Raw genomic sequence first — 115343 nt, 5'->3', positions numbered from 1 at the left:
ACGCCTGGTGCTTGGTGGCGCAAATTCCGGCAAATCACGGATTGCCGAACAGTTGGTTGTCGCCACCGGCCGGCCTCGGCGCTATATCGCAACTGCGCAGGCCTGGGATGATGAAATGCGCGTCAAAATTGCGCAGCACCGCCTGCAACGCGGACCAGATTGGACCACCGTAGAGGCGTCGCTGGATCTTGCCGAGGCTCTGGCGGCGGCTCAGCCAGACGAAATTATCCTGCTCGATTGCGTCACGCTGTGGCTGAGCAACCTCATGATGGCCGAGCGAGATATTCAAAGCGCATGTGCCGCGCTTTGCGAGGGTCTCGCCCAAGCCCCCTGCCCGGTTATTGTGGTCAGCAATGAAGTTGGTCAGGGCATTACACCAGACAATGCGATGGCGCGGGCCTTTGTCAAACACCAAGGCCACCTCAATCAAGATCTCGCCCAGCTGGCGCAGGAGGTGATCTTCGTCACCGCCGGCATCGCGCAAATTCTCAAGGCTGCGCCATGAGCGATTGGTTTTGGATTAGGCACGGCCCGACCCATGAAAAAAATTTCACCGGATGGCGCGACGTGCCCGCCGATCTGTCTGACCGCGCCTTAATCGGCCGCCTAAATGCGTATTTGCCATCTGAGGCTGTGGTGGTCTCCTCTGATCTGATCCGCTCTGTCACCACCGCCGATGCCTTTGCAGGCGCGCGGCACCGCCTGCCACACGAACCGGGCCTCAGAGAGTTTGATTTCGGCGATTGGGATGGGCGGCACTGGTCAGATGTTGCGCAGACTGATCCAAAATTGAGCCGCGATTATTGGGAAAAACCCGGCACTATCATGGCGCCAAATGGAGAAAGCTGGAACATGGCCGCCGCCCGCGCCCACCCGGTGGTCGACCGGTTGAATGCGGCCCACAAAAGCATCATCGCCGTGGCGCATTTCGGTATCATCCTAACCCAGGTCCAGCGCGCCCTTAATACCAGCGCCTACGCTTGCCTTGCCCATAAAATCGACAATTTCAGCATCACCCATCTGCGCGAAGACGCGGGTGAATGGCAGGTTGTCTGCATCAACCACTTGCCATGACTTCATAGCGCCGCATCGACAGATTCATCTTTCGTAAACCATCTTCTCCTATGCTCCCAGGACTCGTAACCATACAGGGCATAGCCGATGGTGGCCGTTACCTATACTGTTGCATTTCACTGGGTGGAGGCCCGGCCAGTCGAGGTGCAATGCGCATTGGCGCCGAGCCTGCCGAGTTTTCAAATAGTCGGGCTGGCCAACAAAGCTGTCAGTGAGGCGCGCGAGCGGGTACGGGCTATGCTGGATGCCCTGTCGATTGCCCTTCCCTCCAAACGGATCACGGTGAACCTGTCGCCCGCATATCTGGTCCACTGCTGGATCAGTTTGATTTGCATGTCGATGTACCGCCTGTCGCCTACAGCGATCTCGAACTGCCCTGCGACAGCGCGCCAAGTGCCGAAGTGGCGCTGCGCATCACCGCGGCGCGCACACGACAATCCGAGAGATATTCCAAAATTCCGCACTGAATGGTCAATGCAGATGCGGAGGGAGCCGTGTTGCAGACATTCGCAAAACCCAACGCAGATGGCCAAGCGCTTTTGATCGAAATTGCCGAACGGTTTGGCCTAACAGCCCGGGGCTATCACAGGGTCATGCGGGTGGCGCGCACCATTGCGGGCCTGGCTGGCAGTGAGGTGGTTGAACGGGCCCATATTGCCGAGGCCGCCAGCTTCCGGCTGGCTGCGGGGCGCGGCCCGTCTCAGCCGCGCAAAAGCCGAAAAGCCGCAGCCGCAGCCCAGCCAGAAAAAATGGCAATGGCCAATGAAAGTAGCCCATAAACAACGGGGCGCTCGTGGGCCAAATTATACAGCCAACGCTCGATGCCAACCTTCTGCACATCAATTGACGTCTGATACTGCGACACAACCTCGCCGTCGCGCATGAGGAAAATACGCGCCAAATAGGCTCCCTCAACCAAATTTGACGGCAGGGAAACAGAGGTCGAAAACAAAGTTTGCTCTTGCAGCTGCACCGAACCAGGCAGCATTTGATAAAGACCCTGCTCTTCGCGCACGCGCACCAAAGCTTCGGTAAATTGATCTTTATTGTTGGTGCTGGGGGGGATTGTCACTGCACGGATCAACTGGCGCACCGAGATTTGATGCCACAGATCAGATGCCTGACTGACAACTTGGTCAAAGGGCCCGGTCGTGGCCACAGCGTAAAAACTGGGCGCCAAATCAACATCAAAAGCCTCAACATTGACCCAGATCCCCAAGCGTTTGTCCTTACGGCGCACCGTGACCGGGTCGCGTGGACTGGCGATGGTGACTACAACATCGAGATCACCGGCCGAACTGGCCACAGTTTCATGTTTCAGGGCACCGAAGATTAAGATCTCCGAACCATTAAAAAACGCAGTAATGCCAATTTCGTTTTTCGACATGCCCAGAACAATATCCTGTGCCGAAACCGGGCCAGCCAGGGCTAGCAGGACGAGAAGAACTCTTGCGAAAAAACCTTGCATCAATGGCCTCCTACAACGCCGAGGCTGAACAGCTCGGAGGGTTCCACAATCAGGTCAAACGCCAGCTTGGCGCAAACAAGTAGCACCATAAGCGCAAGAAGGATGCGCAGCTGCTCTGCTTTGAGCTTGGCGCCAATCATCGTTCCGAATTGTGCGCCGATCACCCCTCCGATCAAGAGCAATACCGCCAGCACCATATCCACCGTGTAGTTGGTGGTGGCGTGCAGCATAGTGGTAAACGCCGTCACGAAAATGATCTGAAACAGCGATGTGCCCACCACAACTTTTGTTGGCATACCCAGCAGGTAAATCATCGCCGGAACCATCACGAAACCACCGCCCACGCCCATGATCGCCGCCAAGACTCCAACGGCAACGCCGACAACGATGGGTGGGATTATGGAGATGTACAGACCCGACACCCGGAACCGCATTTTAAACGGCAAAGCATGCACCAAACCGCGTTTTTTGCGCGGCTTGACCACGGCCACCTGTTTCGATTTCCGCAGCGCGCGCAGGCTTTCGGCGAACATTAAGCTGCCAATGACCCCTAAAAACAGCACATAACACAATTTAACCAGGAGATCGACTTGGCCCAAACTTTTGAGGTAATTGAACACAACCACCCCAAGCGCAGCACCGACCAACCCGCCGATGAGCAGCACACCGCCCATTTTGAAATCCACCGTCTTGCGTTTCACATGCGCCAACACGCCCGAGAACGAAGAGGCCACAATTTGATTGGCTTCGGTCGCAACGGCCACCGCAGGGGGGATGCCGATAAAAAACAAAAGCGGTGTCATCAAGAAGCCACCGCCAACGCCAAACATGCCAGACAGGATCCCGACCATCCCACCGAGACCCAGCAGGAGAAAAGCGTTCACAGAGACTTCAGCAATGGGCAGATAGATATACATGCCGCCGCATAGCCCTAACGCTGGTGTCCGGCAAGGGCTTGCAAGGGCGCGGTGCGAAATCTGCGCTCAAAACGCGCATTTGGCCTTATCATCACCTAAAATTTGGCCTTATTTCTCTTTGACGTAAGCCACCCCACCAGAACGGGGCGGAATCGCCTTACCGACGAAGCCTGCGAGGACCACAACGGTCAGCACATAGGGCAGCGATTGGATGAAAACCACCGGGATCTTGATCGTACTGCCCAGACCTGCGCTCAAATTGCTCAGGGTTATCAAGGTCGCCACAATGGCAAGCCCCAAGCCCAGACCTCCCAAAACGATGCGATCAAGCACGGTTTTGTTTCGCACATAGGCGAAAAGGCCACATCCAAGCGCCAGAAGCACCCCGCTCATCACCCAAGCCGGCAGGAGAATGTTTTGGAAGCGGTTGTCGACCGCAAAGAAAAACCCAAACAATAAACACGCACCCAGCGCATACCATGGCCGCCACTTGGCGAAGATCAAAGCAGCCAGAGCGATGAACCCGCGGCCAGCAGACATATCTTTGACAAAACCGGCTTGCAAAGCCGTGGCCATGTAGGCTCCAGCAATTCCACATAAAACTCCGCAGATGCCAACCGCGGCGTAACGCAGCCCCACGACAGAAATCCCCGCCGTATCCACCGCAGCCGGGTTTTCTCCTACAGCGCGCAAGCGCAAGCCAAAGCGGGTTTTATATAAAACGAACCAAGTCAACGGCACCATCAAAAGCGCCACATAGACCAGCAAAGAATGCCCTGAAAGCAGCTCAGAATAGAGCTGCATGAAAGGCCCAGCCTGCGAAATTTCTTTCGCCGGCACGGCACCAGGCAGGTTGAGGGGTTCAAAACGTCCGCCAGAGAGGAGCGGCGGCGTGCGCCCACCTTGGCCAAACCAATCTTGCGAAATCACCACCGTTAATCCGGCGGCCAAAAAGTTGATCGCAACGCCAGAAATGATTTGATCGCCGCGCAGGGTAATCGAGGCCAGCCCATGAATGGCAGACAGCAACAGCGAGGCGCCAATACCAGCCAAAAGCCCCAACCAGACCGATCCAGTTGCCGCGGCAATCGCCGCCGATAAAAAAGCTGCTGCCAGCATTTTTCCTTCAAGGCCAATGTCAAAAATACCAGCCCGCTCCGAAAACAATCCGGCAAGGCAGGCCAGTAGCAGCGGCGTGGCCAAACGCAGTGAGCTGTCTAAAACTTGTAAGAGCGTGAGAAAATCCATAGCCTCTACCCTCTCCGCCGCAGGCTTAAAAACAAGCGCTCAAGCGGGCCTCGAACCATTAAGGTCAGAGCGCCAGTGAACAAAATCACCAAGGCCTGGATCACCACAATCAACTCCCGCGGAATTTTCGTCCAGAGCGCCAACTCGGCGCCGCCTTGGTACAAAAAGCCAAACAGCAATGCGGCAAGCAACACCCCAAGCGGGTGACTGCGACCCATCAAAGCCACAGCGATACCGATAAAGCCGGCCCCTTCGGTGAAGTTCAAAATCAACCGCTCACTTTCACCCTGCGTTGTGTTGATGGCCATCATGCCTGACAAAGCACCCGAAATCATCATGGCCACCATAATGATTTTCACCGAGCCAATCCCTGCATAGCGCGCTGCGGGTTCAGATTTTCCCATAGCGCGAATTTCATAGCCCAGAGGCGAGCGCCAAATTAAAAACCAAACCAAAACACAGGCCACCAATGCGAGGAAAAAGCTAACATTCGCCGGGGCAGCGCGAAACATTTTTTCAAATCCCATGAGACTGGCCATATCCTCAAAGGTTGGCAAATGGGTGCTGGCTGGGAAGTTTGCTGTGGCCGGATCCATGCTGCCCTTGGGTTTTAGCGCACCTACCAAGAAAAAATTTAAAACCCCTGCCGCAATGAAATTGAACATGATGGTTGTGATGACGATGTGACTGCCGCGTTTGGCCTGCAAATAGGCCGGCAGTCCAGCCCAGATCATACCAAAGACGGCTGCACCGAGTGAGGCGCCAATGATTGCAAAGCTCCAATGCGGCCATGGGATGAACAGGCAGACAAGCGCCACACCAAGACCGCCCATCATTGCCTGCCCTTCACCACCAATGTTGAATAAGGCGGCGTGAAACGCCACAGAGACCGCAAGCCCAGTGAAGATAAAGTTGGTGGTATAGTAGAGCATATAGCCCCATCCCGAAGATCGCAGCAGCGTGCCCTCGATCATAAGCTTGAGCGCGGCAACAGGGCTTTCGCCGATGGCCAATATCAATAAAGCCGACAAAAGCGCAGCGATGATCAGCGAAATCAGAGGGACAAGAACCACATCAGCCCATTTTGGCATTACACCCATAATTGCGCTCCACAGTTTTGCACGGCAGTTTGGCTTAGACTCACGAGGGGGCCTCCCCTGTCACACCGGCCATTAAAAGGCCAAGCTCTTTTTCATTGGTTTTCGTCGGATCACGTTCGCCCATGATCTGGCCGTCAAACATCACCGCGACGCGGTCAGAGAGCGAGAGAATTTCGTCAAGCTCCACAGAAACCAGCAAGATCGCCTTGCCCTGATCGCGCAGCGCAACAATTTGTTGATGGATAAATTCAATGGCGCCGATATCGACCCCGCGTGTAGGTTGTCCAATCAAAAGCAAGTCGGGATTGCGCTCAATCTCACGCGCAAGAACAATCTTTTGTTGATTGCCGCCAGAGAAATTTTGAGCCGTCAAATTAGGATTGGGCGGGCGCACATCGAAGCGTTGCATTTTCGCAGCGGTCTCCGCCTTAATCGCCGCGTTGTCCATAAAAAAGCGATTGGCCTGATGCGCCGAATCGCGGTGATAGCCGAACACGGCGTTTTCCCAGGCCGTAAAGTCCATGATCAGACCTTCGCGTTGGCGATCCTCGGGCACATGGGCAATGCCATTGGCCCGCCTGGATTGTCCATCGCTATCCGCGCCCGTCAAATCCAAGGCAGCGCCGTTCACTTTCACCGAGCCCGTGGCGCTTTGATAGCCCCCCAAAACTTCCAGCAATTCGGACTGCCCATTGCCGGCCACCCCAGCAATGCCAAGAATTTCACCAGCACGCAGCGAAAGGCTCACATCCGTCAACCGCGCGACCCCGGCATCATCCACCACACTCAGGCCAGTGATCTCCAGCACTTGTTGTTTTGGCTGAGCAGGCGTTTTATCGACCCGCAGCAAGACCTTCCGCCCGACCATCAATTCCGCCAAGTTTTCAGGGCTGGTTTGCGAGGTCTTCACTGTCGCCGTCATCTCACCGCGCCGCATCACGCTGACCGTGTCGGTGATATCCATAATCTCCCGCAGTTTATGGGTGATGAGAATGATGGTTTTGCCTTCTTCGCGCAGGCGCCCCAAAATACGAAACAGCTGATCGGCTTCCGTCGGGGTTAAAACCCCGGTGGGTTCATCTAAGATCAATATATTAGCCCGGCGATACAACGCTTTGAGGATCTCAACCCGCTGCTGCATGCCCACGCCGATCTCCTCGATCACCGCATCAGGATCCACATTCAGCTCGTATTCCGCCGCCAATTCGGCTAATTCCGCCCGCGCCTTGCGAAGAGAGGGCGCCAAAAACACCCCGCTTTCCGCACCCAGGACAACATTCTCAAGCACGGTAAAATTTTCAACCAGTTTAAAGTGCTGGAACACCATGCCGATGCCCGCTGAAATCGCAGCCTGGCTGTCTGGGATCGCAGTTTTTTGACCCGAAATAAAGATTTCCCCGGCGTCGGCTTTGTAAAACCCATAAAGGATTGACATCAGTGTTGATTTGCCTGCTCCATTCTCGCCGATGATGCCGTGAATGGTTCCAGGCATGACACGGATTGAGATGTCTTTATTGGCCTGCACGGGCCCAAAGGCCTTGGAAATACCCTTTAATTCAATTGCTGGCTGGCTCATCAAAATCCCTTTGTCAACAAAGGCCGCGCCAACTCAATGGCGCGGCCTCGTCATTTTGGCCTGTTCGCAGGTCCTTTAGAAGGACAATGCGGGGCAGGTTTCGTCAGACGTATAATCATGCACGGACAATGTACCGGCCGTAATGGCTGACGCCGCCGCATCGACAGCGCTTTGCATATCTGCAGATACCAAAGACGCGTTGAACTCATCCAAGGCATAGCCGACGCCACCGTTAGCTATACCCATTTGGAAATTGCCTGTTTCAAGCGCATCGCCTTGGCTGAAGGCTTCGTACACCGCATTGTCCACGCGCTTGAGCATGGAGGTCAAAACCTTACCCGGGTGCATGTAGTTTTGGTTGCTGTCTACACCGATGGACAAAATACCCTCATCAGCCGCTGTTTGCAGAACTCCAACGCCTGTACCACCAGCCGCGGCAAAGACCACATCCGCACCTTGGCTGATCTGCGCTTTGGTCAGCTCAGAGCCTTTAACCGGATCATTCCATGCGGCCGGGGTTGTACCAGTCATATTGGCAATGATTGTAGCACCCGCGTTGACCGCTTTTACGCCCTGCGCAAAGCCACATCCGAAGCGGCGGATCAATGGGATATCCATGCCGCCAACAAAGCCGACCGTGCCCGTTGCAGAGGCTTGAGCGGCCAGCATACCAACAAGATAGGAGCCTTCATGCTCGTTGAAACCGATACCGCGTACGTTGGGCATGCTCAACCAGTTCACATCGATAACAGCAAATTTTGTATCAGGGTAATCTGGCGCCACTTTGCTCAGGGCATCGGAAAAGGCAAAACCAGCCATGACGATCGGGTTGGAGCCAGCTTCAGCAAAGCGCCGCAAAGCTTGTTCGCGCTGGGCTTCATTTTGCAGCTCAATCTCGCGGAAAGATCCGCCAGTTTCATCCGCCCAGCGCTGCGCGCCCTGGAAAGCAGCCTCGTTGAAGGATTTGTCAAATTTTCCACCAAGATCAAAGATAATAGCGGGGTCGGCCAATGCAGCGGTGGCGCTCAAAGCCGCAGCAGCAGCGCTGCCAAGAATAGTTTTCATAAAGCTCATAAAAGTCTCCCATAAATAGCGACACCCAAGGGACAGAATCCTTCGGGTCTAAAGCAAGCAGATCCATCGATCATGACTAAATTAGCCCGGTCTGCCAAGGGAGCGTCAATATAAATTTATCTTTTTATTAAGAAAATCATCGAAGAGCGTCTCATCACTCTCACCGCGATTGAAAGATAAGCAATTTAAATCAATAATTTACGAAAAATCAATGCGTCGCATTTCGTGCCATCGCGCCGCTGATAATATTGCGCGCGCCGGCCGACCTGCTCAAAGTCTAAGCTCTTATAAAGCCCAAGGGCCGGCGCATTGTCCGCAGCCACTTCTAAAAAAATTGAAAGCGCGCCCAAAACCGCTGACGTCTCAAAAAGTGCCAACATCGCGCGCCGCGCCAATCCTTGCCTTTGCGCCCCAGCGGCGCATGCAACGGTGAGTATTTCCACCTCATCAAGAACCAAACGCCCCAGAGCAAAACAGTCAGGCACCGCGCTCATGTGAACGCCAGGTTGCTCCAAAAGACGTTGAAACTCATCCGTGGACCACGGGCGTAAGGTAGCAAAGGCAGAGCGATGAATCCGCGCGAAATCCTCTGCCGAAACGGGCGTTTTAGGCGGCAACAGGGCGCACTTCGACCACTTCGGGAATATAATGGCGCAGCAAGTTCTCGATGCCCATTTTCAATGTCAAAGTCGACGAGGGGCAACCAGCACAAGCGCCTTTCATATGCAGGTAAACAATGCCCCGATCAAAGCCGTGAAAGGTAATATCGCCACCATCTTGCGCCACAGCCGGGCGTACGCGCGTGTCCAGAAGCTCTTTGATCTGAACCACAATGGATTCATCTGCCGCATCATAATCGCCCTGCGCAACCGCGCCAGATTGACCGTCCGACAGGACCGGTGCGCCAGATTGGAAATGCTCCATTATCGCGCCCAACAACGCCGGTTTGATATGGTCCCACTCTGTTTCATCGGTTTTGGTCACCGTGACAAAATCCGACCCCAAAAACACACCTGTCGTGCCCGCGACGGCGAACAATCGCTGAGCCAAGGGGCTGGCAGAGGCGCTCTCGGCCGATGGGAAATCCGCGGTGCCCATGTCCATAACAGATTGACCAGGCAAAAATTTCAGCGTTGCAGGGTTTGGAGTACTCTCAGTTTGAATGAACATAAAGCTGCCTTCCGGTTGTCGCACCGCAAATATGTTCTACGGCCCGTTCCATGTCAAGTTTTTAGAATTATTCTAATTTCGAGCTGCACTAACTCAAAGCTTCCAATTGTTCTTTGCTTAAGGAGCCTGGCACAATCACAATCGGCACATCCAAACTGCCAGAAGATTTTGACAATTGAGTGACCAAGGGCCCCGGCCCTTTGCGATCTGTCGCCGCGCCCAAAACCAAAATATCCACTTCGGCATCCTCGCGAATTTGCAACAAAATCTCCGGAACCATCTCGCCTTCGCGAATCACCAGCTCCGGATCAACACCATGTTTCGCGCGCATCCACTTTGCAAAGACCTCGTAATGCGCCTCAATCCGCTCGCGGGCCTCTTCGCGCATTATTTCGCCAACACCGATCCAATGATTGAATTCCTCGGGCGGAATAACCGCGAGAATTTCGACCCGCGCCCCGGTGTTTTGCGCCCGCATCGCCGCAAAGCGCATCGCGTTCAAACATTCCGTAGAATTGTCCAGCACAACCATAAATTTACGCATCTCGGGCCTCCATTCGATCCGCATAATGCCTGGAGCAGCACCCGCCCGCAACGTCAAATTAAGGCGCCGATCAAATAATATGGCCTCTAGGCCGTAACTGGTTCGCGGTCCCAAGGCCCAATCCCATAGGCTAGCCCCACAGCGTCAAATTAAAGTGCTAGCGCAACATGCCAACGATGTCGTAGGTTTTTTGCAAGATAGGATCGGCCAATGCCCGGCCACGCTCAGCACCACGGGCCAAGATCCGGTCAATCTCATCAGGCTCTTGCATGAGGCGCGACATCTCGCTGGAAATCGGAGCCAGCTTTGAGACAGCCAAGTCTGCAAGCTTTGGCTTGAAGGATCCAAATTGCTGTCCGGCAAATTCATCGACCACCGCCTGCGGGGTCATCTCATTGAGAGCCGCATAGATATTGACCAAATTGCGCGCCTCCGGCCGGCCGTCCAAACCCTCAAGCGTTTCAGGCAAAGGGTCTGCATCAGTTTTCGCCTTTTTGATTTTCTTGGCCAAAGCATCCGCATCATCGGTCATATTCAATCGGCTCATGTCACTGGGGTCTGACTTTGACATTTTTTTTGTCCCATCACGCAGGCTCATAACCCGCGTCGCCGCCCCCTCAATCACCGGTTCCGGGATGGGGAAGAAATCTACGCCAAAATCATTGTTAAACTTCGTCGCAATATCGCGCGTCAGTTCGAGATGCTGCTTTTGATCTTCGCCCACGGGTACGTGGGTGGCATGATAGATCAAGATATCCGCCGCCATCAAAGCCGGATAGCCAAAAAGACCCAACGAGGCATTCTCACTGTTCTTGCCCGCTTTATCTTTCCACTGCGTCATGCGCTTCATCCAGCCCATGCGCGCGACACAATTGAAAATCCAGCCCAGCTGCGCATGTCCGGGAACTTGACTTTGATTGAACAAGATTGATTTTTCAGGATCAATACCTGCCGCAATAAACCCGGCGCAGAGTTCGCGGGTGTTGCGGCGCAAATCTGCCGGCTCCTGCCAGACCGTAATCGCATGTAGATCAACCATGCAATAGACGGTTTCAAATCCACCATCCATTTGCATATCCACAAATCTCTTCATCGCGCCCAGGTAATTGCCCAAAGTCAGCCCACCAGAGGGTTGGATGCCTGAAAATACGCGTGGAACAAACTTTTCGGTCATTACGGCCTCGGCTCTAGAATTCAGTTTGCACATCGCATAATGAGCAAGGCCGAAGCCGTCAAGGAAGCACACCATGTCCCACACCCCTCCCCCCGCCGTTAATCCGCTGCCGCCCGCGGTGATTATCCTCTTTTTGGCGGTGGTTATCGGCGAGGCCTATATCGCCGGGGCAGAGGCGCAACTTTGGGGCCAATTTGACGCCCGCGTCGGCCTCATTCGGCAATTTTCTTTTTTCCCAGAGGGTTTTGAACGGGCCCTAGCGGCCGGTATCTGGCAACCAGAATTATTTTGGCGCATGCTCACTTACCCCTTTGTTCATGCCACGGTTATGCAGTCCATCTTGGCCTCGGTGTTAATCTTGGCTTTGGGAAAATTCGTGGGCGAAATCTTAGGCAATACAGCCGTGTTCGCCATTTTCGGCATCTCTTCGGTATTTGCCGCCCTTGGGTACACACAGTTCACCTCAAGCACATATCCGCTCTTTGGTGGTTACCCGCCTGCCTATGGGTTAATCGGTGGGTTTAGTTTCGTGCTACTTAGCCGTGCGGAAGGCCTGTTGAGCCACCAATTGCGCGCGTTTCGCATGCTCGGACTGTTAATGGCAATCAATATCAGCTTCTCTTTATTCAGCGGCGGACCCCCGCTGTGGGTGGCAGAGCTTTGTGCCGCCGTGGCCGGGTTTATCTCAGCCGCTTTGATCCAGCCGGGCGGGCTTGCCAATCTTGCCGCGAAGTTTCGGCGTCATTGATCAATCGCTCCGGCGTATCATCTGGCGCAATTCGGCAAAGCTAAAGGCCCCAAGCAGACGACCGGCCAAAGCGTAGCTGCCCACCGCCACCAATAAAATCGCAATCAAACCGAGCAGGCGCAGACCGTCCATCTGTAAGACCGGTTCCAACGCACGGGCGGTGATCCAGACGACCACCCCCATCCCCAAGCCGGCCAGAAGAATGCAGAACGATCTTCTGCGCAACTGCGCATCCCAGCTTGCCGCCGTGCCAAACCGCCGCGCGCCCCACCACAGGCAGGCCAGCATGGCCCAACCGGCGCAGGTTGCCCCATAGGCGGCAGCCGTAAACCCGATATATCGGCTCAAACCAATCGCCACCGCAGCATTAACCGCCAACGCAACAAGGGCATAGTTAAACGGGGAACGCGTGTCTTCGCGAGCGAAAAACACGGGCTGATAGAGCTTTTGCAACACAAAGGCCGGCAAACCCAGGCCGTAAATCGCTGTAGCTAAGGCTGTGGCCTGCGTATCACTGGCCACAAATGCGCCACGTTCAAACAAGACCGAGACCAATGCCGAAGGGATCACAACCAAGGCCACCGTGCAAGGAATGGTCAAAAGCAAAGACAGCTCTGCTGCGCGGTTGAAGGCTCTCTCACCACCGGAATCATCCCCAATGCGCAGCCGCCGCGACAGATCCGGTAGGAGCACAATGCCAATAGCAACCCCCACCACGCCGAGCGGCAATTGATACAGCCGATCAGCATAATACAGCCAGGCATTCGCCCCTTCAAAATAACTGGCAATCTGCCGGCCCACCAGTAAATTGACCTGCACAACGCCGCCAGCCAGCGCGGCAGGGGCGGCAATTATCGCCAAGCGCTTGAGCTCGGGTGTCATTACCGGCCAGCGCGGCAGCAGCCTAAATCCCGCTCGAAGCGCCGCGACCCACAACATAACCAATTGCGCGATCCCTGCCAAAGGCACGCTCCAGGCCAGTGTCAAACCTATGTCCCAGCCCAACCATTGCGCCGCAAACAGCGCCAGAATAAAGCAAATATTCAGCAAAACAGGCGCAGCCGCCGCGGCCACAAACCGCCCGGCTGAATTGAGCACACCCGAAATCAAGGCCGCAAGCGAGATGAAAAGAATGTAGGGAAAGGCAATCCGTCCAAACAGCACGGTAAGATCAAAGCGAGCGTCGCCAGCAAAGCCGCTTGCCATGGCCCAAACCAAATAGGGCATCGCGAACATAGCTAGCGCATTCAGCACGATAAGCACCAGCGCCAACATCGACAACGCATCCCGCACGAACGCAAGCGGCTCATCACCCGTGGCAAGCTTTTTGGAAAACATTGGCACGAAGGCGATATTAAACGCCCCTTCTGCAAAAAATCTCCGGAACAGATTGGGCAAAGAAAAGGCCAGAAAAAAAGCCTCTGCCACCGGAGAGGCCCCCAAGGCGCCCGCGATCAAAACATCGCGCAAAAATCCCATGACGCGCGACACCAAGGTCCAAAACCCGACCATGAAGACCCCCCTCATCATCGTCATGATAGCGCCCTCGTCGCACCTTGCTGCAAAGCCTCCCGCAGTTTCTGCTCCAAACTGTCCCGCTTGGCCTTGGAATGCAGCTTCAGCCCAAACATGTCTTTGACGTAGAATGTATCGACCACCTGTTCTCCATAGGTGGCAATCACTGCGCTGGAAATATTCACATTGGCCGCAGCCAGCGTGCGGGCCAGATCATAAAGCAGCCCGAGACGGTCGCGTGTATCAACCTCAATAATTGTATATATTTCAGAACCTTCATTGTCGAAACTGATCGAGGTGGGCACCTGGAACGCCCGCTCACGTTTTTTGATTTTATCGCGTGATTGGATGGCCTCACGGGCCACAAGCGTGCCTTGCAAAGTCTCAGTGATCATCTTTTCCAAACGCCCAAGTCGCAGGTCCTGGAAAGGGTGACCTTCCGCATCCTGCACCCAAAAGACCGCCGTGACGTAGCCATCTTTACTGGTAAAAGTGCGCGCATCGACCACATTCGCCCCGCTCAAGGCCAAAGCGCCACAAATCCGGCTGAACACCCCCGGATGATCCGCCATCGCAAAGCAAATCCGCGTTGCGTCGCGATCTCCATCAGGCTGCAAATCCATGCGGATCTGATCTTCTGGAATATCCAAAAGCAGCCGGGCGAAAATCTGATGGGCGGTTACATGCAGACCTTGCCAATAAGGCGGGTAATGTCGGTTCGTTTCATGGCGCAGCGCCGCTTTCGGCCAATTGGGCAGAGCCTTGCGCAGGTTTTTCTTGGCTTCCGTGCCGCGGTTCTCCCGATTGAGATCTTCCAGCCCGGTCTCCAGCGCCTTTTTCGTTTGCCGGTACAACGCGCGAATCAGCACTGCTTTCCAATTGTTCCATACCCCTGGGCCCACGCCTGAAATATCACAGACAGTTAACACCGTTAAGAGATCCAGCCGCTTGACCGATTGCACAGCTTTGGCGAAATCACGCACGGTACGCGGATCTGCAATATCACGTTTTTGCGCCATATCCGACATCAAGAGATGGTGCCGGACGAGCCACTCGACCGTCTCCACCTCGCGAGCCTTGAGCCCCAAACGCGGCGCAACTTCACGGGCGATTTTCGCACCGAGCACCGAATGGTCTTCAGGCCGACCCTTGCCAATATCATGCAAAAGCAGCGCAATATACAGCACTTTTCGGTTCAGCCCCTCCGCCAATATTCCGCTGGCAACTGGAAGCTCTTCTATCAATTCACCGCGCTCAATCGCGGCGAGGTGGCTAATCGTTTGAATGGTGTGCTCATCAACCGTATAGGAGTGATACATATTGAACTGCATCATGGCGACAATCGGTTCAAATTCAGGAATAAATGCCGCCAAAACGCCCAGCTCATTCATCCGCCGCAATCCCCGCTCCGGATTGCCGTGTTTCAGCAGAATATCGTTAAAGATACGAATGGCCTCATCCGACTTACGCATTGCCCCATCAATCAAATGCAGGTTTGCCGACAAAAGACGCATGGCATCCGGATGGATCAACAGGCCCGTGCGCATGGCTTCCTCGAAAACGCGGAGCAAGTTCATTTTATCTTTCAAAAAAGCCTCTGGATCGGCAATTGCCAACCGATTTTGCAGTACACAAAAGCCAGGCTTCAGCTTCGGCTTTCGGCGTAAAACACGCAGCAAAACAGGCTCTTTCTTAACCTGCGCAGCCTCCAGAGCCGTCAAGAAGATTCGGGTCAATTCCCCAACTTTTGTCGCATGACGAAAATAGGCCTGCATGAAATGCTCCACCGCCCGCCGTCCACCGCGGTCTCGATACCCCATGGCCAAGGCGACCTCGACCTGCAATTCAAAAGTCAACTGGTCCATTGCGCGATTGGCAATCAAATGGAGATGACAGCGCACCGCCCAGAGAAAATTCTGCGCGGCCTCAAAAGTTGCGAATTCCTCGGCGCTGAACACACCTGCGTCAACCAATTGCTCGGCATGAAATACGCCGTTGATATATTTCTCAATCCAATACAGTGATTGCAGATCGCGCAGCCCACCTTTGCCTTCTTTGACATTTGGCTCCACCATGTAGCGCTGGCCGCCCTGCTTGAGGTGGCGCGCGTCACGTTCCGCAAGCTTGGCTTCGGTAAATTCGCCTGCGGTATCTTTAAATAGCTTTTCGCGGAGCTGGGTTTGAAGCTGCTGAAACACCTCTTGATCGCCAAGCAAGGACCGCATCTCAACCAAAGATGTGCAAATGGTATAATCTTCTCGCGCAAGGCGCAGACAATCACGGATCGAGCGGCTGGCATGGCCCACTTTGAGACGGAGGTCCCACAGCACATAAAGCAAGGTTTCAATCACGCTTTCGGCCCAAGCGGTCATCTTATAGGGAACAACAAAGAGCAAATCGGCATCTGAGAATGGCGCCATGCCGCCGCGACCATACCCCCCCACAGCCACAATCGCCAATTGCCCCGAGGTGGTCGTAACTTGCCGGGGATGAATATAACGCAGCGCAGCATCATAGGCTGCCGCAACGGCACAATCGGTCAGATAGCAATAGCTAATCGTCGCGGCCTCCGATGCGAAAGGAGACGCTTTGAAGGCGATTGAAATCCGCTCCAGCCCCGCCGCGCGGCTCTGGCGCAGGATACCCACGACAGCGCCACGAATGGCCGACGCATCGCTAAGATCAGCCACCGCGCGGTCAATCTGTGCCGCAACATCCTCACGATCAAAAATGTCATTCGCCTCCAGAATGAGATCCGAGGGCGCGCGAAGTTTGGACAGTTCCAAGCCTAAAATCCGATATTGGAAAAGCTACGCGGAGCGGGCGACAGCACCACGACTTTATTGCCTTCAATGGTGGCAACTGCCAAACCGCGTTCAACAGTGCCATCATCGCGCAAGCGGAAAATACCAGCCGCGCCCTGAAAGCCACTGCTCTGTGTCAAACCCCGGCGGTTCACCGCATCTCGACTGCCCGTAGCCACTGACGCGCCGACCGCCGCCACGCCATCATAAGCGATGGCCGCCAATGGGTGAGGCGCGCGGCCATAGACGGTTTGAAAGCGTGCGCTGAATTGTTCGCTGCGCAGCGGGCTTGGCATGGCGAACCACCCACCTTGAATCGCAGGCAAATGAAAGGCGGAGGGCAAAGCGTCCCACTGTGCCAAACCTGCATATTGCACCAGCTGCGGATCCAACCCCGCCTCGGGTAGCAATTGCGCGATCAAGGGCAACCCGCCGTCGTAATCAGCGGTCAGAAACACGATGTCAGCGTCAACGACCTCATTGCGTTCAGCAATACGGCTCATCGCCTCGACCAAATTCTGCTGAGTGAATTCATATCCCTCCACACCGGCCAAAAAACTGCCCTGCGCTTCCAAGGCCCGCTCGAGGGCATCTCGTCCAGCCTGCCCGGGCACCGTGTTGGCATGCACCAATAGCGCGCGCGATTTTCCCTGCTCCCATCCATAAGCCACCAAATGTTCGGCTGTGTTCTGAAACGTATGGCCCAAGACATAGACATTGCCCCCAGCAATCTCGACATTATTCGACAGCGACAAAACGCTCACACCGCTGCCGACCACCGCCAGACCCACCGCATTGGCCGCGCCGGCATAAAGCGGACCAACAATCACTTGTGCACCATCTTGGACAGCAAGCCGAGCCATTTCAGCCGCCTGGGTCTCAAGCCCGGCCGTGTCGTAGATTTGCATCTGCATCTCGACCCGGCCTTTTAGATCAGCCATCGCCATACGCGCCGCTTGCTCTGCGGAAAGCGCCAATTCCTGCACCCGTTCATCTACAGCTGTGAGTGGCAAGAGCACCGCCACCTGCACTGTTTTGCTGCCATCAAGCCGGAGGCCACCGCCTGCAATTGACCCGCCAGAAGGCGTAACACAAGCCGACAGCAGAACCAAAGCACAAAGCGCCAAGACCGGCGCGCCGCGCAGCTGCAACATTGATGAAACTAGAAAATTCATAGTCAAAGCGCCCTTCAGAGATTGATAGACCTGTGTTAAGTACAGTTTATTGCAATCCGCAAAGGGGTCCAGAGGTGAATCATAATTTGATGAAGTTGGAGCCCGCCTTATACCTTGTGGCAACACCTTTAGGCTCCGCGCGCGATATTACCCTGCGCGCGCTTGATATTTTGGCCTCCGCGGATGTGTTGGCCGCCGAAGATACTCGCACTGCACGCAAATTGTTGGGCATACATGGCGTACCCTTGGCTGGGCGGCGAATCATTGCCTACCACGATCACAGCTATGCCAAGGACCGCCAAAAATTGCTCTATCATATCGCGGAGGGTCGATCCGTCGCCTATGTGTCAGAAGCAGGCACGCCATTGATCGCAGATCCCGGCTATCAGCTGGTGGCCGATGCCCGGCGTGACGGGTTATCGGTATGGTCCGCGCCGGGACCTGCGGCCTGTGTCGCCGCTCTGACTGTGGCCGGTCTGCCGACAGATCAATTTCATTTCGCCGGCTTCTTAGCACCTCACAAAGTGGCCCGCCAAAAACAGCTGGCAGAGCTTATGGCCCTGCGCGCAACAGTTGTTCTATATGAATCCCCCAAACGCTTGAACGCGCTTCTGAGCGATATCGAAACGACGGGCGGCCCAGCACGTACTGTTGCGGTCTGCCGCGAATTAACCAAGAAGTTTGAAGACGTCCAAAGCGGGCCAGTTGAGAGCCTCCGCGCATTTTACGCCAAGACACCCGCCCGCGGCGAAATTGTGGTGCTGATTGGCGCCGGAGAAGAGGCCAAAATCGATAAAGATGATCTTGAGGCGGCACTTGTTCATGCAATGTTAAGTCTACGCGTGAAAGATGCAGCAGACGCTGTCGCTGGCGCTTACGTCCTGCCGCGGCGCGATATTTATCAATTGGCCCTCAAATTACAGGCTGCGCAAACCAAAAAGTAATGTAATGTTTATAAAACTGCACGAGGTACAAGCAATCATCTGGCTGGACTGGCCGCTGAACATTCAGTGATCGCCAAATATGCAGGCCGGGCGCACCACATGCTGGCCCATCGGTGGCGCGGTGCACCGAGCGAAATTGATCTGATTTTTGCCGATGGAGATGGGTTGATCTTCACAGAAGTGAAAAAGAGCCGCAGCCATGATGCGGCGCGGCGCAACCTAAGCCACAGGCAGCAAAACCGCGTTTGCCATGCCGCCGCAGAATATCTCGCAGATTCCGGTCGCTCTTTGGCAACAGATATGCACTTTGATCTGGCCTTGGTTGATGGGCAGGGCCACATTCAAGTGATGGAAAATGCCATGATGCAATCGGGCGTTGCCCAAGGGCCGTGACAGAAACAAATTGCCAAAACACCAGTGGGCCCTTAATGAGTCCTAACCCGTTTTGGAAATTTGTCCGAGGTACGCGCATGTCAAAAAAAATTGCCTTTCAAATGGACCCAATGGAATCGGTCAATATTGACGCAGACAGCAGTTTTCATTTAGCGATGGAAGCCCAGGCGCGTGGCCACGAAATCTATTATCACACACCCGGCAGGCTGGCCTTTGAAAATGGCAAAGTCACGGCCAAGGGACAAAAAATGCTGCTGCGGCGCGAGCGCGGCAATCATGTGGATCTTGTCCCGCTGGAGGATTTGGATTTGCACCAGTTTGACGTGGTTTGGTTGCGCCAAGACCCGCCATTTGACATGGGTTACATCACAACCACGCATTTGCTGGACCTTTTGAAACCAGATACTTTGGTCGTCAATGATCCGTTTTGGGTGCGCAATTACCCTGAAAAGCTGTTAATGTTACAATTTCCGGACCTGATCCCTCCGACCACAATTGCGCGCGACTTGGACACGCTCAAAGCATTCCGCGCGCAACATGGTGATGTGATTGTCAAACCGCTCTATGGCAACGGCGGCGCGGGCGTGTTTCGTCTCACCCCAGAAGATCGCAACATCGCCTCATTGCATGAGCTTTTTACGGGAATAAACTCTGAACCGCTGATCATCCAAAAGTTTCTACCGGCCGTCAGTCAAGGCGACAAGAGAGTCATTTTAGTGGATGGTGAGGCGGTGGGTGCGATCAACCGCGTGCCTGCGGCAGGCGAGACTCGCTCCAACATGCATGTTGGCGGTCGGCCCGAAAAAATCGGTCTAACCGCGCGGGACAAAGAAATTTGTACCGCTATTGGGCCCTTACTGCGCGAGAAGGGCCAAATTTTCGTCGGTATTGACGTGATTGGGGATTATCTCACCGAAATCAACGTCACTTCCCCCACGGGCCTGCAAGAATTGCAACGCTTCGATGGAACCAATGTGGCCGGGCTGATTTGGGACGCGATTGAAGCGCGTCTCTAATCTCCGCTCTTAAAACGCTTAGGCCTTCGCCAAACCTCGGATCCAAACTGCGATTTGCCCCATAACGGCCTCCGCAGACCTGTCTGTACCGCAGGCTTGCAAAAAGGCGTGTGGTTGATCTTTGGCCAATAAATGCGTGATCGGGTGATCGGTATGATCGGCCAACCAATCGTTGTCATCGGCAATCGGATCGCATCCAGCTTTCACCAAGAGCAAGGGAGCGCCGGCTTTTGATAGGCGAGCCCGAAAGTCTGACACATCTTCACAACCCAAATGCCCATACATCACCCTGAGCGCTGTATCATTCAGGCCTTCGGAATTGGCGCCAAAGGCGTCATGGGACGGTCCTTCAAGCCCGCCAAATGCCCCGTAAAGGCTGACCATCCCCTGTATTTTTGCCCGCGACGCCATGCCGCCCGCGGCCCAAAGCACCATAGCTCCGCCAGCGCTATCACCGGCCAAAACGATCTCATCGCGCTCGGCCGCGAAGTGCTCGGCGATCTCGGCGGCTTGATCTGCTTGCGCGGGAAACTTATGTTCGGGTGCTAAGCCATAGGGGGCCGCGAAGACCCGCCGGCCAGTCAGCTTTGCCATCCACGAACACAGGGTTTGATGCGTCCAAGGGCTGCCAACGATCCAGCCACCCCCGTGAAAATAGAGGATATCAGCGCCTTCATGCTGCTCTTGCGGTGTGAAACAAAGCCCCGTGCCACTGGCAAATGAGACTTCAGCAATGTCGACTGTCTGGGCGGAGAAATGCGAAATGCTGGCCCGCTGTGCGGCGTAACCCGCGCGCAGCTTAGGCACAGGATCGGTCACCCAATCGAGGGTTGGCATTGCGCTCATGCAAAATCCTCCGGCCGTGCCTCGTGGGCCATATGGTCAAGAACCGCGTTGACAAAACCGCGTTCCTTGCCATCGGGAAAAAATGCCAAGGCCACGTCAACATATTCCACAATCGCCACTTTTGGCGGCGTGTCGCCTTCGACAAACTCCGCACCCGCCGCGCGGAATAAGGCCCGTAACGTTGGGTCTATGCGGGCAATGGGCCATTTAGCAACCAAGGCCCGATCTGTCATCTGATCGATCCGCGCCTGATTGTTGACAGCTCCAGCAATCACCCGATTGAAATGCGCGATATCCCCATCGGCGAGCTGTACCCCATCGAGCTCCACACCCATCCGGTGCTCTTCAAACTCTTGTGACACCACGTCAATCGACAATTGCGAGGCTTCCATCTGGAACAAGGCCTGCACGGCGTACAGGCGACTGGCAGATTTCATGCGGCGCTTTTGATTGCCTGATAAATTAGAACCGCTCATGCTTTTGCCGTCTCCTCAGTGGATAAAAATCCAATTTTTCCTTGGGGCTGCTCCCATTTGCGTGTCAACGCAATCAAATGAAGGGCCGCTGCGGCAGCCCCGCCCCCTTTGTTTTGACCGGCGGTCTCTGCGCGCATTTCGGCTTGTTTGCGGTTTTCAACAGTTAAAATTCCATTGCCGATACAGGCGCCCTGCAGGCCCAAAAGCTGCAGCGCGCGGCTGCTGTCGTTGCACACTGTCTCGTAGTGGGTTGTCTCACCTCGGATGACGCAGCCCAGGGCTACATAGCCGTCAAACTCGGCCCGCCGATGCGCAATAGCAATGGCGGTAGGCACCTCAAGCGCGCCCGGCACTTCCACCAGCTCCCACTGGCCATCTGCAGCCTCAATCTCTGCCTGAGCACCGGCGACCAGTTGATCGGCGATGTCTTTGTAATAGGGTGCCACCACAATGAGCATTTTGACTGGTGCGTCAAAAGATGGGCGAACAAGCGTGTGATGTTGCTCTGCTGCGGCCATTAGTTCGATCCCGAAATTTTTTGTGTGCCAAGAATTTCCAACCCGTAAGCCTCAAGTCCAACAATCTTGGGCTCCGGTGAGTTGGTCAACAAGATAAGCTGTGACAGGCCCAGTGACGACAGAATTTGTGCCCCGACCCCATATTGGCGCAGAGTTTGCGGGCTGCCATCATCCGACGCGCTAATTTTCATGTGCAGATCGCGCAATAAGACCAAGACCCCGCGTCCCTCCTCGGCGATAATTTTCATTGACTGCGAAAATTCAAAGGCCCGCCCCTCGGGACCGGTTCCAATCATATCCAACATCGGATCCAAAGAGTGCATCCGCACCAAAACCGGGGTCTCTGCGCTGATATCCCCTTTAATCAGTGCAATATGCTCAGCCCCTTGGGTTTCATCGTTGAAAATCCGCATCTGCCACTCACCACCGAACTCGGATTGGATAAGCTCCTCGCCTTTCACCCGCACAAGGTTATCATGCCGGCGCCGATAGGATATCAAGTCGGAGATGGTGCCAATTTTAAGACCGTGCAGCTGCGCAAAGCCAATGAGATCAGGCAAACGCGCCATGCTGCCATCTTCATTCATGATCTCGCAAATCACCCCGGACGGGTTCAATCCAGCCAAACGTGAGATATCGACAGCAGCCTCCGTATGGCCAGCCCGGACCAATACGCCGCCATCGCGGGCCCGCAGAGGGAAGACGTGACCAGGCGTTGCGATATCAGCAGCAGTTTTGCCGGCATCAATCGCAATCGCAACCGTATGGGCGCGATCATGGGCGGAAATACCGGTCGTCACACCTTCGCGCGCTTCGATTGAGATCGTAAAAGCGGTTTCATGGCGCGAGGAGTTATAACTCGACATTAATTGCAGACCCAAAGCATCAGTCCGTTCGCTGGTCATGGCCAAGCAAATCAAACCGCGCCCATAGCGGGCCATGAAATTAATCGCCTCTGGCGTCGCCATCTGCGCAGGAATGACCAAATCACCTTCGTTTTCACGATCTTCATGATCAACCAGAACAAACATCCGTCCGTTGCGCGCGTCGTCAATGATCTGCTCGATAGGCGAGATCACGTCAGCCAAATCGCGCTCTACGGCGCCCGGCGTTTCGAATGGTAACAGATTGCTCATGCCCTAACTCCAATCTTGCAAGCGCGCAACGTAGCGTGCCAAAGTATCAATTTCCAAGTTCACGCGGTGGCCCACCGCCGCAGAACCCCAAGTGGTGACAGCCTTCGTGTGTGGAATAAAGTTGATCCCAAAGTCTGTGCCGTTCACCTCGTTCACAGTCAACGAGGTGCCGTTCAATGCGACCGAACCTTTCGGAGCAATAAATTTCGCCAAAGCCTCCGGCGCGCGTAGCGTCACCCGCGTGCTGTCGCCTTCATCGCGCAGGGCGATGATCTCAGCCACGCCATCCACATGGCCTGAAACAATATGCCCGCCTAGCTCATCACCTACCTTCAAGGCCCGCTCCAAGTTGATCGGCCGGCCGGTTTTCCATCCTCCGATATTGGTCAATCTCGAGCTCTCGGCAGACACATCAACACAGAAGCTGTCAGAAGTTTTTTCCACCACCGTCAGGCATACGCCGTCACAAGCAATAGAAGCCCCCATATCGACCCTGGTCACATCATAGCCTGTGGCGATCTCAATCCGCAAATCCCCGCGCTGCACAACAGATCGGATGGTGCCAACGTCAGTTATGATACCTGTAAACATGATGTTCCCCTTTGCGCTGTCCCTATCCTCAGACCCCGCTTGGGGCAAGGGTCACAGTTGGAATTGAAACTGCGACAATTCGCAATTTAGAACAACCCGAAGAAGTTTTTTCAAAAAAAGCCGCCCGATTTCAAACGGTAAGCAGCGGGGTATTTGAAAATGTCAGACGGATTCGGGCGCAATTTCCTGCTGTTAAAGGGCCCGCATGGTCCATTTTTCAACCAGCTCGGGCAGCTATTGGAACAAACAGGCGCAAAAGCTTGGCAGATCGTCTTTAATGGCGGTAACCCATTTTTTTGAGCAATAAAGCGCGCTTCATCGCCCATACCGACAGCTTAGAGGCTTGGCCCACGGCACTCGGCAAGATCATCGCAGAAAAATCCATCACCGATATTGTGTTATATGGTGACACACGTCCAGTGCATGCCGAAGCTATAAAGCTGGCCAAGGGCTTGGGCTCGCGGGTTCATGTTTTTGAAGAAGGCTACTTACGCCCCTGTTGGGTAAATTACGAGCGCGGCGGCGCCAATGGGAATTCCCGTCTGATGGGGATGACCGTGGCGCAAATGCAAAAAGTTCTTCGCAAAGCCAGAATCGACCTCACCGAAGCCTCGGCCCATTGGGGCGATAAAATATGTCGCGTCAAAACGGATAGCGCTTTGGCGAGCACGTTCTACGACAAGCGGCGCCAATCTTGGCGGGTATCTTGACCAATTTTGCGTGCTAAGATTAGCTCAAAGCGCGGTGCCATATGCAAATGCGACAAGGCCAGATCCCCCAAGCCAGCCAGCCCGTCCGCGCCAAGCGCCAAACCAGCCGTATAGAGGATCACATCGTCAACCAATCCGGCCCGCAGCAATGAGGCCGCCAATTGCCCGCCACCCTCACACAAGACCGATGTCAACCCTTTTGCCCCCAAGGCCTGCATAAGCTCTGCCAAATCGAGCTGCCCATCAGGCGCGAGAGGAACCTGTAGGAGCGCGTCGCACTGACTTTGCCAAGCGCCGCTCATACAAGCCTGCGGTCCATGACAAAGCCAAAGCGGCGCAATATCCCGGCTGGTCTGCAAGGCAGGCGCGTCAAAATCTAAATGACGTGAGGCCACAATGCGGACGGGCTGCCTGTTGAGGCCCAAACCGCGCACAGTTAGGCTGGGATTATCTGCCCGGGCCGTGCCGCCGCCGACCAATACCGCGTCATGACAGGCGCGTAGACCATGGACATCGCGCCGCGCCTCAGACCCTGTGATCCACTGACTTTCACCGCGGGCCGTAGCAATGCGGCCATCTAAAGATGTAGCCAATTTTAACGTCACCCGCGGGCGCCCATGCTGCAGGCGGCTAAAAAATCCGCGATGCGCCACCAAAGCCTCTTGGGTTTGGCAGCCAACACTGACCTCAATTCCTGCTGCTTGGAGCTTGGCAATTCCCCGACCGCTGACCCGCGTGTCTGGATCCGCAATCGCCACAACACAGCGAGCAATGCCCGCCGCAATTAACCCGTCAGCGCAGGGCGGCGTTGCTCCGTGATGGGCACAGGGTTCTAGGGTGACAAAGGCTGTAGCCTGGTGCGCTCCGGCCCCTGCCTGTTCTAAAGCCATGGTTTCTGCATGAGGCCTGCCGTCGGGCTGCGTCCAGCCGCGACCAACAATACGCCCGCCTCGAACAATGACGCATCCCACCGCCGGATTGGGCCAAACGGATCCTTGACCGCGCTGACCCAGACTGAGGGCCAGCGCCATAAAGCGCGCGTCACTTAAAGCACTCACTCCTCAGGCGGCAGGTTTGGCCGCAGCTCAGAGACGAATTTATCAAAATCATCGGCAGCTTGGAAATTTTTATAGACACTGGCAAAGCGCACAAAGGCGACCGTATCGATCCGCGCTAAAGATTCCATTACAATCTCACCGATGGATGTAGACGGGATATCTGTATCCCCCATGCTTTCCAACCGGCGCACGATACCAGAAATCATTTGATCCATCCGCTCGGGCTCAACTGGACGTTTTTGCAGGGCAATGCGAATAGAACGTTCAAGTTTGCTCCGGTCAAAATCTTCTCTGCGACCATTTGATTTGATGACCACCAAATCACGCAATTGCACGCGCTCATAGGTCGTAAACCGCCCGCCACAAGCTGGGCAAAATCGCCGCCGCCGAATGGCTACATGATCCTCGGCTGGGCGCGAATCTTTTACCTGAGTGTCAACATTTCCACAAAACGGGCAACGCATGTGCCATCCCCTCTTCGTATTCCGATAGCGCAGAGCGCTTAAACTTCCACAATCCTTATAACATTTCACCACGGTTTGGGTAGAGGAGATTTTAGCCCACTGCATTTTGGGGTGGCTGCCCGATATCACCACTGCCGAAATGAGAAAGGCCCCGCAGAGCGAGGCCGTTTTCATCAAATCTTCACTGCTGTGCCGGACCTATTGGTCGAGAAAGCTCCGCAATTTACGGCTGCGGCTTGGGTGCTTAAGCTTGCGCAGGGCTTTGGCTTCGATCTGGCGAATACGTTCGCGGGTCACGCTGAACTGTTGGCCCACCTCTTCCAAAGTATGGTCTGTATTCATGCCGATTCCGAAGCGCATCCGCAACACCCGCTCTTCGCGCGGGGTCAGACTGGCCAAGACCCGCGTTGTGGTTTCTTTCAGGTTCTCTTGTATCGCACTGTCGAGCGGCAAGACGGCATTCTTATCCTCGATGAAATCACCAAGCTGCGAGTCTTCTTCATCGCCAATTGGCGTCTCCAAAGAAATTGGCTCTTTGGCAATTTTCATGACCTTACGCACTTTTTCCAAAGGCATTTGCAGCTTGGCTGCCAATTCCTCAGGCGTGGGCTCGCGACCGATTTCATGCAGCATTTGGCGCCCCGTGCGCACGAGCTTGTTGATAGTTTCGATCATATGCACCGGAATACGGATGGTGCGCGCTTGGTCCGCTATAGAGCGGGTAATAGCTTGGCGAATCCACCATGTGGCGTAGGTTGAAAACTTATAGCCCCGGCGATATTCAAATTTATCTACCGCTTTCATGAGGCCGATATTGCCCTCCTGGATCAGATCCAAGAATTGCAAGCCGCGATTGGTGTATTTTTTGGCGATCGAGATTACCAAACGCAGATTCGCCTCAACCATTTCTTTCTTGGCTTGGCGTGCTTCTTTCTCGCCTTTTTGTACCTGTTGCACAATGCGGCGGAATTCAGAGATGTCCAGTCCAACATATTGGCCAACCTGCGCCATCTCTGCACGGAGCTCTTCCACTTTATCGACACTACGCTCCATAAACATGGTCCAGCCGCGGCCAGTTTTCTCGCCCATATCGGTCAACCAGTTTGGATCCAGCTCGCGGCCGCGATAGGCATCGATGAACTCACGGCGGTTGATCCGCGCTTGGTCCGCAAGTTTCACCATAGCGCTGTCAATCGACATCACCCTGCGGTTAATGCCGTACAGCTGGTCAATCAACGCCTCAATCCTATTGTTGTGCAGGTGCAATTCATTCACCAATTCAACAATTTCAGAGCGCAGCTTTTGATACTTCGCCTCGGCCCCATCCGAGAAATTTTCATCCTCGTTCAAAGTCGCAGAGATACGCACATCCTGCATCTCAGATAAAAGGATATAATCAGAGGCAATCAGGTCCAGCGTCTCCAGCACCTTGGGCTTTAGAGCCGCCTCCATAGCTGCCAGCGACAGATTGGCCCCTTCATCATCGTCGTCTTCATCGGCGATGATAGGGTTGCCATCCGCATCCAGCTCAGGGCTGGCGCTGGCAGGGCTTTCCGTGGCAACAGGTGTCGCCACAACCGGAGCCTCCTCCTCTTCACCCATATGGTGACCAAAAGTGGTTTCCAGATCAATCACATCGCGCAGCAAAATATCTTCACTCAGCAATTCGTCACGCCAAATGGTGATCGCTTGAAATGTCAGTGGGCTTTCGCAAAGCCCCAAAATCATTGTATTGCGGCCTGCTTCGATCCGCTTGGCTATGGCAATCTCACCCTCGCGGCTCAAGAGCTCCACCGAGCCCATTTCGCGCAGATACATACGCACCGGATCATCCGTCCGGTCGAGTTTTTCATTATTTGCACCCGCAAGCGCTACATCGCGGTTTTGATTGGTGGCCACCAAATCCGTTGGGCCTTTGTCTTCATCTTCTTCAGATTCATGCTCTTCGGTCACCTGAATGCCCATTTCGGAGAGCATCGACATGACGTCTTCGATCTGATCGGACGATACCTGATCGGGTGGCAAAACTGTGTTTAGTTGGTCATAGGTGATATAACCGCGCGCCCGCGCATCACCGATCATCTTTTTGACAGCCGTTTGACTCATATCGATCATCGGTTCATTGGCGTCGGCATCTTGCTTGCGGTCGTCGTTATCCTTGGCGGCCATGCGCTGTGGCTCCTTATCCTTGGGACTCTCACTAAACGTAAAAACGAATCGGTTTTGAAACTGATTCGCTTCGCCATTTAGCCTGATTCGTCCCCCAGTTCCCACCCCCACCGAGCTTAAGGTCGGTTCGGTTTCGAATAATTAATCTGCTGCAGCAGATCATCTAGTGTATTTTGTTCCGCTAATTTTATTTTAAGACCGTTTTTCGCGGTCTTATATTCTGTATCATCTTCCTGGGCGCCCTGGGTCGTGGCTTGCAAATGCTTGGCAGATTCACTGATCCGCCAGGTCAGCCCCTCATCGTCAACATCCGACACATCCAAAACCGCCTCTGCAACCTCCCGCCCATGAGAATCTATAGCAAAAATCTGAGCAAATTCTTGCTGCAGGCAGGCGATCACAAAAGATACATCCGAGCCGTTGCGTACAGAGGGCGCAATCCGCACGTGGGGCATTTGCATCAAGTTTTCAAGTTGCGGCGGCCCAAACACTTGTTCCGCCTCTGACCAAAGCAGCTCAGGCGATCCGGAAAATTGCAACAAAAATTGCTGGAGATCGCGGTGCAGTGGCTTTTCAAACTGCAAATCCTCCAACGCCGCTTCGACCGTGGGCAGGGCTTGCGGGCAGTTGAGCAAACTGGCCAAAATAACCGAATGACGCAGGATATGGCTAGGTTCAGAGCCATTGGCCAGGGCCGAAACACGCGTGCTCGCTTGTGGTATTACAGGCCTATAGCCTGTCTTGGCGGTAAAGCCGCGCACCGATTTCGGCGCGGCCTTTGGTCGGAACAATTGCCAACGCTTGTCCTTTATCGCCTGGCCGTAATGACCGCGAATAGAGGGGTCTTGGATCAGCTTAAGCTTTTCGCGAAGGGCTTTATCCAATGCGGCTTTGCGTTCCGGGCTGTCAAAATTCTTGCCGTAGGTTTCACGCTCCCACAACAAATCCACCATCGGGCGCGCCGCATCCAAAAGCGCTTGCATGGCGCTCGGTCCACCGGCGCGCAGCAAATCATCGGGATCCTGACCTTCGGGCATCACCGCAAAGCGCAAAGATTTTCCCGCCTCCAACAAAGGAAGCGCCAAATCCATAACGCGCTGCGCGGCGCGTATGCCGGCCGTGTCGCCATCCAGAGCGATGATCGGCTCATCACAGATGCGCCACATCAGTTGTAGCTGGGTCTGTGTTATCGCTGTACCCAATGGCGCAACAGAGGCGTTGAACCCCGCCTCCGCCAGGGCTATAACATCCATATATCCCTCTGCAACGATCAAGCTTTGCCCTTTGCCCGAGGCCTCCCGCGCTGGCGCGTGATTATAGAGCGAACGCCCCTTATCAAACAGCTCGGTCTCTGGTGAATTGAGGTATTTGGCCGACTCATTGGGATCCATCGCCCGGCCACCAAAGCCAATACAGCGCTTTTGCGGATCACGGATTGGAAAAATAATGCGATTGCGAAATGTGTCATAGGGGCGTTTGCCCTTATTGGAGGGTTTGGCCAGCCCTGCCGCGAGGATCAGCTCTTCGCTCACACCCTTGCCGGTGAGATGATCCCAAAGCCCTTGCCAGCCGTCCGGCGCATAGCCGATCTCAAAACGCTCCAGTGCCCGCTGTGACAAAGCACGACCCCTCAAATAGGACCGCGCATCTGCCCCGGCTGAGGTGTTCAGCTGCAATCGAAAAAATTGCAGCGCCTGTTCCATAACCTCGGCCAATTGCGTCCTGCGATCGGCTTTTTGCCGCGCCTGCGGGTCGCGCTCGGGCATCGGCATGCCAACCTCACCGGCCAATATCTCCACAGCCTCCATAAAAGAGACATTTTCTGTATCTTTTATAAAGCCCAAAGCATCGCCTTTGGCTTGGCAACCAAAACAATAATAATATCCCTTTTGATCATCCACATGAAAGCTTGCAGTTTTCTCTTGATGAAACGGACAGGGTGCCCACATATCGCCCTTGCCTTGATTGGATTTGCGTGTGTCCCACATCACCTTGCGCCCAACGACCTGAGAGATCGAAGCTCGACTGCGCAATTCATCCAAAAATCCTGGTGGCAATGACATGGGGTTTTCTAAACCAAATGCGCGCGCGCGGCCACTGATTCCATCGCGCAGGTCAAATCATGCAGCAGGGTTTGCGTCATGGAGCGAAACACCATCACCCGAAACCGCGACTTGCCAAGGCAAGAGATCACCGCCTGCATATGCATCAATGCGCTGCGCTGGCTCATGCCCGTTTTGAAATATTTGACCCGCAGATCCAAAGGCGTGAGATGGGCTAAAACAGCGCGCACATCCGCACCATTTAGCTCCAACACAGTCCAGCCATCACCAACATCAGTCACCGCCGCATGACGGGTCAAGCGGCCAGACGGCGTTGCGCCCGCCACAGCAATATGTGCGTGATCAAACCAGAGCGCATGGACCCCGCCTTTGCGTTTCAGCTCATTGGGACCGGGCCATTCCAGTCCCAGTTGCGTGTTGAACGCAGAGGCCGCTTGAGCCGCCTGCCCCTTATAGGGTGCCAGCAGATACAGCGGTGCTTGCACTTCACGAACCGAAACCGTGCCGATCTCCAAGGGCAGCCTCGCGCCCGCAGCCGATGTTTCATAAAGCTCAACCACGAAGCTGCCTCCCCTCTGGATCAAAAAATACAGGCGCACAGACCTCGCAAAGCGTGGTGACACCGCTCAAATGCTCCACCATCTTGATCTTCTGCCCATGGCGATTGCGCCCATCGCGCAGAAATGCCTGGGCAATTACAGACCCTAAGGTCGGAGAATAACACATGGAGGTCACATAGCCCTCGTCATTCTCAGAAACAGCTTGCGCCTCTGGCGCAAAAAGATGCGCGCCGGGAATAATCTGCTTCACCTCACCGATGGGCCGCAACCCCACGAGCTGATCGCGCTCGGGCCCGACAAGCCCTGGCCGTGCCGCCATGGTTTTGCCGATACAGTCTTTGCCTGCCGACACCATCCGCTCAAGACCAATGTCAAACGCAGTGGTGCGCCCATGAATTTCCGCATGGGTGATAAAGCCCTTTTCAATACGCAAGACATTGAGCGCTTCGAGACCATAAGCCCCGCCACCCAGCGCCTCGGCCCGCTCGAGCAGCAGTTGAAAAAGGCTTTCACCGTAGCGCGCGGGCACCGCCAATTCGTAAGCATGTTCCCCAGAGAAAGAGATCCGAAACAACCGCGCGGCAATGCCGCCCAATTGCACAGCTTTATACCCCATATACGGCAAGGTTTCATCGCTTATCTTGCGATCTAATATACCGTTAAGCAAAGCGCGGGCTTCTGGCCCCGCCACGGCAAATTGCGCCCAATGCTCTGTGACAGATGTAAAGCTCACATCGAAATCTGGTCGCAGCCCTTGATGAACGAAATCCAAATGCCGCATCACCTGCCCGGCCGCTGCGGTGGTCGTGGTCATCAGATAGTGCTGCGCGCCAATTCTGGCACAGGTGCCGTCATCCATAACGTGACCGTCTTCACGCAACATCAACCCATAGCGCACCCGGTTCTGTTTCAGACTGGCAAAAGAGTTGGTGTAAAGCAGATCCAGAAAAGCAGCCGCATCCGGACCTTGGATATCAATTTTTCCCAAGGTCGAGACATCGCAAATGCCAACTGCCGTGCGCACCATCTGCACCTCGCGATCACAGGATTGCCGCCAATGGGTCTCACCTTCGAGCGGGAAATAGCTCGGCCGATACCACAGCCCCGCCTCAACCATCGGCGCGCGGCGGTCTTTGCTGATCTGGTGAGAGGTCAAAAGCCGCTCTGGCGCAAAGCCTTTGCCATGTCCACCTGCGCCAAGGGCGGCCAGGGCGACGGGCACATAGGGCGGACGGAAGGTGGTCGCGCCCGTTTCCGGTATGCCTCGACCGGTGGCATCGGCCAAAACCGCAAGCGCGGCAGTATTGGAGTTTTTGCCCTGATCAGTGGCCATGCCTTGGGTGGTGTAGCGTTTCATATGCTCGACCGAGCGAAAATTTTCCTGAACGGCCTGTTTGATATCTTTGACCGTCACATCATTTTGAAAATCAAGCCACGCCCGCCCGGTGCCGCCGACATCCCAAAACGGGGTGATCTCATAGGGGGTGTCCTCCGCAACAGGCAGCGCGCTTGGCTTGACCCGTTTCCCCAGCGCCTTGGCCAAAGTCAGGGCCTCTTCCTGCCCCTGCGCCAAAGCGCCTTGCGTGCTCATTTCCCCTGCGGCAGCGCCCGCCGCCACCAAGCCAGCAACGGCGCCCGGCTGGGGTGTGAAACTTGCCAAAGCCGGATCCCAAATCGGGCGGCCGTTCATGTGACAGGTTAAATGCACTGAAGGATTCCATCCGCCCGAAACGCCCAGCGCATCGCAGTCAATCGTTTTCACCGACCCGTCGCTTTGCCGAATATCAATGCTTTTCAAACCCAATCGCCCGCGGCTGCCGGTGACCACTGCGCCTGTATAAAGCGGGTAATCGCCCAAGGGGCGCACCTCGGCGCGGCTGTCGATCATAGCCGCAACCTCAACACCTGCCTCCATAAAATCTCGCGCCGTGCGATGCGCATCGGCGTTATTGCCGAAGATCGCCACTCTTTGGCCGGGGCTCACCCCAAACCGGTTGAGGTAGCTGCGCATGGCACCCGCGGTCATAATGCCGGGACGATCATTGTTTTCAAAGGCGATTTGCCGCTCCAGAGCGCCCGCGCATAGGATCGCTCCCTTGGTATAAATGCGCCAAAAAGTTTCGCGCGGCAATCCGTCCGGGATCGCCTGCAACCCCGGCCCGACGCGCTCCAGGGCACCGAACACCCCTTGGTCATAAGCGCCGGTCACAGTGGTATTTGCCATGATCCGCACCGAGGCCAGCCCGGACAATTCAGCCAATACCGCCTGGACCCAAGCCACAGCTGGCATCCCGTCAATATACTCCATTTCCGATAAGAGGCGGCCACCCAGCTGGTCATGTTCATCGGCCAAAATGACGTCCAATCCAGCCCGTCCTGCCGTCAAGGCTGCCATAAGCCCCGATGGACCGGCACCGATGATCAATACATCGCAATGCGCATAGGCTTTTTCGTAAATCTCATCGTCATAACGGGTCGACAAAGCTCCAAGACCCGCCGCCCGGCGAATGGCAGGCTCATAGACCCATTCCCAAAATTTCCGTGGCCACATAAAGGTTTTGTAATAAAATCCAGCCGATAGAAAGGGTGCCAAAACGTCATTTATCGCCAAAGCATCACATTTCAAGGACGGCCAAGCATTCTGCGGCATGGCCACCAGCCCATCGTAGAGCGGCAGCATCGTGGCGCGGCTGTTGGGCTCGCGCGCCAAACCGCGCGCCACAGTCACCAGCGCATTTGGCTCCTCCGATCCGCAAGTGACAATCCCTCTTGGGCGGTGGTACTTGAATGATCGGCCAACAAGCCTTTGACCATTGGCCAAAAGGGCGCTGGCCAAAGTGTCGCCGGCGAAGCCCTCGAAGCTCTGGCCGCCAAACGTGAACCCTAGGACGCGATTTCGGTCAACCAATCCTTTACCGACCACTCTCACGGCTGATTTCCTTTGACCAAACGCGCAGAGATAACCGCATGTGAAACCGTATCACGGCGCAACGCAAGCCAGGCGCCGCAGCCAAATTCATGATGCCAAAGGTCCTCAGTTATCCCGGCCGGGTTCTCGCGGTTGTGCAGATAGTCATCCCAGGCCTCCGCCCCCGCATCGGGCGCGGGCCGCGCAAGAGCTGTGGCATGGCCAGAATAGTAAAACTCACGCCGATCTCGCGTGCCGCAAAGAGGACAGTCTATGCGCATGGGCGGCCTCCTGTGTCGCAGCGCATAGACAGTCCATAATCAAAAAAAATCATCCGACCGATCCTAATGCAAATTATGTTGGGCACCTGTGCCCTCTTCATCCATCAACCCGCGCCCACTGCGGAAACGATCGAGGCGGAAGCGCGCAGCGGCGGCATGCGGGCGATCTGTGGCCAAAAGATGTGCAAAACAATGGCCAGACGCCGGCACAGCCTTAAACCCACCATAACACCAGCCCGCGTTCAAATATAAACCCTCAATATGGGTTTTATCTATAATGGGTGAGCCATCGGGCGTCATATCCATTATGCCACCCCAGCTGCGCAGCATCCGCGCCTTGCCGATCATCGGCATAAGCGTCATCCCAGCCTCTGCCACATGCTCGACCATAGGCAGATTGCCACGGGCGGCGTAGCTGGCATACATATCGAGATCGCCCCCAAAGACCAACCCCCCCTTGTCCGATTGGCTGATATAAAAATGCCCCATGCCAAAGCTTATGACGTGATCAATACAGGGCTTCAGCCCCTCGGTGACAAAGGCCTGTAGCACATGGCTTTCGATGGGAAGGCGCATGCCTGCCATGGCCGCCACTTGGCTGGAGCGCCCCGCGACAACCATCGCCACTTTCTTTGCGCGGATGGCACCGCGGCTGGTTTGCACGCCGCGCACCGCACCTTGCGTGATGTCAATGCCGGTCACCTCACAATTTTGAATCAAATCCACACCAAGCCGATCCGCCCCCCGCGCATAGCCCCAAGCAACAGCATCATGCCGCGCCGTACCCGCCCGCCGCTGCAACAGGCCGCCATAAATCGGGAAACGCCCCTGATCATAGTCGAGGTAAGGCACCATCTTGCGCAATTGCGCGACGGACAATAGCTCAGCATCATCACCTTGGTTTAAGATGGAATTGGCCCGACGAATGGCCGCATCTCTTTGTCCATCACTGTGAAACAGGCCAATTTGCCCGCGCTGGGAATGCATCACATTGTAGTTGAGATCCGCCTCCAGCCCTTCCCAGAGCTTCAAAGAATGCGAATAGAATTCCGAGTTCCCCGGCAAAAAGTAATTGGCCCGAACAATGGTCGTGTTGCGGCCTATATTGCCGCCGCCAATGTAGCCTTTCTCCAGCACGGCAATGCGCTTAAGCCCATGTTCTTTTGCCAGGTAGTAAGCAGTCGACAGCCCATGTCCACCGCCTCCAATGATCACAATGTCATAAGCCTCCGCTGGCTCTGGATCGCGCCAATGCGCCCGCCAACCCCCGTTACCGGTCAAGCCTTGAGTCAGGACTTTCAGAGCTGAAAACCGCATGTCTTAAACCTGCAAATTGAAACACGCGTCAGTGAATGAAAATATGCCGAGTTTGGCAAGAGGGAATACAAAATTCCGTGGCTCTGATCGCCACAACTTGCGCCTGAACATCAAACCGGTTGAATGGGCCAGTCTTCCGCAGGCGCGTCCAAGCGGGCCAAAATAGTTTCACCGGCGACCGCTGTTTGCCCCAAGCCGACAGCAGGTTCCACGCCTTCGGGCAGGAAAATGTCCAAACGGCTGCCAAAGCGGATCAAGCCAAACCGCTCGCCCACGCCCAAATGCGCGCCCACTTTTGTGAAACACACAATGCGGCGCGCCACGAGGCCAGCGATCTGTGTCACCCCGATTCTGGTTTTATCGGCAGTTTCAATGGTGATCGAGTTCCGCTCATTGTGCTCGCTCGCCTTGTCTAAGGAGGCGTTAAGAAACTTGCCATGATGATAACTTATCGCCACCACCGTGCCGGCCATGGGGGCTCGGTTCACATGACAGTTGAAGACATTCATGAACACAGACACGCGCGTCAGAGGTTTATCGCCCAGTTGCATATCTGATGGCGGCACGGTCTTAGTGATCAAAGACACCACCCCATCGGCGGGAGAAAGGATAAGCCCCGGCCTTTGCGCCACAGAGCGCACTGGGTCACGAAAAAAGTAATAACACCAGATCGTTAGACCCAGACCAAGCCAAAATAACGGCTCCCACACCAGCCAAAGCACGGCGGTCACAGCCGCAAATATCGCCACAAATTTGCGTCCTTCAGGGTGCATAGGAACGGTGATGACTTTCATCATATTCATCAGATTAGATCCAATTCAAAGTTGTTAAGATCACGAAAAGCGCAAAAATCCCATTCAGACAAAGCATAGAAAAAACCGCGAATGATCCGAGGTCTTTGGCATGTTTTGCCGCAAGTGACCACTCCGGTGATACAAGATCGACAATTTCTTCAATCGCGGTGTTGAGCGCTTCTGTTACAATCGTCAGCCCAAGCAATAGCATGGATATGCCGATATGAGTGGTTTCGGCCCCAATCCAGATCAAGATCGCAACAATAAAAAGACCCATCAAAAGCTGATGACGAAACGCTGTTTCCCGCCAGAGTCGCCGCGCTCCGGCGATAGAGTAACATGCAGCGGCGAACAGATGGGGGAGTCCCTCGATTTTGTCAGGTTTTCGTGGGTTATTGCTCATCCGTTGCTCCCAGAGCCGGCAAAGATTTCGCGCTCACGATTGGGCTCGGGCTTAGGCGCGACAGATACAATGGAGCCAACGGTCTGAACCATCCCACAACTTAAGACCTTTTGGCCGCTTTTTTTGCACGTTTTGAGAGACTGAAAATAGGAATCATCATCAAATAAATCACATTGGCAAACAACAGCGTATACCAAGGGAATACAAACAGGCTGATAACAAAGGCCACCGCCAATAAAATCACCGGCAGTCGCATGGAGGCGGGGAAGGTTGTGCCCTTTAGCGACATGGTTGGAAATGTACCCACCGCAAGACCCGCACAGACCACGACGAATGCAATGGCCGCCTCAACATAATGACCGGCCACATCCACCCCGGCCATAACCAAAAAAAGCGGCGACAGTCCCAAACAGGCCAATGCGGGCGCCGGCACTCCGACAAAATCAACCGATTTCACCCCATCCGACTGGCTAACATTAAAGCGCGCCAAGCGAAGGGCGCAGCAGATTGAAAAGATCATGACAGCGATCCACCCAAATCTCGCAGCCTCCGAGGCTGCAAAAATTGTGAAATAGATCACCAAAGGTGTCGCGATCCCGAAATTGAAAAAATCGGCCAGCGTGTCCAATTCGGCACCAATTTTACTTTCACTTTTCATAACCCGCGCCAGCCCGCCATCCGCGGCATCCAAAATCATCGCCAAAACCAGCAGATATACGGCTACGCCGACGTTACCTTGCAGTGCCGAACGCACCGCTGTTAACCCGACGCATATACCAAAAATCGTGACGATATTTGGCAACATCATGGATAGTGGCTCTCGTGGAGAGGGAGATGAAGATTTCATGTGACCCCAAAGAATCGCGCTATTCAAACGTGAAAGCCAGACAGATTTATCGAAAACAATGCTGCCACCAACAGTCCAGTCCCAGCGATGCTGTCCTAGCAGAAATCATTTTCTTTTTCAACATGACGCGCACAGGCGCAGCCCAGCGCCCAAACCGGCGAGATACCGTGGCATTGACGCCTGTTACACGGCGGGTCGATAGGCGGTTGTCGCTCCATGAGACTGGTTCGCACCGCGTGCCAACAGCGCTACAACCCCTTGTTTTTGTAAGATGCCGCGACCTTTTGGATGCTGATCAGATAGGCCGCGGTCCGCAGATCTGGCACGTCGGCGCGCCGCCGCCACACCTCTGCCATATCTTTATATGCGCCGCGCATGGTGTCATCGAGGCCAGAACGCACCAGCTCTAATTCACTGGCGCCTTTAAGATATTTCTCTTTAAAATTTGGAGTCAGCTGCCAATTGACATTGCTGGATTTGCTCAATCGCTCCAATTCATTGACAATAAGTTGGTTGCGCGACTCCTCGCGCCGCCGCTCCATACGGCCAAAGCGAATATGGCTAAGATTTTTTACCCATTCGAAATAAGAGACTGTCACGCCGCCCGCATTGGCATACATATCCGGGATAATCACCACGCCCCGCTCACGCAAAATAGCATCGGCCCCGGCCGTCACTGGCCCATTGGCCGCCTCGACGATCAAACGCGCCTGCACCCGATTGGCGTTGTCACGGTGGATAACCCCCTCCAAGGCCGCTGGGATCAAAATATCACAATCTGCCTCCAAAACGCTGGCCCCGTCCGAGGTATAGCTGCCGCCCTCAAATCCCTTCACCCCGCCATGTTCGGCGACCCAAGCCTTGAGCGCCTCAATGTCCAAACCATCGAGATTTTGGACCGCCCCGTCCCGCTCAATCACCCCTGTGATCCGCGCGCCATCCTCCTCCCGTAAGAATTTCGCTGCGTGATAGCCCACATTGCCCAACCCCTGCACAATGATAGCTTTGGACTCAAGATCTCCAGACAGCCCAGCCGCCGCCAGATCTTCGGGGTGACGAAAAAATTCTTGCAAAGCATATTGCACCCCGCGGCCCGTTGCCTCCGTACGCCCTTCAATCCCACCGCCGCTCACCGGCTTGCCGGTCACGCAGGCTCGGGCATTGATGTCGGTTGTATGCATCCTTTGATATTGATCGGCAATCCAAGCCATTTCCCGCTCGCCCGTGCCCATATCCGGTGCTGGCACATTTTGCGACGGGTGGATCAAGTCACGTTTTATCAACTCATAGGCAAAGCGCCGGGTGATTTGCTCTAATTCATGCTCATCATAGGCCAAAGGATCTATCCGCAGGCCACCCTTTGAGCCGCCATAGGGCGCATCAACCAAAGCACATTTATAGGTCATCAAAGCGGCGAGCGCCTCTACCTCATCTTGGTTAACGCCGAGCGCATAACGAATGCCTCCTTTTACAGGCTCCATATGTTCCGAATGCACCGCACGATAGCCGGTGAATGTCGTCATCTGACCACGCAAACGCACACCAAAGCGCACCGTGTAGGTGGCATTGCAAACCCTAATTTTTTCCGCCAATCCTGGCGATAAATCCAAAAGCGCCACGGCGCGATTGAACATGATATTAACACTGTCGCGAAAACTTGGCTCAGATGCGTTAGAGACGTTCATGAAACCTATCCTAAATGGCAGTTGAATATTCTAACAGAAGCCTAGCGCAGTTAATGTGAAATAAAATGCCTATTCTCTCATAATTTCGTGTTCATTTGGGGAGAATCTGCGCGCGCTTTGAGCAAAACCGCCAAACTATCCGACATAAATTTTGCCTCTGACGGCGCAGTGACCCCGCCAATGCCAACCCGCGTGCCGAATTTCCAGTATAGGCCCGGTATCCAGGCCCGCTCAGTCTTGTTTTGCAAGCTCACAACAAAGCCATTGGAGGGTTTGAATGCGAACACGCCCCGCTCCACGCGCAAAATATCATCCATCGCAGCCAAAATTCGGCCATCCTCAAAATATAGCCCAGTGGGACGCAACTCAATATGGCCCCGAGTGCCCCTTTGCATGGCGCGGGCCATCCAAAGAACAGCCGCCGCAATGCCAACCAAGAACAGCTTATGCACAAATCCCGCATCTATAGTGACCGTCAGATACAGGAGCAAAAATCCGAGCAGCATCATGACAAACAGGCCAAAGCCACGGCGTACTGGCGAGGCTTTGAGACGGGCTATTGTAGAATCTGACATTGCGGCCTTCCTTAAATTTCACTTGTTAGGCGGACACCTCGCGATCTACCTGCCTTGAAACACGCCACGATGGAAGGTTAAAATTTGCTTTAGCGGCGCACCACCACCTTATAGCCGCGCTCTTCGGGTTCATCATCAACCAGTTCCTGCGGAAAGCCTGGAGCTTGAATGCTCAATCCCGTAGCCTCTTCCAGACGCTCAATGATCCGATCCGATTGCGCGCGCGCACCATAGCGTTTTTGCCCGTCGCCCATGATGTCAATAATCATCGGTGAGATTTCCAAAGGCACGCCGTGATCATCGGCAATCTTTTGAAACAAGCCAATGTCCTTTTGCACCAAATCCATTGTGAAGTTCACATCTCGCGACCCCGAAAGGATCAACTGGCTTTCGGTTTCATGCACAAAGGAGGTGCCAGATGACATCGCGATGGCCTCATAGGTCATGCCAAGATCCATTCCGGCCGCTTTCATCACGGTCAATGCTTCGCAAACCGTGATCAAATTGGCTGTTGCGAGGTAATTGGTCATCACTTTCAAAATACTGGAATTTCCAACATCTCCCACATGCAAAATCCGGCGCCCCATATAGGTCAGAATTGGTAACACTTTATCAAAGGTCTCACGCGTGCAGCCGGCATAGATCGAGATATTGCCCGTATCGGCCCGGTGGCAACCGCCCGACACCGGACAATCAACCGCTTCACCGCCGGCGGCCAAAACCAAAGCCCCCAGCCGCTTCACCTCAGTGGCATCTGTTGTCGACATCTCCATCCAAATCTTGCCGGGCCCAACATGCGGTAACATCTCACTCACGACGGCATCACAGGCACCTGGGCTCGGCAGGCAGGTAATTACCGCATCACAGTCTTGCATCAATTGCGCCGGGCTTGACCCATCTTTGGCACCACGCGCCATAAAATCTGCTACAAAGGCGGCGTTGAGATCATGAACGCTCAGATCCATACCGTTGCGCAGCAAACTGCCCGCCAACTTGCCTCCAACATTGCCCAACCCAATAAATCCAACTTTCATCTGTTCTCTCCCGAATGAAGTTTCATGGTAGAAAAGCAACCATTGCCGACATGTCGCCCTCATTTGCGACGCTTGTCATCTCGCTTGTGATTTTGCAGTGTGTTTTCATGGAAAACCCGGACGACCTTGCCGCTGGCATTGAAACCACAACACAATTCAAACGATTTTCGCAACGAAATGATGTGTTCTCCCGCGCCTTTTGGGACGATACCGTCCGCAGTGCAGCGTCACAGGCTTTTTTCGGGAGCTATCGCATGGAAGCCACGCGCCGTCGCGGCGATGGGTTTACCCAAAAAGATTTTGCCCTGCGCAATGCCAGTTGGTTGATTTCAGACATTATGACAGATCGTTTCGCCGCAGACGGCCGGCGCGAGGGCTTTCAAGCCCCTATCAGCAATGACACACCCGTCGCCGGGGAAAAGCTGCAGTTTGAAACCCCGGGCGCCGCCGCTGCCAATATCAAAAAAGTGGCCCGCTTCTTCGGGGCAGATCTGTGCGGTGTGACCAGCCTGGACCCGCGATGGCTGTATGAGGATCGGGTCGATGTGCGCGATATGTCCACAGCGCCCCTTGGCCTGCCAGAGGGGTTGACGCATGTGGTGGTGCTCGGCCACGAAATGAATCGGGAATTGGTGCGCAGTTATCCCTCCGCTCTGGCTGGTGCCGCCACGGGGCGCGAATACAGCCATGAGGCGGCGATCGTTATGCAGCTGGCGGCCTATATCCGCAATTTAGGCTATCAAGCCGTTGCCTCTATGAACGACACCGGTTTGGTTATCCCCATGGCGGTGCAGGCCGGCTTGGGCGAATACGCGCGGAACCAATTGGTAATCACGCCAGAATTCGGGCCACGGCTCCGTTTTTCAAAAATCTTTACCGATATGCCACTAGACGCAGACCGTCCAAAACGACCCGGTGTTGCAAAATTTTGCGATATATGTACCAAATGTGCGGATGCCTGCCCGGTCAAAGCACTGCCGCTCGGGCCACCCAAATTTGGCGGCGGCCGATCTGCCATCCAAGGCGTCAAAAAATGGACATCGGATGCAGAAAAATGCTTCTCCTTTTGGACCAAACTGAGCAGTGATTGCGCAATTTGCATGCGGGTTTGCCCGTTCAACCGCGACTTTAGAAGCTGGCCGCAGAGGCTTTGGCTGAAATTGGCTCTTTCACCAGCCCGAGGCCTGGCGCTCTGGCTTGATCGCTGGCGCCAGGGACGGCTGAAACCCGCGCAATGGTGGTCGCGGCCTTGATGTTGATTTCACAGCGCCATGGCTTATCTGCCAGCTAAGCTACAAAGGAAAACCCCATGTCACTACGCCCCACACTGGAAGCGCGGCAAGCCACCCCAACCTTAGAAGGGGCCGGCGTCAAACTGCACCGCGCTTTTGGATTTCAAGATCCCTCGGAAATGGACCCCTTTTTGTTGTTTGATGATTTTCGCAACGAACTAACAGAAGATTTTGCAAAAGGCTTTCCGTGGCATCCGCACCGCGGCATTGAAACCATTACCTATGTGCTGTCGGGCAGTGTTGAACATGGCGATAGCCTTGGAAACAAAGGTACGCTCGGTGCAGGTGACGTGCAATGGATGACCGCGGGCCGTGGGATTATGCATCAAGAAATGCCCCAGGGCAATCGTAGCGGACAGATGCATGGCTTCCAACTGTGGGGGAATTTGCCCGGCAGTTTGAAGATGACCGAACCAAGGTATCAAGATGTGGCCGGCAAGGAAATTCCCGAGGTCATTGACGACGACGGCACGCGCGTCAAGGTGATCGTTGGCGAATATTGGGGTAAAAAAGGTCCGGTCGATGGCATAGCCGCCGATCCGCAATATCTTGACATATATGTCCCGCCCGGGGTGCAAAAAACTTTCAAGATAGACACATATCGTCGGGCTTTCGCCTATGTTTTCGAGGGGGCCGCGGCCTTTGTCGATGCGGCGAAACCCACGGGCGTGCTGCTTGAAAAAGAAGTGGCTGGCCAGGAGGTCAACATCCGCGATCTTTCGGGCAATCGCACTTTGATCCGCTTTGGCAATGGGGATGAGGTCAGCCTGCAAGCCGGCGCAGACGGCGTGCGGTTTTTGTTAATCTCCGGTGCCCCGATTGATGAGCCTGTCGCGTGGCACGGTCCCATCGTCATGAACACCCGCGAGGAGCTGATGCAAGCCTTCAGCGAATTGCGCAACGGAACCTTTATCAAGCCAGCGAATTAACCCCAAAGGTTTGACGCGCCAAAGCGCAATAATGGAGCGTCAACTCTGTGCTGGACAAGCGGCCATCTTCGCGAAACCAATCCACCACCCCGGTCAGCATAGCAATCAAAGCGAAACTGGTGATTTTAGCGTCAGTCACCTGAAAATCTCCTGCGAGCACGCCCTTTCGGATCATGTCATACACAATCTTCTCATAGCGGCCGCGCATCTCTTCAATCTCCTTAAAGTTCTCCTCGGTGAGATTGCGCAGCTCCATATAGGAGATGAAAACCAGGTCTGGACGCTGGATGTGAAAATCCAAATGGAAGGCTACAAAGTGATCCAGTGCCGCCACCGGATTATGCGGCACTTGTTCTGCGGCCCAGCGGGCCAAAAGATCCGCCATGTGCCCGCGCAAAAGGTCAAACAATAACGCTTGTTTGTCAGGTGTGTAATTATAGATTGCGCCCGCCTGCACCCCCACCCGCGCCGCAATTTGGCGCATGGTCACCGCCGCAAAGCCATGGCGCGCGAAAAGCTCAAGCGCGGCTTGCTTGATTTTTGGACCAGTAATTTCTGAATGTGAGCCAATTTTGCGCGCCATGCGAAGATATTAACTGAACCAGCGTTCAGATCAATCATCATTGCTTGCTGCAGTTAACTTTGCACGTTAGGTCATGCTTATGACAGGTTATGTCCACTTATATCCTCTGTGCCTTGCGGCGCTCTTGGCCGGCTGCGCCACCATTGCGCAGCTCGATGAGGCCGAACCGACCGCAAAACAAGCCACAGCCTATCCGGATTTTCTCTCAGCCAGCGATCTACGCGCCGCTGTCGCCACATATTTGCAGTCGCAGCCCGCCATAGAGCTTTCCCGACAAGCGCAAAGGGACCAAAAGGCAACGGCCCTGCGCGGTAAAGATTTGACAGGCGAATAAGCCGAAACCTACCCGAAAATATCTATTAAATTGGACTGAGTTCCACGCCCGCCCCCGTTGCGGTTTCGGGGATTTACCACTAGACAAGGGCGACAAATTCATGACCGGAAGGAAGTAACTATGACCGCTGCCCCACTTAGACTTGGCATTGCAGGGCTCGGCACTGTTGGCGTCGGCGTTGTGAAAATGATCCAAAAAAATGCAGCATTGATCGCCAAACGCACAGGTCGCGAGATCACAGTTACTGCCGTTTGCGCCCAATCGCGCGGTAAAGACCGCGGGGTCGATCTTTCAGGCTATGCTTGGGAAGATGACCCAGTCGTTCTGGCCAAAAGAAACGATGTCGATGTCTTTGTAGAATTAATCGGTGGCAGCACAGGCCCAGCCAAACAAGCAACCCAGGCTGCCATTGCCGCTGGCAAAGATGTGATCACAGCTAACAAGGCAATGCTGGCTGAACATGGACATTCATTGGCCCTCTCAGCGGAAGCTGCCGGCCGTGTGATCCGCTATGAAGCCGCCGTTGCCGGCGGAATTCCAGTGGTCAAAGCCCTGACCGAAGGTCTCGCGGGAAATGAAATTCAACGCGTTTTGGGGGTCATTAATGGCAGCTGCAACTATATCCTCACACGCATGGAAGATGCCGGCCTGACCTATGAAGAGGTCTTTGCCGAGGCCGATGGTCTGGGCTATCTTGAAGCAGATCCGAACCTTGATGTGGGTGGCATTGATGCGGCGCATAAATTGGCAATTCTCGCCTCCATCGCCTTTGGTACAGAGATCGATTTCGCATCTGTCGTGATCGAGGGCATTGGCGCTATCACCATTGAAGACATTCATGCAGCCGCCGATATGGGGTATCGCATCAAACTTTTGGGGGTCGCGCAACGGACAGGCCGTGGGCTTGAGCAGCGCATGACACCCTGTCTGGTCCCGGCCAATTCCCCCTTGGGCCAACTTCAAGGGGGAACCAATATGGTGATCTTAGAGGGAGGCGATGTCGGGCAAATCGTGCTGCGCGGTGCAGGCGCTGGCGAAGGGCCAACGGCCTCCGCCGTCATGTCAGATGTGTTGGATCTCGCGCGTGGTTTACGGCTCAAGGCCTTTGGGCAGGCGGCGACAGGATTGGTGAAATCGCAACCGGCCAAGACGGCAACAACCGCGCCGTTTTATTTGCGCCTACAATTGCTCGATGAGCCCGGCGCGCTGGCCAAAGTGGCCGCGGTTATGGGCGATGCGGGGGTCTCCATCGACCGAATGCGCCAATATGGACATGATGCCAAGCAAGCCCCTGTGCTGATAGTCACGCATAAGACCACCCGCGCGGCAATTGATCAAATTTTAAAAGATTTTGCCAAAACGCGGGTTGTTGAGGGCCAGCCGGTCGCCCTGCGCATTGAGTCGGTGTGACCGAGCCCGCGCGGGCTCCAGCACGGGCTTTGAGCGGCAATTGGTTATTACTGCAGAGGTATTAGCGCGCACAGTCTTGCCACGGCTGGCACCGCTGCGATAGGGCAGGCTAAATGAATAAAGGAAACTCATATGTCTGATGCCACAGAATTTCATGATCGCGCCCTTTCCTTGGGACTGGCCCGTGTTGCCGAACAAGCCGCGCTGGCCTCTGCCAAACTCATTGGTCGCGGCGATGAAAAGGCCGCAGATCAGGCCGCTGTCAACGCCATGCGCACGCAATTGAACCTGTTAGACATTGCCGGTGTGGTTGTCATTGGCGAGGGCGAGCGCGATGAGGCGCCGATGCTCTATATTGGCGAGGAAGTCGGCTCGGGCCAGGGACCTGCGGTTGATATCGCCCTTGACCCTCTTGAAGGAACGACACTAACAGCGAAAGACATGCCCAACGCTTTAACCGTTATCGCCATGGGGCCGCGCGGCTCTATGCTGCATGCACCGGACGTTTATATGGAAAAGCTCGCAGTGGGGCCTGGCTTGCCAGAGAATGTCGTGTCTTTGACCATGGATCCGGCAGCCCGGGTTATGGCGCTGGCGGCCGCCAAAAACTGCGCAACCGGAAACATCACTGTCTGTGTCCTTGAACGCCCACGCCACGAGGCCATGATCGCCGAGTTGCGCACTACGGGCTGCGCCATCCGCCTCATTACCGACGGCGATGTTGCCGGCGTCATTCACTGCGCGGAATCAGAAACAACCGGTATTGATATGTATATGGGGTTGGGTGGCGCTCCCGAAGGGGTTTTGGCCGCCGCCGCCTTGAAATGTATGGGCGGGCAAATGTGGGGACGTCTGACCTTCCGCAATGATGACGAGCGCGGCCGGGCCGCCAAGGCCGGGATAACGGATTTGGACCAGATTTACAGCCGCGATGAGATGGTGACGCAGGATGTTATTTTCGCCGCCACTGGTGTCACGGATGGCTCCATCCTTGCGGGCATCAAGCGCGAGCTGGGTTTTTTGACCACCGAAACCATTTTGATGCGGTCAAAAACCGGCTCTGTGCGGCGCATGACCTACCGCGCGCCCTCACACTAGAATGTATCTGGGCGTCAATCAGTCGATTTCCAACCGCCGGTGGCTCGGGCCACCTCTGGCAACTGAACGCGATGCTTTGGCGCTGCATCAACAGAGTGATTTACCATTGCCTCTGTGCTATGTGATGGCCCGTTTGGGGGTTGCTCCGTTGGAGATTGGAGATTTCCTCAACCCGACCCTCCGCGCCAGTATGAGCGATCCGCAATCTCTCAAAGACTGTGCCAAAGCGGCAGACATCCTGCGCTCAGCCATTCAAAATCAACAAAAAATTGCTATTTTTGCCGATTATGATGTGGATGGCGGCACTTCTGCTGCATTGTTGATTGATTTTCTGCGGCAATTTGCCATTGAGCCGACCCTCTATGTGCCCGACCGAATCACGGAGGGCTACGGGCCTAACCCCAAAGCCATGGCAGCTTTGGCAGATCGTCATGATCTGATAATCTGCGTGGACTGCGGCACCTTGGCCCATGAGGCACTTGAAGCGGCACGGGCCGCAGATGTGGTGGTTTTAGATCACCATTTGGGCGCAGAGACCTTGCCCGAAGCGCGCGCTGTGGTGAATCCAAACCGGCAAGATGAAACAGGCGATTTGGCTCACCTCTGCGCGGCAGCAGTGGTCTTTATGGTTCTGACCCAGGTGGCACGGATGATGCGGACACAGGGGCAAACCCCGCCGAATCTGATCAATACGCTTGATCTTGTGGCCCTGGCCACAGTGGCCGATGTCGCGCCTTTGATTGGGGTGAACCGAGCCTTTGTGCGGCAGGGATTGAAAGTCATGGGCCAGCGCAAACGCGTGGGATTAAACGCCCTGTCGGATGTAGCGGCCCTGAACGCTGCTCCAAGCGCCTATCATCTGGGCTATGTGTTGGGACCACGAATCAATGCCGGTGGTCGCATTGGCAAGGCGGATTTGGGGGCTCGGCTTTTGGCCTGCAACAACCCTCATGAAGCGGCTGTTATGGCGGATAAATTGGAAGAGCTGAACACCGAGCGGCGCAGCGTCGAGGCCATGGTCAGACAGGCGGCGCTAGAGCAGGCAGAAGCGCGCGGCTTGGAGTTGCCTCTAGCTTGGGCCGCAGAGGAGGGCTGGCATCCCGGCGTGGTCGGCATTGTTGCAGCCCGGCTCAAAGAAAAAACCAACCGCCCCGCTGTGGTCATTGGCTTTGATGGCGACAGTGGCAAAGGCAGCGGGCGATCTGTCAGCGGGATTGATCTGGGCGCCGCCATCCATAAATTGGCGCGCGAGGGGTTGATCACGGCAGGGGGCGGTCACAAAATGGCGGCAGGTCTGTCACTGACCCGCGCGCAGCTCGGCCCTGCCATGGAGAGATTAGGGCAATTGCTAGAGGCTCAAGGCGCTGGAGCGCTGGGACCGGCAGATCTGAAGATTGACGGCACGTTAATGCCAGGCGGCGCGACGGTTGAGTTGATTGAGCAGCTTGAGCAGGCCGGCCCCTTTGGTGCGGGGGCCTCTGCGCCACGATTTGCTTTTCCCGATTGCACCATCGCCTTTGCAAAGCCGGTGGGAGAGTCACACCTAAAAATTACCCTGAGCGATGGATTCGGAACAAAATTAGATGCAATTTGCTTTGGCGCATTTGATGGGCCGCTCGGTCCCGCGCTCACCGCTGCTCATGGCGGAAAAATGCACATCGCCGGCCGTTTGGAGATCAATACTTGGGGCGGGCGTTCACGGCCGCAGCTGCGCATAGAAGACGCAAGCCCCGCCTAAAACCGCGCCGCCGGTGGGAACGCAAAAACATCGATAAAAAGTAAAGAATCGACTTGCCACACGCTGCGGCTTTCCATAAATAGCGCGTTATCAGCAGTGTCCCGTTCGTCTATCGGTTAGGACGTCAGGTTTTCAACCTGAAAAGAGGGGTTCGATTCCCCTACGGGATGCCATTGGCTTTCTGTACATTGTGACCCAGGATAAAAAGATGTGAAGTTGCGCCGGGCAATGTTGCGCGAAAAACTCTCAACAGCCGTGTAGTTGCAAAAAATGCCGAGGGCATGCCTTGGCATGTCATCCTCTCACTGGGTAAATTGCATGTAAAAGACCGCTGCATAACTCAAAGATACCTCTAAACGAGGGCTGCGCCTGCCAAGGCGCTGGCGGGCACAGCGCAGTGTTGCAAGCGGGCGAGGACCGCAAAAAAGGCCCGCCAATCTCTTGGCGGGCCTCAAACCTGCTGAAAGCTGTTACTCAGGCGTTGCGGCGTGCTACCTCAGTCATGAACCGATCTCGGATGACAACCGGATCTTTTGTTATGACGGGGACTTTGATATTGCCACTCTCACATTTGGATACGATCACAGACATTTTCTGCGACTCAATGGCCGCTTTAAGCACAGCGCCAGTCTCTTCAGCCTGACATTCAATCACCGTCTCGCAGCCACAGGCCTTCGCCACAGCCGCCAAAGAGGTTTTCTGGCCCGCATAGGTGGGTTGATCCCCAGTGGAGCCGTAGCTGCCATTGTCGACGATCAATAGAATGAAATTGTCGGCCACGTTATTCGCAATCGTAGGCAATGTACCAAAGTTGGTCAGAACTGAACCGTCACCGTCAATGGAGATCACGGTTTTATCTTGAGCCAAGGCAAGCCCAAGACCGATGGATGATGACAGGCCCATGGTGCCAAGCATATAGAAGTTGCTGGCTTGGTCGTCGATCATATGCAGCTCTTGGCTGGGCAGACCGATGTTACACACAACCAATTGGTCACGCAAAATTGGGGCGATATCGCGGATGATTTCAGAACGGATCATATTAATAACCTCCCCAGAAGGTCGCATCAGTCAAAATTGCCACCGGTTTGTTGCACATGAAAGTGTATTTCAAAATCGCATCCAACTCCTCCTCATCACCTGACTTATGGAAGTGATAGGTTGGAATGTTCAATTGGTTGAGCAGAGCTTTGGTGTGCACAGCCATTTCGACCTGACACGCCACAGGCTCTTTCAATTCACCCCGATACGAAATGAGCATTGGTAGCGGCATGCGGTAAAACTGGGTCAGGGTAACCAATGTGTTCACTGTGACGCCAATGGCCGTGTTTTGCATGATAATGGCGGGACGTTTGCCCCCCATGAAAGCGCCGGCGCAAAGGCCCATGCCCTCGTCTTCTTTATTTGAGGGAATGTGATAAATGCTGGGTTCTTTTTCAACCGCATCGATCACACCGCCAAGCTGTTTGCACGGTACGGTTGTGACAAATTCGATGCCATTTGCAACGAAATCAGCCACTATTTTCTCACTAACGGACATGATGCTCCTTTCAGGGGATTAGAATAATTTTGGGCGCAGGGGTGTTGCCGCTGCGGATGTCATCAAAGGCACTTTGCCCCTCTGACAAATGTCGGGTTTCGACCCAGTCCAAAGGTCCCATTTTACCGGCAAAAATCGCCTCGCCGGTCTCTTGGAAGTCCTTGGGGGTATAGGTATAGCAGCCAATCAGAGTGATTTCATGCAGCGTCATACGGCGCACATCGACGCCACCTTCTCCCGAGCCGAGGCCAATATGCGAGATCACCCCACCTGGCTTGGCCAATTCACAGGCCGCAGCACGGGTGGCCGCATAGCCAACGCCGTCAATGACCAAATCGGCGCTGCCGTCCTTTGGTGCATGGGCGTCTTTGCCATCGCTGGCTTTAAAACCATCCATACCCTTCAGTGTGGCCAGACGCAGCGGGTTTACCTCAATCAAAGTGATGTCTTGAACGCCCATTGCCCGCAAGCAGAGCGCCGCGCCAAGCCCAATGGCCCCGCCGCCAAGGACCACGCAGGCGAGGTTCTCCACCGGATCATCTTGCAAGCGCAGGCCGAGGCGCGCGGCATGCCAGCTACAAGCCAAAGGTTCTGTCAAAGCCGCCGATTGCAAAAGCTCCGCCCGGGGCACCACCAGTAGATTTTCGCTGGGAATGGCCACCAGTTCAGCAAAGGCACCTGGACGCGGCGGCATAGAAATGATTTGGCGCCCCAAACAAATATTCGGTTTTCCTGACTGGCAGGCATGGCATGTACCACAGCCATTTAGCGGGTTGATGGTGACCAATGTGCCGTCACGCGGCCCACCCACAATCGTCCCCGAGGCTTCATGGCCCAAAATAATTGGTGTCGGCCTGCGCGCATCATGGCCCAGAAATGCATGCATATCAGATCCGCAAATGCCTGAATATTGGATGCGAACCAGCTCCTCGCCTGCTTTGGCGATGGGGTCTGCCTGATCCATATAGGTGAGTGTCTCTACATCCGTGTTTACCAGAGCCTTCATTTCGCCGTATATCCTCCATCTACAAATAGAATCTGTCCCGTCACATAATCTGAAGCGGCAGAACAAAGAAACATCATAGGCCCGTCCATATCACGAACCTGACCATTGCGCCCGATGCAGGTCTGCGCGGCATTACGGGCCGCAAGGTCAGGATCTGCAAAAACGGGCGCCGTCAATTCTGTATGAAAGAAACCTGGCGCGAGGGCATTGGCTGTTATGCCATCCGATGACCACGTCTCAGCCATTGCACGGGTCATCTGCTCAACAGCCCCTTTGGACGCCCCATAGCTGATACCATTCGCAAAAGCGCGGCGCGATTGCAAAGAGGCAAAATTGATGATCCGCCCCCATCCCTTTTCCCGCATCCCAGGCACCATGGATTTGGCTAAAAAGAATGGTGCGGCCACATTGAGGTTTTGCGTCACATCCCAATCGGCATCCGTCATCTCATCGGCTGGCCGGCGCGTGTTGATACCCGCCGCATTGATTAAAATATCGGGCGCGCCAAAGGGCTTGGCCGCTTGCGCGGCCACATCGTCCAAACACGAGCGATCCGATAGATCTGCAGCCAAAATGGCGGTTTCGCCCGGGGTTTGTTCAGACCAAGTCGCGAGAGCATCCGCGCGTCGGGCAATCGCAACGACCTGCGCCCCATGCGTGGCAAGCAGGCTGGCCGCCCCCTGCCCCAAGCCACTGGACGCACCGGTCACAACGGCAATCTTACCCGCAACGCTGAACAATGACGCAGACCTCATCGATTAACCCTGCGCTGACAGATCAAAGTTTTCACCCGGATAATATTTCGCCAAACGAATATCCGCGGTGCGCGCATGGCCTTCCATGCCCTCAAGCCGGGAAATGCGTGCAGTGGCAATGGCCACATCTTTGGCGCCATCGCGGGTGGCACGCTGCCAAGTGACCAATTTCATGTATTTATGCACGGACAATCCACCAGTGTATTTGGCCGAACGCGAGGTGGGCAAGCAATGGTTCGGACCCGAGGCTTTGTCGCCATAGGCAACAGTGGTTTCCTCACCAAGGAACAAAGAGCCATAACAGCTCAAACGATCAAGCCACCAATCCAAATCATCGGCCTGAACGGTCAAATGCTCTGGCGCATATTCATCGGAGGTGGCAGCCATTTCTTCTCGATCCTCACAGAGAATAACTTCTGCGTAATCACGCCAGGCCGCTTCCGCATTGATCCGATTAAGCTCAGGCAAATCCGCAATCAAGCTAGGAACAATTTCCAAGACTTTTTGCGCCAACGGCTCATCATCTGTCACCAGCCAAACCGGTGAATTATACCCGTGTTCCGCTTGGCCAACCAAATCGGCGGCAACAATTTCCGCATCTGCTGTGCCGTCGGCGATCACCAAGCTGTCGGTTGGACCAGCAATCATATCAATACCAACACGGCCAAACAAAATGCGTTTAGCCTCGGCCACGAACTGATTGCCCGGCCCCACGATAATATCCGCCTCTGGCAGGCCAAACAGTCCAAAAGTCATCGAAGCCACGCCCTGCACCCCGCCCATGGCCAAAATCTTATCTGCGCCGCAGTGATGGGCCGCGTAGATAATCGCAGGCGCGACTCCAGCGTCTTTGGCAGGGGGCGAACAGGCGGTGATATGCTGGCAACCGGCCACCTTGGCTGTAGTTACAGTCATGATTGCACTGGCGATATGGCTATAACGCCCACCTGGGATGTAGCAGCCAGCCGCATTGCAAGGAATACTCTTTTGCCCCGCAATCAAGCCCGGCACGATTTCTGTCTCAAAATCAGTAATCGTACCGCGCTGCGCTTCGGCGAAGCGTTTCACATTGGCATGGGCAAATTGAATATCTTGCTTCAGCTTTTCTGGCACCAAATCACAAGCCGCTTGGATTTCCGCCTCGGTCAAAATCAAATTTCCATCATACCCGTCAAATTTTGCCGCATATTCAAGCGCAACCGCGTCACCCCCCGTTTCGATGTCATTGAGAATTCCCATGACTGTTGCGCGAACATCATCGCTGCCCGTCGAGGCGGTTTTTGTAGATTTTTTGAGATAGACCCGAGCCATTGCAAACATCCTTGGAAGTTATTTGTGTTTTCGACTCATTGTGTAAGCGCTTGCATTACACTATGCAAGCGCTTACATTCATCAAGAACAACGAATGGGAAATTATCATGCGTGACAGCAATCGCCCCAGCCTCGAAGACGTGGCCGCATTGGCAGGCGTGTCGACAGCTTCCATTTCACGCTGCATCAATTCACCCCACAAAGTGGCGGAGCCCACCCGGCAGCGGATTCAAAATGCCATTGAGACTCTCGGCTACTTGCCCCATTTTGGCGGCCGTGCTTTAGCACGCAATCGCACCAATACGATTGGTGCTATCATTCCGACGATGGACAACGCGATGTTCGCCAGCGGCCTGCAAGCCTTTCAAGAAACGCTCAGCGCCGCCGGTGTGACCCTGCTGGTCGGCAGCTCAAACTATGATCCAGACCAAGAATTTAAATCCATTCGCTCTTTGCTGTCACAGGGGGCTGATGGATTATTGCTGATTGGGGCAGCACGACCCGAGAAAACCCAAGCTTTCTTGAGACAACACGCCATCCCGCATATCTTGGCTTGGTGCTGTCCAAAAACAGGTCAGTCACCGAGCGTCGGCTTTGACAATCAAAAATCAGGCCATGATATCACGGCGCATGTTTTGGCCCATGGGCATCGGAAACTGGCGGTCATTTGCGGCCTCAGAGAGGGCAACGACCGCGCTACCGCCCGCGTCATTGGCATAAAACAAGCAATCGCGGCCCAAACCGATGCGCAACTCTTAGGGCTTGAAGAGTGTAAATATAGTTTTGAAGAGGCCGGGGCGGCCTTTGCGCAGCTGCTGTCCAGCTCGGACAAACCCTCTGCGGTGATTTGCGGCAGCGATGTTCTGGCGGTGGGTGCCATGCTGCAAGCCCGTAAGTTAGGATTGCGCGTGCCAGACGATATTTCAATCACCGGGTTTGATGATATTTCATTGGCACGGGTCACCACGCCCAGCCTGACTACCGTGCGCGTGCCTCAGCACTCTATGGGTCGCAAAGCAGCAGAGGTGTTGCTGGCTTTACTCAATCAAGAGCCGGGGCAAATCCTGAGGCACGAGCTGGTGACAAGCATCATCGATCGCGGGACGCTTGCGCGGATCTAGAGCCGATCTTTGTCACAGGGCTGGCTGCGTCTGTTCATTACTCAAATAACACGTCGCGCATCAGGCGCGCGCCATCAATGAGAACCTGCCGCTTTGACCAGGCGTCTTCATAGGTCAACCGCTGTATCGGGCCATGAAAGGCCAAAGACGCCACATAGCGCCCGCGTTCGTCCAGAATTGGCACGGCCATCGCCACCATCCCGATGAAAAATTCCTCGCGGTCGAAGGCATAGCCATTTTTCGCAACTTGCTTGAGCTCGGCCAAAAGCGCGTCTTCCGTGCACAGCGTATTGGCCGTTAAATCCTTGAGCTGCAAGCTGCGCACCATCGCTTGGCGCGCCTTTGGTGCCAAGCTGGCCAGAAAGGTTTTACCGCTTGCCGTACAGTGAAACGGCACATGGGTCCCGACAGGCAATTGCACCCGAAAGGGCCAGTCCGTTTCGACCCGATCGACATAGATCATCCCTTTGCTGTCGGGCACCACGAAGTTGACCGTCTCGCCAACTTCATCCGCCACACTTTGCATCACCTGGTGCCGTGCGATATGATGACGGGAGGCATGCAGAAGACCCGATGCCATAAGCCGCGAGCGCCGCGTTGGGCGCAGTTTCTTGCCATCTTCTTCCCGGGCCAAAAACCCCTCCCGCTCTAGCTTGGCGCAGAGGCGGTGAATGGTTTGCTTGGGCAGGCCAATCGATTTGTTGATTTCAGTGGGCGACAGCGCACGATCAGACGTCCCCAAAACCTCCAGGATCAGCAATGTGCGTAAATTCGTTGGAATACGATCTTCCATTGTCTTCTCACTTCACCCTCTCGACCCAAACTTCGCATCGCACCCATGCAAAATTATATTGCCGAATCTCATCTTTCCTGCATAGTAACATAAATCTCGAAAAAACGAGAATAAAAGTCTCATTTTTTGATGATGGAGCTGGCTTGGAGTTTGACTTTGTAATAATTGGAGCGGGATCCGCCGGCTGTGCGCTGGCAAACCGGCTGTCGGCAGATGCAAAATACTCTGTGGCTCTGCTCGAAGCGGGTGGGCGCGACACCAATCCATGGATCCACATCCCGGTTGGTTATTTCAAAACGATGGACAACCCCAAAACAGATTGGCGCTATCGTACGGAAAGCGATCCAGGACTGAATGGCCGGGATATTCCCTGGCCGCGGGGTCGGGTGTTAGGGGGCTGCAGCTCGATCAACGGCCTACTCTATGTGCGCGGGCAAGCCGAAGATTTTAATCATTGGCGGCAACTCGGCAACACTGGCTGGGCGTGGGAAGACGTTCTGCCCTATTTCAAACGCGCAGAAACTTGGAAGGGCGATGGCACCGAGAATTCAGAGCGGGGCACAGACGGTCCGCTGTCCGTATCCCCGACCCGTTTGAAGCGCGAAATCGTAGACAAATGGCTCGATGCCGCCGTCGGCGCTGGATATAAACGCAATCCCGATTACAACAGTTCAGATCAAGAAGGGGTGGGGTATTTCCAACTGACCCTGGACAAAGGGCGGCGCTGCTCCAGCGCGGTGGCCTATCTAAAACCCGCGCGCAATCGCAAAAACCTCACCATTATCACCCATGCGCAGGTCGAGAGACTGCTGGTTGAACAGGGTGAGGCCAAGGGCGTTGTTGCCAATATCAAAGGCCAAAGCCAAACCATCCGCGCCCGCCGGGAAGTGATCTTGAGCGCGGGCGCCATCGGTTCACCGCAAATTCTCATGCTCTCAGGCATTGGCGACGCACAGGAACTGAAAGCAAAGGGGATCGAGCCGATCTGCGATCTGCCAGGCGTTGGAAAAAATCTGCAAGATCATCTGCAAGCACGGCCGGTTTTCAAAACAAATCTTTCAACCATAAACATCGAGACCAATAATATTTTCAAACAGGGCCTGATCGCCTTGCAATACGCCATAAGCCAAACCGGACCAATGACTATGGCCGCCAGTCTTGGCACCGGTTTTTTGAAAACAGATCCGATGCTGGCAACACCAGATATTCAGTTTCATATCCAACCGTTCAGCGCCTCTGCGCCGGCTGATGGGCCGCATAAGTTTTCGGCCTTCACCGCCTCCGTGCTGCAATTGCGCCCGGAAAGCACGGGTCATCTCGAGTTAAAATCCGCAGATTGGCGGGATCACCCAGCCATTCACCCCAATTACTTGGCCACAAAACTCGATCAAGACACCATCGTGAAGGGCATCCAAATAGCGCGCCGCATTGCGCAGTTTGAGCCATTGAAATCACATATCATCGAAGAATTTATCCCCGGGTCAAAGATCGACATGGACGATTATGACGCAACATTGAATTGGGCCCGCGACAATAGCGTGACAATCTATCATCCAACGGGCACCTGCAAAATGGGTCAGGATGACTTGGCCGTTGTCGATGCACGTTTGAAAGTGCGGGGCCTAAAAGGTCTGCGCGTCGCTGATTGCTCCATCATGCCCACGATCACCTCTGGCAACACAAATGCTCCGGCGATCATGATTGGTGAAAAACTGTCGGATATGATTTTGGAGGACGCCCGTTGAGCCGCTCTATTCATCTAACTAAGGAAGCCCAGAATGTTTGATACTGCAATGGCCTATGGTCAAATCATAATCGCGGATTTGATCCTGTCAGGTGACAATGCTTTGATCATCGGTATGGCTGCGGCTGGCCTCTCTCCAGAATTGCGCAAACGCGCTATTTTGTACGGTATGGTGATTGCGGCTGTCCTGCGGATTGTATTTGCCGTGATCGCAACAACCCTTCTCGGTATACCCGGCATATTGTTCATTGGCTCCGTGCTGCTTTTTTGGGTATGCTGGCGTCTGTTTCAAGAAATCCGCGAGGGTCTCGAGCGAGATGCGCAGGAGGCGATGCTGACCGCCGGTGATCTTGAGCAGGGCTACACAGGAGCGCCACAAAAAACCATGGCCGGCGCCCTGATCTCAATCACGATTGCAGATGTCTCCATGTCGCTCGACAATGTTCTCGCCGTGGCGGCAATTGCCGATGGCGACAAACAAATCTTGATTTTTGGTCTGGGATTGGCGATCGTACTCATGGCATTCGCGGCGACTTTGATTATGAAGTTGCTTACAAATTATCCATGGATATCCTGGTTGGGACTGATTGTACTACTCTACGTTGCCGGTGAAATGATGTTCCGTGGCTTTTTCGACATTAACCATGGAGTGGGGCCCCTTTTGGGGCTCGTGGAAGGCTGGGAGATCAGCAAAAGCCACTAAAAAGAATTGGGATTTGGCGGCATAAAGATGAAGCCAATACTCTACGACCCGATGGTGTGCCTTCGGCCCGGGTCCAAAACAAGACAATGAAGGTACAACATAAGGGAGGAAAACTTAAATGTTTAACCTGAAAACACTTGCCAAGACAGCTGCTATTACTGTAGCCAGCTTGGCTTTTGCGCCAGCGGCGTTTGCCGATGGTCATACAAAAGTACTGCGCATTCAATCAGTCTTACCAACCACTGGTGACGAGATTAAAATGGTTAGGGACTTTGGTGAAGATGTCTATGCCTTGACTGGCGGATCTTTGAAGCTTGAAGTTCTTGCTGCTGGTGCAGTGGTGGGATCCAGAGATGTTATGGATGCCGTGGATGCAGGGCTGGTTGAAGGTGGCTTTGCTTGGACACACTATTGGGGCGGTAAACACGTCGCTGCTAACCTCTTTGGTGCTCCCATAGCTGGCGCCGGCGTTGGCCTGGACGCACTGTCGTTCTTGTCATGGTTCCAATATGGTGGTGGCAAGGAATTGTATGACCAACTTTGGGATGAAATGGGAGTCAATGTAAAAGGCTTCATGCTTCAACCGGTGGGTCCAGAAGCACTAGGTTGGTTCTCTGAGCCAATTGCCTCCATGGACGACTTCCGCAAATACCGTTTCCGCGCCCCTCCAGGCATGGTTGGTCAAGCTTATAAAGACATCGGCGTCGCCTCTGTAGCGATGGGTGGAGGCGACATCCTCCCCGCTTTGGAAAAAGGCACAATCGACGCAGCTGAATGGTGCTGCCCAGTGGCAGATATGGCTTTTGGATTTCAAAAAGTTCTGAAGCATTACTACCTGCAGGGTCTTCACCAGGTCGTGGTTAATGCTGACCTGTATGTAAACGGAGACTTCTATGATGCCCTGACCGATACCGAGAAAAAAGCCCTTGAAGTAGCTGCTAATGCTTCTCTATCAAAGTCAATGTCATATCGTATCCTTGCAAACGGAAAAGCGCTTAAAGATCTCACAGACAACCACGGCGTTATCTTGCATGATACTCCAGCGGATTATTTCCCAGCATACATGGGTGCTGCGAAGGCGCTCCTTGAAAAAGGTGCTGCAGAAAACGAATTCTTTGCTGAAGTTTGGCAGTCTCAGAAAGACTTTGCAGACGTTGCGGTTCCCTTCTGGGCTGGCGCACAGGCTTCAAACGCTGCCCTAGGCAAGGCACACGCTGATAGCTTGAAGTAAAACATAAAAATACGAGGCCAAACGGCCTCGTATTTCTTCTTTTGAAAGCATTTTATATAAAAGTTTTCACAAGAAGAAATTAGAAAAATTTCTGAGAATAAAACCCATGGGAGGGCCGGATGGCTGAAGAAGTTGATCCAAAAAAGCTGGAAATAGCCGATGAGCTAATTGCTGAGCGTCGGGCGGAACGACCTGGGGAAACACCAGATGGCATGACGCCTTGGCAGAAGCCAATTACTGCAGCAATCGATATTACCAACGATTGGGCAGGCAAGCTTTTGTGCTTACTTATGGTTCCGTTAATCGGAGTAGTCGTTTTTGAGGTGATTGCTCGTAACTCTTTTGCAATCATGTCCGGCTATGGATGGGATGAGCTAGCTCGAAATATAGGGTTAGGCCCAACGGTTTTTGCATACGATATCAGCCGTATGATTGCCGGCGTACTGTTTATGGGTGCAGCGGGATATGGTTTAATGCGTGGTGTACATATTCGGGCTGATTTTATTTATCGAAACTGGTCTGATAAAACGCAAGCGACGGTTGATGCTTTAGCGTACATGGCATTCTTCATTCCATCGATGATTTTCTTTACTATAATTACATCACAATACTGGCTTGTAGCCTACAATTCTGGCGAAACTGCGTTTGACAGCACCTGGGGGCCAGTCCTTTGGCCCGCTCGCTTAGCTATGCCAGTTGGGGGACTTTTGCTGTTGCTGCAAGGATTTCCAGAATTATTTCGCGCTTTTCACAAAATGGGCAAAGAGCGTGAGGCAATCTTTGTTAAATTATTAGTACCATACTTCATTATCGTTGGCGCAATCGTGATATCAGTTTTCTACCCAAATTCTCTACCACTCACGGATTGGTTTTCTGGACTAATTGCAGAAGGCCCCGGACTATCAAAACCGACCATCGGACTAATTATGCTGGGCGCGATGCTCTTTGTGATATTTATTGGTTTTCCAATTTCGTTCACATTAATTTTTTTAGCATTTGTATTTGGAATCTGGGGATCAAATTTTAAATTGACCACCCTTTTGATGACACTAAACACTAATTCCACCATGCTAAACGATCAATTAATGGCAGTGCCACTATTTATTTTGATGGGTATTGTAATGGAAGCGGCAGGATTAATGGAGCGCCTGTTTGCTTCAATCCAAATGATTATGTCACGCATTCGGGGCTCACTTTACATAGCTGTTCTGATCGTTTCCACAATTTTCGCGGCCGCTACGGGCATTGTGGGAGCTTCAGTTACCCTACTAGGCATTATGGCCGGTGCAACAATGAGCCGGTCCGGTTACAATGTCCAATTGGCAGCTGGAACAATTACCGCGGGGGGCACTTTAGGAATATTAATCCCCCCATCAATCATGCTTATAGTGATGGGCCCTGTCCTGGATGTTTCAACATTAGACTTGTTCCGCGGAGCCTTCATTCCAGGCGCAATCCTAGCCATCCTGTATTTGGTTTATACACTGGGCCGTTGCTGGATCAATCCTGCTTTAGGCCCAATTCTAGCTGAAGAGGATCAACCAGAGACCTCCAAGAATTATGGGCTGGAAGTGATACTAATATGCATGGGTGTGTTGGCTATATGTAGGGTCTTTGGTTTGTCTCTTAGCGGCGCATTAAGCTTATTTCCTTTTAGCGGCTTGCTAGTACTGATTGCAGTTCTGATGATTGCCCACGGTGCGTACCGTAGTTTGAAAGTGCTACGTCTGGCAGTCCCAATCGCAGTGGCGGTCCAGGCAGCTTGGGCTGCAACACAGTTAATGAATTCAAATGGGTTAGGGTTCGGTGTTCTTTATCACACCATGTGGCTATTATTTATGGGTTTCACCGCATACAAGTCTTTTGCATTATACCGCCCAGATACTGCAGAAAACTTTCATTTCTCAGAGCTCTGGGACGAGTTTTTTGCTGGCCTAATGCCACCGACCATACTAATTTCCTTCGCCTTAGGTTCAATCTTGTTTGGCTTTGCAACACCTGCAGAGGCTGCTGCAATGGGCGCATTTGGTGCAATTTTGTTGTCTATAAGTTACGGTAAGTTCAAAATTTCTGGGTTCTTCGATAGCCTGATTAAGGCCTTGGAAATCACTGTTTTGATCATGTTCTTGGTTGCGGCTTCTAATTTCTTTGGAGCCGAGTTTTCTTCACTAGGCACCCCAAAAATGATGACTGAAGCCTTGTTACAGTTGGATTTATCACCGTACATGATCTTAATACTAATAATGGTACTGATTTTTCTTCTTGGCTGGCCATTGGAGTGGGTACCAATTGTTTTGATCGTAATACCTGTATTACTACCGACAGTAATGGCATTGGATTTGCCAGGCTTTGAGAGCCAATACGACAAGATGGTTTGGTTCGGCATAATGGTGGCAGTTAACCTACAAACTGCATGGCTAAGTCCACCAGTGGCTCTATCTGCGTACTTTCTAAAAGGCGTAGTCCCCAATTGGGATTTAAAAGATATCTACCTTGGGATGATGCAATTTATGGTTGTGCAATTAATCGGCTTGATCTTGCTATTTATGTTCCCGCAGCTCGTGCTTTGGCTACCTAAAGCAATGGGTGGATAATAAAATATGGGCGGTCCAGTGGGACCGCCTACTTTCTTTCACCAGTCCAAAAACTTATCGCATATAGGAACTGCCAGCTCAAAAAACATTTCTTTAAGTTCGCTTTCCGATTTAAAAGTGCGCCACTTTACTACTGTTAGTTCCAGTAAAAATGGTGACGAAAGTATAATTACAATCAAAAATCAGTTGGCGCTCCACCTTCGGAAATTCGGCGATCGACGAAAGCCCGCAACTCTTCATGAATGGCCATATCCATAGGCGGTTTTTTATAATCCGCCATGATCTCCTTATATTTGGCCGAGGCCCGCTCAGCCGTCCAAATACCACCGGCCAATTCCCATCCTTCATAATTGCGCCAATCGCTGATGAAGGGTTGGTGGAAGGCGGTTTCATAGCGATCTTGGGTATGCTGAACTCCGAAGAAATGCCCTGAAGATCCAACTTCCTTTATGGCCTCAATGGCGATATCTTCGGGCGCTGTCCGCGTGATGATCGGTTCAAAATAGCGCTGAATAAGCTGTAATACTTCGCAATCCATGATAAACTTCTCTGGCGAGGCAATCAGCCCTCCCTCCAACCAGCCGGCGGCGTGATAGACCACATTCGAACCCGACTGCACAGCAGCCCAGAGCGAATTTGAGGTCTCCCACATCGCCTGCCCGTCGGGGACATTGGCGGCACAAACCCCTGAGGAGCGGATCGGCAGTTTATAAAACCGGCCCATCTGTCCGGTCATCTGCGTGGCCCGCATATATTCCGCGGTGCCAAAGGCCGGAGCGCCAGTTTTCATATCCACATTCGAGGTAAAAGTGCCAATCACACAGGGGATTCCCGGGCGCACATATTGAAACAACGCGATGGCACACAGCGCCTCAGCAATCGATTGCGTCACAGCCCCGGCCATGGTGACCGGAGCCATCGCACCGGCCAGAGTGAAAGGTGTGACAAAAATCGCCTGCCCACGCCGTGCAAGCCGCAGGCAGCCGTCAATCATCGGCCAGTCATGCTTCAAAGGGCTGGTAGAATTGATATTGGTATACATATGCGGTTTGGATTCAAACTCCTCATGACTGAGCCCGCCAGCGATACGCACCATCTCCATTGTGTCTTCGACACGCTCTGAACCCAAGCAATAGGTATGGGCCGCCTTGTCAGTCAATGTGAGCTTGTCATATGTCGCCTCAAGATGACGAATGGAGGCATGCACATCCACAGGCTCCACAGGGTAGCCGCCTACAAAATGAATACAGTTAAAATATTGGCTGAGCCTGAAAAAATCTTGGCATTTCTCCCGTGTGCCCGACACTTTCCGGCCCAATTCCATATCCCAATAATTCGGCGGTGAAGAGACATTGCCAAACAGCATTTTATTGCCCCCAACCGTCAACTCATGAGCTGGATTGCGCGGCGTGATGGTAAATTCCGATGGCGCTTTTCCGATCATCTCCATGACCCAATAGCGATCAAGAAAAACTTTCTCACCCTCGACCTTACATCCGGCATCCTTAAAAATCGCGAGCGCTTCCGTGTTCAGAAACTCGATTCCAATGTCTTCCAAGATGGTCATCGCCCCTTCGTGGATGGCTTCAATACCCTCCTGCGTCAGCGGCTCAATTGGGCGGTCTGTGTTTTCCACAATGCGCCATGGCATCTGCTCAATCGCCCCACGATTGCCACGGGTATTTCCCGCACGTCCTCCGCTCCGGCGTCTTGGGGCATTACTCATCATCATCTCCAACGGTTGGTTGCCATCAAAATGCCCGAGTCCTGTGGAGTTTGCGGTCAAATTGCGACATTTTCTGTCCTCCACGGAGACTATCTGTTTTGCGCAGAGATCCAAGCGGGAAGATGGGACACATCTGGCAGCACAGCATCTGCCAGAGGCGTCAGTTCAGCCGCCTCGGCCAATCCCGTCAGCACAGCAACTGTACGCATTCCCGCCGCGCGGCCAGCACGCAGATCATGAGTGCTGTCACCGACCATGACACAGGCCGCAGCTGGAATATCCATTTTATCGGCCAAAGCCAGCAGCGGCGCAGCCTGTGGTTTTGCGCCAAATCCGCTGTCACTGCCCATTACAAAGTCAAACAGATCTAGCGCCTGAACGGACGCGAGATGTGCGCGTGCGGGGCCTTCGGCATCATTTGTCATGACACAAAGCCCAAGATCGATGCGCCGCAATTCAGCTGTCAGTCTGTGCAAATCTGTCACCAGAACCTGCGGCGCTGTTTCCGCCTCCCCATTGAGCCAGCCACATATCTGGCTTTGACCCATGCCCGGAATATGGTCGTGGATCACCGCCGCGATCTGCATGGGGGTGCCTGCAACGATGACGCTGCCAGGCTGCACTCTGCGGGTTTTTGTGTCATAGCCGAGGGACCGCGCAAGCTGCCCGAGCAGCACCCCATCAGAGCCGGCGATGCGTGCCAAAATCTGTGCTGTCCAAATGCCCCAGGTGCTTTGGAAATCAAACAGCGTGCCGTCCTTGTCGAAAATGACACCGCGAATATTCATCAGGTCCAATTTACCTGTTCTGCGCCGGGCAAAGCCTGTCGCGCCATCATAGGATCCATGTAATTGGCAATGCCAGCATCATCGCAAAACCGCGTAACCCAAGCATCATCCATGCAAATAAAATCAAGCAATGCAGCCAGAAACACGGGATCAGAGACCCCTGCGCGCAAATCATGTTCTGAGGCCCCAGATGCGCCCATAAAAATCTCTCGCAAATCATCTTCACCGATCATCCAAGCCAGGGCTTGTACGGCTAAGGTTTGCGCGAGGTCCGGGGTCATATCAGTGCCATTTCTAAGTCTCTATTTCTCTTCATAATCTGCCGCCTGGGCCCAGCGCAAGAGGCGCGACGGCGCTCATTTACGCCCTTGGAGCAGAGCCTGCGCCAATTGCTCGCGGGCCTTGGGCGTCATAGAGGCCAATTTATTAAGCAAAGCCTCCCGCGCGATGACCCGCCGCTCATCGATCATCGTCGCCTCATTGTCCAACACCGCCAAAACCGCCGCACGCTCAAAGGGCTCGCTTCTCAACAAATCAGCAAGAGCAGCCGTTACCTGCGCGCGCAGCTCCCGGTCCATATGCCTGTCTCGTCCCTGGGCCTTTTGGATCATACGGCCCAAATCACGCCGATCGTTACGCTCCATGGCCCACACAAGAGGACCTAGGCTGGTCATTGGTCCGCGCGCCCGTGCCTCGTGCCGGGTAGAAACGCTGTCTAGGCGCACGTCCTTATGGCGCCCAGATCCAAAGAAGCCCCCCACCGCGCCCAGCACCAACAAATTGGCCGCCAATGAAACCACCAGGCATATTTTCAACATTCTGTGTGACATGATCGTCCCCTAGCTGTCTTCCCAAATAAACTCAGCCTCAAGCCCAATGCCGGAAAGCTCACTCAGGCTTTCGGTTTGGAAATAAGCGCTGGTGATATCCAACACGGCATCGGGCGGGCTCACACCGATGACCACCCCCGCCGCTCCAGCCATGGCCAGGCCCGCCCCCGCTGGCCAGCCGCCAAATTGCGCGGCAAGCTGAGATAAAAACCGAAATACCGCACGGCGCCACGGCTGGGGCGCCTCAGACTTTGGCAGGGCCGCAGCCGCCTGCGCCTGAAGCCGCGCCAGAAATTCAGGATCCAGCTGCGGCGCATCCCGCTGCGCCGCAGCAAAGAGCACATCTAAATCTTTATCATTCAACGGAGCGGGGGAGAATTCTTTATCCATCATCTTCCAATCCTAACGCCTTTTTCTGCGGTGCCAATGCATCTGCCAAGCTGCGCTTGCCGCGGGACATCAAACTCTCGACCGCTTCAACCGATATTTGCATGATCTGTGCGACATCAGGGTTTGACAGACCCTCGAGATGGCGCAAGACCATTGCCTGTTTTTGTCGATCGGGGAGATCGCTCAACGCCGCCCGGAGCGCCTGCGCCCGCGCACTATCTTGAAGACGGCGCTCCATGTCCGGACCATCATCTGGCATTTCCGGGACCGCATCGCTTGACTGGCGATTGCTCTTGCGCATTTTGTCAATACACAGGTTGGAGGTCACGCGATAGAGCCATGTGGTCACTTTGGCCTGCCCGGCTTGCCAATCCGGTGCCGCGTGCCACAGGCGCAGCAGGCTGTCCTGCGTGATATCTTCCGCCTCCGCCCGGTCTCCCAGCATCCGAAATGCCTGCGCATATACAACAGGCGCCAAACGCGCTGTCAAAACTTGTGCAGCAGCGCGGTCGCCTTGTGCAAACCGCGCCAGGAGCTCTGCATCTTCAAGATTTTGGCTCGCATCAAGGGCCATCATATGTCCTGATTAGGGGGTTTTACGGCTTCGGTAAATGACTAGCCCAGCTGAACGGGCTAGCCAAAAACAGGCATCACTCATCGCTTGACTGGCGCTTTGCTTTGCGATCACGCTTGCCTCTCATGGCGTCAAACTCTTCTTGGGAAATAACCCCATCTTCGTTTTCATCCATGCGATCGAACATCCTTTGCCCAAGTTTCATTTGCTCCATCTCGGCCAGCTCAATAGTGCCATTGCCATCGCTGTCCAGACGCTTGAGCATCCGCTTGGCCCGTTTGCCCATTTTCTTCGCCCGGTCGGCCTTTGCCCGGGCGGTCAGCTCTTCAAGCGTCAGGCTACCATCGCCATCTGTATCAGCCTCAGTAAATTGCGTTGCGCCAAAAGCCTTCACTTCCGCCTGCGTGATTTGCCCATCCCCATTGGCGTCCAATTTAGAAAAATCAGGGCGAGAACCACCATGGTCACGGGCCATCACGGGTGCGCTCGCCAAAATTGAAGTTGCAGCCAATGCGAAAATTGCGATTTTTTTCATTATCATTTTCCTTAGTTTCTTATTTTCATATGCACCGCGCAGGTTTTTGCGCTTGGTATAGGTAAAACGCAGCAGTAATCATTTTCCGTCGCTAAATATCAAAAATTATTGTGGCAGTTTGCCCCAGTGTCATCGCGCGCGCGGCGCTTGATAACGGCAGCATATACAGGAGTTTGTAATGTCGATAAATCGTCCCCTCAAAGCCGCCGTTTTGCGCGGATGGCGCCGTTGCTGCCCGCGATGCGGCAAAGGGGCACTGCTCCACAAATATCTCAAGGTACATGACCGCTGCGGCAGCTGCGGCCAAGAGCTGCATCATCATCGTGCCGATGACGGTCCGGCCTATCTCACGATATTAATCGTTGGCCATATCCTTGCACCCTTGTTGCATGTGGTATTTGTCCAGTTTCGACCCGAGCCATGGATCATGGCATCGGGCTTCGGTGCCGGTTCCGTAGTCCTTTGCCTCTATCTACTTCCACGCATCAAAGGCGGGGTCGTTGCCTTTCAATGGGCGCGCAAACTAAATGGTTTCGGGACGGACGCCTCTGGCAATGTGCTCAAAACCCGCTAGGTTGGGTATATGACACAGACACCTATTCGCTCCGCCGCGACCATAATTACAGTGCGCAACGTGAGCACCTCACCGCAAGTGCTCATGGGGCAGCGCGGATCGAAAGCGGCATTTATGCCAAATAAATTCGTCTTTCCAGGCGGCGCAGTCGATGCGGAGGATAACGTCATACCTCTGGCCAAACCTTTGGTGCAGAGCTGCCATGCGCGGCTACTGCAAGATAACTCCGGCCCCTCACCCGAGACCCTCGCCGTAGCTGCCATTCGTGAATTGTGGGAGGAAACCGGGTTGATCCTTGGCGCGCCCGAGCCTTGGCGTGATGCTCCCGAAGATTGGAGCGACTTTGCTCAGGCGGGCTTTCGTCCCTCGGCTGAGGGGATGTATTTCTTTTTCCGCGCCATCACACCGCCCGGTCCGCCCCGCCGATTTGATGCGCGGTTCTTTTTGGTGGATGCGGATCAACTGGCTGGAGACTTAGACGATTTTTCTGGCGCATCAGATGAGCTATCCCATTTGCAATGGGTGCCGCTGGATGAGGCGCGCACCTTAAATTTGCCTTTCATAACCTCAATCGTACTGGGAGAATTGGCCGCGTTGCGCGAAATCGGTCCACCCGCCTCAGTGCCGTTTTTCAAAAACCAAGATGAAGAAAGCCTATTTCTGCGTCTCCACGGCTCAGAGCAACAGTATCAGTAGCGCCATTGATGCGGACAGTAAGACGATGCCCACAGCCTCGCTCAGGCGCATTTTTTCGCCAAAGACAAAGACCGATATGGCGAAAGACGCCAAGATTTCTACCTGGCCCAGCGCTTTGACATAGGCCGCATTTTGCAAGGTGAATGCAGTGAACCAGGCCAAAGAGCCCAGCAAAGACAGCAATCCAACCCAAATGGCCACGCGCCAAGCGCGGATTACCTCAGTGATTTGCCCCGGTTCGCGCCAACTTAAATAAACAGCCATGCCTAAAAATTGCATTGAGATTGCCACCATGAGGGTGACGCTGGCGCGAGAGAAGACATCGGCGGCGAAAATATGCAAGGTTGCACCACGATAAAAGACGGCGCATGCGCCAAACAGAACAGCACAGGACAGTCCCAATGCAGTGGCTTTATTGAAAAAGCGCGGCCCCTCGGATCCAGCCTTTTGCGGCGTGTCCGAAATGATGATAACTCCCAAAACACCAAGTGAGATCGCCCCAAGCGCCGGCAGGCTCACGCCCTCACCCAGAAACAAAAGGCCGAATCCGGCAGCCAGCAAAACTTCAACTTTCTTGAACGTAATGCCGATGGTGAAATTGCGCTGCTGAAACAGGGCCACCACGCACATTGTGGCGCAGATTTGGCAAAATCCCCCCGCTGCCGAGAAGGCCCAAAATTGCCAATCCATCACAGGCATGCCGTACCCACGCGCCGCCGTATAGCCAATTGCCACCAGAGCAATCAGAGGCGCGGCATATAAAAAGCGCGCAAAAGTGGCGCCGCCCGTTGACAGCGTGGCAATGCGCAATCTCTTTTGAAACATGAAACGCAAGGTTTGCGCTGTAGCCGCCAAAAGGGTGATGGGAATCCATAACATGGATCAAGACTTAGGCGATCCCTCGGTATGAGGCCAGAGCGGATGGGGTACAGGTTCTTTGCACTTCAAGAAATAACGCGCGAAAAGTTGGCAATAGCTATTGTAAATATACCCTTGGTTGCGCTGCATGAATTTCGCTTTTTGAGCGCGATAGACGCCGGGCAAAGCGTACCATGAAATATGCGGATACATATGGTGTACCAAATGGAAGTTATTGTTCAAAAACAAAAACGCGAAAAATCCGCGGTCTTCAATAACAACGGTGCGTGCCTGCACGTCTTCATGGGCGCGGTGCTCGGCAAATGTACGGATCTTGACAAGCGCAAGCCCGGCGTAGGCCGCGAAAAAATAGGCCCAAAGCGGGTAGCTGGTCGCCATGACGATCCAAATCACCAAAGCCGCGGCCGGAATATGCATGAGCCAATCTCGGAGCACCTCCCTACGCCCAGCGCATATTTCACGAAAATCACTGCGCATGAAACAATATTGCGAAATTAGAACGCCGATCAGCAGGCGGCCCGCGAGGGTCGTGTTGAACACATGCAGGCGTTGCAGCCAAGTCGGAAGGCCAAGCCAAATGGCAGGATCTAGATAATTGCTCTCTGGATCATCATATGGATCAGTCAACCGTTCGTCTGAGTGATGGGCCAAATGGGTGTCGCGAAACCGGCCATAAGGGATCAAAAGATTGAGCGAGGCGAACACCAAAGCCGCATTCAGCCATGGATGCTTCGTTGGGTGTCCATGAATGATTTCATGTTGCAGCGAAGATTGCAGCGCGATAATCACCGCAAGACCCGGCACAGACAGCCAAAGCGGACCAAAGAGCAAAACAATCCATCCGCCATAGCAACCCATAAGGGTCGCAAATGTCGGCCACTCGGTGATCAAAGACGGGCGCTTAATATCTGCCATAGGCGCAGGGTAAATCCTTTTGCGCCGTTGTGGAATTAAGAGAATTATGTAACTTAAATCATGTAAGTTAATTAAAATAACCAAATGTGATGAATATGGACAAGCGTGCCCGCTCTGATCTCTTTCGCAATCGACTGCAACAGGCCATGGCCTCTAGCGGTGATACGCAGTCAAGCCTGGCGCGCAAAACTGGAGCGGACCGCTCAACCCTGTCGCAGACTCTAGCGGGCACATCGGCGCGCCTGCCCAACGGGCAATTGGTGGCGCAATGCGCGCAAAGCCTTGGTGTTTCTGCCGATTGGCTCCTGGGTCTGTCTGATAAACCGGGCACCCTCGAACACATTTTGGCGCAGGCCATAACCATGGTCGATGCCCCGCGCGCGCTGATCGACGCACAACTTTTTGCATGGCATCAGGAGGCTGCAGGATATAAAATACGCCATGTTCCCGCAGGGTTGCCTGATATGGTTAAAATTCGCCCAATGCTTGAATGGGAATATGCACCGAGCCTTGGACACACCATAGATCTTGCAATTGCCTCCGCTGAAGATCGGCTCAATTGGATGCGGCAGGCTCAATCTGATTATGAAATTGCTCTGCCCCTGCACGAACTGCAGGGCTTCGCGCGTGCCGAAGGCTATTATAGGGGCTGCCCAAAGCAAATTCGCATTGAACAGCTCAAACATCTGGCCCGCCTCACAGAGCAACTTTACCCCGTGATGCGGATCTGTTTATTTGACGCTCGAAAAATTTACTCATCACCCATTACCATCTTCGGCCCTTTACGGGCTGTGATCTACCTTGGGCAAAAATATATGGTCTTTCGCGTACCTGATCGCATTCAAGCCCTGAGCCAACATTTTGATGGCCTCATCCGCGCCGCAGAAATTGGCACCCGTGACTTGCCGGCGATCATAGACGCTCTGTTACAAGAGCTGGACGCCACCGCAGATTAAACCTTTGGATCTGGATTTTCCGTGTGCCCATCCACAGCGATGACCTGCCCTGACACCAAACGCGCTCCAGTGCTGCATAGGAACACAGCCATATTGGCAATATCTTCCGCGGTGACTAGACTGCGCATCGAAGTTCCAGAGGCATAGCCGTCATAGATGCGCTGCACGTCCGTGCCTTTAGCGGCCGCCTCACGCTCCATTACCCCTTGCATCCGCGGCCCTTCAACTGCACCGGGACAAATCGCATTGGAGCGCACGCCCTCAGGCCCCCATTCCATTGCCAGGGTCTTCATCAATCCGATGATACCCCATTTCGCCGCCGCGTAGGGCGCCCGATTGGGGTAGCCATAAATTCCAGCGGTAGAGGAGGTCAACACCATCGCACCACGCGCCGACTTGAGCATAGGCCCACCATATTTTGCCGAAAGAAAAGCGCCTTCCAAGTTGACCGATACGCAGCGCTGCCAGGCAGATAGATCAATCTCTTCAACGGCCGCCGTCGGCCCAGCAATCCCCGCATTGGCGCATATCGCCTCAAGCCGGCCCCAAGTCTTGTGAATCTCCGCAAACAGATCGGCGACCTGCGTTTCATCGCTGGCATCAACCAAGCTTTTTTGCCACTCCACCGGGCAAGCGTCCAAACTGGCAGCCTCCACATCCGTCACCCAGACCCGAAAGCCCGCAGCCGCAAAGGCTTGCCCCATTGCCCAGCCAATGCCATTGCCCCCGGCCGTAATCAAAACCCCGTTCATTTGCGCCCCACACTGCGCCCCAAGCCTTCGGGCCGTTCAAGCGCACAATGGGCCGTGGCAATACGCTGTAAGTTTTCCGCAACCTGCGCTGCGGGTTCGCTGGCTTTGCGGGTTTTAAGCGACACATGGATCAGCATATGCTCACCCGTGGCCAACAGCCGGTCCCCCTCAAACATCTGATGGAAGAGATGCATTTTCTTGCCCGCCCCTTCGGCACAATAGGTCTCAACCCGGATCACTTTGCCCGCATGTACTTCGTCAATATGCCGGATATGGGTCTCGGCAGTGAAATAACTGCCACCTGCGGTAATATAGGCCGCATCACAGCCAACGATCTCCATAAATCGATCGGTGGCGTCGCCAAAGGCCTGCAAATAGCGCGCTTCATTCATGTGGCCGTTGTAATCGGTCCAATCCAAAGGGACCGCACGGCGCAGAGTTTCAGTCAAACCGCCCGCGTGCAAATCCGCCGCATGCCGCACCATGCCCGCTTGTGCGCTGAGTTGCTGATCTTGGTTCTTGAGCAACGCTCCAGCGCCCCAGTCTTGCGCCTTCAAGGCGCGCATCATACCCACCAGATTGTTGTCCCGGATTCGCTCAAGCTCGCGGATAGAATGCATGCCCGATTGCGCATCTGACTGGTCAGAAATCATATCCACCAAGTCATCCGTAAACTCTGGCACATCCATCAATTTTGTCCATGGCCATTTCAGAGCTGGGCCAAATTGCGCCATGAAATGTCGCATGCCCGCTTCCCCGCCTGCCACGCGATAGGTTTCAAATAATCCCATTTGCGCCCAGCGAATGCCAAAGCCATAGCGGATGGCATTATCAATCTCTTCGGTGGTGGCAACGCCATCTTTGATCAGCCAAAGAGCCTCGCGCCAGACCGCCTCCAAGAAACGATCTGCAATATGAGCATCAATCTCCTTGCGCACGCGCAGAGGATACATTCCCATCTGGCGCAAAATATTCTCCGCACGCGCGACAATCGCAAGGTCACTTTGCTCTGTCGGCACCACCTCAATCAGCGGCAAAAGATAGACGGGGTTAAAAGGATGGCACACCATGATTTGCGCCGGGCGCAGCGCAGCCTGTTGCAGCTCAGACGGCTTAAAGCCGGAGGTTGAAGAGCCCAAAACCGCCGCAGGATCACAATGAGTTTGAATTATGCGATAGACCTTTTGCTTCACAGTCAGTTGCTCGGGCACACTTTCTTGGATCCAGGAGGCTCCAGTCACCGCGTCAGAGATCTCCGAATGAAAGCTCAAGCGCCCTTCTGCGGGCATGGGCGCCTCATACAGCCCTGGCAAAGAACGGCGTGCATTGGCCAGCACCTCGCCGATTTTGCGCTCCGCTTCAGGGTCGGGATCAAAGACACGCACGTCCCATCCATTGAGCAAAAAGCGCGCGGCCCATCCGCCGCCGATAACCCCGCCACCGATGATTGCTGCGACCTGTGTCATGGCAAAACCCTATCTAAGTGTATTCAAGTTCCAAAAATCAACTGCCAACCGGAGCACGCTTCACAAGCCCCAGCTTTTCACGCACCTCTGCTGGACTGATGACCCTGGCACCCAGATTTTCAATCAGGCTGACCGCCCGATCAACCAGCTGATAGTTTTGCGCCAAAACACCGCGGCCGAGCATCAGATTATCTTCCAATCCGACGCGGACATTGCCCCCCGCCAGAACCGACGCGGCCACCATAGGCATTTGATGGCGCCCTAGCCCGAAAGCGCTGAATATCCACCCGTCGGGAATATTGTTGACCATCGCCATCAGCGTGTTGAGATCATCAGGCGCGCCCCAAGGCACACCCATGCACAGCTGAACCAAAGCATTGGGTTCCAGAACCCCGTCGGAGACCAATTGCTTCGCATACCAAAGATGGCCAGTGTCAAAGGCTTCGATCTCAGGTTTCACCCCCAATTCAGTCATCATCCGCCCCATAGCGGTCAGCGTGCCGGGCGTGTTGGTCATGACATAATCTGCTTCGGCAAAATTCATCGTCCCGCAATCAAGCGTGCAAATCTCTGGGCGGCATTCAGCCACATGCGCGACCCGCTCGGTCGCGCCGGCCATATCCGTGCCCGCAACGGGTGGCAGCGGGTTCTCGACGTCGCCAAAAACCATGTCACCGCCCATGCCCGCTGTCAGATTGAGCACCACATCAACCTCAGCATCCCGGATCCGGTCTGTGACTTCGCGAAACATGCCCGGATCTCGGCTCGGCGCGCCGGTTTTCGGATCGCGCACATGGCAATGCACCACCGCCGCTCCAGATTTTGCGGCCAAAATCGCACTTTCCGCGATCTGCTTCGGACTGCGCGGCACATGGGGGCTTTTGTCCTGCGTCGCGCCAGAGCCTGTAACAGCACAGGTAATAAAAACCTCACGGTTCATTTCTAAGGGCATGATCTTCTCCTTCTATCTTGGGTAATCTGCGAGAGTTGCAAAAGAAAATTTTGCAATATACGAATGATTTTTAATGAAATACGCAAATAACATCTGGCAAGCAGGTTCCAAGCCGCTGCATGTGGGGCTTTTGCTGCTTGATGAGAGCAATATGCTGTCCCTTGCCGCCGCGGTGGACCCGATGCGCGCCTGCAATCGCAGGGCTGATCGCGAGCTATTTTCTTGGCAATTTCTATCACAGACCGGCGAGCCGGTGCATCTCACTTCGGGGATGACGGTGCAGACGGAAAAGCTGCAAAGGTTTGCCGGGGATCTGCTGATCCTTGTCGCCGGTTTTCGCCTCGAGGCCCAGTGCACCCCGCCCCTGATTTCAGCCCTAAGGCGCCAGGTCGCGGACGGCTGCCAGCTGTGGGGCGTCGATGGGGGAAGTTGGATCATGGCCCAGGCGGGGCTCTTGGATGGCCACCGCGCAACCTGCCACTGGGAGGATGCTGAGGCCTTCTCGCGCCGGTTTCCGGCAGTTAATCTGGTGCCAGATCGTTATGCCATCAGCGCCCCCTTCGCCACCACCGGCGGCGCATCTCCTTGTATTGATTTGATGCTGCATCTCATCACCTGCCGCCACGGACGGCCTTTATCAGAGCGCGTGGCCGCTGCTTTTATCTACGATCCGCTGCACACCGGTGATGCACCGCAACAGATGATCGCCACAACGCGCATATCCAGCAAACATCCACGGATTGCGCGGGTGTTGAAGCAGATGGAAAACCTGATAGACAGCCCGCCAACAATCGCGGCCCTGGCCCGCGCCAATGGTATCTCCACCCGCAAATTGGAACTTGAATTTAAAGCGGCCACCGGCCGGGCGCCGGGGCGCTATTTTCTAGAGCTGCGCCTGTCCGAAGCTCGCCGCCGCGCCATAGACAGCGCGCAAAGCGTACAAGAAATCGCGTTGGCATGCGGATTTACGTCACAGGCCAGCCTGGCGCGCGCCTTCCATCACGCATTTGGTCAATCGATCAGCGCCCTGCGCCGTCACCATTAATCAGCGCAAAAAGACCTCTTACTAAATCCATTTTGGCATCAAAACCAGGGCCGGCGGGCGGGAAATATCTACTATAAAATTCTGTTATGCATAGATCTTTCAATAGGGCATCGGATGGGCGCGATGGGCCTTGTTGAGATCTGCAAGCACCTGGTCAGACAACTCAATGTCTTTTCCCGCGATGATATGCGCCAATTGCGCCGCCGTCGTAGCACCAAAGATAACGGAGTCCATGAAGGAACGCCCAGCGCACCAGGCTAATGCCATATGTACCGGATCCAGCCCATGTTTCTGCGCCACCTGCATATAGGCTGCGGCCGCCAGATGGGCCCGGGCCGTATTGCGCCCGCCCAATTCGGGCGACATGCTCATCCGGCTGCCCTCAGGCACCGCATTGTTGGCATATTTCCCGGATAGCAACCCTGTCGCCAAAGGTGAAAAGGCCAAAAGTCCCACATCCTCATTTACGCTTAACTCTGCTAAATCGGTGTCATACATGCGGCACATCAGGGAATATTCATTCTGAATAGAGGCCACACGTGGCCCATGGCCCTCCTCAGAGGCCCGAAGCCATTGCGCCGTGCCCCAGGCGCTTTCATTTGACAAACCAAATGCGCGAATTCGGCCACGCGACACTTCGGTTTGCAGCGCCCCTAGGCAGTCATGCATATGCTGGATCGTCTCGGCTTTGTTTTGCTTTGAGGGGTCATAATTCCAATTTTGTCGGAACATATAGGAGCCACGGTTGGGCCAATGGAATTGGTAAAGATCTATCACATCTGTTTGCAACCGCTTTAAGCTGCCATCAATAGCCGCTGGAATGGAGCTGGCGGTGATCGGCGCTCTGTCGCGGATATGTTTGATCCCCATGCCAGAATGTTTGGTGGCCAGTACCACTTGATTGCGCTTGCCGCTGGCCCGAAACCATTCGCCAACCATACGTTCACTGTCGCCTTGTGTCTCCGCCGTGATCGGATTGACCGGATACATCTCCGCAGTGTCAAAGATATTGATCCCCGCTTCCACAGCCATATCCATCTGCGCAAAAGCATCCGCTTGATCTGTTTGTGTCCCGTAGGTCATCGTCCCAAGACAGAGGTCGGAAATCATAATCCCGCTGCGGCCCAATTCGTTCATTTTCATGCTATAGTCCTCTTGTTTCGTTTAAGTTAGCCCAAGGTTGTCGAGCTGCAAGCTGAAAATCTCTTGAGAACAAATAGAGAACAATATAGTCTGCAAAAATGACACTCTACGCCCCGAATCTGATTTCATCTGTCCGCAGACCGCAGGCGGCCTTATTGGAACTTTGGCCCGGCATTCGCCTGACGCTGGCGCGCGCGCATGAGGCTTGCGGCCAATTTCGGCACAGTTTTGCAATGATGGTGGCGCAAAACACACAAGGGCCTGTATTTTGGGTTACACCAGAGTGGAGCACTGATCGGCTGCACGCAGAGGGGGTCACCCCTTTTTTCTCTCCTGGACGGTTAACCTTTGTGAGCCCCAAACGCGCAGAGGATATTCTGTGGTGCGTTGAAGAGATCCTGCGCAGCAGCGCCGTGCCGCTTGTGGTGGCCGATCTGCCTGGCCTGCCCGCCCTAACCCCTGTGCGGCGACTGCATCTGGCGGCCGAAACTGGCGCGCGTGAAGGCGGCTGCACCCCGCTGGCTCTTTTGCTCACCCCCGGCACAGGCGGTGCACCCGGAATCGAAAGCCGCTGGCATATGGGCCCCATCCCTCAAGCCAGCATGGACAACTGGCAACTCACCCGCATACGCAGCCGCAGCGCGCCCCCGCGCCGCTGGCATATTACGCGGCACGAAGGGCGCTATCAGCTGGCCACTGCCTCGCAAGACCCCCCCCAAATTTAGCCCCCAAACAAAAACCGGACCAAGCTCCAAAAATCAACGCCAAGGAATCAAATCCCACTTGCCACTCCGCACGACCAGGTCGATGGTTGCGCTATGCGACTCATCTTATCCTTTGCGGCGCTTTTCTTGTCCGTCATCCTCTTGCAACTCTCCTCCGGTGGGGTTGGCCCCTTGGACGCTCTCACAGGGCTGGAGCAGGGTTTTACCAAAGGGCAAATCGGCATCTTGGGCTCTTCGCATTTCCTTGGGTTTTTCATCGGCTGCTGGTGGGCGCCCAGGGTTATGGGCAGCGTCGGACATTCACGCGCTTTTGCGGTCTTCACCGCCATGGGCGCCATTGGTATGCTGGGCCATACCTTGTTCGTCGACCCCACCGCCTGGGCCGTGATGCGCATCGCCTCAGGACTTTGCGTGGCAGGCTGCTACACCGTGGTCGAAGCCTGGCTTCAGGCGAAAGCCGGCAATGCCAATCGCGGACGAACCATGGCGGTTTATCGCGTGGTAGATATCTCTGCCGCGCTTGGAGCACAGATGATGATTGGCGCTTTGGCTTCGGTTGAGACCTATCTGGCCTATAACCTTCTGACACTCTTTTGCTGCGCCTCCCTGTTACCGCTCGCCCTGACCAAAGCCAGCCCACCCATTACAAAAGCAGCGCCACGCCTGCGGCCTCTTTTGGCGCTCAGCCGCTCCCCCCTCGCCGTCTTTGCAGTTATGGTGAGCGGCTTGACCTCTGCGGCCTATCGGATGGTAGGACCCATCTATGGCACAGAGCTCAATTTAAACGCCTCGCAAATCGGCCTTTTTCTCGCCGGCTACGTTTTGGGTGGGGCCATTTCACAATATCCGGCGGGCTGGTTGGCCGATAAATTTGATCGCCGTTGGGTGGTCATCGGCATTTCAATTGCCTCGCTGATATCTTGCACCCTCTCCTTTTTCTCACTCGGGGTCACGCAAGTCATCATCGCCTCTTGCTTGTTTGGATTTATCACCGTGCCGATCTATTCGGTCGCCACCGCCCATGCCCATGACTTCGCCGCAACCGATGAACGTGTTGAACTTTCAGCCGCTCTTTTGTTCTATTATGCGATCGGCGCAATCGCCTCTCCCATCGTTGCTGCATTATTGATTGACATATTCGGCACCGGCTCGTTTTTCATCTTTATTGCCGTTGCACATCTGCTTTTGGCAGGCATCGGCGGGTTGCGGTTGCTGCTCGGCGATGTCGCCGAATCCAAAACCCCCTATATCTACGCGCCACGCACCTCTTTCATGCTTGGCCGGCTGACAAAAATCCTGCGCGATCCAGGCTCATCTTCTAAGCCTTAGGGCTGGGCTTTCGGACCGCAGAGGGTTAAATAAGGCCAACTTTATTTGGACGACACTATGAAACGTATCCTGATCACATCAGCCATTCCATATATCAATGGGATCAAACACCTTGGCAACCTTGTGGGTAGCCAGCTGCCTGCGGATCTTTTTGCCCGCTACCATAGGGCGCGAGGCAATGAGGTATTGTTTCTCTGCGCCACAGATGAGCACGGTACCCCGGCGGAGCTCGCCGCCGCAAAAGCCGGCAAACCGGTTGAAGAGTATTGCGCAGATATGCATGCGGTGCAGGCCAAGATTGCCGAAGGGTTTCGCTTGTCGTTCGATCACTTCGGTCGCAGCTCATCGGCACAAAACAAAGAGCTTACTCAGTATTTTGCCGGCTGCCTTGCGGACCAGGGCTTGATTGCGGAAGTCGATGAACAACAGGTGTATTCCCACGCGGATGGGCGCTTTTTGCCGGATCGCTATATCGAAGGCACCTGCCCCAACTGCGGCTATGACAAAGCGCGTGGCGATCAATGCGAAAATTGCACGAAACAATTGGAGCCGACCGATCTGATTGAACCACGCTCAGCCGTATCTGGCTCGACCGACCTAGAAGTGCGAAACACACGCCACTTGTATCTGCGGCAATCATCTTTGCGCCAAGAGCTTAGTGATTGGATTGCGCAAAAAACCGATTGGCCAGTACTGACCACCTCTATCGCAAAAAAATGGCTCAACGACGGTGATGGGTTGCAGGACCGAGGCATCACCCGCGACCTCGATTGGGGCGTTCCCGTGCGGCGCGGCAATGCACCTTGGCCCGGGATGGAAGGTAAAGTCTTCTACGTCTGGTTTGACGCTCCGATTGAATATATCGCCTCCGCCCGCGAATGGGTGGATGCTGGTAAAGGTGATGACTGGCAGCGCTGGTGGCGCACCGATAAAGGCGCAGAGGACGTGCGCTATGTACAGTTTATGGGCAAGGATAATGTGCCCTTCCACACCCTCTCTTTCCCAGCCACAATTCTAGGCTCTCGCGAGCCATGGAAGCTGGTCGATTACATCAAATCATTTAACTACCTCAACTATGACGGTGGGCAGTTCTCCACGAGCCAGGGGCGCGGCATATTTATGGATCAAGCGCTTGAGATCCTACCGCCCGATTACTGGCGCTGGTGGCTCCTCAGCCACGCACCGGAAACCTCGGACAGCGAGTTCACCTGGGATAATTTTCAAGCAGATGTGAACAAAGATCTGGCTGATGTCCTGGGAAATTTCGTCTCCCGCGTCACCAAATTTTGTCGCTCAAAATTTGGGGAAACCGTGCCAGAAGGCGGCGGCTATGGCCCGCGTGAGACCGCGCTGATTGCAGATTTACAAAACCGCCTGGAGAGCTATCAAACCCATATGGAGGCCGTGGAAGTGCGCAAATCCGCTGCGGAATTACGGGCAATCTGGGCCCTGGGCAATGAGTATTTGCAAGCTGCTGAACCCTGGGCCGTATATAAGACCAATCCCGAGGAAGCTGCGACGATCATCCGCCTGTCGCTCAATCTCATTGGGCTTTACGGCCAAATCTCCGCCCCCTTCATCCCCGATGCGGCGCAGACCCTGCGTCAGGCGATGGGCCAGACGGATCCGCTCTGGCCAGAAGATCTGAACCAAGCGCTCACCAGATGCGCGGTTGGCGATGCATTTAATGTGCCGGAAAACCTCTTTGGCAAAATCACTGATGAGCAACGCAATGAATGGTCACAACGCTTTTCAGGAACACGTCCGTGACTTGAGCGGGCCGCTCTCGAGACTGCACAAACATGCGCCAAAGAGCACAATTGTGGACTGGACAAGAGCGGCAAAAAAGACAATAACCCCGCAGATTACATGATCTGTTTTCAAATGCCTGCATAACCAGGGCGAAAGCAGAGCAAATGATTGCCCCAAAACTAAGGTTTGAAGGCACAGAGGCGGGTTGGTAGAGTGGTTATGCAGCGGATTGCAAATCCGTGTACACCGGTTCGATTCCGGTACCCGCCTCCAAACAAAATCCCTCAGAACTTAAACTAAAACAACCCCTTGGAAGGCCAGGCTACCGTCGTCCGTTTACAGTAGTCAAGAGGAGTTTGCGCTACTTTAGTGTGACCGTTTGTGACAGGATTGTGACAGAACGCGCAAACCCCTCTTAGTCTCTACTGTACCGATCTGGATTTAAGTGCAGCGCTAACCGATTATACTGGCGCTGCGCTTGGCTGTCGGCGTTCTCCATTACACCTCATATAATCTGGCATCTGAACTAGCGCCTCTCTGTGAGCCTCAAGGGAACCCCTAGCTTCATAACCAAACGAATTGGGTTGGCTAGTTTTGCAGGTGGGAATCCAAGGTAAAGATTTGGTTTGCGGGTGGGTTTGGTCTCTGGCAGTCTGAGGATGATACTTATGGAGGGTGTGTGATGCGTAATGTTTTGGTTTCCGATGTAACTCCGAAATGTGGAAGATCTTTTGCACGAACGAGGCATTGAGATCAACCATGAAACAGTTCGGTTTTGATAGAGCAGATTTGGTCCGATGTCTGCAGAAGTTCTCTGCCGTCCAATCTTCAGTCCGCAACCATTTCAATCGGGAGCGCCACTTCTACTCACGAGACAATTTCAAGCTCAATCGAAGCGCTGCTCTTACTGAGTGGCGCCAATTATTGAGCGCATAGGTTCAGGCTGCGCCAGCAATCTGATGCGAGTTCTCATTCGTCTGACAGCATCCTTGCCCAATTTCGCATAGCTTGGAGATATATGCCAAATGGTCGGCTTAGCAGGATCATAAACACTAAAGATGCACTCACCGCTGCCACTATTTCTGAAGCGTTTGCGCCCGCCAAGGCTAACGTTGCCACATAGACAGGTACTTGGAATGTAATGAAAGCAATGATGTCGCCAACGAGGTTCGTGAGCCACCGTTGGGGCCGAGTCTTTGAAAAAAACCAATCCCGCCATAGGCCATACGGCCGCGCCGCAACCATCATGACCGGTATACTGATCAGCCTCGCAATCAAAACCTGTGTGGGACCCATGCCTGCAATCAACAACTCGCTCAGAGCGGCTACAACCGTGAAGAAAATAATAGTTGCTGCGGTGTCAACGAAGTAACTCTTCATTAGATATGGCTATTAGAGATCGCTACCTATGTCGAGGTGGAAAGATGCACTGAAAGGTAGCAAACCTGATCGCTGTCGTTTGAGGCGACGCCACAGCCCATGAGGCACGTCAGAGAGCCAGATGCCATGACTGTCGCGGAAGGGTAACAAAACGTATCAGATCGTTTACACGGGTAACTCTGATTTTATTACACGTAAAAATAATTAACACTTCATAACACGTGTTAATATTAATGAAAAATATAGATAATCAGCGAAAGTATGACTGCAAAACAACCCAGTAATATGAATATCCACACTAAGCTTTCGGCCCAAGTTGCCCCCGCAGAGATGTTTCCATAAGAGTTTCTCAAGTTACCAGTTAGTTGCTTTCGCTGTGGCCAACTTACCTCGTGCAGATCTGTTTTTCGTACAGTTTCCATTGGCAACCAATTAAACGAAAAATCGCTAAAAATTACCTCGTCTATTGGATTAATGGCTACATTTCCAATTTCAGAGCGCGATAGTATTTTCTCAGGCAGTATCTTTATAATATTCTTATCACTTTTAACGTTGGAATTTTCTCTATTTTGGTAAATTCCACAATTTTCTTGTAACGTAATTTCTAATTGAAGAATTAACTTTTGCTGATTTATTTCTGCGTCCTGACGGAATGCTTCATATTCCTTTTGCGCCAAAGTAATATGAAGTTCTAAGCGCTCATTTTGTGCAACCCTGAAGCTTTTCTCTTTAAGTTTTGTTTTCAGTTTAGTTTGTACAGAAATATTGTTACTTAAGCCATCCTGCGGTTCAAAAATAATGTTAAATTTGTTTAGAAGACTATCAGTACCAAAGAAGGAGATGCCATTTGCAACCGAAGCGTCCAAATGAGCATTTGCGGTTATCATCTCTCGGACATCCGTGCTATCGCCATCTTCAAACTTTCTGCTGTTCAGGAAGCGGAAATTACTAACATTCAGAAGTAAAGTTTGTGAAAAATTTCTGTGCCGTAACTTATAATCATTTGTGTGAAGGCTCTCTGTTGCCCCCTGACTTACCTCATTGAGGGCAAATTCAGAAGGAACCTCGTCGTTATTAACGACGACTATGTCTCTGTTATAGTGATCATTGTCTAAATTCATGATATACAAAGGTTAAATAGGCGATTTTCTAGTTACGCAAGCGATAGTATATACTTTTACGCAGGCCACACAAGTTAAAGTGAATGCCCCTTTAAAGGTGCTGTCAGACAAATGAGAACTCGCATTAGATTGCTGGTACAGCCTGAATCTATGCGCTCAACAATTGACGCTACTCAGCTAGAAAATTGGCTCTATTCAGCTCGAAATTGAGGCATGAATAAAGGTGGCGTGAAGGGTAATGATACGTATCAGATCGTTTGCACGGGTAACTCTGCTTCAGCGATGGATGGTGCTGGGGTTAGGTGAGCCAAGGGTACTTAATCCTATTTACGCTGTTGTAATTTTTTCTAACTACTCGCTTGCATTCACCGTATCCCACATTGTTACCAAATCCATTATGTAGAGGTGGATTGAGGTAGCTGAGAGATCAGTACAGATAGCGCCTTGGCGGCTGGCATTTCGTCATTTCACTTATTCGTTAGTTAAAATTTGCTCCATGCAAGGCATAACCATATGATTTATATCGTCATTATATTGGATAACTTTTCTAGTAATGGGAGAAGGCCTTTCCTCTCCTTCCAGAGTTGTAAAGCTTTATGCCCTGAGTCCTTAGTGCCGATCTTTTTTTCGATGTCCGAAAACTCTGACCTGACCTACCCAAACCTCGCCACTATCGGCAGCCTTAAGCCTGCGTTCCACCAAGCAAATCCACAATTTTACTCACATGTGCATCAAGTGCATCCGCTTTACCCTTGCCCTCAACATTCAAACGCACGAGCGGTTCGGTATTCGAGCGGCGCAGGTTGAAGCGCCAGTGGGCGAAGGCGAGGCTGACACCATCCGTTTCATCGAGTGACAGAGCATCCGCGCGGTAGGCTGAAAATACGCTTGCAATCGCCTTTTTTGCGTCAGCAACTTTAAAATTCATCTCACCTGAGCTCGGGAAAACCGCAAACCTATCTTTCACCCAATCGCCCAGTGAGCTCCCAGACCGCGATACAAGCTCGGCAATCAAAACCCACGGGATCATCCCACTATCGCAATAGGCAAAGTCACGGAAATAATGGTGCGCTGACATTTCGCCGCCGTAGACAGCCGCATGCGAGCGCATTACCTGCTTAATGAATGCATGGCCCGTTTTGGATTGCACAGCGATGCCGCCTTGTTGCGCCACAATGTCTTGCGTATTCCAAATCACTCTAGGGTCATGGACGATCTTGGCGCCCAATTCTTTTTCCATGAAGATGGACGCCAATAGGCCCACGACATATTCACCTGGCACAAATTGACCAGTTTCATCGAAGAAGAAGCAGCGATCGAAGTCACCGTCAAATGCGACGCCGAAGTCCGCGCCTTCAGCTTTGACAACATCAGCAGTGGCAAGATGATTTTCCGGCAGAAAGGGGTTGGGGATACCATTCGGGAATGTCCCATCGGGTGTGTGATGCACGCGGATAAAGTCTAGCGGTGCACCAAGCGTCAACAACCGCTCTGAAAGCGCATCAAAGGTTGGCCCCGCCGCGCCATTGCCAGAATTCACAACCACTTTCAAAGGCCGCAAGGCTTTGACATCCACAAAGGTGAGCACACGATCCACATAGGCCCTGCGCGCATCATTTGACCTGTCAAATTCACTGGCTAGCTTGGAAACATCATCCCAGTCCTGAGAGCTCGCCAGTGTCTTTATAACTTGAAAATCACTCACATCATCCAATGGGCGCGACCCCGATTTTACGATTTTCATCCCGTTGTAATTGATCGGATTATGCGACGCGGTCACCTCAATCCCGGCGCAGGCACCAAATTCGGTCACGGCCCAATACATTTCCTCCGTACCCGCCATGCCAATGTTGATGACATCGGCACCCGCATGGCGCGCGCCCTGAGACGCCGCGGCCGCAAAGGCTGGGCTTGTTTTACGCGCATCAAATCCGATCACAATCGATTTAGCGACGAAATGCTGCGCAACTGCCCGTCCAATTCGGTAGGCGACGCCTTCGTCTATATTGACACCAATTTCACCGCGAACGTCATAGGCCTTGAAACAGGTCAGCTCGGTCACTGCTTGCCGCTCCTTGACGCTAGCGTCGCCTCAGCGGCAAGACCGGCTTCTTCTTCAAGCGCTTTGATTTCCGCTTTAAGCACTTCGAATTCCTCGCGCTTGCGTTCTATAAAGCTGTGCGTAAGGAGGGACTTTTCTCGAATGCATTTTGGCGTCAGGAGATAGGCATATTGACCTTTACGGGACTTTTTCTTGAAATTGCCTAGCTTCACAAAGCCTTTTTCAACAAGGGCGGAGAGCGCACAATAAGCCGACCCAATTGAGATCCCAACTTCATCCGCCACCTGTCGTGTGGACATCTCAGGGTGTTGCGAAATGAGCCGCATAACCCTCAAGCGAATATCAGCTTGCTGCTCCTCGCGCCGACTAGCCAAAATGGCCCCCAAAACGGCTACCGCAACAAGCCTCGCTACACTTGCAGGCTCGGGTGAAGAGGAATAACGGTACGCTACAAAAATGATCATTACTGTTCAGGAGTGAATGGTGCATCAAAGCGCCCGCCAATTTAACGCGAAAATCTCAAGACAGACAACAAGTCACGCATGAATTTGTGACCGGCCTCTAACTGGGCAACCTCTATAAACTCATTTGGTTGGTGCGCTTGAGAAATATCACCGGGCCCGCACACTACTGCAGAATATCCTGCATCTTGAAATTGCCCCGCCTCAGTTCCATAGCTTACGAAGTGATCGCCATTATCACCAGTAATCGAGCGGACAAGCAATTCGGCTTCGCCGCTACTTTCTGGCTTCAGAGGCGTGACTGCGTAACGGGAGGTCAGAATGATATCTGCTTCCGGTCGTATAGCTTGCATCGCTGTTTTTACCTCCCGCACTTTTTCAGCATACATGTGATCCAAATTTTGGGTATCGTCACTTGGAACTGCTCGATAGCCCATGTTGAACTGGCAATCTTTGGCGGTGATATTATCCGCCGTTCCACCAGAAATCGTGCCAACATGCCATGTTGTGTAGGGCGGATCGAACATCATTGCTAAAGGTTCCGGCTCTTTTGAGCGGTTAATTTCATTCTGCTCTGTTGCCCATTGGATAAGTCTTGCACCCTCATGAATAGCACTAACACCTTGATAATGAATTGAGGAATGAACCTCATAACCTACTACTTCAGTTGTAAAGCCAGAGCCACCTTTGTGGCCTGTTACTGCTTTCATCATGGATGGCTCCCCAACGATTACGGCAGAACCTTTTGGAACTACGCCTTGCATAGCTGCGATCATTGGCGGCGCACCAGTGCAACCAACTTCTTCGTCAAAACTTAGCGCCAATTGTAGTGGCCTAGACACGCCGATAAAGTGCGCCTCGACCAATGCCCAAATTGCTAGGGCATCAAAGCCCTTCATATCGCAGGTGCCACGGCCATAGTACCGCCCATCTTTTTCAACGACCTCCCAAGGATTCGTTTCCCAATTCTGGCCATCGATTGGTACAACATCAGTATGCCCTGACAAAACTATTGCCCCGGCAATTTCTGGTCCAACATGGGCAAATAGGGCAGCTTTATGAGGTTGATCTGGATCAGTCCAACGGTGTGCAGATATCCCATGCGAATGCAGGTAGCTCTCAACCCAATCTACGAGCGGCAGGTTGGTCTCACAGCTTACTGTTGGAAAGCTGATCAATTTACACATCAAATCAAATGGGCTTAAGCGATCAAGATTTTCATTTGCCATTTTAAAATCCATTCAAATAGGCTCGGAGTAATGCAAAAATTATCCACATCAGGTCAGATTAATCTTACCGCGGCGATTACGCTACTTCAGGCCAGTTTCAGTTTCTATCGTATACTAGACGTAGAGGAGCGGTGGGCCTAGGAATTTGTTAGGTGCTGTCAGACGAATGAGAACTCGTATCGAATTGCTGGTGTAGCCTAAATCTATGCACTCAATAATTGACGCCACTCAGCTAGAGCAGCGGCGCGGTTAAGCTTGAAATTGAGGCGTGAGTAAAGGTGGCGTTCCTGGTTGAGGTGGTTCTAGAGTGCCGCTTGGACGTAAGCGAATTTCTGTAAGGTCGGCCCACGCCTAAACTTAAGCATCGCCCTTTCTCGTCGTCGGAACGGCAGATGAGAGTTTTCAGCTCTGTTGTTGACCCAGCGGCCTGTTTCTTGGCGGTCAGCATTTCCTATTATCGTCATCGCTGCGCGGTAAGATCACGGCTTATCAGTTACGATAACGTTTGGATTTCCGTGCTGCTTCATAGATTTTTAGATGAATTTCAATGCGTCTAAGAAGGTGTTCTACATTACGAAGCGAAATTGGAAACCAAACATACAGCATTACAGAAATCCGAATGATCTCAGGGACTGTTTTGTCATCCGATGGCGATAGGTGCCTGTCCTGCCCGCATCAACCAATTTTCTTCTGACAGTACCCTTTAGCCACCTATTTAGAGTTATCGGGTCCTTTTTTGCATTAACAACTGATTACCGTTAACACTTACGAAGGCACCCATGACGTGCATGCCCTAATCTTGGGCCGCGCCCAAACGGGCCTGCAGGCTTTCTTTTAAGCATTCAAAGGAAAAAAGTATGGATCGCGCAGATATCGTTCACGATGCTTTTGTCGCCCGTGTTACCGCAGGTGAATTTCCCAGTGGCAATCCGCCATCTGGCCCTTTGTCAGAGACTGAGGCGGTCGCTATTTTTCGTGCGCAGTGCCTGAGCCGTAACCTTGATCGGCGGTCACGCAAGATGCAGACCGATGGCCAAGGGTTCTACACCATCGGTTCCTCTGGTCACGAGGGCATGGCAGCAGTTGCCTCCGCCCTACGGCCAAACGATATGGCGTTTTTGCATTACCGAGACGGGGCGTTTCAGACACGTCGTTCTGCGATGGTTCCAGGTACGACACCCACTTGGGATATGTTGCTCAGCTTTTCCACCGCGAAATTTGACCCCATGTCTGGCGGACGGCACAAGGTGCTTGGCTCTAAAACAATGAACATTCCACCCCAAACCTCCACCATCGCCAGCCATCTACCAAAAGCCGTCGGTGCAGCGTATTCCGTAGCACTGGCCAAACGGCATCCACCCGAACACAAAGTGCTGGAAGACGACAGTATTGTGATGTGTTCCTTTGGTGATGCATCTGCGAACCATTCCACTGCCCAAGGGGCAATCAACACCGCCTGCTGGACGTCCTACCAATCCGTCCCATTGCCGCTATTGTTTGTATGCGAAGACAACGGAATCGGGATTTCCACCCGCACTCCGCTGGGCTGGATTGGGGCAAATTTTGCCAACAAACCGGGCCTAAAGTATTTCAAAGGAAATGGTCTTGATCTATTTGACACCTTTTATGCCACACAAAAGGCGGCAGAATATGTGCGCAAACGCAAGAAACCAGCATTCCTACACTTGTCCCTTGTGCGCTTATATGGCCACGCAGGCTCAGATTTGCAACAAACCTATCTATCGAAAAACATTTTTGAAGAATGGGAACAGAACGACCCTTTGCTGCATTCCGCGCGATTACTGACAGAAGGCAGAGTTCTTACAACCGACGAAGCACTTTCGATCTATACCGAGACCGAGGAGCAATGCACCCGCGTCGCGGAAGAGGTGATCCAACAACGACGCCTGTCTACCGCTGCAGAGGTGATGGCTTCCATTGTGCCACCCAAGCGGGATTGCAAACCCACGAACGGCCCATCTGCGCGAGCACGCGAAATTGCATTCGACAGCGATATCAAACAGATGTGTAAAAAACAACCAATGTCGCGGCTAATCAACTGGGCGCTAACCGATCTTATGCTTGAATATCCAGAAATTGTAATGATGGGCGAAGACGTTGGCCGCAAAGGTGGCGTTTATGGCGTTACGCAAAAACTTTGTGATCGTTTCGGGCAGGACCGAATTATCGATACGTTACTGGATGAGCAATCTATCCTTGGGCTAGCCATCGGTCTGGGCCACAACGGTTTTATCCCGATGCCTGAAATTCAGTTTCTTGCTTATCTGCACAACGCCGAGGATCAAATCCGCGGCGAGGCTGCAACCCTGTCGTTCTTTTCCAACGGCCAGTTCACCAATCCAATGGTGCTGCGAATTGCGGGACTTGGGTATCAAAAAGGCTTCGGTGGGCATTTCCACAATGACAACTCGCTCGCCGTTTTGCGCGACATACCCGGTGTGATCGTTGGCTGCCCGTCCCACGGTGCAGATGCAGCCAAAATGCTGCGCGAATGTGTGCGATTGGCCCGCGAAGAACAGCGCGTTGTTGTTTTTGTGGAACCTATCGCGCTCTATCCCGTGCGCGATCTACATGATGAAAAAGACAGCGGCTGGATGCATACCTACCCCACCCCGGATCAATCCATTGCCCTGGGCGAGGTTGGTGTTACGGGTAACGGTCCCTTGGCCATCATCACCTATGGAAATGGCCACTACCTATCGCACCAGGCCACCAAAATTTTGGAACAACAGGGTATTGAAACTCGGATTATCGACATCCGCTGGATTGCTCCACTCCCAACCGACGGTATCTTGTCGGCAATCAACGGTGCACAAAAAATACTCATCGTAGATGAATGTCGCGGTACGGGTGGTCAATCCGAAGCCTTGCTTTCCATGCTCACTGAACGCAGCGATTTGCCTGCTGCACGCCTCGCCGCAGAGGACAGCTTTATCGCCACTGGTCCGGCTTATGCCACCACACTGCCCAGCCGTGACAGCATAGTTGCAGCTGCCACAAAACTTTGGAACGCGTTATGAAACAAACCGCAGTTGTTATCGCGCCCGGGCGCGGCACTTATAACAAAACCGAACTTGGCTATCTGGCGCGACATCATCCAAATGCACCTAATCTTGGCCAGTTTGATGCCTTTCGCATAAAGCTTGGTCAGAAAACAGTTAGCGAACTTGATACCGCTGCACGATTTTCTGGCCCTACACACACGCGCGGCGACAATGCATCGGCTCTGATCTATGCCTGTGCACATGCGGATTTTGGGGCTATTGATCGCGACCGTTTTGATATTATTGGCGTAACAGGGAATTCCATGGGTTGGTATATTGCACTGGCCTGCGCAGGCGCGCTTGATCCGATGGGTGGGATGCAAGTGGTCAACACAATGGGAACGCTGATGCAGGAACAGATGATCGGTGGGCAACTTATCTACCCCTTCGTTGACGCGGACTGGAAGGAAATCCCAAATCAACGTGAAAACTTGATGCGCGAAGTCTTTGCTATCAACGCCCGCCCGGATCATGTGCTGGGCTTATCCATCGATCTAGGCGGCATGTTGGTGCTTGCAGGAAACGAAGCTGGGTTGGTTGCCTTTGAAAATTCGGCTCCCGTCCTTCAAGAGAGATACCCGATGCGCCTGCCGAACCATGCAGGCTTTCACACCCACCTGCAAAAACCTGTTTCAGAGCTCGGATTTTCGGCATTGCCTGAACATCTTTTTGATCAACCGAGCATACCCCTGGTAGACGGTCGGGGAGCAATTTGGCAACCCAAGTCGACAGATACCAACGCATTGTATACTTATACACTCGGACATCAGGTTTACGAATTATTCGACTTTACAGCTGCTATTCGTACTGCCGCACGGGAGTTAATGCCAGATGTGTTCATAATTCTAGGTCCAGGTACCACTCTGATCGGGGCGACAGCTCAGGCTCTTATCCGATCTAAATGGCGAGGATGGAATTCAAAATTAGATGTTCAAAAAAAAAACCAAGGTCAGCCAAGGCTTTTGTCGATGGCAGCAATGCACACATCAGTTTGATTGCGCTATAGTTTGTGCGTCAAAATAACAACAAAATTTGTAACAAAAACTGGTTGAAACCAACTCTGCATATTGGGCGCCAATATAAATTTTCACAAGGCCTCGAAAGTGACTACTGACGATATCAGCCAAATAGAAACTTGTATCGGATTGTAGCAAAGGTGCTGTCAGACGAATGAGAACTCGCATCGGATTGCTGGCGCAGCTTTAATCTATGCGCTCAACAGTTGGCGCCACTCAGTAAGAGCGGCGGTTCGATTGAGCTTGAAATTGTCTCGTGAGTAGAAGTGGCGCTCCTGATTGAAATGGTTGTGGACTGAAGAGTGGACTGCAGCGAACTTTTGCAAACATCGCATCTGTCGAAAGCGGAGCATAGCGCGTTCTCGTCGTCGAAACGGCAAGTGGGAATTTTCAGCCCGATTATTTACCCAGCGACCCGTTTCCTGCCGATCCGCGTTGCCAACAACTTTCATTGCAGCGCCATAGGAACGTAGTTTGTCCGTCACAACTACTTCTGGCCCGCCGTAGCGCTTCATTGCTTTTCTGAGGAATTTCAATGCTGCCTTGCGGTCTCGGCGCTTGGTTACATAACTTTCAAGCACCTCACCTTCGTGATCAACGGCCCGCCAGAGGTAATGCGTCTCTCCGTTGATCTTCACGAAGACCTCGTCCAGGTGCCACTGCCAGTTCGAATACGATCGCATCCGACTAACCCGGTTTCTTCGTATCTCAGCAGCAAACATCGGACCAAATCTATTCCACCAAAACCGAACTGTTTCGTGGCTGATCTCAATGCCTCGTTCGTGCAGAAGATCTTCCACGTTACGGAGTGAGAGCGGAAAACGAACGTACAGCATCACAGCCAAGCGGATGATCTCAGGACTCGTTTTAAAGTACCTGAATGGGGAGTGTTTTGTCATGCGGCGAGGCTACAAAACCGCCCGCCCCGTCTCAAGTTAGTTTTATCTGACAGTACCGCGCCACCAATTATCATTTTAGGAGGTGAAACGAGCCGAACCCGTAAATCATCGATCTCGTTCTGGCGCATTCCACCGTCCATCACATGAATAAACCTGTGCCCCAATGGGCTATGGATTCCACAATGACGCATGTGCTTTAACAGTCAAGTATTTCGGAATTGACAGCGCAAGCAATTGACCGCTCAGAGCTCTCAGACTAATGAGAACTCGCATCAGATTACTTGCGCAGCCTGAACCTATGCGCTCAATAATTGACGCCACTGAGTGAGAGCAAACCACGCGAAATCTGTGATGCAGGGGCGCAGCTATTTAGATAATAGAGTTACACGTCAATCCACCCCTAAGAGAGTGGCCGATAAGGGTGATAGGGTTGGGCGGCCGATTGCAAGTTTTTATAAACCCAAACCATTTAACCTGTGGGTACAGCATCGTCTTGAATTTGGAAGCCAGAGCGTTATTTGTAGTCCAACGGAAAAATAAATGGATGAAATAAATGAAGCTTTTTTGGTCAATATTTTCTGCGTCAATGGCTGTCATTTTTTCAGTTAACGCGTCTCATGCTGAGGAGAATTCAAATTTTTCCATTGGGTTAGTTGCCGTCGCTGGTAGCTCAATATATTCTAACGATAAAACTAGATCAGCCTTCATGCCATCCCTCAGCTACAATTCTGAAAAAATTTCAGTTAGCTTTGAGAAGGGATTGTCTTACAAATTCTTTGATGATGGAAAAGTCAGCATAGGTGCTTCTATAAAGCCCAATCTTAGGCCCTATAAAAGCAGCTATTCGACTGATTTAGCTGGGATGAAAAGAAGCAACTTTTATGACGGTGTTCTAAATGTGTCATATCAAATGTCGCGTGGGCTAAAAGCTAAGTTGGCAATCGGAAATGAACTCACAACAGAACACAATGGAAATACAGCTGACTTATCACTTAGCCAATTCTTTCCAATTTATGGACAGCCAATTATTTTTACAGCAGGGGCTAAGTGGTATGATGGAAAGCGTGCAAACTATTTTTATGGCGTGAACTCCAGTGAAGTCTCTGATCAACGTACTCGATATGCGCCCGGTAGTGCCACTTTACCCTATCTATCGATAAATACCTTTCATCCGATCAATAAGCATGTAGATTTGTTTGCGAATGTTAATTTCAACTTCTTTCCCAGCAATGTAGTTAACAGCCCAATTGTTGAGCGCAAAAGTTCAGCATCTGTTGTTATCGGATTAAATTATAATTTCTGATTAATTAATTTATACCTGAGCAGGCAGGAGGGTGCCTGCAGCCCCACACGTCCAACCCAACCCCAGACCCAGCCCCTGTTGCGCCTGTAGCGGATCAGACTGGCCGAGCGAGATGAATGGGGATGGGTTCAAACGGAGGTGTCAAACAAATGCGAACACCCATCAGATTGCTGGTAGCACCTAAATCTATGCACTCAATAATTGACGCCACTCAGCGAGAGCAGCGGCACGGTTCAGCTGGAAATTGTCGCATGAGTAGAAGTGGCGTTCCTGCAGCCTTTCACGGATAGCCTCAACCCCACACCCAGCCTGCGTAGCGCCTGCAGCGGAGCTGAGTGGCGCCAGCAGGCAAATAGCCGCGTAACCGCATGCCAAAACAAACATGTTTGCACCGACGCGCAGGCGTGCGGGCGCGTGGCAAATATAGCGGGTATGGTCAACCAAAGGGGGGGACAGCATCATCGCCAACCGGGTGATCTCAGGGCTCGTTTTGAAGTACCTGAATGAAGAGCGTTTTGTCATACGGTGAGACTACGAAACTGCCCGCCCCGTCTCAAGTTAGTTTCTCGTGAAAGTGCCGTTCTAATTTGTCTGACAGCACACAATAAACCCACCCACTTTTTAATGATTTCTAGCACATTTTTGTGCGATATTTAAAGATGGACTGCAATTTCTGAAATTGTAGAAATATCAATCTCCATTATGAAACACCCCCCTATAATAAATTTCTGTTACTGGAAAGCATACGTGCACTCCGCGTACCCGCAGGGCGGTCGTGCCAGAAGGACCCGCTCACTTAGCTTTTTAAAGTTTCTAAACCGTTGCGGCAAAGCAAAAAAGAGGGTAAAGAGCGGCATGAAAACTCCTAAATATTGCCGCCTCGCGCGCCAGCGCGCGTGAGCAACAGTCTCGAACCTAAAATTGAATTGATACAAAGTTTCCGTAAACGCAGACAACACGCGTTACACACGCCGGTTCAGAAATCACCACTTAGAGATTTGACCCGCCCCTACCCCAATACACGAATCTCTTTAGGACTGCGACTTTAGGGAATTTGATTGTACAGGTAATTCTCAGAATGCATTATGTCGCTAGTGCGATTTCAAAAGTGTAACGTCAAGCGTAACGTGATAAAGCGTTTTTATATATTAATTAATGTTATCAGTTTGATAGTGTCTTAATATGGTGCCCCCACACGGACTCGAACCGCGGACCTACTGATTACAAATTACATGGCCCCTGTTTTCATAGAATTGCATGGGTATTCATTTTATTCATATTTTTGATTACTTACAGGAATATAACCTCTCATAGCATTGCATGGCGTTGCATCAAAGCGTATGCTTTTTGTAACCCATATGTAACCCAAGGCTCTCCATGCCCAAGCTCGCACAACAACCTCTAACGGAACTCGCAGTCAGGAAGGCAAAGCCTGCCGACAAGCGTTACGACCTGTTCGACGCCAGCGTGCGGGGTTTGGGCTTGCGGGTCGCAACGTCAGGAACAAAGAGCTGGTTCATGATGCGGCGCATCAAAGGGCGCATGCTACGAACTACTTTTGGCAGGTATCCAGAGGTACCACTGGCCCTCGCCCGACTGAAAGCCCCCGACGTGCTTGCTGATATGGCAGATGGGCAAACAGCGGGGCAGAGAAGAACGGACCTGTTCCGCGTTGTCCTCGATGAATGGCTTAAAAAGGATCAGGCTAAAAACAAAAGCGTTCATCAAGTGAAGGTCGCCATGTATAAGCACGCCCTGCCCGCGTTCGGCCCTATGCCCGTTGCATCTATAACCAAGCGCGATGTGAACAGGCTAATCGACAAGATCGTAGATGCCGGCAGCCCAGTGGCAGCTAACCGGGTTCTGGCTTTCACAAAGCGTTTCTTCTCTTGGTGCAAGGAACGAGACATTCTCGAACTATCGCCCGCAGAGGCCATCAGGCCACCATCTAAAGAAAAAATCCGTGATCGTGTTTTAACTCTAGATGAGATGAAAAATATCTGGGCCGCATGTAAACAGATGGGTTATCCATGGGGACCTATATTCCAGCTGCTACTGTTAACGGGTGCACGTCTCAGAGAAGTCTCTCAGGCCAGCTGGAGTGAGGTCTCGATTGCAGATGGTACGTTGGACCTGCCCGCAAGCAGAACCAAGAATAAAAGGTCCCATCAAATTCAACTGTCGGATCAGGCGCAGAACATCATTCAAGCCTTGCCGAGGGTCGAAGGACAAACCCTGTTGTTCACCACGAATGGAACAACGGCAGTATCGGGTTTTAGTAAGGTTAAAAAACGTCTTGATATTATCAGTGGCGTTGCCGATTGGCGCTTTCACGATCTCCGCCGCAGCTTCGCCACCCACAGCACTGAAAGGCTCGGTATTAGCCCCGTTATAGCAGACAAAATATTGAACCATGTGACCGGACAGGTACGCGGTGTTGCTGCTATCTACCAACATGGAGAATATCTCGAAGAACGGCGATCGCACTTACAGAGGTGGGGCGATTTCATTGAGGATTTAGTCGCAGATGAATAAGGGAGCCCAAGCCTAGAACGGCTCTTAGCCGAGAAGAATTATTGCAAGCCATGGAGCCTGTGAGAGACCTCATTCCAGAAGATAACTATAACCAATTTCTAGACCAAGTATATTCTGCCATAGAGATTTATTTGGATTTAGACGAACCAAGCATGGTTGCGAAAGAGTTAAGGGAAATAAATCGGATATGTCAGAAGCCCAACTACACTCTGCTAAACATACTTGAAAATGTCAGTACGACTACAAAGGGTTTGCTGGAAGGATCGAACCTTCTGGAAGGGGCAAAACCGTCTTCCGACGTTACCTGATAAAGAAGATGAAGTCTGGAATAAATGCATTAGCCCAAGAGTTACGCCAACGCATCATCGTTCACATGAAGCCGCTATCAGACAGGAGAGGCTACCGCTTGATCGGGTCCTCCAAAGAAGGTCGACCATCAAAAGACCGTTTGAGCGTTTTAGTTTCCTTTTTGGCCGCCGCCTATGTCAGTGCCACAGGGAAAAACTATAGACGCAGATGGGATAGCGAGTGACCTACCATTTCATCAAATCCTCGAAGCATTATTCAAGGCTTTGGGCATTAATACGTCCACAGACGAAGCTATCAGAAGACAACAAACCCACGACGTAAAAAAATAAGAAATTTTCAATACTTTACCATCAAATGACTGAAATAGTTTCACTAATAAACTGGGGGAGTTTCCCCCGATGAAAATAGCTCAAATTTTGGCCAAGGTGTTTGCATGTCTATAACCGCGAAGGAAACACCATGGACAACACCGCAAGCGTTAAGAAATTTATCGTCCTGCCCCAAGTTCAGGAACAAGTACCATACTCGGCCAGCCACATTTGGCGCCTAGAAAAATCTGGAAAATTTCCTAACAGGATTCGTCTTGGCGGCAACAGGGTCGCTTGGCTGCAGTCTGAAGTGGACAGTTGGATCGAGAGTAAACTCGCGTCACGGAACGGCAACACAAACTAAAACTCACGGCGCGATGACCGTGAGTTTAACTTAGCGTGTAATTTTCAGGTTACCGTTAGAGTATAGCCGATCTGGTCATGCGCCTCAATGATGAGGAACATAAATATGACGACGGACCCCAAAAAGAAACTTGATCCATTCGATCCCGCACAGTTTCGTGCACTAAACACAATGGATGGCAGTGGTGACGGTATTCGAAGGGAGTTTACCCATATACTCACTAGCAAGCCAAAGAAGTCAGCCTTTTTCAGATCACACGCTGAACCCACTTACAGGCTGCCGGTTAACATCATTGAGTATAACAGCGGGATGATGAAAGAAGAATTCCTTGTAATGCCCGCTGTTACCGAGGCGCTCGTTGAGGAAACCAAGCCAAAATTACTAGTGCTATGCGTTGATAAGATGGGCACCCCCTTCTTATGGCTGGCTCCCCGCCAAGCTGAAGACGGGTTCCAACGCAACAACCTATGGAACACCAGCGCGTTAGAAGCCCTACGGTTGTCAGAAACGAAGTGGGTGCGGATGTCAGCCAATATGGCCGAAGGGGCATACACCATTCACACCAGTTCCTCAGATAGCGAGCCCGATTGGCCAGACCTTCCGCTTAGTGAACTTATCAAACTTGGTTTTGGCGAGGAGCGCATTATCCGCGATATGAACCATCCCGTGATCCAGCGGTTATTGGGGTACGAATGATGAATTATCTGGACCTCTATAAAGATGTAATCGCTCTCGACTTTGAGTTTGTCGCAGCAGACGGGGAGCGGCAGCGTCCCATTTGTATGGTTACAAAGTCTTTGAAAACGGGCGGCCAGACACGTTTGTGGGTAGAAGAGGGGATGCAATGTCCCCTCCCACTTGGGCCAAAGTATTTATATGTGGCCTACTTTGCTTCGGCTGAGTGGAACTGCTTCCTGAGCCTTGGTTGGGACCTCCCTACCCGCATCATTGATCTCTATCCAGAATATCGCCGGATGACGAATGGGGCTGTAGGCTACGCTACGAGATCTGGATATGGGCTGCTCGCCGCAGCGGGCGCTTTCGGCGTAGCCACAATGGATACCAACCACAAGACTGACATGCGTAATCTAATAATGTCGGGCAGACCTTCGTCCGCTGAGCAGCAGACTGACATTCTTGAATACTGCGCCGAAGATGTCGAAATTACCGGTAACCTTTTCAGGGAAATGTGGCCAAAGATTGCAACGGACCAACTTGCCCTCACCCAAGCTCTACTGCGCGGCCGCTACACTGTTGCAGTAGCGAAGATGGAGTTTTCTGGAACGCCAGTGGATACAGAACTGTTCGCTGGTCTAATGCTGTATTGGCCTGAATTGTGCCTCCAGCTAATTGAAGCTGTTGATCAGGAGTATTGCATCTATGAGGGCTCAACCTTCAAACAAGCAAAGTTTGACGGCTGGGTCGCTGCACAGGCTATCCCATGGCCCAAAACTGATAACGGCAAGTTAAAACTCGACGAGGCAACCTTTCGTCAAATGTCGAAGTCCCATACCCAAGTGGCGGCGCTACACGAATTGCGCGTCACTCTAGCTCAGATGCGAACGTTGAAGCTACATATAGGAGCAGATGGGCGAAACCGTACCCTGATTAGCCCCTTCGCCGCCAAAACCGGTCGCAACCAACCATCAACCACCAAGTTTATATTTGGTAATTCTGCTTGGTTGAGGTCGCTCATCAAACCTGAGGAAGGCTATGGGTTGGCATATGTCGATTATTCAAGTCAGGAAATTGCAATTGCAGCCGCTTTAAGTGGTGATCCGAAGATGTGGCAAGCCTACGAGTCTGGTGACCCCTATATGGCTTTTGCAATCCAAGCTGGACTTGCGCCGGAGGGTGCCACCAAGGCGAGCCACAAAGAGGTTCGCAACCGCTGCAAACAAATCGTTTTGGGCGTGGGCTATGGCATGGGGGCAGAGGCTCTCGCGCTTGGGGCAGGCATCCATAGAGTAGAGGCTAATGGACTGCTCAACAGCCACAAGATGACCTACCGCGTATTCTGGAAGTGGGCAGAGGCTAATCAAATGCACGCCCTGATGGGTGAGCCGTTGGTTACACCGCTTGGCTGGAAGATCCAGCTGCGCGGGGATCCGGACCCAAACGACAGAAGTTTGCTAAACTGGCCGATGCAGTCAACGGGTGCGGATATCATGAGGTTGGCGGCCTGCATGTTGACGGAAGCTGGCGTAGAAGTTTGCTGTCCCATCCACGACGCGTTTCTGGTACGGTTCGCACTCGCAGAAGAGATCGATGTGATTGCTAAAACCACCAAACTTATGGTCGATGCGTCGGAGATTGTCATGGGTCAAGGCTACGCTTGCCGCGTCGACGCAGACATCGTGCGCTACCCTGACCGATATATGGACGAGAGGGGCGAGGTAATGTTCAGCAGAGTAATGACTTTGCTTGATATGCTCAGGGTCAAAGAAAGGCCGAAACCGGCCCATAGTTAGGTCGGAACCGTCCCACCCGCTGCAACTTACTCTTCTTACTTATATATAATATAATAGGGATAATACTGATGGCATTTAGGCCGATTAAGTCACCACAAAGGTACCTGTCATTAGACTTAAAGGCCTGTACTGAGATTTGTCCCGACTGGTTACTTGTATTTTTTGAATTACTGCGACAACAGAAAATACAAGGCCTTGTCCAAGGTGACACGATTGGGATGCGCAAACCCATTTGGGATTCAGCCGGTATCACCACACTAGACAGGCGCAAAAAGGTTATGAACCATTTAGAGCGAATAGTTCCTCTGGATGTCATTGAATTCAAGCGGCGCAAGGGTGTTATCCCCTTGGCTATAATTGGGCCAAAAATGGCAGAGTTCCATAATAGATACAGTTAATGATTGAAGTCAGCTCAATGCATACAGCTCAAAACCTCAAATGAATTTGCGCAGCTATGAATTCATCACACCAATATTATAGGCCCATGGTCCCAGGACCGCGGCACTTGTTTGGGTGGTACCCCTTTGCGGCATCCCTGCTTGCCCCTGCGGAAGGCCGCAGTAACCCCCACGGTAATTGTCTACTATCACCGGTTTAAAGTTCCCAATCTTTGCGCCAGTTCTTGGACAGATGACCGTGGTCCACGAACCAAGACTCCAGCTCCTTCAGTTCGCCGCGCATCTGCCGCCCCTCCTCTGCAAAGCGCCGCGCTTCTGCCCGTTTCTCTTTGGTGTAGAGCCCGTGTTTGGTTCTAGCCTCTGTGAGTCGTGCAAGACCGTCCTTGGTCCTCGGACCGGTGCTCGCGCCTCCATGAAGCTTACAGCGGCCCGCAGGGAGTCTAGCGGGGCGTTGGCACAAAGTACCCCTGCGGGTCCGGGCCTCGCAACGAATACCCTGCCAGTTTGGGCCGTAAAGCCATGGTTTGGGATTAGCTTTCATTGTGCTCACATATCATCGGTTTATGGGGTTCTATTATACCCCATCTTGGATGACTTTGCTAGGCATGCGTGGCTTGGTCCACGGACCGCGGCCCGAGAAAAACTAACCAAGCCCAACTGTGTTGCGGCAACGCTATAAGCAAGACGTGGGTGCGTGATATATGATCCGATAGTGGACTGGCTATTGGTTCCCAGTCCTCGGGCCTAGGCGGGATGGTCGAGGAACCCCGGGCCAGGTTTCATATAGCGAAATGCTGGGTTTTTTGTCATTAGATGGGGTTACAAAATGGCCCTGCCCGTCTCAAATGGTTTTGTTTGGCAAGACCCATTAATGGCTAGGAAGGACCCGAAATACGCCAGCCTTTCGCGCTACGCTCACGAAGCGCAATGAAGAAACCAGACAAGAAAATCACGGTTGCTCCAATCCAAGTGTAAATATCCGGGATCTCTGCGAAGAACCAGGCACCGATCATTGCGGTCCAGATCAGCTTGAGAAAGTCGAACGGCATAACTGCTGTTGGATCGGTTTCCTTGAGAGACTGGCTAATTGCCATTTGCGCAATTGAGCCGAACAGACCAATCAACACCATCCAGCCCAGTGTCTCAAGCCCGAATGGCTGCCAAACCCATAGCGCCGGAGCGATCGAGAAACCCCCAAGGAAAATGCCCATATAAGCGACAATAGTTAGGCTCGACTCTGTACGTGATAGGATCTTGATAATGATCATCGCAACAGCCCAAAGCGCTGCCGACATGGTGACCAATAGCGCACCCGTGTCTATAACCGCTAGGCCCGGCCGCAGAATGATCAGCATGCCCACGAAACCCGATAAGATAGCCACCCAGCGATAGATGCGAAAGCGCTCACCCAGCATTAGAACGGCAAGAATGGCCATAAAGATAGGCGCGGTGAAGCTAAGAGCCGTAACCTTCGCAATCGGTGAAATCGAGAGCGCCGTGAAAAACATTAACATCGCGGCCATATTGATTACGCCTCTCAGCGCGTGCAACCCAAGCCGCTTTGTGCGTAGAATAGCAAATCGAGACTGCATCAAAAGTGGAAAAAGAAAAGCCAAGCCAAAGATGTTACGGAAAAAGGCGATCTGAAATGGCGGCAGGACCTCCGCGACGAAGCGAACCAGTCCGTGCATGATTGAAAATGCGACCGTGGACAAGCACATCAACACTATCCCGCGCATGACAGGCGTTTGACGTTTCCAAAATGCGCTTGCCCCTTGAATGCCGTACAACTGTTTTGCCACGATCCCTCATTTTCCATCGAGCCGACTAAGCCATTGAGTCGATATTATACGGTTCTTTTCTCAAACAAGCCTGGCACGATTGGCCATTGCCGTCGAGGCATTCATGGACAACGCCTACTTATATTTAAACTCGGACCAGCGTTTGCCCACACAAAATAATGAAAATACGCATCAGATTGCTGCCACAGCCTAAATCTATGCGCTCAATAGTTGGCGCCACTCAGTATGAGCGGCGGTTCGATTGAGCTTGAAATTGTCTCGTGAATAGAAATGGCGATCCTGATTGAAATGGTTGTGGACTGAAGAGTGGACGGCAACGAACTTCTGCTATCATCGGACCAAATCTATTCCACCAAAACCGAACTGTTTCGTGGCTGATCTCAATGCCTCGTTCGTGCAAAAGATCTTCCACATTACGGAATGAGAGCGGAAACCACACATAAAGCATCACAGCCAAGCGGATGATCTCAAGGCTCGTTTTAAAGTACCTAAATGGGGGGTGTTTTGTCATTTAGGCAAGCCATAAATCCGCCTGCCCGCTTCGACTAAGTTTAATCTGACAGTACCTCTCAGACATGTAAAATTCCCTGTCTGGTAATATCCCTAAAAATCGAAAGACTTTTCAATGCGATCCAACGTGCGCATCGCATTTAGCGTATCGTGCACTGACCCGTTTGGTTCACGGCCCTCTTGGATAGCTGCGAGGAACTCCCGGTCGATCAACTCGATACCGTTGTCTGATACTGCCACATTGCTGAGGTCGATTTGGTTTTCACGTCCGTCAAACAAATCGTCATATCGCGCGATGTAGGTCCCGTTGTCGCAAATATAGCGGAAGAATGTTCCCAAAGGTCCGTCGTTATTGAACGACAAAGACAGGCTACAAATTGCACCAGAAGGCGTTTTCATCCCGATAGACATGTCCATTGCAATGCCCAAAACGGGATGTTTCGGCCCTTGCAGGCCATAACATTCTGACACAACCTCGCCCGTTTGGTATTGAAACAAATCAACCGTGTGACAGGCGTGATGCCACAGCAAGTGGTCCGTCCAGCTGCGCGGCTCACCTTTGGCATTCATATTCGATCGGCGAAAAAAAAATGTCTGCACGTCCATCTGTTGGATCTTCAATTCGTCCGCATCAATCTTGTTGCGGATCCACTGGTGTGACGGATTGAAACGGCGTACTTGACCTGCCATCGCCAACGTCCCTGTAGCCTTCTGGACATCACAAATCCGCTGACTGTCTTGCAAAGAATCGGCCATCGGGATTTCGATCAAAACGGGTTTTCCCGCCTTCATGCAAGCTATAGATTGGTCTGCGTGCATCTGTGTAGGGGTGGCCAAAACTACAGCATCCACATCTTGACGCGCGATACAGGCTTCAAGTGAAGTAGATGCAAAACCGATCCCGCGCTCGGCTGCGAGCGCATAAATCTTGGATTGCGTTGGCCCCATCACGGCCGAGACAGTGACCCCTTCAATAGCACTCAGCGCGTCCAAGTGTTTTGTTCCAAAGGCACCATAAGCCCCAGCTACACAAATTTTCATATTTTTGCCTTCTGATCTTTTTTGTTCTCTAGAATGATATGCCCGACCGCCGTATTTGATGCGGGTACATGATAGTGGCGGTGTATTTCCTCGACGTCATCGTCGAGTGCGCCGCGCATGACGTGCCACATCACCATTTCCACGCCTTCCGATCCTGCCTCACGCAGATAATCGATGTGCGGCGTCTGAGATAGTGCGACGTGGTCTGACGTCAGACGGTTTAAGAATTGAGTGTCCCATTCCTTGTTGATCAATCCTGCACGTTTATACTGAAGCTGATGGCTCATTCCACCAGTGCCAAAGACCACCACATTAAGGTCTTCGTCGAAACTGTCGACTGCGCGGCGGATCGCTTTGCCCAGATTGTAACACCGATTCCCTGTGGGTGCGGGGTATTGCACAACGTTGACGCACAAGGGGATGACCAAACAAGGCCATTCATCGTCGATACCCTTGTCCCCAAACATCACAGACATCGGAACAGTCAAACCATGGTCGACCTCCATCTCATTCATGATGGTGATATCAAATTCATCCAAAATCAACGAGTGCGCAATGTGGCTTGCGAGCCTTTGGTGGTTCTTGACAACAGGTACCGGGCGGGGGCCCCACCCTTCATCCGCAGGTGCAAATTCTGGTGCGCATCCAAGTGCAAAGGTAGGGATGCAGGTCGCATCAAAGACAGTACAATGGTCGTTGTAGACTAGGAATACCACGTCAGCTTTTTGTGCTTTCATCCATTCACGAGATTTCTCGAAACCTTCAAACACTGGCTCCCAATAGGATTGTTTGGTGATGCCACTGTCCATCGCCACGCCAATTGCGGGCACATGGGAACACCCCACGCCTGCGGTAATACGCGCCATTACTCTTCTCCCTTTTCGTCCCATTCGTGCTGATACCGGTTGCCCTCGGGCGAACGCCCTCCGGCGATCATCATTGCGCGATATGCCTCGTTGCCCATGCCCGTCATTAGGCCTGCAAGCTGTTGAAAATTTATTCCATCATTTGCCGCAAGCTTACTTGTGTAGTAGATGTTTCCACCCAGTTCGAGCAATTGGTTCCAGTCACGATCAATCACCGCTTGTCGCTGCTCTTCGGTCATCTTGTATTTATCCAGATATGCACCCTCATCCGCACCAAAGGCTTCGCGGTTGGGGGCCTTGCGCAGTGAAATGCAGAACTGATTGAGTTGATACCCCTCGCGCCCTCTGTCGGCATCAAAAACAAAGGTGCCGGGGATGTCTTCGTAGTCCTTATTCAAACCCATGTGCTGTTCCTTCGTGTTGGGTGACGTCTTCTTTTTAAGTCCTGTTGCAAAAGCCTGCGCGGGTCTTGCTCTTCCAATTGCGTCGGTATTGATGTCTCAGATTTTAAAGGTCAGTTCGCCGGCTGGTTTGCCTCTAAGCATAGCAGTGCGTTGCGCTTTGTGGCCAATTCATTTGATCGAACTAATATTAGAAAAAGCTATATTGCATTCAGAGCCTAGCTCAAATTTAGCGTACTAATTTGCTGAAATCTCGCAGATACTCAATGCACAGTGACTGGGTTTCGGTCGGGGTCCAGTCGCGGCGGTAGGTCAGTCCAATGTCACGGACATGGCCTGAAAGTGGCACATCCAAAACCGCGATGGTGCCCAATGCCTCGTCCAGGTTGATTTGGTGCTGTGAGACTATTGAAACGTAAGGCCCCTCTGCAAGGACACCCCGCAACACAGCCATAGACGAAGAAACCACACGTACAGGAGATTGCGCGCGCTTATCAATTTGTAGCGTATCGAACAAATACTGGCCGGCTGGCGTTTCTTTGGGAGGAGCTATCCAAGGGAATTTAACCGTGTCGCCAAGCGTGACCATGCGCTGGTCCACCAAAGGATGGCGGGGATGTGCAACGATGGCTAAAGCATCTTGAAACAGTAATTCTTGTTCAATATCGTCTGCAGGGATTGGGTCTCTGAGCGCTCCGATCAAGCAATCAATATCGCCTTCACGCAAAGACCGCAGGAGCTCTGCATACCGTCCCTCGACAACACGCACTTGGAACCCTTCGACTGTGCTAACCATCGCATGAAGAGCCTTAGGAACAATGGCCGTTCGGGCCAATGGTAGGCTACCCAGAACAAATGTACCGCGTTCCTTGCCAGTTTCTCGGCTGATGTCCTCCACGGCTTGCCTCAGCTCACTTTGTGCCAATTTGGCCCCCCGCATGAAAGCATCTGCTGCGGCCGTTAAATGGACACCAGAGGGGCGAGCGATAAAAAATGGCAAGCCTGCTACAGCCTCCAAGTTGCGTGCCGTACGATGAACGGTTGGTTGGGATAACCCCAGTGAGCGGGCTGCCATTGTAAAGCTTCCAGTATTCGCAATCGCGATTAAATTACGCAATTGAGAAGCGGTTACTGCTAGCTCAAAAGTTTGACGGCGCACAGCCTTGTGACCCGCTTCACGCAGAGCATTTCTTGCCCCATCCCGTAAATGTTTCAGGGCGGCTTTTGTTCGGTATTCTACATGTATCCCGCACGATGTCAGGGTTGATCTCTGACGGTTGCGTATCAACAGCGCCGTGCCGAAATTAGCCTCAATACTGGCAACGGCCTGAGTGGCGGCGGGTTGCGACAAATGACACAGCTCTGCAGCCGTAGAAACTGATCCTGTACGAGCCGTTTCAACAAAAACACGCATGTGCCGAATGTTTGGAAAACTACTTTGCATATCGTCCCTATAGCTTTTTCCTATTTTAAAGACTGAATTCGAAATAGGCAATTCAAGAACATCCAAGGTAAGTACGATCGCAAAAGGTCTGCATGACCGATTGGAAGACAAGCAGAGAGGCTTCACACCATGTCCGACAAAAAAACTGCACTGGTCATCAGCGCGCATTCCGCAGATTTCGTCTGGCGTGCTGGTGGTGCCATCGCGCTGCACCAAGCTAAAGGTTATGAAGTCACTGTTGTTTGTCTGTCTTATGGAGAGCGTGGAGAAAGCGCTAAGCTCTGGAAACAAAAAGGAATGACACTGGAGAAGGTGAAAACCGAGCGGCGCAAAGAGGCAGAAAATGCAGCTGTTGCGTTGGGTATTAACGACATACGTTTTTTTGATGTGGGCGACTATCCCCTTGATCTGGAACGCAACACGCAAGACCGCATGGTCGATGTGATCCGCGAAGTACAGCCCAAATTCATGATGTCTCATTCCAAGTGGGACCCTTACAATACGGACCACATGCACACGACGCAGTTTGCATTACAGTGCCGGATGATTGCACAAGCCTGGGGCCATAACCCTGGCGAAAAAGTTTTAGGCGCACCACAGTTGTATCTGTTTGAACCCCATCAATCAGAGCAGATGGAATGGAAACCAACAACCTTTCTCAACATCACGGATGTCTGGGACAAAAAGTGGGCTGCGATCCAGTGCATGCAGGGTCAGGAACACCTATGGAGCTTCTACAAGAACGTGGCTGAAAACCGCGCCAACCACTTCCGCCGCAACTCAGGTGGGCAAGCAGGCGGTATCGCCGCCAAATACGCCGAAGGGTTCGAGACCGTGTTTCCCAGTACTGTGGATGAGTTGTAATGAGCTACCAGCCAGGTACCACCGGCATTGTCGTCCAGAATATTGATCGTGCTGAAATTTCAGTGATTGACGGGCTTGCAGCCTGCGGAGTTTCGACCGTACACGAGGCGCAAGGGCGCAAAGGTTTGCTGGCGGACTACATACGCCCAATCTATGCCGGTGCACGTATTGCAGGCTCTGCTGTGACAATCCTTGCGCCGACTTGTGACAACTGGATGATTCACGTAGCGATTGAACAGTTGCAGGCGGGTGACGTGTTAGTTTTGGGCACAATCACGCCTTCCAATTCGGGCTACTTTGGTGATTTGTTGGCCAGTTCGGCCATCACGCGAGGCTGTAGAGGATTAATTATCGATGCGGGCGTTCGCGATATCCGCGATTTGACAGAAATGAATTTCCCAGTCTGGTCCAAATCGGTGCATGCCCAAGGCACAATTAAGGAAACGTTGGGTTCTGTGAACGTACCAGTCGTTTGCGCGGATGCGTTGGTTAATCCTGGTGATATCATCGTGGCGGATGATGACGGAGTTTGTGTTGTACGGCGAGAAGAAGCGGCTGAAGTTCTGGTGAAAGCACAAGCGCGAGAAACGAATGAATCGGTGAAGCGCGCCAAATTTGAAGCGGGTGAATTGGGCCTGGATATCTATGACATGCGCGGAAGGTTGGCAGAAAAGGGCCTTAAATATGTCTGATGGCATACCATGCATGTGGATGCGGGGTGGCACCTCGAAAGGCGGATACTTTCTAGTGGATGATCTACCCACCGACCTGGCGGAACGTGATGCAGCATTGCTGCGGGCGATGGGATCCCCTGATGTGCGCCAGATTGACGGGATGGGCGGGGCAGATCCGCTGACGTCCAAAGTGGCGATAGTGCGTAAATCGACGCGTTCTGGTGTCCATGTAGATTACCTGTTTTTGCAGGTATTTGTAGATCGACCCATCGTGACAGATGCGCAGAACTGCGGAAACATTCTGGCCGGTGTTGGACCTTTTGCAGTCGAACGCAGGCTTGTTGCTGCCGATAATGGTGAGACACACGTGTCCATCTATATGGAGAATACTGGCCAGATTGCGATCGCAAAAGTGCAGACGCCTGATGGCGTTGTCAGTTACGAAGGTGAAGCACAAATCGACGGGGTGCCCGGGAGAGCTGCTCCAGTGTCACTCACCTTTCAGGACACGGCTGGATCTAGCTGTGGCGCATTGCTGCCCACAGGCAATGCTGTTGATGTGATAGAAGGCATCGAGGTCACAATGATCGACAATGGCATGCCCTGCGTCGTGATGCGTGCCGCTGATTTAGGGATCACAGGCCAGGAAGCGCCTGTAGACTTGGAATCTGATACGATATTGCGCAAAAAGCTAGAAAAAGTCCGCTTGGCTTGCGGCACGCTGATGAACCTCGGCGACGTGTCCAAAAAAACAGTACCAAAGATGACGATGGTTAGTGCGGCACAGCATGGCGGTGCCATATCAACGCGTACATTTATTCCTCACAGATGCCATAAGACAATTGGTGTTCTGGGCGCGGTCAGCGTTGCTACTGCGTGCCTAATTGAGGGCACGCCGGCTTACGATTTGGCGCAAACAGGGCATGGACATGAACGCAAAATTTCGGTCGAACACCCCACTGGTGAAATGACTGTTGTCGCGACTTTGAATGAGAGTGGAGCGGTTGTCGAGACCGCAATCCTGCGCACCATGCGCAAGTTGATGGATGGAAAGGTATTTGTATGACCAAGCAGAAAATGGATACCGATTGGCTGGTCTTTCATCCGAATCCGAAGATACCCGACTTTGTTCTGCCCGGTGGCGCAGTTGATGCCCATTGCCATGTATTTGGTCCGTCACCAGAATTTCCTTTTGCACCTGAACGGAAATACACCCCCTGCAACGCAAGCAAGGACGACCTGTTTGCCCTGCGCGACCACCTTGGATTTTCACGCAATGTCATCGTACAGGCAACATGCCATGGCAAGGATAACAGCGCGATGGTCGATGCCTGCCGGGTGGGCGGTGATTTGGCGCGCGGTATCGCAAGCGTTGGTGCAGATATCACACATAAAGAGTTGGCTGAAATGCATGATGCTGGCGTTCGTGGAGTGCGGTTCAATTTCGTCAAGCGTCTGGTAGATGCTACGCCCAAGGAAGCCTTTATTGCGATCGCCGAGAAAATTCAAGAATTTGGCTGGTCGATCGTGGTCTACTTCGAGGCCACCGATCTGGAAGAACTTGAGCCGTTTCTAAAACAACTGCCCGGCATCGTTGTGGTCGATCACCTGGGCCGGCCTGACGTCACCAAAGGAGTCAATCATCCGGATTTTACGCGGTTCATAGACTTTATGACCAAAAATGAAAATATTTGGACCAAAGTAACCTGTCCCGAACGATTGACGACGAGAGGTGCATCCTATGACGAAGTTGTGCCCTATTACCAAGCCATCGTTGATCGCTTTGAAGACCGCGTTCTTTGGGGCACGGATTGGCCGCACCCAAACATGAAATCGCATATGCCAGATGACGGCGCTCTGGTGGACTACATTCCACGCATCGCCCGCACACAAGAACAGATACACAAGTTGTTGGTTACAAATCCCATGCGATTGTATTGGACGACCTAACTGGGGTTAAAGCTGCCAATCAAAGATCCCAAGGTACAGCCAGGCTACATGTTGATCCGCGAAATTAATAATAGATCATGGGTGCAAACCTCCTGGTTCTTGTAACTTTTGGATGCGTGTGACGAAGTAACCCATGAGTGCAGACCGGCCACGAAATGCCCAAGACTACGGCTGCTTAACTTTCTCCTATTAGTGCCATTGGTATCTTAGCCCCAGGCTGGGTGGCGATTTGAGTTTCATAATCTTGTTCTTTGTCTGTCATACCCCAAAATCCGCTAGCCTCAGGGTTCTGCAAAACACCTTTCTTGATCTTGATATCCAGTTCGACAATTTCATCATCAACAGGCTCGATCTGCTTCAGGCAGCTCTTAATCATCGCGGTGACGATTTCTGGAGCATTGCCGAATTCTGATTGGCAGTGTTTTGCAAACGAGCGGCCATTGCAGTGTGCAGCGGCAAAATGATCTCATATTCCGTGAGTTCCGCCAGGACCACGTTTATTAGCTGAGTAAGTTGCCCAAAACATCTCTTTTTCTCAGCATATCATTGCCTAAGTTTGCTAATTCTCATCTTTCACATCTGCGGTGCACGCACAACTTTGCGATCAGATTCTACGATTGCCTCAACGTCGATGACGTTTTTGTTGTGGTGTTTTAAAAAGGCTTAAAAATAGTGTGCCGAGACGATATACCTCTTGGCCATGAGGCTAAGGCGCTTGCAGCACGTCAAATCCGCTGCTTACATAACCACAGATGAGCGATGAGCATTCAAAGTCGAAATGCCCTATGTCTTAAAACATATGATGACCAATAGGGTTAAAGTAGTTTGCTCGATCACCAACTCACAGCAATGAGCCAACTCTAAAGGGAGTATTCGCTGACTGCCTCTACTACTCTGAAGAAGTGAACAGGTTACTCAAGCAGCAAAAAAGAAGTATATCTTACTTAGCTACAGAGATTTTTCTTTCCCAGTCGTGTCATGCTCTTTGCGCATAACACTGAGGCCAGAATAGTCGATCAAATCTTTGATTGTAAGCTCTTCTTTTGTGCGCTTTTCAAAAACCTGAATGTATTCAATCATAGTGTTCGAATGCTCGCGCATAACGCCTTCGGCTCGCACAGCGTCGCCCTTTTGAATGGCCTCAAAGATCACTTTATGTTGTGAATTTCCAAGTTTAAGGCGGAAGTTGCTCCTCTCCTTGCCCTCCTTTGTGGACAGAACTTGCCGATCGAAAACCATGGCCCCAACCTCTAGCATCGGCATGTGACTGATACGACTACACGTAAAGCCGATAAAATCATTGCCGCAACATTCCAAAATCGTTTTGTGAAACACTGCATTCTGTTTTTGTATTAAGCGAATTGAAGCGTGATCCATCTTGCCCACTAAAATAAGCCTATCGATCTCTTCAATCGCCGCTTCCAAGATAGGAAGTGTGCTGAGTCGATCAGGCGATTGCGCCATGAGCCGCGCGGCGAGGCTTTCGAGGTGGCCGCGTACCTGCACTGCTTGCAAGACGTCATTTACATTTGGTGCGTTAACAAAATAGCCGCGCCCTTCGCTGCGTCGAATGAGCCCTTCATGCTCTAACATACGAAGAGCAAGGCGCACCGGCGTGCGAGAAACCTTGTGGGTATCGCACAAGCGCGCCTCGGAGATGCGTTCTTCTTCACCATAATTGCCGAGCACGATGTCATTGCGAATTCGCGCTGCAAGTTCTGTATCAATAGATTCCATAGGCCCATTCAGCCTATTGGGATCCCAAAGTCAACATTGCGACCAAAACTTATCGATTTTAAAATTTTGTGCTTGATTTGGGATCCATAATGGTAATTGTATAGGCTTCAATACACAGAATCTAGCGTGAAGCTGTGGCCTGCTCTTTTTTTGGGATCCCAAACCGGTTATAAAGTTCAGACCCATGCCAAGTAACGCGCGGCAAAAGGAGCCTTTTCATGGATGGTGGGACAGACAGTAAATCCTTGAAGCACTTTATTGCAGGGCAATGGGTCGATGCAGCGGCTGGTGCAATGTTCGAAGTGTTTAACCCTCTTGACGACTCGCATTATGCTTTTGCTGCGAAAGGAACGACCGAAGATATCTTCAATGCAGTGGCGGCAGCAAAGGCAGCCTTCACATCTTACAAAGAAACAACGCCAACCGAGCGCGAGCGCTGGCTCTTGCGGGTCGCAGAAATCATGGAAGCGCGTCAGAAAGATCTGGTAAATTGCTTGATCGACGAGATCGGCTCACCCGTGCAAAAGGCAATGTTTGAATTCACTAAAGGCTTGACGATGATCCGTGCCGCCGCCGGTTTGTGTCGCAATGTGCGTGGCGAGACGATCCCATCTGATCGCCCCGGTACGTTCTCGATGTCCATCCGTGAACCGCTTGGTGTTGTCGCAGTGATCACACCGTTTAATGTGCCACTGATAAAGACTACACGTTTGGTGGCCAATGCCTTGGCGGTCGGAAACACGGTTGTCCATCTACCCTCTGAAATGGCCCCTCATCTGAGTTTGATCTTCGCGGAGATCGTTGAAGAAGCTGGTATCCCCGATGGTGTGTATAATGTGGTAACAGGCATGGGCGCAGAGATTGGCGATGATCTGACCGGCCACAAAGATATCGATTTTTTGACGTTCACAGGCTCAACGTTGGTGGGTCAGCATATCAACGAGATCTGCGCCAAGAATAAAACGCCGAACACGCTGGAATTGGGCGGTAAAAGCCCCACGATAATCCTCGCAGATGCCGACTTGGACAACGTGATGCTGCTTGCCGCGCGCTCTGTCTTTATGTTCGCAGGACAAGCCTGCATAGCGTCGAGCCGTTTCTATGTGGAACGACCTTTATACGATGAATTCGTAAAGCGTTTCTCGATGATCATCCGCAAACTTGGTATGGGCGATCTGCGCGACCCGAATACTGTTATCGCGCCAATAATTTCGCCACGACAACGAGAACGAATAAAAAGCCATATCGACGACGCGCGCGCCAAAGGTGCAAATGTGATCGGCGGCGAATGGGAAGGTAATCGGTGCCAGCCGACTTTGCTCACAGAGGTATCGGAGGACATGACTGTTTGCCAAACGGAAACATTTGGCCCAGTCACTGCGATCTATCCAATTGAGAACTACGAGGAAGGATTGGAAAAAGCGAACGACACTGAATATGGGCTATCATCTGCGATATTCACCAAAGACATCGACAAAGCTTTCCACTTCGTGCGTAATTCCAAAGCGGGCATGTGCCACATAAATGGTCCAACCATTCACGACGAGGCCCATGTGCCCTTTGGCGGAAATGGCGAAAGCGGCGTAGGTCGCGAAGGCACGGACGCAGACATGGAAGCAATGACAGAACTCAAATGGGTTACGGTGCAATTATGACTTTTACACTTTATCATCACGGATCATCAGTATGCGCTGCTAAGGTTCGCTTTGCGATGGCGGAAAAAGGCATGAAATGGGAAGGTGTTTACATCGATATTCTTGCAGGTGAGCAATTCACACCCGAGTATCAAAAGATCAATGCGAAGTCGGTTGTGCCAACACTTGTGCATGATGACTTGGTTATCCCAGACAGTACTGTGATCATCGAATACCTCGATCAAATTGCACCAGAAAATTCTACTCATCCCAAAGATCCTTGGGAGCGCGCGCAGGCGCGCTATTGGACCAAAGCGGTGGATGAGGATCTGCATCCTGCTTGTGGCGCGATGACGTTTTTATGTTCGCACCGCCACACAGTTTTGCGCAAGCTTGGTAAAGAAGGAGCAAATAAATTCCTTGCCTCCACACCAGATTTTTCTGTCACATCTGATTGGAAGAGTTTCAAAGATGCTATCGTGCGCCAAGGCTTTGAGGCACCTGGAGCGTTGGGAAAAGTTAAACTTTACGACAGCTATCTGCACAAGATGGACAAAGCGCTGACTGGTAATGATTGGCTGGTTGGCAATAAATTCTCCATCGCTGACATCGCGCTGACACCCTACATCAATCGTCTTGCAATGATGTCGATGCGCGGCATGTGGGAAGGTGGACGTTTGCCCAATGTGGAGCGCTGGTTCGAGGCCATCGAAGCGCGTGAGAATTTCAAACCTTGCTTTATCGACTGGGTGCCCGAAGATCTCACGAATGATCTGCGTGAGAACGGGATCAAAAGCTGGCCAGAAGTTGCTAAGATTCTTGAAATTGAAATCTAGGAAATAGAGGAGGCTGACATGGGCCGACTAATTGGAAAAACAGCCGCAATCACTGGTGCTGCGCGCGGCATTGGCGCGGAATATGCGAAAAAATTGGCCAATGAGGGGGCCAACGTCATGGTGACTGACATTCTTGACCCAGCAGAGGTGGTGGCCGAGATCAACGCTGCAGAGGGTGGCCGTGCCGTTGGTATGATTGTGGATGTAACATCAGATGATGATCTGAATGCGATGGTCGCGAAAGCTGAAGAAGAATTTGGTGCGCTCAACATCGTTGTCAACAACGCAGGTCTCTTTGCAAACTTGGAACTGAAACCGTTTTTCCAGATCGATAATGACGAATTTGATAAGGTTATGACAATCAACGCGCGCTCAATTCACCAATCGACTAAAGCTGCGCTTCCTGCGCTGGTACGCGCGGGTGGTGGCAAGATTGTCAACATCGCCTCTGGTACGTTCTATTATGGCCCTCCTGGCCTATCACATTACACCGCATCCAAAGCCGCTGTTATCGGTTTGACCCGTGGTCATGCGCGCGAACTTGGTGAAAAGAATATTCAAATCAATGCAATAGCCGTTGGCCTAACCGAAAGCAGCTCTATTCGCGACAACAAAAAATGGGATCGCGCACGCGCTCCCACCGTTGATTCCCGTTCGATCAAACGCGAAATGGTGCCCGAAGATCTTCTTGGAACGCTCATATTTTTGTGCACATCTGACAGCGATTTTATCACTGGTCAGACGATCAACGTCGATGGCGGCAAGGTGAACCTTTAAACCTTATGTCCCAGCGCAAGAACATCCTCTTCATCATGTGCGATCAATTGCGCTATGATTACCTATCCTGTGCAGGTCACAAGACCTTGCACACGCCCAACATCGACTCTCTCGCAGAGCGCGGTGTTCGCTTTTCTAATGCTTACGTGCAGTCTCCGATTTGCGGCCCAAGTCGCATGAGTACATACACGGGGCGCTATCCATCTAATCATGGGGCGACCGCCAATTTCGTACCTTTGCGCGTGGGAGAACTTAACATTGGCGACCATCTCAAGCCTTTGGGAATTCGCCCAGTTCTAGTAGGCAAGACCCACATGATCCCTGATCAAGAAGGGATGAAACGTCTCGGCATTGACCCAGCGAGCCCGATCGGTGTGCATCATTCACAAATCGGGTTCGAACCTTATGAGCGTGATGATGGTATCCATCCCGACCTGGTTTTGAAGCCGAATGTTGCGTATAATAATTACCTCAAAGAACGCGGCTATGACGACCACGAGAACCCTTGGCATTGGGCTGCGAACTCGGTTGAGCGCAGGGGCGAAATCCGTTCAGGATTCTTCAATGATGTCGCGCAACTGCCAGCGCGGGTAAGTGAAGAAGACTCCGAAACACCCTATATGACCCGCCGCGCAATGCAATTTATCGAAGAAGACGATGGCGAAAAGCCATGGTGTCTTCACCTGAGTTATATCAAGCCACACTGGCCCTACATTGCACCTGCGCCCTACAACGATATGTACTCAGCGGCGGATGTTCAGGATGTTCACAGGTCTGAAACAGAACGCGAAAATACCAACCAACTTGCACAGCACTTCCAAGAACGGATTTGCGGGCAAACTTTCTCCAGGGAAGAGGCCCGCGAGACTGTGATACCTGCGTATATGGGGCTGATCAAACAAATAGATGATCAACTTGGCATACTTTTCGAGTTCATGGAAAAAAAGGATCTTATGAAGAGCACGATGATTGTGTTCACATCAGATCATGGAGAATATTTTGGTGATCACTGGATGGGGGACAAAGATTTTTTCCACGATCCTGCCGTTAAAGTCCCACTTATCATTTCCGACCCTGATCCGTCATGTGACAATACGCGCGGTAGTGTGCAGAACGCACCTGTTGAAGCAATTGATCTTGTGCCGACGTTTATCGAGTATGCTGGTGGAGCTGTGCCTAAGCACATTCTTGATGGTCGTTCCCTAATGCCTTTACTGCAAGGGAATGACGTGCCGTGGCGCGAATTCGTTGTTAGTGAATATGATTATTTTCAACAGTCCTTCAGCCCAAAGACAGGTCGCGCACCGCTCGAGTGCCGGATCTATATGATCAAGAATGATCGATGGAAATACATCCACGCACCCGGATTTTTGCCAATTCTGTTTGATCTAACAAATGACCCAGACGAATTTGTCGATTTGGGAAACTCAGATGATCACACAGATGCCCGGCAATATATGCACTACGCTTTAGCTGACTGGTCTTTACAGTATCGCCAACGCGAAACCGTATCAGAAGAACGGGCGGAGCAAATGGTCGGTCTTGAGGACAAGTTTGGCGTGCTTATCGGGTACTGGAATGAAGAGGACGTAAAGCCTCCAGCAACGGCTCCTGATTTCGAATCTGGGCCAAAAGCACACTAAACCAACACTAATAATAAGGTTTCTAGAAGGAATTCGACTGATGGCACATCTTGGCGAAGATATTATTGGAAGAAGCACTCAAACACCGTTCTTCAAAGTTGCAAATGCAGATGAGATTGGAATTCAAGCACCTGAAAATCGCATAGGCGATGCGGATCGAACATGGGTGCGCTCGTTGAGTGGTTTCCAGAAAGAGGCCTTGGTGCGCTCTGCCAAGACCGGCGACACATGGCGTTTTGTAAGTGATGAAGGACAGTACTTGAATGGCCATGACGCGGCTTGCTGCCCACTTGCGTTTCTGTCTTGCGGAATGGCTGCAAGTTACATGAACGAAATCATAGCGCTAGCTGAACAACAGGGTGTTGAGATCCGTAAGCTCAAGCTTATTCAGGATAATTACTATACTATGAAAGGCTCAATGATGAAGCGTACCATGGTAGGTGGAGCGGAAAATATTGAGCTACAAGTCGAGATTGATTGTGATCTCGATGATGCTGCATTGAATGATTTTTTGGTGAACGCTACCTATGCATCTCCACTCAATGGCTTGATGCGTGGGCAGATTGAGAGCTTGTTTAAGTTGAGCAAAAACGGCTCAGAGCTAGCGACCGCCAATGCTTTTGAATTTAGCGGCACGATACTGCCTGACCCCGGCGATCATTTTGCCAAAGCGATGCCTACGGATGCTACAGATGGCTTGATGACCAAGGTTGGACCAACACCAAAAAAAGATGTAAGCGGTGGTACTGCGACCAACGCGTCTTCCCTGAGTGATGAGCAGAACCGACGTCTAAATATTGGTGCGGTGGCTGAATTGCGAAAGGATGGAATTAAGCAAATCCAGCAGATGCAATACTCGCCCTATGGAACATCGTTCATGCTACTCAGTTCAGAAGATGGCCGCGCACCAGATGCGAATACTCTGATCTCTGCTGGCATCGGCTTTTGCTTTATGACGCAGTTCGGACGCTTCGTGTCGATGCTGAAACTCGACTTACCTGATTACCGCATCGTGCAGGACACGCACTTTAGCCTAGGTGGCGCGAGCGGTGGCACTGGCAAAGCAGGTAGTGCGGATCCGATTGAAACACATGTCTATCTTGAAACCTCTGAGAGCGATGCAACCGCGCAAGAGATGCTCGATATTTCAGAGAAGACGTGCTTTCTGCACGCCTTCTGCAAGACGGATTTGAAGACAAAGCTCAAGATTAAACGGATTGCATAAAATGCAAAAGTTCCTGAAATCAGACATTCCGATCTGGGTAAACGTCCTTCAAGTTCTGCTGACTTTGATCATGCTCGGTCAGGTCTACATGTATTTCTTCGATCATGATCTGCTTGCTGCAACAGGTGTCACGGTCAATGGGACGCCTGATTTGAATCTTGTCTATGAGATGGGTGGTCGCACGTTAACTATGGCTGCAGCGTCGATCTTTGTTATGATCACGCAAAATGCGCGGCAATTCCTTGTGGTGCTTTTCATGAACATTCTACGCGAAGGCACTGAGACGATTATCGATCCACTCTTCCCGATTGCAAATGCACCTGCTAGTCCGGCGATGGATTTTGGTATGCATGTTGTCGTAGTTGCGATTGAAATTCTGGCCTGTGTGGTGGTTTGGAAGCGCCTTAAGAAAAGCTCTCAAACGGGCAATTAAGCAG

Annotated in this window: 109 protein-coding genes, 2 tRNA genes and 4 pseudogenes (1 of these 115 running past the window's edge); 48 read left to right on the top strand and 67 right to left on the bottom strand. The window is 52.8% G+C overall.

Going from position 1 to position 115343, the window contains the following annotated elements; translation table 11 throughout:
• The 4 genes from cobU to ABLW18_RS03105 form a co-directional block, all read left to right on the top strand.
• On the top strand, positions 1–505 hold the 3' portion of the coding sequence (cobU, locus tag ABLW18_RS03120) for a bifunctional adenosylcobinamide kinase/adenosylcobinamide-phosphate guanylyltransferase (RefSeq protein WP_347823412.1). 29 nt of this gene lie to the left of the window's left edge; the window shows 505 of its 534 coding nt (coding positions 30–534); the start codon falls outside the window, past its left edge; its stop codon occupies positions 503–505.
• Positions 502–1074, top strand: coding sequence for a histidine phosphatase family protein (locus ABLW18_RS03115; protein ID WP_347823411.1), 573 nt, complete (start codon positions 502–504; stop codon positions 1072–1074). Before cobU ends, ABLW18_RS03115 begins: the two co-directional genes overlap by 4 nt.
• Before the next feature lie 87 nt (positions 1075–1161).
• Positions 1162–1617 carry a magnesium chelatase domain-containing protein gene (locus ABLW18_RS03110; protein WP_347823410.1) on the top strand — a complete coding sequence of 152 codons (456 nt, stop codon included), beginning with the start codon at positions 1162–1164 and terminating at the stop codon, positions 1615–1617.
• Positions 1572–1853: a hypothetical protein gene (locus ABLW18_RS03105; protein WP_347823409.1), complete on the top strand. Its 282-nt coding sequence runs from the start codon at positions 1572–1574 to the stop codon at positions 1851–1853. Before ABLW18_RS03110 ends, ABLW18_RS03105 begins: the two co-directional genes overlap by 46 nt.
• Here ABLW18_RS03105 and ABLW18_RS03100 read toward each other — a convergent pair.
• From ABLW18_RS03100 to trpS, 10 genes are all read right to left on the bottom strand, one after another.
• A complete protein-coding gene (locus tag ABLW18_RS03100) occupies positions 1775–2542 on the bottom strand; it encodes a TIGR02186 family protein (protein ID WP_347823408.1) in 768 nt (255 codons plus the stop codon). The two genes, ABLW18_RS03105 and ABLW18_RS03100, sit on opposite strands and share 79 nt — an antisense overlap.
• Complete coding sequence (locus tag ABLW18_RS03095; RefSeq protein WP_347823407.1) at positions 2542–3459, bottom strand: sulfite exporter TauE/SafE family protein; 918 nt, start codon at positions 3457–3459, stop codon at positions 2542–2544. The genes ABLW18_RS03100 and ABLW18_RS03095 overlap by 1 nt, the downstream gene beginning before the upstream one ends.
• Before the next feature lie 108 nt (positions 3460–3567).
• A complete protein-coding gene (locus ABLW18_RS03090) occupies positions 3568–4707 on the bottom strand; it encodes an ABC transporter permease (protein WP_347823406.1) in 1140 nt (379 codons plus the stop codon).
• Between the two features lie 5 nt (positions 4708–4712).
• Positions 4713–5807 carry an ABC transporter permease gene (locus ABLW18_RS03085; RefSeq protein ID WP_347823405.1) on the bottom strand — a complete coding sequence of 365 codons (1095 nt, stop codon included), beginning with the start codon at positions 5805–5807 and terminating at the stop codon, positions 4713–4715.
• 40 nt (positions 5808–5847) lie between these two features.
• Positions 5848–7383 carry an ABC transporter ATP-binding protein gene (locus ABLW18_RS03080; RefSeq protein WP_347823404.1) on the bottom strand — a complete coding sequence of 512 codons (1536 nt, stop codon included), beginning with the start codon at positions 7381–7383 and terminating at the stop codon, positions 5848–5850.
• 75 nt (positions 7384–7458) lie between these two features.
• Entirely contained in the window at positions 7459–8457 is a 999-nt protein-coding gene (locus ABLW18_RS03075; RefSeq protein ID WP_347823403.1) for a BMP family ABC transporter substrate-binding protein, read from the bottom strand.
• A 185-nt stretch (positions 8458–8642) separates the two neighbouring features.
• Entirely contained in the window at positions 8643–9074 is a 432-nt protein-coding gene (locus ABLW18_RS03070) for a GNAT family N-acetyltransferase (protein ID WP_347823402.1), read from the bottom strand.
• Entirely contained in the window at positions 9064–9627 is a 564-nt protein-coding gene (locus ABLW18_RS03065) for a NifU family protein (RefSeq protein WP_347823401.1), read from the bottom strand. Before ABLW18_RS03065 ends, ABLW18_RS03070 begins: the two co-directional genes overlap by 11 nt.
• A gap of 88 nt (positions 9628–9715) precedes the next feature.
• Entirely contained in the window at positions 9716–10171 is a 456-nt protein-coding gene (locus ABLW18_RS03060; protein WP_347823400.1) for a universal stress protein, read from the bottom strand.
• A gap of 157 nt (positions 10172–10328) precedes the next feature.
• The gene (gene trpS, locus ABLW18_RS03055; RefSeq protein ID WP_347823399.1) at positions 10329–11345 is read right to left on the bottom strand and encodes a tryptophan--tRNA ligase; all 1017 of its coding nucleotides are present in this window, start codon (positions 11343–11345) and stop codon (positions 10329–10331) included.
• A gap of 73 nt (positions 11346–11418) precedes the next feature.
• On the opposite strand from trpS, the gene ABLW18_RS03050 reads away from it, so the two are divergent.
• Positions 11419–12093: a rhomboid family intramembrane serine protease gene (locus ABLW18_RS03050; protein ID WP_347823398.1), complete on the top strand. Its 675-nt coding sequence runs from the start codon at positions 11419–11421 to the stop codon at positions 12091–12093.
• Here the strand turns inward: ABLW18_RS03050 and murJ are convergent, their stop codons facing one another.
• From murJ to ABLW18_RS03035, 3 genes are read right to left on the bottom strand one after another with little or no spacing between them, the layout of a single operon-like run.
• Positions 12094–13629: a murein biosynthesis integral membrane protein MurJ gene (murJ, locus tag ABLW18_RS03045; RefSeq protein ID WP_347823397.1), complete on the bottom strand. Its 1536-nt coding sequence runs from the start codon at positions 13627–13629 to the stop codon at positions 12094–12096.
• Positions 13626–16394 carry a [protein-PII] uridylyltransferase gene (locus ABLW18_RS03040; protein WP_347823396.1) on the bottom strand — a complete coding sequence of 923 codons (2769 nt, stop codon included), beginning with the start codon at positions 16392–16394 and terminating at the stop codon, positions 13626–13628. Before ABLW18_RS03040 ends, murJ begins: the two co-directional genes overlap by 4 nt.
• A gap of 2 nt (positions 16395–16396) precedes the next feature.
• The gene (locus tag ABLW18_RS03035) at positions 16397–17587 is read right to left on the bottom strand and encodes a penicillin-binding protein activator (RefSeq protein ID WP_347823395.1); all 1191 of its coding nucleotides are present in this window, start codon (positions 17585–17587) and stop codon (positions 16397–16399) included.
• A gap of 89 nt (positions 17588–17676) precedes the next feature.
• On the opposite strand from ABLW18_RS03035, the gene rsmI reads away from it, so the two are divergent.
• From rsmI to gshB, 3 genes are all read left to right on the top strand, one after another.
• Complete coding sequence (gene rsmI, locus ABLW18_RS03030; RefSeq protein WP_347823418.1) at positions 17677–18531, top strand: 16S rRNA (cytidine(1402)-2'-O)-methyltransferase; 855 nt, start codon at positions 17677–17679, stop codon at positions 18529–18531.
• Between the two features lie 66 nt (positions 18532–18597).
• Positions 18598–18924, top strand: a complete 327-nt coding sequence (locus ABLW18_RS03025; protein ID WP_347823394.1) for a YraN family protein — start codon at positions 18598–18600, stop codon at positions 18922–18924.
• Positions 18925–19001: 77 nt separating this feature from the next.
• Positions 19002–19940, top strand: a complete 939-nt coding sequence (gshB, locus tag ABLW18_RS03020) for a glutathione synthase (protein ID WP_347823393.1) — start codon at positions 19002–19004, stop codon at positions 19938–19940.
• 18 nt (positions 19941–19958) lie between these two features.
• Here gshB and ABLW18_RS03015 read toward each other — a convergent pair whose 3' ends face one another.
• From ABLW18_RS03015 to ABLW18_RS02995, 5 genes are read right to left on the bottom strand one after another with little or no spacing between them, the layout of a single operon-like run.
• The gene (locus ABLW18_RS03015) at positions 19959–20786 is read right to left on the bottom strand and encodes an alpha/beta hydrolase fold domain-containing protein (RefSeq protein WP_347823392.1); all 828 of its coding nucleotides are present in this window, start codon (positions 20784–20786) and stop codon (positions 19959–19961) included.
• The gene (nusB, locus tag ABLW18_RS03010) at positions 20783–21262 is read right to left on the bottom strand and encodes a transcription antitermination factor NusB (protein WP_347823391.1); all 480 of its coding nucleotides are present in this window, start codon (positions 21260–21262) and stop codon (positions 20783–20785) included. Before nusB ends, ABLW18_RS03015 begins: the two co-directional genes overlap by 4 nt.
• On the bottom strand, positions 21259–21780 hold the full coding sequence (locus ABLW18_RS03005) for a 6,7-dimethyl-8-ribityllumazine synthase (RefSeq protein WP_347823390.1): 522 nt from the start codon (positions 21778–21780) through the stop codon (positions 21259–21261). Before ABLW18_RS03005 ends, nusB begins: the two co-directional genes overlap by 4 nt.
• Positions 21780–22916 (bottom strand): 3,4-dihydroxy-2-butanone-4-phosphate synthase, encoded by a 1137-nt coding sequence (ribB, locus tag ABLW18_RS03000; RefSeq protein WP_347823389.1) that lies wholly within the window; start codon positions 22914–22916, stop codon positions 21780–21782. Before ribB ends, ABLW18_RS03005 begins: the two co-directional genes overlap by 1 nt.
• Positions 22917–22919: 3 nt before the next feature.
• Positions 22920–23507 carry a riboflavin synthase gene (locus tag ABLW18_RS02995; RefSeq protein ID WP_347823388.1) on the bottom strand — a complete coding sequence of 196 codons (588 nt, stop codon included), beginning with the start codon at positions 23505–23507 and terminating at the stop codon, positions 22920–22922.
• A 296-nt stretch (positions 23508–23803) separates the two neighbouring features.
• On the opposite strand from ABLW18_RS02995, the gene ABLW18_RS02990 reads away from it, so the two are divergent.
• Positions 23804–24217, top strand: a complete 414-nt coding sequence (locus ABLW18_RS02990; protein WP_347823387.1) for a hypothetical protein — start codon at positions 23804–23806, stop codon at positions 24215–24217.
• On the opposite strand, the gene ribD is transcribed toward ABLW18_RS02990, so the two are convergent.
• From ribD to ABLW18_RS02920, 14 genes are all read right to left on the bottom strand, one after another.
• Complete coding sequence (gene ribD / locus ABLW18_RS02985; protein WP_347823417.1) at positions 24181–25248, bottom strand: bifunctional diaminohydroxyphosphoribosylaminopyrimidine deaminase/5-amino-6-(5-phosphoribosylamino)uracil reductase RibD; 1068 nt, start codon at positions 25246–25248, stop codon at positions 24181–24183. The two genes, ABLW18_RS02990 and ribD, sit on opposite strands and share 37 nt — an antisense overlap.
• 23 nt (positions 25249–25271) lie before the next feature.
• Positions 25272–25739 carry a transcriptional regulator NrdR gene (gene nrdR, locus ABLW18_RS02980; protein ID WP_347823386.1) on the bottom strand — a complete coding sequence of 156 codons (468 nt, stop codon included), beginning with the start codon at positions 25737–25739 and terminating at the stop codon, positions 25272–25274.
• Between the two features lie 198 nt (positions 25740–25937).
• Positions 25938–27908 (bottom strand): RNA polymerase sigma factor RpoD, encoded by a 1971-nt coding sequence (gene rpoD / locus ABLW18_RS02975; protein ID WP_347823385.1) that lies wholly within the window; start codon positions 27906–27908, stop codon positions 25938–25940.
• A 116-nt stretch (positions 27909–28024) separates the two neighbouring features.
• The gene (gene dnaG / locus ABLW18_RS02970) at positions 28025–29971 is read right to left on the bottom strand and encodes a DNA primase (RefSeq protein ID WP_347823384.1); all 1947 of its coding nucleotides are present in this window, start codon (positions 29969–29971) and stop codon (positions 28025–28027) included.
• A gap of 8 nt (positions 29972–29979) precedes the next feature.
• Complete coding sequence (locus tag ABLW18_RS02965) at positions 29980–30531, bottom strand: sarcosine oxidase subunit gamma family protein (RefSeq protein ID WP_347823383.1); 552 nt, start codon at positions 30529–30531, stop codon at positions 29980–29982.
• Entirely contained in the window at positions 30524–33460 is a 2937-nt protein-coding gene (locus ABLW18_RS02960) for a sarcosine oxidase subunit alpha family protein (protein ID WP_347823382.1), read from the bottom strand. The genes ABLW18_RS02965 and ABLW18_RS02960 overlap by 8 nt, the downstream gene beginning before the upstream one ends.
• Positions 33457–33720 (bottom strand): sarcosine oxidase subunit delta, encoded by a 264-nt coding sequence (locus ABLW18_RS02955; RefSeq protein WP_347823381.1) that lies wholly within the window; start codon positions 33718–33720, stop codon positions 33457–33459. The genes ABLW18_RS02960 and ABLW18_RS02955 overlap by 4 nt, the downstream gene beginning before the upstream one ends.
• 63 nt (positions 33721–33783) lie before the next feature.
• Positions 33784–35037 (bottom strand): sarcosine oxidase subunit beta family protein, encoded by a 1254-nt coding sequence (locus tag ABLW18_RS02950; protein ID WP_347823380.1) that lies wholly within the window; start codon positions 35035–35037, stop codon positions 33784–33786.
• A gap of 110 nt (positions 35038–35147) precedes the next feature.
• On the bottom strand, positions 35148–35840 hold the full coding sequence (locus ABLW18_RS02945) for a phosphatidylserine decarboxylase (RefSeq protein ID WP_347823379.1): 693 nt from the start codon (positions 35838–35840) through the stop codon (positions 35148–35150).
• Between the two features lie 4 nt (positions 35841–35844).
• The gene (locus ABLW18_RS02940) at positions 35845–36234 is read right to left on the bottom strand and encodes a diacylglycerol kinase (RefSeq protein WP_347823378.1); all 390 of its coding nucleotides are present in this window, start codon (positions 36232–36234) and stop codon (positions 35845–35847) included.
• A gap of 100 nt (positions 36235–36334) precedes the next feature.
• Positions 36335–37081 (bottom strand): phosphatidylcholine/phosphatidylserine synthase, encoded by a 747-nt coding sequence (locus ABLW18_RS02935; RefSeq protein WP_347823377.1) that lies wholly within the window; start codon positions 37079–37081, stop codon positions 36335–36337.
• Between the two features lie 248 nt (positions 37082–37329).
• Positions 37330–38766: a Glu/Leu/Phe/Val dehydrogenase gene (locus tag ABLW18_RS02930; protein ID WP_347823376.1), complete on the bottom strand. Its 1437-nt coding sequence runs from the start codon at positions 38764–38766 to the stop codon at positions 37330–37332.
• A 77-nt stretch (positions 38767–38843) separates the two neighbouring features.
• A complete protein-coding gene (locus tag ABLW18_RS02925; RefSeq protein ID WP_347823375.1) occupies positions 38844–39341 on the bottom strand; it encodes a hypothetical protein in 498 nt (165 codons plus the stop codon).
• Positions 39342–39430: 89 nt separating this feature from the next.
• Positions 39431–40375, bottom strand: coding sequence for an NAD(P)-dependent oxidoreductase (locus ABLW18_RS02920; RefSeq protein ID WP_347823374.1), 945 nt, complete (start codon positions 40373–40375; stop codon positions 39431–39433).
• A 107-nt stretch (positions 40376–40482) separates the two neighbouring features.
• Between ABLW18_RS02920 and ABLW18_RS02915 the strand changes: the two genes are divergently transcribed.
• Entirely contained in the window at positions 40483–41628 is a 1146-nt protein-coding gene (locus ABLW18_RS02915; protein ID WP_347823373.1) for a reductive dehalogenase, read from the top strand.
• A 56-nt stretch (positions 41629–41684) separates the two neighbouring features.
• Positions 41685–42596: a pirin family protein gene (locus ABLW18_RS02910; protein WP_347823372.1), complete on the top strand. Its 912-nt coding sequence runs from the start codon at positions 41685–41687 to the stop codon at positions 42594–42596.
• Here ABLW18_RS02910 and ABLW18_RS02905 read toward each other — a convergent pair.
• The gene (locus ABLW18_RS02905) at positions 42580–43179 is read right to left on the bottom strand and encodes a TetR/AcrR family transcriptional regulator (protein ID WP_347823371.1); all 600 of its coding nucleotides are present in this window, start codon (positions 43177–43179) and stop codon (positions 42580–42582) included. The genes ABLW18_RS02910 and ABLW18_RS02905 overlap by 17 nt on opposite strands.
• Positions 43180–43258: 79 nt before the next feature.
• Between ABLW18_RS02905 and ABLW18_RS02900 the strand changes: the two genes are divergently transcribed.
• From ABLW18_RS02900 to ABLW18_RS02880, 5 genes are all read left to right on the top strand, one after another.
• Positions 43259–43513, top strand: a complete 255-nt coding sequence (locus ABLW18_RS02900) for a hypothetical protein (protein ID WP_347823370.1) — start codon at positions 43259–43261, stop codon at positions 43511–43513.
• A 120-nt stretch (positions 43514–43633) separates the two neighbouring features.
• Complete coding sequence (locus tag ABLW18_RS02895) at positions 43634–44923, top strand: homoserine dehydrogenase (RefSeq protein WP_347823369.1); 1290 nt, start codon at positions 43634–43636, stop codon at positions 44921–44923.
• 132 nt (positions 44924–45055) lie between these two features.
• A complete protein-coding gene (glpX, locus tag ABLW18_RS02890; RefSeq protein ID WP_347823368.1) occupies positions 45056–46021 on the top strand; it encodes a class II fructose-bisphosphatase in 966 nt (321 codons plus the stop codon).
• 1 nt (position 46022) lies between these two features.
• On the top strand, positions 46023–47759 hold the full coding sequence (gene recJ / locus ABLW18_RS02885) for a single-stranded-DNA-specific exonuclease RecJ (protein WP_347823367.1): 1737 nt from the start codon (positions 46023–46025) through the stop codon (positions 47757–47759).
• A 98-nt stretch (positions 47760–47857) separates the two neighbouring features.
• Positions 47858–47932 (top strand) — tRNA-Glu (locus tag ABLW18_RS02880).
• Positions 47933–48233: 301 nt separating this feature from the next.
• Here ABLW18_RS02880 and comE read toward each other — a convergent pair.
• From comE to hisD, 5 genes are read right to left on the bottom strand one after another with little or no spacing between them, the layout of a single operon-like run.
• On the bottom strand, positions 48234–48797 hold the full coding sequence (gene comE / locus ABLW18_RS02875; protein ID WP_347823366.1) for a sulfopyruvate decarboxylase subunit beta: 564 nt from the start codon (positions 48795–48797) through the stop codon (positions 48234–48236).
• 1 nt (position 48798) lies between these two features.
• The gene (gene comD, locus ABLW18_RS02870) at positions 48799–49296 is read right to left on the bottom strand and encodes a sulfopyruvate decarboxylase subunit alpha (RefSeq protein WP_347823365.1); all 498 of its coding nucleotides are present in this window, start codon (positions 49294–49296) and stop codon (positions 48799–48801) included.
• Positions 49297–49306: 10 nt separating this feature from the next.
• Complete coding sequence (locus ABLW18_RS02865) at positions 49307–50302, bottom strand: alcohol dehydrogenase catalytic domain-containing protein (RefSeq protein WP_347823364.1); 996 nt, start codon at positions 50300–50302, stop codon at positions 49307–49309.
• Positions 50299–51057 (bottom strand): SDR family oxidoreductase, encoded by a 759-nt coding sequence (locus ABLW18_RS02860; RefSeq protein WP_347823363.1) that lies wholly within the window; start codon positions 51055–51057, stop codon positions 50299–50301. Before ABLW18_RS02860 ends, ABLW18_RS02865 begins: the two co-directional genes overlap by 4 nt.
• A gap of 3 nt (positions 51058–51060) precedes the next feature.
• Positions 51061–52368 carry a histidinol dehydrogenase gene (gene hisD / locus ABLW18_RS02855; protein WP_347823362.1) on the bottom strand — a complete coding sequence of 436 codons (1308 nt, stop codon included), beginning with the start codon at positions 52366–52368 and terminating at the stop codon, positions 51061–51063.
• 62 nt (positions 52369–52430) lie between these two features.
• Between hisD and ABLW18_RS02850 the strand changes: the two genes are divergently transcribed.
• Complete coding sequence (locus tag ABLW18_RS02850; protein WP_347823361.1) at positions 52431–53489, top strand: LacI family DNA-binding transcriptional regulator; 1059 nt, start codon at positions 52431–52433, stop codon at positions 53487–53489.
• 37 nt (positions 53490–53526) lie between these two features.
• On the opposite strand, the gene ABLW18_RS02845 is transcribed toward ABLW18_RS02850, so the two are convergent.
• The gene (locus tag ABLW18_RS02845) at positions 53527–54282 is read right to left on the bottom strand and encodes an IclR family transcriptional regulator (protein ID WP_347823360.1); all 756 of its coding nucleotides are present in this window, start codon (positions 54280–54282) and stop codon (positions 53527–53529) included.
• A 143-nt stretch (positions 54283–54425) separates the two neighbouring features.
• On the opposite strand from ABLW18_RS02845, the gene ABLW18_RS02840 reads away from it, so the two are divergent.
• From ABLW18_RS02840 to ABLW18_RS02825, 4 genes are all read left to right on the top strand, one after another.
• Positions 54426–56027 (top strand): GMC family oxidoreductase N-terminal domain-containing protein, encoded by a 1602-nt coding sequence (locus tag ABLW18_RS02840; protein ID WP_347823359.1) that lies wholly within the window; start codon positions 54426–54428, stop codon positions 56025–56027.
• 33 nt (positions 56028–56060) lie between these two features.
• Complete coding sequence (locus ABLW18_RS02835; RefSeq protein WP_347823358.1) at positions 56061–56729, top strand: TerC family protein; 669 nt, start codon at positions 56061–56063, stop codon at positions 56727–56729.
• Between the two features lie 118 nt (positions 56730–56847).
• Positions 56848–57960 (top strand): TRAP transporter substrate-binding protein, encoded by a 1113-nt coding sequence (locus tag ABLW18_RS02830; RefSeq protein ID WP_347823357.1) that lies wholly within the window; start codon positions 56848–56850, stop codon positions 57958–57960.
• A 119-nt stretch (positions 57961–58079) separates the two neighbouring features.
• Positions 58080–60554, top strand: coding sequence for a TRAP transporter large permease subunit (locus tag ABLW18_RS02825; protein ID WP_347823356.1), 2475 nt, complete (start codon positions 58080–58082; stop codon positions 60552–60554).
• A 175-nt stretch (positions 60555–60729) separates the two neighbouring features.
• On the opposite strand, the gene ABLW18_RS02820 is transcribed toward ABLW18_RS02825, so the two are convergent.
• The 7 genes from ABLW18_RS02820 to ABLW18_RS02790 all read right to left on the bottom strand — a co-directional run bounded on the left by ABLW18_RS02820 (position 60730) and on the right by ABLW18_RS02790 (position 65397).
• A complete protein-coding gene (locus ABLW18_RS02820; protein WP_347823355.1) occupies positions 60730–62286 on the bottom strand; it encodes a trimethylamine methyltransferase family protein in 1557 nt (518 codons plus the stop codon).
• An 83-nt stretch (positions 62287–62369) separates the two neighbouring features.
• Entirely contained in the window at positions 62370–63068 is a 699-nt protein-coding gene (locus ABLW18_RS02815) for an HAD family hydrolase (RefSeq protein ID WP_347823354.1), read from the bottom strand.
• A complete protein-coding gene (locus ABLW18_RS02810; protein WP_347823353.1) occupies positions 63068–63349 on the bottom strand; it encodes a DUF3572 domain-containing protein in 282 nt (93 codons plus the stop codon). The genes ABLW18_RS02815 and ABLW18_RS02810 overlap by 1 nt, the downstream gene beginning before the upstream one ends.
• Positions 63350–63424: 75 nt before the next feature.
• Complete coding sequence (locus ABLW18_RS02805) at positions 63425–63898, bottom strand: hypothetical protein (protein ID WP_347823352.1); 474 nt, start codon at positions 63896–63898, stop codon at positions 63425–63427.
• A gap of 9 nt (positions 63899–63907) precedes the next feature.
• On the bottom strand, positions 63908–64291 hold the full coding sequence (locus tag ABLW18_RS02800) for a hypothetical protein (protein ID WP_347823351.1): 384 nt from the start codon (positions 64289–64291) through the stop codon (positions 63908–63910).
• Positions 64281–64862, bottom strand: coding sequence for an RNA polymerase sigma factor (locus ABLW18_RS02795; protein ID WP_347823350.1), 582 nt, complete (start codon positions 64860–64862; stop codon positions 64281–64283). Before ABLW18_RS02795 ends, ABLW18_RS02800 begins: the two co-directional genes overlap by 11 nt.
• Positions 64863–64938: 76 nt before the next feature.
• A complete protein-coding gene (locus ABLW18_RS02790; RefSeq protein WP_347823349.1) occupies positions 64939–65397 on the bottom strand; it encodes an EF-hand domain-containing protein in 459 nt (152 codons plus the stop codon).
• 178 nt (positions 65398–65575) lie between these two features.
• On the opposite strand from ABLW18_RS02790, the gene ABLW18_RS02785 reads away from it, so the two are divergent.
• Positions 65576–65971 carry a DUF983 domain-containing protein gene (locus ABLW18_RS02785; protein ID WP_347823348.1) on the top strand — a complete coding sequence of 132 codons (396 nt, stop codon included), beginning with the start codon at positions 65576–65578 and terminating at the stop codon, positions 65969–65971.
• Positions 65972–65980: 9 nt separating this feature from the next.
• On the top strand, positions 65981–66667 hold the full coding sequence (locus ABLW18_RS02780; RefSeq protein WP_347823347.1) for an NUDIX hydrolase: 687 nt from the start codon (positions 65981–65983) through the stop codon (positions 66665–66667).
• Here ABLW18_RS02780 and ABLW18_RS02775 read toward each other — a convergent pair.
• Together ABLW18_RS02775 and ABLW18_RS02770 are read right to left on the bottom strand one after the other, a co-directional pair.
• Positions 66647–67546 (bottom strand): DMT family transporter, encoded by a 900-nt coding sequence (locus ABLW18_RS02775; protein ID WP_347823346.1) that lies wholly within the window; start codon positions 67544–67546, stop codon positions 66647–66649. The genes ABLW18_RS02780 and ABLW18_RS02775 overlap by 21 nt on opposite strands.
• Before the next feature lie 3 nt (positions 67547–67549).
• A complete protein-coding gene (locus tag ABLW18_RS02770; RefSeq protein ID WP_347823345.1) occupies positions 67550–68461 on the bottom strand; it encodes a fatty acid desaturase in 912 nt (303 codons plus the stop codon).
• 95 nt (positions 68462–68556) lie between these two features.
• On the opposite strand from ABLW18_RS02770, the gene ABLW18_RS02765 reads away from it, so the two are divergent.
• Positions 68557–69417 carry a helix-turn-helix transcriptional regulator gene (locus ABLW18_RS02765; RefSeq protein WP_347823344.1) on the top strand — a complete coding sequence of 287 codons (861 nt, stop codon included), beginning with the start codon at positions 68557–68559 and terminating at the stop codon, positions 69415–69417.
• Here the strand turns inward: ABLW18_RS02765 and ABLW18_RS02760 are convergent.
• Genes ABLW18_RS02760 through ABLW18_RS02750 form a run of 3 tightly spaced genes read right to left on the bottom strand, consistent with a single transcriptional unit; the run spans position 69414 to position 72587 of the window.
• On the bottom strand, positions 69414–70169 hold the full coding sequence (locus tag ABLW18_RS02760; protein ID WP_347823343.1) for an SDR family oxidoreductase: 756 nt from the start codon (positions 70167–70169) through the stop codon (positions 69414–69416). The two genes, ABLW18_RS02765 and ABLW18_RS02760, sit on opposite strands and share 4 nt — an antisense overlap.
• Positions 70166–71635 (bottom strand): carnitine 3-dehydrogenase, encoded by a 1470-nt coding sequence (locus ABLW18_RS02755; RefSeq protein ID WP_347823342.1) that lies wholly within the window; start codon positions 71633–71635, stop codon positions 70166–70168. The genes ABLW18_RS02760 and ABLW18_RS02755 overlap by 4 nt, the downstream gene beginning before the upstream one ends.
• Before the next feature lie 37 nt (positions 71636–71672).
• The gene (locus tag ABLW18_RS02750; protein ID WP_347823341.1) at positions 71673–72587 is read right to left on the bottom strand and encodes a 3-keto-5-aminohexanoate cleavage protein; all 915 of its coding nucleotides are present in this window, start codon (positions 72585–72587) and stop codon (positions 71673–71675) included.
• A 73-nt stretch (positions 72588–72660) separates the two neighbouring features.
• On the opposite strand from ABLW18_RS02750, the gene ABLW18_RS02745 reads away from it, so the two are divergent.
• Positions 72661–73632, top strand: coding sequence for a GlxA family transcriptional regulator (locus tag ABLW18_RS02745; RefSeq protein WP_347823340.1), 972 nt, complete (start codon positions 72661–72663; stop codon positions 73630–73632).
• 99 nt (positions 73633–73731) lie between these two features.
• Here the strand turns inward: ABLW18_RS02745 and ABLW18_RS02740 are convergent, their stop codons facing one another.
• Entirely contained in the window at positions 73732–74775 is a 1044-nt protein-coding gene (locus ABLW18_RS02740; RefSeq protein ID WP_347823339.1) for an aldo/keto reductase, read from the bottom strand.
• Between the two features lie 98 nt (positions 74776–74873).
• Here ABLW18_RS02740 and ABLW18_RS02735 point away from each other — a divergent pair, with 98 nt between their 5' ends.
• The 5 genes and pseudogenes from ABLW18_RS02735 to ABLW18_RS02715 all read left to right on the top strand — a co-directional run.
• Positions 74874–75500 carry a hypothetical protein gene (locus ABLW18_RS02735; protein WP_347823338.1) on the top strand — a complete coding sequence of 209 codons (627 nt, stop codon included), beginning with the start codon at positions 74874–74876 and terminating at the stop codon, positions 75498–75500.
• Positions 75501–75593: 93 nt separating this feature from the next.
• The gene (locus tag ABLW18_RS02730) at positions 75594–76829 is read left to right on the top strand and encodes an MFS transporter (RefSeq protein WP_347823337.1); all 1236 of its coding nucleotides are present in this window, start codon (positions 75594–75596) and stop codon (positions 76827–76829) included.
• A gap of 57 nt (positions 76830–76886) precedes the next feature.
• On the top strand, positions 76887–78599 hold the full coding sequence (gene metG / locus ABLW18_RS02725; protein WP_347823336.1) for a methionine--tRNA ligase: 1713 nt from the start codon (positions 76887–76889) through the stop codon (positions 78597–78599).
• Positions 78600–78780: 181 nt separating this feature from the next.
• A tRNA-Cys gene (locus tag ABLW18_RS02720) sits at positions 78781–78854 on the top strand.
• Positions 78855–79373: 519 nt separating this feature from the next.
• A pseudogene (locus tag ABLW18_RS02715) lies at positions 79374–79517 on the top strand (IS6 family transposase); the annotation flags it as partial.
• Positions 79518–80191: 674 nt separating this feature from the next.
• Here the strand turns inward: ABLW18_RS02715 and ABLW18_RS02710 are convergent.
• The 5 genes and pseudogenes from ABLW18_RS02710 to ABLW18_RS02690 form a co-directional block, all read right to left on the bottom strand.
• Positions 80192–81082, bottom strand: coding sequence for a hypothetical protein (locus ABLW18_RS02710; RefSeq protein WP_347823335.1), 891 nt, complete (start codon positions 81080–81082; stop codon positions 80192–80194).
• Between the two features lie 682 nt (positions 81083–81764).
• Entirely contained in the window at positions 81765–83144 is a 1380-nt protein-coding gene (locus ABLW18_RS02705; RefSeq protein WP_347823334.1) for a phosphomannomutase, read from the bottom strand.
• Positions 83141–83608, bottom strand: a complete 468-nt coding sequence (locus ABLW18_RS02700; RefSeq protein ID WP_347823333.1) for a MarR family EPS-associated transcriptional regulator — start codon at positions 83606–83608, stop codon at positions 83141–83143. The genes ABLW18_RS02705 and ABLW18_RS02700 overlap by 4 nt, the downstream gene beginning before the upstream one ends.
• Before the next feature lie 41 nt (positions 83609–83649).
• On the bottom strand, positions 83650–84834 hold the full coding sequence (argE, locus tag ABLW18_RS02695) for an acetylornithine deacetylase (protein ID WP_347823332.1): 1185 nt from the start codon (positions 84832–84834) through the stop codon (positions 83650–83652).
• A gap of 203 nt (positions 84835–85037) precedes the next feature.
• Positions 85038–85458 (bottom strand): annotated as a pseudogene (locus tag ABLW18_RS02690) (DDE-type integrase/transposase/recombinase).
• Between the two features lie 124 nt (positions 85459–85582).
• Here ABLW18_RS02690 and ABLW18_RS02685 point away from each other — a divergent pair.
• The 3 genes and pseudogenes from ABLW18_RS02685 to ABLW18_RS02675 form a co-directional block, all read left to right on the top strand.
• Positions 85583–85672 (top strand): annotated as a pseudogene (locus ABLW18_RS02685) (glutaryl-CoA dehydrogenase); the annotation flags it as partial.
• 19 nt (positions 85673–85691) lie between these two features.
• Complete coding sequence (locus tag ABLW18_RS02680; RefSeq protein WP_347823331.1) at positions 85692–87875, top strand: thiamine pyrophosphate-dependent enzyme; 2184 nt, start codon at positions 85692–85694, stop codon at positions 87873–87875.
• Positions 87872–88894, top strand: a complete 1023-nt coding sequence (locus ABLW18_RS02675; protein WP_347823330.1) for an ACP S-malonyltransferase — start codon at positions 87872–87874, stop codon at positions 88892–88894. Before ABLW18_RS02680 ends, ABLW18_RS02675 begins: the two co-directional genes overlap by 4 nt.
• A gap of 212 nt (positions 88895–89106) precedes the next feature.
• Here ABLW18_RS02675 and ABLW18_RS02670 read toward each other — a convergent pair whose 3' ends face one another.
• The gene (locus ABLW18_RS02670) at positions 89107–89814 is read right to left on the bottom strand and encodes an IS6 family transposase (protein WP_044050508.1); all 708 of its coding nucleotides are present in this window, start codon (positions 89812–89814) and stop codon (positions 89107–89109) included.
• A gap of 553 nt (positions 89815–90367) precedes the next feature.
• Here ABLW18_RS02670 and ABLW18_RS02665 point away from each other — a divergent pair.
• The 5 genes from ABLW18_RS02665 to ABLW18_RS02645 all read left to right on the top strand — a co-directional run bounded on the left by ABLW18_RS02665 (position 90368) and on the right by ABLW18_RS02645 (position 97104).
• The gene (locus ABLW18_RS02665; RefSeq protein ID WP_271551771.1) at positions 90368–91117 is read left to right on the top strand and encodes a MipA/OmpV family protein; all 750 of its coding nucleotides are present in this window, start codon (positions 90368–90370) and stop codon (positions 91115–91117) included.
• Positions 91118–92494: 1377 nt separating this feature from the next.
• Complete coding sequence (locus tag ABLW18_RS02660) at positions 92495–93652, top strand: integrase arm-type DNA-binding domain-containing protein (protein ID WP_347823329.1); 1158 nt, start codon at positions 92495–92497, stop codon at positions 93650–93652.
• A gap of 768 nt (positions 93653–94420) precedes the next feature.
• Positions 94421–94633, top strand: coding sequence for an AlpA family phage regulatory protein (locus ABLW18_RS02655; RefSeq protein ID WP_347823328.1), 213 nt, complete (start codon positions 94421–94423; stop codon positions 94631–94633).
• Between the two features lie 105 nt (positions 94634–94738).
• Positions 94739–95329, top strand: coding sequence for a hypothetical protein (locus ABLW18_RS02650; protein WP_347823327.1), 591 nt, complete (start codon positions 94739–94741; stop codon positions 95327–95329).
• Positions 95329–97104, top strand: a complete 1776-nt coding sequence (locus ABLW18_RS02645; protein WP_347823326.1) for a DNA polymerase — start codon at positions 95329–95331, stop codon at positions 97102–97104. The genes ABLW18_RS02650 and ABLW18_RS02645 overlap by 1 nt, the downstream gene beginning before the upstream one ends.
• 594 nt (positions 97105–97698) lie before the next feature.
• On the opposite strand, the gene ABLW18_RS02640 is transcribed toward ABLW18_RS02645, so the two are convergent.
• The 7 genes and pseudogenes from ABLW18_RS02640 to ABLW18_RS02610 all read right to left on the bottom strand — a co-directional run bounded on the left by ABLW18_RS02640 (position 97699) and on the right by ABLW18_RS02610 (position 103536).
• The gene (locus ABLW18_RS02640) at positions 97699–98043 is read right to left on the bottom strand and encodes an HGGxSTG domain-containing protein (protein WP_347823325.1); all 345 of its coding nucleotides are present in this window, start codon (positions 98041–98043) and stop codon (positions 97699–97701) included.
• Between the two features lie 334 nt (positions 98044–98377).
• Complete coding sequence (locus ABLW18_RS02635) at positions 98378–99304, bottom strand: DMT family transporter (RefSeq protein WP_347823324.1); 927 nt, start codon at positions 99302–99304, stop codon at positions 98378–98380.
• 334 nt (positions 99305–99638) lie between these two features.
• Positions 99639–99815 (bottom strand): annotated as a pseudogene (locus ABLW18_RS02630) (IS6 family transposase); the annotation flags it as partial.
• A 92-nt stretch (positions 99816–99907) separates the two neighbouring features.
• Positions 99908–100855: a Gfo/Idh/MocA family oxidoreductase gene (locus ABLW18_RS02625; protein ID WP_347823323.1), complete on the bottom strand. Its 948-nt coding sequence runs from the start codon at positions 100853–100855 to the stop codon at positions 99908–99910.
• Entirely contained in the window at positions 100852–101721 is an 870-nt protein-coding gene (locus ABLW18_RS02620; protein WP_347823322.1) for a class III extradiol dioxygenase subunit beta, read from the bottom strand. The genes ABLW18_RS02625 and ABLW18_RS02620 overlap by 4 nt, the downstream gene beginning before the upstream one ends.
• On the bottom strand, positions 101721–102125 hold the full coding sequence (gene ligA, locus ABLW18_RS02615; protein WP_347823321.1) for a protocatechuate 4,5-dioxygenase subunit alpha: 405 nt from the start codon (positions 102123–102125) through the stop codon (positions 101721–101723). The genes ABLW18_RS02620 and ligA overlap by 1 nt, the downstream gene beginning before the upstream one ends.
• Positions 102126–102351: 226 nt before the next feature.
• Positions 102352–103536 (bottom strand): LysR family transcriptional regulator, encoded by a 1185-nt coding sequence (locus ABLW18_RS02610; protein ID WP_347823320.1) that lies wholly within the window; start codon positions 103534–103536, stop codon positions 102352–102354.
• A 159-nt stretch (positions 103537–103695) separates the two neighbouring features.
• Here ABLW18_RS02610 and ABLW18_RS02605 point away from each other — a divergent pair, with 159 nt between their 5' ends.
• From ABLW18_RS02605 to ABLW18_RS02590, 4 genes are read left to right on the top strand one after another with little or no spacing between them, the layout of a single operon-like run.
• Positions 103696–104430 (top strand): PIG-L deacetylase family protein, encoded by a 735-nt coding sequence (locus tag ABLW18_RS02605; RefSeq protein ID WP_347823319.1) that lies wholly within the window; start codon positions 103696–103698, stop codon positions 104428–104430.
• Complete coding sequence (ligK, locus tag ABLW18_RS02600; protein WP_347823318.1) at positions 104430–105122, top strand: 4-carboxy-4-hydroxy-2-oxoadipate aldolase/oxaloacetate decarboxylase; 693 nt, start codon at positions 104430–104432, stop codon at positions 105120–105122. Before ABLW18_RS02605 ends, ligK begins: the two co-directional genes overlap by 1 nt.
• Entirely contained in the window at positions 105115–106170 is a 1056-nt protein-coding gene (locus ABLW18_RS02595; protein WP_347823317.1) for a 4-oxalomesaconate tautomerase, read from the top strand. The genes ligK and ABLW18_RS02595 overlap by 8 nt, the downstream gene beginning before the upstream one ends.
• Positions 106167–107054 (top strand): amidohydrolase family protein, encoded by an 888-nt coding sequence (locus ABLW18_RS02590; RefSeq protein WP_347823316.1) that lies wholly within the window; start codon positions 106167–106169, stop codon positions 107052–107054. Before ABLW18_RS02595 ends, ABLW18_RS02590 begins: the two co-directional genes overlap by 4 nt.
• Positions 107055–107229: 175 nt before the next feature.
• Here the strand turns inward: ABLW18_RS02590 and ABLW18_RS02585 are convergent, their stop codons facing one another.
• Entirely contained in the window at positions 107230–107430 is a 201-nt protein-coding gene (locus tag ABLW18_RS02585) for a hypothetical protein (RefSeq protein WP_347823315.1), read from the bottom strand.
• Between the two features lie 572 nt (positions 107431–108002).
• Positions 108003–108791, bottom strand: a complete 789-nt coding sequence (locus tag ABLW18_RS02580; RefSeq protein WP_044049491.1) for a GntR family transcriptional regulator — start codon at positions 108789–108791, stop codon at positions 108003–108005.
• A 218-nt stretch (positions 108792–109009) separates the two neighbouring features.
• On the opposite strand from ABLW18_RS02580, the gene ABLW18_RS02575 reads away from it, so the two are divergent.
• Genes ABLW18_RS02575 through ABLW18_RS02550 form a run of 6 tightly spaced genes read left to right on the top strand, consistent with a single transcriptional unit; the run spans position 109010 to position 115339 of the window.
• Positions 109010–110446, top strand: a complete 1437-nt coding sequence (locus tag ABLW18_RS02575) for an aldehyde dehydrogenase family protein (protein ID WP_044049490.1) — start codon at positions 109010–109012, stop codon at positions 110444–110446.
• Positions 110443–111261 (top strand): glutathione S-transferase family protein, encoded by an 819-nt coding sequence (locus ABLW18_RS02570; RefSeq protein WP_236631403.1) that lies wholly within the window; start codon positions 110443–110445, stop codon positions 111259–111261. Before ABLW18_RS02575 ends, ABLW18_RS02570 begins: the two co-directional genes overlap by 4 nt.
• 18 nt (positions 111262–111279) lie before the next feature.
• Positions 111280–112038 (top strand): SDR family oxidoreductase, encoded by a 759-nt coding sequence (locus ABLW18_RS02565; RefSeq protein ID WP_044049488.1) that lies wholly within the window; start codon positions 111280–111282, stop codon positions 112036–112038.
• A gap of 5 nt (positions 112039–112043) precedes the next feature.
• Positions 112044–113681 carry a sulfatase-like hydrolase/transferase gene (locus ABLW18_RS02560; RefSeq protein WP_347823314.1) on the top strand — a complete coding sequence of 546 codons (1638 nt, stop codon included), beginning with the start codon at positions 112044–112046 and terminating at the stop codon, positions 113679–113681.
• Positions 113682–113721: 40 nt separating this feature from the next.
• Entirely contained in the window at positions 113722–114906 is a 1185-nt protein-coding gene (locus ABLW18_RS02555) for an OsmC family protein (RefSeq protein ID WP_044049486.1), read from the top strand.
• A gap of 1 nt (position 114907) precedes the next feature.
• Positions 114908–115339: a hypothetical protein gene (locus ABLW18_RS02550; protein ID WP_044049485.1), complete on the top strand. Its 432-nt coding sequence runs from the start codon at positions 114908–114910 to the stop codon at positions 115337–115339.
• Positions 115340–115343: the final 4 nt, after the last annotated feature.

This window comes from uncultured Planktomarina sp. (assembly GCA_943788425.1).
GTDB lineage: Bacteria > Pseudomonadota > Alphaproteobacteria > Rhodobacterales > Rhodobacteraceae > Planktomarina.
Note: the sequence above shows the minus strand (reverse complement) of the source record. Positions and strands in the feature narration are given on the sequence as shown.

Coding starts and splice junctions, on each gene's coding strand:
- ABLW18_RS03115 (WP_347823411.1), top strand. CDS start 502: ATGAGCGATTGGTTTTGGATTAGGCACGGCCCGACCCATGAAAAAAAT.
- ABLW18_RS03110 (WP_347823410.1), top strand. CDS start 1,162: ATGGTGGCCGTTACCTATACTGTTGCATTTCACTGGGTGGAGGCCCGG.
- ABLW18_RS03100 (WP_347823408.1), bottom strand. CDS start 2,542: ATGCAAGGTTTTTTCGCAAGAGTTCTTCTCGTCCTGCTAGCCCTGGCT.
- ABLW18_RS03095 (WP_347823407.1), bottom strand. CDS start 3,459: ATGTATATCTATCTGCCCATTGCTGAAGTCTCTGTGAACGCTTTTCTC.
- ABLW18_RS03090 (WP_347823406.1), bottom strand. CDS start 4,707: ATGGATTTTCTCACGCTCTTACAAGTTTTAGACAGCTCACTGCGTTTG.
- ABLW18_RS03085 (WP_347823405.1), bottom strand. CDS start 5,807: ATGGGTGTAATGCCAAAATGGGCTGATGTGGTTCTTGTCCCTCTGATT.
- ABLW18_RS03080 (WP_347823404.1), bottom strand. CDS start 7,383: ATGAGCCAGCCAGCAATTGAATTAAAGGGTATTTCCAAGGCCTTTGGG.
- ABLW18_RS03075 (WP_347823403.1), bottom strand. CDS start 8,457: ATGAGCTTTATGAAAACTATTCTTGGCAGCGCTGCTGCTGCGGCTTTG.
- ABLW18_RS03065 (WP_347823401.1), bottom strand. CDS start 9,627: ATGTTCATTCAAACTGAGAGTACTCCAAACCCTGCAACGCTGAAATTT.
- ABLW18_RS03060 (WP_347823400.1), bottom strand. CDS start 10,171: ATGCGTAAATTTATGGTTGTGCTGGACAATTCTACGGAATGTTTGAAC.
- trpS (WP_347823399.1), bottom strand. CDS start 11,345: ATGACCGAAAAGTTTGTTCCACGCGTATTTTCAGGCATCCAACCCTCT.
- ABLW18_RS03050 (WP_347823398.1), top strand. CDS start 11,419: ATGTCCCACACCCCTCCCCCCGCCGTTAATCCGCTGCCGCCCGCGGTG.
- murJ (WP_347823397.1), bottom strand. CDS start 13,629: ATGACGATGATGAGGGGGGTCTTCATGGTCGGGTTTTGGACCTTGGTG.
- ABLW18_RS03035 (WP_347823395.1), bottom strand. CDS start 17,587: ATGAATTTTCTAGTTTCATCAATGTTGCAGCTGCGCGGCGCGCCGGTC.
- rsmI (WP_347823418.1), top strand. CDS start 17,677: ATGAAGTTGGAGCCCGCCTTATACCTTGTGGCAACACCTTTAGGCTCC.
- gshB (WP_347823393.1), top strand. CDS start 19,002: ATGTCAAAAAAAATTGCCTTTCAAATGGACCCAATGGAATCGGTCAAT.
- ABLW18_RS03015 (WP_347823392.1), bottom strand. CDS start 20,786: ATGAGCGCAATGCCAACCCTCGATTGGGTGACCGATCCTGTGCCTAAG.
- nusB (WP_347823391.1), bottom strand. CDS start 21,262: ATGAGCGGTTCTAATTTATCAGGCAATCAAAAGCGCCGCATGAAATCT.
- ABLW18_RS03005 (WP_347823390.1), bottom strand. CDS start 21,780: ATGGCCGCAGCAGAGCAACATCACACGCTTGTTCGCCCATCTTTTGAC.
- ribB (WP_347823389.1), bottom strand. CDS start 22,916: ATGAGCAATCTGTTACCATTCGAAACGCCGGGCGCCGTAGAGCGCGAT.
- ABLW18_RS02995 (WP_347823388.1), bottom strand. CDS start 23,507: ATGTTTACAGGTATCATAACTGACGTTGGCACCATCCGATCTGTTGTG.
- ribD (WP_347823417.1), bottom strand. CDS start 25,248: ATGGCGCTGGCCCTCAGTCTGGGTCAGCGCGGTCAAGGATCCGTTTGG.
- nrdR (WP_347823386.1), bottom strand. CDS start 25,739: ATGCGTTGCCCGTTTTGTGGAAATGTTGACACTCAGGTAAAAGATTCG.
- rpoD (WP_347823385.1), bottom strand. CDS start 27,908: ATGGCCGCCAAGGATAACGACGACCGCAAGCAAGATGCCGACGCCAAT.
- dnaG (WP_347823384.1), bottom strand. CDS start 29,971: ATGTCATTGCCACCAGGATTTTTGGATGAATTGCGCAGTCGAGCTTCG.
- ABLW18_RS02955 (WP_347823381.1), bottom strand. CDS start 33,720: ATGCGCATAGACTGTCCTCTTTGCGGCACGCGAGATCGGCGTGAGTTT.
- ABLW18_RS02950 (WP_347823380.1), bottom strand. CDS start 35,037: ATGCGGTTTTCAGCTCTGAAAGTCCTGACTCAAGGCTTGACCGGTAAC.
- ABLW18_RS02945 (WP_347823379.1), bottom strand. CDS start 35,840: ATGAATATGATGAAAGTCATCACCGTTCCTATGCACCCTGAAGGACGC.
- ABLW18_RS02940 (WP_347823378.1), bottom strand. CDS start 36,234: ATGAGCAATAACCCACGAAAACCTGACAAAATCGAGGGACTCCCCCAT.
- ABLW18_RS02935 (WP_347823377.1), bottom strand. CDS start 37,081: ATGAAATCTTCATCTCCCTCTCCACGAGAGCCACTATCCATGATGTTG.
- ABLW18_RS02930 (WP_347823376.1), bottom strand. CDS start 38,766: ATGAACGTCTCTAACGCATCTGAGCCAAGTTTTCGCGACAGTGTTAAT.
- ABLW18_RS02925 (WP_347823375.1), bottom strand. CDS start 39,341: ATGTCAGATTCTACAATAGCCCGTCTCAAAGCCTCGCCAGTACGCCGT.
- ABLW18_RS02920 (WP_347823374.1), bottom strand. CDS start 40,375: ATGAAAGTTGGATTTATTGGGTTGGGCAATGTTGGAGGCAAGTTGGCG.
- ABLW18_RS02915 (WP_347823373.1), top strand. CDS start 40,483: ATGGAAAACCCGGACGACCTTGCCGCTGGCATTGAAACCACAACACAA.
- ABLW18_RS02910 (WP_347823372.1), top strand. CDS start 41,685: ATGTCACTACGCCCCACACTGGAAGCGCGGCAAGCCACCCCAACCTTA.
- ABLW18_RS02905 (WP_347823371.1), bottom strand. CDS start 43,179: ATGGCGCGCAAAATTGGCTCACATTCAGAAATTACTGGTCCAAAAATC.
- ABLW18_RS02900 (WP_347823370.1), top strand. CDS start 43,259: ATGACAGGTTATGTCCACTTATATCCTCTGTGCCTTGCGGCGCTCTTG.
- ABLW18_RS02895 (WP_347823369.1), top strand. CDS start 43,634: ATGACCGCTGCCCCACTTAGACTTGGCATTGCAGGGCTCGGCACTGTT.
- glpX (WP_347823368.1), top strand. CDS start 45,056: ATGTCTGATGCCACAGAATTTCATGATCGCGCCCTTTCCTTGGGACTG.
- recJ (WP_347823367.1), top strand. CDS start 46,023: ATGTATCTGGGCGTCAATCAGTCGATTTCCAACCGCCGGTGGCTCGGG.
- comE (WP_347823366.1), bottom strand. CDS start 48,797: ATGATCCGTTCTGAAATCATCCGCGATATCGCCCCAATTTTGCGTGAC.
- comD (WP_347823365.1), bottom strand. CDS start 49,296: ATGTCCGTTAGTGAGAAAATAGTGGCTGATTTCGTTGCAAATGGCATC.
- ABLW18_RS02865 (WP_347823364.1), bottom strand. CDS start 50,302: ATGAAGGCTCTGGTAAACACGGATGTAGAGACACTCACCTATATGGAT.
- ABLW18_RS02860 (WP_347823363.1), bottom strand. CDS start 51,057: ATGAGGTCTGCGTCATTGTTCAGCGTTGCGGGTAAGATTGCCGTTGTG.
- hisD (WP_347823362.1), bottom strand. CDS start 52,368: ATGGCTCGGGTCTATCTCAAAAAATCTACAAAAACCGCCTCGACGGGC.
- ABLW18_RS02850 (WP_347823361.1), top strand. CDS start 52,431: ATGCAAGCGCTTACATTCATCAAGAACAACGAATGGGAAATTATCATG.
- ABLW18_RS02845 (WP_347823360.1), bottom strand. CDS start 54,282: ATGGAAGATCGTATTCCAACGAATTTACGCACATTGCTGATCCTGGAG.
- ABLW18_RS02835 (WP_347823358.1), top strand. CDS start 56,061: ATGTTTGATACTGCAATGGCCTATGGTCAAATCATAATCGCGGATTTG.
- ABLW18_RS02830 (WP_347823357.1), top strand. CDS start 56,848: ATGTTTAACCTGAAAACACTTGCCAAGACAGCTGCTATTACTGTAGCC.
- ABLW18_RS02825 (WP_347823356.1), top strand. CDS start 58,080: ATGGCTGAAGAAGTTGATCCAAAAAAGCTGGAAATAGCCGATGAGCTA.
- ABLW18_RS02820 (WP_347823355.1), bottom strand. CDS start 62,286: ATGATGATGAGTAATGCCCCAAGACGCCGGAGCGGAGGACGTGCGGGA.
- ABLW18_RS02815 (WP_347823354.1), bottom strand. CDS start 63,068: ATGAATATTCGCGGTGTCATTTTCGACAAGGACGGCACGCTGTTTGAT.
- ABLW18_RS02810 (WP_347823353.1), bottom strand. CDS start 63,349: ATGACCCCGGACCTCGCGCAAACCTTAGCCGTACAAGCCCTGGCTTGG.
- ABLW18_RS02805 (WP_347823352.1), bottom strand. CDS start 63,898: ATGTCACACAGAATGTTGAAAATATGCCTGGTGGTTTCATTGGCGGCC.
- ABLW18_RS02800 (WP_347823351.1), bottom strand. CDS start 64,291: ATGATGGATAAAGAATTCTCCCCCGCTCCGTTGAATGATAAAGATTTA.
- ABLW18_RS02795 (WP_347823350.1), bottom strand. CDS start 64,862: ATGGCCCTTGATGCGAGCCAAAATCTTGAAGATGCAGAGCTCCTGGCG.
- ABLW18_RS02790 (WP_347823349.1), bottom strand. CDS start 65,397: ATGAAAAAAATCGCAATTTTCGCATTGGCTGCAACTTCAATTTTGGCG.
- ABLW18_RS02785 (WP_347823348.1), top strand. CDS start 65,576: ATGTCGATAAATCGTCCCCTCAAAGCCGCCGTTTTGCGCGGATGGCGC.
- ABLW18_RS02780 (WP_347823347.1), top strand. CDS start 65,981: ATGACACAGACACCTATTCGCTCCGCCGCGACCATAATTACAGTGCGC.
- ABLW18_RS02775 (WP_347823346.1), bottom strand. CDS start 67,546: ATGTTATGGATTCCCATCACCCTTTTGGCGGCTACAGCGCAAACCTTG.
- ABLW18_RS02770 (WP_347823345.1), bottom strand. CDS start 68,461: ATGGCAGATATTAAGCGCCCGTCTTTGATCACCGAGTGGCCGACATTT.
- ABLW18_RS02765 (WP_347823344.1), top strand. CDS start 68,557: ATGGACAAGCGTGCCCGCTCTGATCTCTTTCGCAATCGACTGCAACAG.
- ABLW18_RS02760 (WP_347823343.1), bottom strand. CDS start 70,169: ATGAACGGGGTTTTGATTACGGCCGGGGGCAATGGCATTGGCTGGGCA.
- ABLW18_RS02755 (WP_347823342.1), bottom strand. CDS start 71,635: ATGACACAGGTCGCAGCAATCATCGGTGGCGGGGTTATCGGCGGCGGA.
- ABLW18_RS02750 (WP_347823341.1), bottom strand. CDS start 72,587: ATGCCCTTAGAAATGAACCGTGAGGTTTTTATTACCTGTGCTGTTACA.
- ABLW18_RS02745 (WP_347823340.1), top strand. CDS start 72,661: ATGAAATACGCAAATAACATCTGGCAAGCAGGTTCCAAGCCGCTGCAT.
- ABLW18_RS02740 (WP_347823339.1), bottom strand. CDS start 74,775: ATGAAAATGAACGAATTGGGCCGCAGCGGGATTATGATTTCCGACCTC.
- ABLW18_RS02735 (WP_347823338.1), top strand. CDS start 74,874: ATGACACTCTACGCCCCGAATCTGATTTCATCTGTCCGCAGACCGCAG.
- ABLW18_RS02730 (WP_347823337.1), top strand. CDS start 75,594: ATGCGACTCATCTTATCCTTTGCGGCGCTTTTCTTGTCCGTCATCCTC.
- metG (WP_347823336.1), top strand. CDS start 76,887: ATGAAACGTATCCTGATCACATCAGCCATTCCATATATCAATGGGATC.
- ABLW18_RS02710 (WP_347823335.1), bottom strand. CDS start 81,082: ATGAATTTAGACAATGATCACTATAACAGAGACATAGTCGTCGTTAAT.
- ABLW18_RS02700 (WP_347823333.1), bottom strand. CDS start 83,608: ATGATCATTTTTGTAGCGTACCGTTATTCCTCTTCACCCGAGCCTGCA.
- argE (WP_347823332.1), bottom strand. CDS start 84,834: ATGGCAAATGAAAATCTTGATCGCTTAAGCCCATTTGATTTGATGTGT.
- ABLW18_RS02680 (WP_347823331.1), top strand. CDS start 85,692: ATGGATCGCGCAGATATCGTTCACGATGCTTTTGTCGCCCGTGTTACC.
- ABLW18_RS02675 (WP_347823330.1), top strand. CDS start 87,872: ATGAAACAAACCGCAGTTGTTATCGCGCCCGGGCGCGGCACTTATAAC.
- ABLW18_RS02670 (WP_044050508.1), bottom strand. CDS start 89,814: ATGACAAAACACTCCCCATTCAGGTACTTTAAAACGAGTCCTGAGATC.
- ABLW18_RS02665 (WP_271551771.1), top strand. CDS start 90,368: ATGAAGCTTTTTTGGTCAATATTTTCTGCGTCAATGGCTGTCATTTTT.
- ABLW18_RS02660 (WP_347823329.1), top strand. CDS start 92,495: ATGCCCAAGCTCGCACAACAACCTCTAACGGAACTCGCAGTCAGGAAG.
- ABLW18_RS02655 (WP_347823328.1), top strand. CDS start 94,421: ATGGACAACACCGCAAGCGTTAAGAAATTTATCGTCCTGCCCCAAGTT.
- ABLW18_RS02650 (WP_347823327.1), top strand. CDS start 94,739: ATGACGACGGACCCCAAAAAGAAACTTGATCCATTCGATCCCGCACAG.
- ABLW18_RS02645 (WP_347823326.1), top strand. CDS start 95,329: ATGAATTATCTGGACCTCTATAAAGATGTAATCGCTCTCGACTTTGAG.
- ABLW18_RS02640 (WP_347823325.1), bottom strand. CDS start 98,043: ATGAAAGCTAATCCCAAACCATGGCTTTACGGCCCAAACTGGCAGGGT.
- ABLW18_RS02625 (WP_347823323.1), bottom strand. CDS start 100,855: ATGAAAATTTGTGTAGCTGGGGCTTATGGTGCCTTTGGAACAAAACAC.
- ABLW18_RS02620 (WP_347823322.1), bottom strand. CDS start 101,721: ATGGCGCGTATTACCGCAGGCGTGGGGTGTTCCCATGTGCCCGCAATT.
- ligA (WP_347823321.1), bottom strand. CDS start 102,125: ATGGGTTTGAATAAGGACTACGAAGACATCCCCGGCACCTTTGTTTTT.
- ABLW18_RS02610 (WP_347823320.1), bottom strand. CDS start 103,536: ATGCGTGTTTTTGTTGAAACGGCTCGTACAGGATCAGTTTCTACGGCT.
- ABLW18_RS02605 (WP_347823319.1), top strand. CDS start 103,696: ATGTCCGACAAAAAAACTGCACTGGTCATCAGCGCGCATTCCGCAGAT.
- ligK (WP_347823318.1), top strand. CDS start 104,430: ATGAGCTACCAGCCAGGTACCACCGGCATTGTCGTCCAGAATATTGAT.
- ABLW18_RS02595 (WP_347823317.1), top strand. CDS start 105,115: ATGTCTGATGGCATACCATGCATGTGGATGCGGGGTGGCACCTCGAAA.
- ABLW18_RS02590 (WP_347823316.1), top strand. CDS start 106,167: ATGACCAAGCAGAAAATGGATACCGATTGGCTGGTCTTTCATCCGAAT.
- ABLW18_RS02585 (WP_347823315.1), bottom strand. CDS start 107,430: ATGATTAAGAGCTGCCTGAAGCAGATCGAGCCTGTTGATGATGAAATT.
- ABLW18_RS02580 (WP_044049491.1), bottom strand. CDS start 108,791: ATGGAATCTATTGATACAGAACTTGCAGCGCGAATTCGCAATGACATC.
- ABLW18_RS02575 (WP_044049490.1), top strand. CDS start 109,010: ATGGATGGTGGGACAGACAGTAAATCCTTGAAGCACTTTATTGCAGGG.
- ABLW18_RS02570 (WP_236631403.1), top strand. CDS start 110,443: ATGACTTTTACACTTTATCATCACGGATCATCAGTATGCGCTGCTAAG.
- ABLW18_RS02565 (WP_044049488.1), top strand. CDS start 111,280: ATGGGCCGACTAATTGGAAAAACAGCCGCAATCACTGGTGCTGCGCGC.
- ABLW18_RS02560 (WP_347823314.1), top strand. CDS start 112,044: ATGTCCCAGCGCAAGAACATCCTCTTCATCATGTGCGATCAATTGCGC.
- ABLW18_RS02555 (WP_044049486.1), top strand. CDS start 113,722: ATGGCACATCTTGGCGAAGATATTATTGGAAGAAGCACTCAAACACCG.
- ABLW18_RS02550 (WP_044049485.1), top strand. CDS start 114,908: ATGCAAAAGTTCCTGAAATCAGACATTCCGATCTGGGTAAACGTCCTT.